The sequence below is a fragment of the Pleomorphomonas diazotrophica genome, from assembly GCF_002844595.1.
GTDB classification, from domain to species: Bacteria; Pseudomonadota; Alphaproteobacteria; order Rhizobiales; family Pleomorphomonadaceae; genus Pleomorphomonas; species Pleomorphomonas diazotrophica.
Genome location: NZ_PJNW01000014.1, coordinates 1 through 115,343, shown reverse-complemented (window position 1 = coordinate 115,343; position 115,343 = coordinate 1). Strand labels below are relative to the sequence as shown.

Genomic DNA, 115,343 nt, shown 5'->3' with positions numbered 1-115,343 from the left:
CAGCGCCATGATGTCACCGGATCGGTTCGTGGACGGTGACGAGCTTGGTGCCGTCGGGAAAGGTCGCTTCCACCTGGACGTCGTGGATCATCTCGGCGATGCCCTCCATCACCTGCTCGCGGCGCAGCACGGTGGCGCCGCCGGCCATCAGCTCGGCCACCGTTCGACCGTCGCGGGCGCCCTCGACCACGTAATCGGTGATGAGGGCCACCGCCTCGGGATGGTTCAGCTTGACGCCCCGTTCGAGGCGGTTGCGCGCCACCATGGCGGCGAGGCTGACAAGCAGCTTGTCCTTTTCGCGCGGCGTCAGGTTCATCACTCTTCCTCGTCTCAGATCGACCAGGCGCGCGGGAGCGGCCGGCCGGTGAGGGTTTCGATCAGGGGTTCGACAATCACTCGCAGGCGGCGGCCGTCAAGGGCAAGACAGCGTATGGACAGGAGCCCATCGAAGGTGGAAGCGCCCGCTTCGATACCGTCCGCCGCGAGAGTGGCGATCAGCTCACGGGCAGGATCGAGCTGCGATGCCGCGTCTGACGCCACCACCAGAATGCTGGCAAAGGCGCGGGCGCCGCGACCGGTGGCGCCGCCCGACAGTATCGCCCGGCTGTCGCCTGAAAGGCGCAGGGCGTCGGCATAGACGAGACGGCCGTCGCGCCGGACGCGCCAATGATCGGCAAGATCGACGGCAGTGACCTCCTCGCCCATGGCGGTGCGGCCAAGCACGATGCTTTCGACGGCGACGAGACGGGCATCGCCCAAAAGATCGACATCGAGCCGGCGCCTGAGGCCGGCGCCATCGAAAACGATAGTCTCCTGCGGCAGCCAATGGGCCTTCGCGCCAGCCTCGACGATCAGTCGATTGTCGATGCGGCCGACGCCTTCGGAACGACGGTAGATACGCTCGGCCGCCTGGGTGGTGACGGTCGCTGTCGACCCTGCCTTGAAATGCGCCTCGAAAGTGAGATGGTCGCCTCCGGTGACACCGCCGGCGCTGTTCAGGAAGACGGCGGCCGGCCCCGATCCGTCGTGCACCTTCGGCAGGCGCACATTGGCAGAGCCATCCTGGAAGAGATCGGCCAGCCGCGTTTCCTCGCGCCCGCCGATCCGCCGCAGCGCGAAGGCGACACGCGCCGCCCCCTCGGCTCTTTCGAGCCGGGGCATTCCTGTCTGAAGCGACACGGCGGTCGACACGTCGGGCAAACTCTCCCCACGCCGCGCCACCCGGCGCGGCAACTGCCCGGCAATGTGGCAAAAGGCCCGCCAGCGGGCGAGCCTAAAACTTGGGCAGGCGAGCCGCTAAATCAGCCAGTCCGGCAAACGGTCGAGACCGATTAGGTCGTCATAGGAGGGGCGAGGACGCACCACCGCCCATTGATCACCGTCCACCAGCACCTCCGGCACCAGGAGACGGGAGTTGTAGGTGCCCGACTGAACCGCACCATAGGCGCCGGCCGAGAACACGGCGAACAGCTCGCCGGGCCGCGCCACCGGCAGGTTGCGGCCACGCGCCAGATAGTCGCCGCTCTCGCAGACCGGGCCGACCACGTCGACCTTTTCCTGCTCGGCGCCGGCCGGCCGTTCCTCGACCGGCTTGATCTCGTGGTAGGCGTCGTAAAGGGTCGGCCTGACGAGATCGTTCATCGCCGCGTCGACGATGACGAAGGTCTTCGCCTTGCCGCGCTTCACATATTGCACCTCGGTGACGAGGATGCCGGCATTGCCGACGATGAAGCGGCCCGGCTCGATCAGCACCTCGCAGTCAAGCGACCTGGTGTGGCGGCGCACCACCTCGACATAAGCCGCGGGATGCGGCGGCGGCGTATTGTCGGCCTTGTAGGGGATGCCGAGACCGCCGCCGAGGTCGACGTGGCGGATGGCATGACCGGCAGCGCGCAGGGCCGCCACTAGGTCGCCGAGCCGGGCAAAGGCGGCATCGAAGGGGTCGAGATCGGTGATCTGCGAGCCGATGTGCATGTCGATGCCGGCAACATCGAGGCCCGGCAGCGCTGCGGCGCGGGCATAGACCTCAACCGCCTCCTTCCAGGGAATGCCGAACTTGTCCTCGGCCTTGCCGGTGGAGATCTTGGCGTGGGTGCGGGCGTCGACGTCGGGGTTGATGCGCAGCGACACCGGTGCCGTCTTGCCGAGACGGGTCGCCACGGCGGAAAGGCGCTCAAGCTCAGGCTCGCTCTCGACGTTGAAGCACTTGATGCCCTCGGCGAGCGCGTATTCGATCTCGCGCACCGTCTTGGCGACGCCGGAGAACACGATCTTGTCGGCGGGAATGCCGGCGGCCCGCGCCCGACGCAACTCCCCCTCCGAGACCACGTCGGCGCCGGCGCCAAGGCGGGCCAGGGTGCCGATCACCGCCTGATTGGAGTTGGCCTTCAGCGCGTAGCAGACCAGCGAGCGCTCGTCGCCGAGCGCGTCGCGGAACACCCGGAAATGGCGTGCGATGGTGGCCGAGGAATAGATGTAGACGGGCGTCCCAACCGCCGCGGCGATGGCGGACACGGCAACATCCTCGGCGTGGAGCACGCCGCCGCGATAGGTGAAGTGATGCAACCGGACCCCCTCAGATGAGACCGTCGAGGATGAAAGGCTTGTCGGGCGTCGTCTGTTTGGCCGTGGGTGGGATGGCGCCCGGATCGTTGGTCGAGGGGACCGCCGCCTCCGCCCTCGAGTTCGGCGCCTCGAGCGCCCCCTTGCGGCCGCAGCCGGTCACCGCGATGCCGACCATCAGCATTATCACCCCGAGACGCAGCACCATCTTGTCCTCGATCCGTTTGCTTCCAGGCGGTTGCCCATCCTCAGCCGAGAAGCGCCGTCCAGCGCTTCACCTCCGCCCGCACATTGTCGGGCGCCGTGCCGCCGTGCGACGTGCGGCTGCGGACGGAATTCTCGACGGTGAGCACATCGTAGACCGCTTCGGTGATGCCGTCATGCACCGTTTTCATGTCGGCAAGCGGGATATCGGAGAGCTCGATGCCGCGTTCGGCGGCGATCGCCACCAGACGCCCCGTGACATGATGGGCATCACGGAACGGCAGGCCCAGCACGCGCACCAGCCAGTCGGCGAGATCGGTGGCGGTGGAGAAACCCGAACCGGCCGCAGCGGCCATGCGGGCAACGTTGGGCACAAGGTCGTCGACCATGCCGGTCATGGCGGCGAGCACCAGGGAGAGGTTCTCGAAACAGTCGAAGGCCTGCTCCTTGTCCTCCTGCATGTCCTTCTGATAGGCGAGCGGCAGGCCCTTCATGATGATCAGGAGCGCGTTCATGTCGCCGATGATGCGGCCCGACTTGGCGCGCACCAGTTCGGCGGCGTCCGGGTTGCGCTTCTGCGGCATGATCGACGAGCCGGTCGAGAAGGCGTCCGACAGGCGCACGAAGCCGAACTGCGCCGACGACCAGATGACGATCTCCTCGGCGAGGCGCGACAGGTGAACGGCAATGATCGACGCCGCCGCCATCGCTTCCAGCGCGAAGTCTCGGTCGGAGACGCTGTCGAGCGAGTTGGCCGTCGGGCGGTCGAAACCGAGGCTCGCCGCCGTCATGTGGCGGTCGATCGGGAACGAAGTGCCGGCCAGCGCCGCCGCGCCGAGCGGGCACTCGTTGAGGCGCCGGCGTGCGTCCTGCACGCGGCCGCGGTCGCGCGCGAGCATCTCGACATAGGCCATAAGATGGTGGCCGAAGGTGACCGGCTGCGCCGACTGGAGGTGGGTGAAGCCGGGCATCACGGTATCGGCGTGCTCGCCCGCCCGCTTCACCAGCGCCTTCATCAGGTCGGCGAGCTGGCCATCCACGTGGTCGAGGCTGTCGCGCACCCAGAGGCGAAAATCCGTCGCCACCTGGTCGTTGCGCGAGCGGGCGGTATGGAGGCGCCCTGCTGCGGCGCCGATCAGCTCCTTGAGGCGCGATTCCACGTTCATGTGGATGTCCTCGAGGGCTCGCGAGAAGGTGAAACGGCCGTTGTCGATTTCCGCCTTGATCGCATCGAGGCCTTCGGCGATCTTGCCCGCGTCTTCCGCGGATATGATGCCGCGGGCGGCGAGCATTTCGGCATGCGCCTTGGAGCCGGCGATATCCTGGGCGTAGAGCTTCCGGTCGAAGTCGATGGAGGCGTTGATCTCCTCCATGATCGCGGACGGGCCAGCCGAAAACCGGCCGCCCCACATGCGGTTGCTCATTGGGTCCACTCCAGGAACGAGGATCGGTCGATGCCGCTCAAGCCTTCCCGCCCCGTCTTCGCCGCGACAGCGATCGTTGCGGTGGCCGCCGGCCTTGCTGCGGTATACGTGACGGAGAGGGGCGCTGTCGAGAGCGGCGGCCGTTGCGCGGCGGCGGCGTCAAAGGCGAAGGCTCTGAAGCCGCTTGCCGTCGGCGATCTTGCCGCCTTGCTGCCGGCCGACACGCCGGCCGATTTCTCCGATCTCGTCCTGCGTACCGCCGATGGCGGCGAGCGCCGCCTTGCCGAGTTCGCCGGCCAGACGCTGGTCCTCAACATGTGGGCGACTTGGTGCGTGCCCTGTCGCACGGAGATGCCGCACCTTCAGGCGCTTCAGGAAAAACGCGGCGGCCCCGATTTTTCGGTGGTGGGGCTCAACGTCGATGTCGGCAGCCCGGACAAGCCGACGCGCTTCCTGGCCGATATCGGCGCCACCTCGCTCATCGACCTGCGCGACCCTGAGATGCGCGCCTTCAACGAGCTGAAATCGAAGGGATTGGTTCTGGGCCTGCCCACCACCTTCGTGGTCGACCGCAACGGCTGCGCCCTCGCCTCTTTGGCGGGACCTGCTCAATGGGATTCGCCCGCAGCACTGGCTCTGATCGAGGCAGCGGCGAAATCTGACTAAAGAGGCGCCTCAGGCGTGGCTGCGGCCGGCAAAGCCGAAGCGCGGCAGAAGACGCTCAAGCCACTCGCCGATGCGCTCGAGATGATCGATCTCGCGATCCTCGACGCGACCGACGATGGCCTTCCGGCGTTCAGTGGTGCTCATCGCCCGGAAGCGAGCCACCGCCTGCTGATGCGATGCCTCGACGATACGGACGACCACGGCATGGTCGCCGTCCACCCAGGAAAACAGGAACGACTCCGGCTTAGCGAGTGTTGTCAGCACGTTCTCAATCCCGTCTTGGTCGGGAGTTCGTAGCGCGCCCCAGGGCACCCGACCACTCCGGTTCCGAGGATCGAACCATTATGGTTAACGGAGCATTAACGCCGTTTCTCTGCAAGCTCGCCGTTATTCGTTCACTCCGAAAAGGATAATGAAAAAAGATAGATAGCCCAATGATATAGTTAATTTTGACAGGAATCCCGCTTTACAAAATCTGTGGATAAATTGTTAATAGCCCATGCGCCGCTTGAAAAATCGAAACAAGCAACCTTTCAGACAACTTCGTCATCAGGAAAATTACGTATTCCAAGAAATCCGCTTAGGTGCGTTGCGACGGCGGCGTGAAGCCCGCAAGCGCCAGGGGATTGTCGGTCATCGCGCGACGGTCGGGCGTGTCGGGAGCGAGGACGCCGGCGAAGGCATCGAACAGGCGCTTGACCTCGTCTTCGGCAAGATCCCGCGTGATGAACACCAGCCGGGTCCGTCGGTCGGCATCGGGCCACGCCGGAAGGCGGACGGGCGGATGGAACAGCTCTTGGACGGCATGGACGACCAGCGGCCGATCGGGGTCCTCGGCGAGCCGGACCACCCCCTTGAGCCGCAACAGCTTCGGGCCGTGGGCGGCACGCAGAAGCTCCAGGAACATTTCGAGCGCGCCGGCTGGCAGCGCATTGTCGGAAACCAACGAGAAAGCGCTGACACCATCGTGCCGGCTGTCCTCGTCGTGGTGGTGATGATGATGTTCGCCGTGGTGATGATGGCTCGGGTGGTCGCAAGCTCCGCCGGCGCAATCGTGATCATGACGATGCTCGCCGGCGGCATCAAAAGCCTCGGCGTTGAGCCAGCGCCGGACATCAGCCGTCTTGGTGGCAGGATCGTAGAGACCTGAGCCGAGAAGATTGTCCGGCGAAGCGGCGGCAGCGTCAACGAGCGGCGCCCCCGGGTTGAGCGCAGTCAGTCGCCATTTGAGGGCCGGCAGTCGCTCCGCCCCTTCGGGAAGGTCGGCCTTGGCGATGACAAGCCGGTCGGCCACCGCGACCTGCTTCACCGCCTCCTCGTGCTCATTGAGCGTCCTGGCACCGTTGACGGCGTCGACCACCGTGATCACGCCATCCACCGCATAGCGCAGCGACAGGTAAGGGTGGGCGGTGAGCGTGGCGAGCACCGGCACCGGGTCGGCAAGGCCCGTGGTCTCGATGACGATCCGGCTCAGCGTGTCGATGCGGCCGTTGTCGAGGCCGCGGAGGAAGTTCTCGAGAGTGGTCACCAGTTCGCCACGCACCGTGCAGCAAAGACACCCCGACGACAGCTCGACGATGCCGTCATCCGCCGCCTCGACGAGAAGGTGATCGATGCCGATTTCGCCGAACTCATTGATGATGAAGCCGGTGCCGGCCAGCGCCGGATCGCGCACCAGCCGGTTGAGCAGCGAGGTCTTGCCCGCCCCGAGAAAGCCGGTGACGATGGTAACGGGAATGACCGGCTTGGACTGGCGGTTGGCTTCCGGCAAGACGTCTGTTCCTCTTCTGGCAGGCTTCAACGAACGGGTCTGGGCAGCGGCAGGGGCACGTCGGCCGCTGCCTCGACCGCTGGCTCCACAGGGTCGGGCATGTCGCTGGCGCCGCCGAGGCTGATGGGGATGGGATCCATCACCTTGAAGCGCGGCACGAGGAAGCTCGCCGGCTGGTCGTCCCCGTCGCCGAGATCCTCGCCGACCGGCGCCTTGGCACCTTTTTTCCGCTTGGGACAGGCGAGTTCGCGCATGTCGGCGGCGACGGCAGCCACCGGACCGCGCGGCGCCAGCCGGTCGATCGTGACGGATGCCGCGGAAGACGGCGTCCGGAATGACGCCTCGAGCAGGCTGGCCGCCAGTTCGTCGCGCTCCCGCGCCGTCTTGCCGCCAAGCACGATGGTCAGGATCTGCCGGCCGTTGCGCGTCGCCGTCGCCACCACGTTGAAGCCCGACGAGCAGATGAAGCCGGTCTTCATGCCGTCGGCGCCAGGGTAGCGTTCAAGAAGGTTGTTGTGGTTCTTGATGACCTTGCCACCGAGCGACAGCGCCGTCGTCCGGTAGAGTTCCCGATAGCCGGAAAAATCCTTGAGCAGGGTGCGGGCGAGCAGCGCGTAGTCGCGGGCGGTCGTCCACTGGTTGGGGTCCGGCAGGCCATTGGCATTGGAAAAGCGTGTGTTGGCCATGCCGAGCGACCGCGCCGCACCGTTCATGCGGGCGACGAAACCGGGCAGACTGCCACCGACCCGCTCGGCCAGCGCGTAGGAAACGTCGTTGGCCGACTTCACCATGATGATGCGCAGCGCCGTGTCGACGGTCAGTACCGTGCCCGGCTTGAAGCCCATCTTGGAGGGCTGCTCGCGCGCGGCGGCCGGTGTCATCACCACGCCCGAATCACCGCGAATCTCGCCGGCCTTGATGGCCGACAGCGTCACATAGACGGTCATCAGCTTAGTGATGGACGCGGGATACCACGGATCGAAGCTCTGATTCTCGGCCAATACCGCGCCGGTGGCGAGATCGACGGCGAGATAGGGAGCGGCGACCGCGCCGCCGGCAAGGTTCATAAGCAGCGGCAACGCAGCGGCTAGTCGGAAAAGGCGGCGGGCGCGGCCGCACGGGCCGGAAATCGTCGGCAAGGCTTTCTTCCCGGAAACAGTCGTCCACGGACGGGTGATTTTAGCGAAGGTCGTGGTCTCCGCAAAGGCGCGAGACGACCGGCCCTTCCCGGATGTACCGTGAAGGCGGCCAGAATGCGGCGACACCCTTATCTTCGACCCATTTCCCTTCTAGAGTGTTGAGAAGGACACAGGCGCGTGAGACCGAGGGAAAGGCCCCGATGACCGAAGGACCGCTCAGGCCCGACAGCCGGGATGGCGACTTGCCGTCCGCCACCGCCCGCGCGGTGGCGCTGTCCGGCCTGTCGCTCGCCTGGGAGCGTCTGTGGCCGCGCCTTGCGCTGGTGCTGTCCGTGCTCGGCATGTTTCTGGCGCTGGCTTGGCTGGGCGTCTTCGAGCGGTTGCCGGCCGCCCTTCGCCTCGCCGCCGCCGGACTGTTCGCCGCCGCCCTCCTCGCCAGCGTCGTCCATCTTCTCAGAACGCCCTGGCCCGACCGGCGGCAGGCGGCCGACCGGCTGGAGCGCGGCGTTCCGCATCGGCCGCTCAGCGCCTTCCTCGACCACCCCTCGGCCACCGGCGACGCGCTCGCCGATGCCCTGTGGCAGGCTCACCGCCGACGCCTCGTGGTTGCTTTGAAGGGCTTGAAAGCAAGCCTTCCGTCGCCGCGTCTCGATCGTGCCGATCCCTATGCCTTGAGAGCGGCCGTGTTCCTGCTGCTGATCGTCGGCTTCTTTGCGACGCCCGACCATCTGGGACCGGTGACGGCGGTCTTCCGGCCGCCGGTTTCCATACCACCCGACATCCGCGTCGACATCTGGGCGAACCCACCAACCTACACCGGGCTGACGCCGCGTGCCCTGGTAACGACGTCGAACGGCACCGTCGTTTCGCCTGACGCCCTCCCTGACGCTCCCTCAGTCACGCTGCCCGCCGGAACGACACTCGCCATACGGCTCGCCGGTATCGGCTCGCCAAGTGCTGCCTTCGCCGCCGAGGGCAAGCCACCCATGTCGCTCGACGGACGCTCCCCGGCGCCAGGGCAGATGGCCTACGAGCATCGCCTTGCCGCCTCCGGCCGCCTGACGCTGGGGGGCGACGGCCTGCAGGCCATGGAACTGCCGATCGCCGTCCGGGCCGACACTCCACCGGCCGTCCGCCTTGCCGAGCAACCGGCGGCCACCGCGCGCGGCGCGCTCCGCCTCGCCTACGCCATCAACGACGACTATCGCGTCGCCGCAGCCCGCGCCATGCTGGCGCCCGACGCGGCTGAGGGTGCTCGCCCGCTCGTCGCCCTGCCCGACGTCACGTTGGCCCTGCCGCGTCGGGGTGTTGACCGCGCCGTCACCACCTCCGACCTCACCACCCATCCGCTGGCTGGCGGCCGGGTTCGTCTCGTCCTTGAGGCCCGCGACGATGCCGGTCAGGTGGCCGAGACGCCGCCGCTCCTCATCGACCTGCCGGCTCGCCCCTTCCGCAATCCTTTGGCTGCCGCCGTCGTCGAGCAGCGAAGACTGCTGGCGTCCGACGCTCGACAGGCCAAAGCGGTGGCAGCAACCTTTGAAACGCTGGGCGATCTCGGCGCCGCCTTCATCGACCGTCCGGGCGAGATCCTTGGCCTGCGCGTCGCCCGCAACCGTATCCTGCTGGCGCGTGACGACGCCGCGTTGAAGCCGGTGCTCGACTATCTCTGGCAGATGGCGCTCGCCATCGAGGCCGGCGACGCGGCGCCGGCGGCCGAGCGGCTCGCCGCCGCCCGCGAGGCATTGAGAAAAGCGCTGGAAAGTGGTGCCTCGCCCGAGGAAATCGCCCGCCTTACCGAGGAGCTCAAGGCCGCACTCGACGACTATCTCAAGGCGATGGCCGAAGCGGCGGCTTCCGATCCCTCCCGCCTCAGCGATCTCGGCCAGAAAGGCGGCGAGCGCGTTACCAGCGACGACCTCAAGAAACTCATCGACCGCATGCGCCAACTGGGCGAGCTCGGTGAACGCGACGCTGCCGCCGAGCTCCTGTCGCAGCTCGACGACATACTTTCGGGCCTGCAGTTTGCCCAACCAGAGGCGGGTAGCGCCAGCGACCCTGATCTCGACGAGCTGGCCGACATCATTCGCCGACAGCAGGAGTTGCAGAACCGCACCCACAAGCTGACGCCCGACGGCTACACCGGCGAGGAGTTCGGCGATGACAGCGGCGATCAACAGGCCCTCCAGGATCTCGAAAGAGAGCAGTCGGCCTTGTCAAAGCGCCTGGAAGAGCTGATGTCCCGCCTGTCCAAAGGAGCGCAGGGGAGCGGAGAAGAGGGAAAAGGCGGCCTTGAGGGCGCCGGCCGCGCCATGCGCGACGCCGGCCGCAACCTCGGCACCGGCGACACCGAGTCCGCCGTCGGCAACCAGGGCGCCGCCCTCGATGCCCTTCGGAGCGGCGCCCGCGACATGATGCGCGGCCAGGGGCAAGGCACCGCCGGCGCCCGTGAGGGCGGCACCGATCCGCTCGGCCGGCCCACCGGCCGGCGCGGCCCCGACCTCGGCGACGATACAAAGGTGCCCGGCGAGATCGAAGTTCAGCGGGCGCGGCGACTGCTCGAGGAACTGCGCCGCCGCTATGCCGACCCCAACCGCCCCCCGCTCGAGCTCGACTATCTCCGCCGGCTCATCGCACCGTTCTGACGGTTCCAAGCCCACGCGTGCCGCCGTTGACGCCGAGGCGGACGGTCGCTACGGTCACGCCTCGCGCGCAAAACCCGCCCGTTGCAGGCCGTTTTGGCCGTTCGTCCATTGGTCCGGAGAGATGGTTCCGATGAAGATTCTCGTGCCCGTGAAGCGGGTCGTCGACTACAACGTCAACATCCGCGTCAAGGCCGACGGTTCCGGCGTCGATCTCGCCAACGTCAAGATGTCGATGAATCCCTTCGACGAGATTTCCGTCGAGGAAGCGCTGCGCCTGCGAGAAGCCGGCATTGCCAGCGAGGTGGTGGCCGTCTCCATCGGCCCCAAGGAAGCCCAGGAAACGGTCCGCACCGCACTCGCCATGGGCGCCGACCGCGGCATCGTTCTGGAAGCGGAAGGCACCGTCGAGCCGCTAGCCGTCGCCAAGCTTCTGAAGGCGATCGTCGCCGAGGAAGCGCCCGGCCTGGTCATCCTCGGCAAGCAAGCGATCGACGACGATTGCAACCAGACCGGCCAGATGCTGTCGGCCCTGCTCGGCTGGCCGCAGGGCACCTTCGCCTCCAAGCTGGTCCTGGGCGATAACGGTATCGAGGTAACGCGCGAGGTCGATGGTGGCCTCCAGACCGTGCGCCTGTCGCTGCCGGCCGTCGTCACCGCAGACCTGCGCCTCAATGAGCCGCGCTACGCCTCGCTGCCCAACATCATGAAAGCCAAGAAGAAGCCGATCGATCTCCGGCCGGCTGCGCAATATGGCGTCGATCTCACGCCGCGCCTCATGGTGCTGAAAACCGCCGAGCCGCCGGTCCGGCCGGCCGGCCGCCGCCTCGCCTCGGTCGCCGAACTGGTCGACTGCCTGAAGACCGAAGCCGGCGTGCTCTGAGAAAGGCCAGCCAACATGACCACCCTTCTCCTCGCCGCCCACGACGGCAGCTCGATCAAGGACGCCACGCTGAAGGCGCTGACCCCGGCGCTGGCCCTCGGCGACGACATCCATGTGCTGGTGGCCGGTGACGGCGTCGCCGCAGCAGCAGCCGAGGCAGCCAAGCTCAAGGGCGTCAGCCGCGTGCTGACCGCCGAGGCCCCGGCGCTGGGACATGGCCTCGCCGAGCCGCTCGCCGCCCTGATCGTGGCGCTCGCCCCGGCTTACTCGGCCGTACTGGCGCCGGCGACCTCCACCTTCAAGAACGCCGTGCCGCGCGCGGCGGCGCTGCTCGACGTGATGCAGATCTCCGACATCACCGCCGTGCTGGCGCCCGACACCTTCGAGCGGCCGACCTACGCCGGCAATGCTCTGATCACGGTGCGCTCCACCGACCCGATCAAGCTGATCACCGTCCGCACCGCCTCCTTCCGCGCGACGCTCGTGGAAGATCGCCCCCCGGCGCCGATCGAAGCGGTTGCCGTGCCCACCGATCCGGGTCTTTCGACCTTTGTCGGCGACGTCTTCTCCACCGCCGATCGCCCCGAGCTCACCTCGGCCCGCGTCGTCGTGTCGGGTGGCCGGGCGCTTGGCTCGGAAGAGCAGTTCAAGGCGCTGCTGCTGCCGCTGGCCGACCGGCTCGGCGCCGCCGTCGGCGCCAGCCGTGCCGCGGTCGATGCCGGCTACGCCCCTAACGACTGGCAGGTCGGCCAGACCGGCAAGGCAGTCTCGCCCGACCTTTACGTCGCGGTCGGCATATCCGGCGCCATTCAGCACCTTGCCGGCATGAAGGACGCCAAGGTGATCGTCGCCATCAACAAGGATGGTGAGGCGCCGATCTTCCAGGTCGCCGACTACGGCCTCGTCGGTGACCTGTTCGAGCTCGTACCGGAGCTGACGAAAGCCCTCGGTTGAGCTAGAATGTTCTGATATTTGTCACGAGGCGCGCCGTATCCGGCCGCGTCCGAGAGGCTCGGGGTCTTCTATGGTTGAAATCAGGTCGGTCGGCGTCATGGGCGCGGGTCAGATGGGCTCCGGCATCGCGCATGTCTGTGCTCTCGCGGGTCTCGACGTCGGGCTCTATGACGTTGCGCGCGATCGGTTGGAAGCCTGCCTCAACGTCGTTTCCGCCAACCTCAGCCGTCAGGTCGCGTCCAAGAAGATCACCGAGGAGCAACGCCGCGAGGCGCTGTCCCGCATCAAGCTCCTGACCGACCTCGAGGGCTTCTCCGACACCGATCTCGTCATCGAGGCGGTGACGGAGAACGAAACCATCAAGCGCAAGGCGCTCTCCCAGCTCTGTCCCGAGCTGAAGCCCGAGGCGATGATCGGCACCAACACCTCGTCGGTGTCCATCACCCGCCTCGCCGCCTCCACCGATCGGCCGGAACGCTTCATCGGCATCCACTTCATGAATCCGGTGCCGGTGATGCAGCTCGTCGAGCTGGTGCGCGGCATCGCCACCGAGGACGAGACCTTCGAGGCCGCGCGCAATTTCGTGTCGAAGCTCGGCAAGACGGTCGCCGTCTCCGAGGACTTCCCTGCCTTCATGGTCAATCGCATCCTGCTGCCGATGATCAACGAGGCGATCTACACTCTCTACGAAGGCGTCGGCACGGTGGATTCCATCGACACCGCCATGCGCCTCGGCGCCAATCATCCGATGGGGCCGCTGCAGCTCGCAGACTTCATCGGCCTCGACACCTGCCTCTCCATCATGCAGGTGCTGCACGACGGCCTTGCCGACAGCAAGTACCGCCCCTGCCCGCTTCTGGTGAAGTACGTCGAAGCCGGCTGGCTCGGCCGCAAGACGCAGCGCGGCTTCTACGACTATCGCGGCGCCACGCCGGTGCCGACGCGCTGAGACGGCTGTGCCGACAGACAAAGAAAACCCCGCGCCTTCCCAAGACGCGGGGTTTTCTTTTGGCGACAGGTTCTCTCCCACTACGCTCTGCGAATGACGGCCTCGCTCGGCCGGTAGCTCGAACGGAGGTCGCGAACCACCAAGCTGTCGACCGGGTCGACATCACCCGACCGCGACGTCCAGACAATCTCGACCGGCGCTTCCGGCGTCACCAGGACGGCGTTGTCGGAAAACACGCCGTAAGGGTCCGTCTCGAGCGACACGTAGAAGGCCGGCGCTGTGGTGGCGGTGATGGTGAAGCGCCACTCGCCCGCGCCGAGCTTTGCCGCCTCGACCACGAGACCGGGGTCACGCAGGCGCAACGCCTTGTAGGGCGACACGGCGTGATGGTCGGAATGCTCGCCGGACGGATCGCTCCAGGTAAAGCAGAGCACTTCATCCGGGCTGCCATTGGCCGGGATCGCCAGCAGAGAAACCGCCCGATCGATCGGCACCGTCTTGATGAACTCACCGACCGGCCGGCGGGACCCGTCGACGGCGAGCCAGAAGGCCTTGCCGGCCATCACCACCTCGGATCGGGTGTCGTTCACCCCGAAGAGTTCCACCGTGGAGGTATCGGCGGACGGGATCGCCACCACGTTGGTCGGGGCGAAGAAGCGCCGGGCCATCGAATGCAAGAGCTTCCAGCGGCCGCCGTATTCGATCGACGACCACGAGGCCACAGGATAGGTGTCGTTGAGCTGCCAGTAGAGCGCGCCCATGCATTCCGGCTTGATCGATCGCCAGAAGTCGATGGCGATCTTCATGGCGAGGCCCTGCTGCACCTGGCTGAGATAGACGACATTCTCGAAATTCTTCGGGAAGCGGAAGTAGCGCGAGATCGTTTCGACGATGCGCGCATTGCCGCCGGCGTTCTTCTGGTGCAGCTCCATGGCCGGCGAAGCGATGTCGAGATCTTCCTCCTCGATATAGCGGCGCAACGTCGACAGCGATACGAAGGACTGGAAGCCGAACTCCGAGGCAAAGCGCGGCCGCACCCCGCGATAGGCCGCGAACGACTTGCCGGCATGCCAGACGTCCCACATGTGCTGGTCGCCGGAGCCCTCGGCCTTCCAGGCGTCGCCGAAGTCCATCGGCCCCTTCGAAGGCGACGACGGCCAGAACAGCCGGTCGGGATCGGCGCGGTGGGCGGCCAGTTCGATCGTCCGGCTCAGCCGGTCGTAGGCGACGAGATAGCGGTCGCGATTGGCACGAGCCACCTCGAACCAGGTGAGCGCGCCGATCACTTCGTTGTCACCGCAATAGAGGGTGATCGAGGCGTGGTGCGACAGCCGGCGAACCTGATGCTCGATTTCCCGGTCGACCTCGGCGAGGAAGGCATTGTCGGCGGGATAGAGGGCGCAACCGAACATCATATCCTGCCAGATCAGGATGCCGAGTTCGTCGCAGAGGTCGTAGAACCAGTCCGGTTCATACTGGCCGCCGCCCCAGACGCGCAGCATGTTCATGCCGACGGCGACAGCGTCCTCAAGCTGCGGCCGTACCGCGTCCGGCGTGATGCGCGACGGCAAGGCGTCGCCCGGAATCCAGTTGGCGCCGCGGCAAAACAGGTCGAGCCCGTTGACGCGCACCGTCAGCGGCACGCCGATCTCGTCGCGCTTGGTCACCACCTCGATGCGGCGGAGGCCGATCCTCTGGCGATGGGCCGTACCGCCGAGCGTCACGGTGAGATCGTAGAGCGGCTGCTCGCCCGAGCCAGCCGGCCACCAGATGCGCGGATTTTCCACGCGCAGCGTCGCCTCTGCTACCGTGTTTCCAGCCGAACAGGTCACCTGAAGGCTGACCTTCTCGTCGCCAAGCTGGATGGTGAGCAGTTCATTGCAGGCGGCCTTCGCCTGGATTCGGACCTCGACGTCGACATCGACGGCACCGGTTGCCGCGTCGTGGCGCTGGCGATGCTGGACATAGGTGATGCTGGGCAGGTCGGCGCGCTCCAGGCGAATGTCGCCATAGAGGCCGAACGGCATCATGGCGATGTTCCAGTCCCAGCCGGCATGACACTGCACCTTCCTCAGAAGATTGATGTGCGGCGTCGCCTGCATCTGCGCGCTGTAGGGCTGCTCATATGGCTGTCTGGCAGCCGCCTCGATCGCTGCTTTGACGTTGGATCGGAAGACGATCTCGATCTCGTTGTCGCCGGGCCGCAACGCACTGCCAACTTCGGCGCGATGCGGGCGGAACATGTTGGCGGCGGCAAGCACCGGCTGGCCGTTGATCCACACCTCGGCGACGGTGTCGAGGCCGTCGGCGTAGATCGCCCAGGGGTGGCCAAGCTCGTCGGCATCCATGGAAAAGCTACGGCGGGCAATCCAGTCGCGCTCGGCCGGCCAGCGCACGACCAGCTCATTCTCGCCGACGTAAGGATCCGGCAGGACGCCGGCGGCGATCAGCGCCGAAAGGGCATCACCCGGCAATGGAAACGGCACGGAAATCGATTCATCCGTCGCGTGAAGCGTCCAGTTTCCTGCAAGGTCTTTCGCGGCGGCGCGATTGACGAGGTCAGCCATAGGTTATCTCGAAATGCTGGAAGCCGCTGCTCCTCCGGGACGAACGTCCCTTCCCCTGCGGAGCGACACACGCCGGGGAATCGCAGTACCATAGCCCGACCAATCCAGACGGGCAAACGAAAGGATCACCAGCGGGGATGTACGATCTTGTGGCCTCAGGATCCCTGCGGCGTCACCGCCGCCGCGTCGGCACGTGCATCTCGGCGACCGCCAACTCCTGCAACTGGGTGATGTCGGTCTCGCCTTCGAGGCGGCGCAGCATCAACCGCGTCAGGCGCCGCCCGGCCTCCTGCAGCGGGAAATAGAAGCTCACCGGCGTCGGTTCGACATACTCGATCAGCCGGGTGGTGGTCGACGCGCAGAAACCGAAATCGGCGGGATCCAGCCCGATGTCGCGAAGGCCGGTCATCATGCCGAGCGAGGTGATGTCGTTGACGCAGATGAAGGCGTCGGGCGGGCTTTCCTGCACCATCAGGTCCTTGACCGAGGCGCGCGTCCGCCGAGCGGTGAGGTCGAGATCGAGGACGAGACGCGGATCGATCTCCACACCCGCCTCGGCCAGTGCCTTGCGGTAGCCACGCTGGCGATACTGCGAGAACATGAACTCGGTCGGCGGGTTGATGAGGCAGATGCGGCGGTAGCCGCTTGCCAGAAGATGCCGCACGGCGCGGTAGGTGGCGTCCTCGTCGTCGATGTCGAACCAGGCATGCGGCGTGAACAGCTCGGTGCGCCCGAAGGTGACGAAGGGGAAGTCGCGCTCCAGCAGGAAGCGGACCCGCGGATCCATCGGCAAGGTGTGATCGAAGATCAGCCCGTCGGCACGGCGCCCGTCGATGATGGTCTTCAGCGCGTCGATCGGGTCCGCGCCGGGAGCAAGCGGCACGGCGGTCACGGCGTAGCCGGCTGCCTGGGCCACTTCGTGCACGCCCTGAAGCAGGCCCACGGAGCCTGTGTCGGCGATATCGTCCGGCGGCACGGCCGACATCAGCACGCAGATGGAATAGGACAGACCGGTCCTGAGCGTCAGGCCGCCGAAGTCTCGGACGTAACCAAGCTCAGCCGCCGCCTTCTGAACCCGCTCGATGGTCTCCTTGCGGACCTCCGGCCCGTTGCGCAGCGCTCGACTGACGGTAGTAATCGACAGATCAAGGTGGCGGGCCAGACTTTTCAGATTGAGCCGAGCACGATCATCGCCCACGTTGGGTCAACTCCGGAGACTGCCAATTACCAGAGATCAATATCGATTCTGGCGGGCCTGTCGACAGTTTTCTTGATACTGAACGCCACACGGCCGCCGGTAAGCTGCAGCGAGCATCACCGCTTAGGTGATATTGCTTAGGTCACTACTACCCACGACCCAGGTGCGCCGCGCTTTCGGCCGACGGCAGCGGCCGGTTCGCCGGGTTCGCATACACGTAAACCGCGTAAAGCGACGACGTCGCGGTGATATAGAGCCGGTTGCGTTTGGGACCGCCGAAGCAAAGGTTGGACACCGTTTCGGGAATGTTGATGCGGCCGAGCAGCGTACCATCGGCGGCATAGACGCGAACGCCGTCGCCGCTGGATGTCCAGAGGTTGCCGGCCAGATCAAGGCGGAAGCCATCGAAAAAGCCAGCCTCGGAGATCGCGAACACCCGGCCCTCGCCCACCGCCTGCCCATTCTCGGCGACTCGAAAGGCATGGATGGCTGGCCTGTCGGACAGCGACGTGTTCGAGACGTATAGGACGCTCTCGTCCGGCGAGAAGGCGAGACCGTTGGGGCGGTCGATGCCGGTCACCACCGCCGTCGTCTCGCCGGTTTCGGGATCGTGGCGGTAGACGTTGCAGGCGCCGATCTCGCTTTTCGCCGCATGTCCCTCGTAGTCGCTGTCGATGCCGTAGCTCGGATCGGAGAACCAGATGCTTCCGTCCGACTTCACCACCACGTCGTTGGGGGAGTTGAGGCGCTTGCCGTCGAAGCGATCGACGACGGTTTCCCAGCGACCATCATGACCAAGACGGGAAACGCGGCGACCGCCATGCTCGCAGGCGATCACGCGGCCGAAGGCGTCGAGCGTATGACCGTTGTGGTAGCCGCAGGGATGCTCGAACACAGAGACGGCACCGCTCGTCTCGTCATAGCGCAGCACGCGGTCCTCGGGGATGTCGGACCAGAGCAAGGCCTTGGCGGCGGGCACGTAGACAGGCCCCTCCGTCCAGCGGCCGCCGGTCCACAGCCGCTCGATGGCGGCGCTGCCGATCACCAGCGACCCGAAGCGGCCGTCAAACGTGTCGTAGTCGCTCATGCTCTCCTCCTCGCCATCCTGCGGCGTCCGCCCTTCCCCGGCGTGCGGCAGGGCACTATCGTCATACGAATGGAGGGCGTCAAGGACACCTCTCAGCGCCCCAACAACCGGAGTTCGCCATGCCTGCCGTTCCGCCGCCGCGTCCGAAAGTCCTCATGGTGTCGTCGATGCCCGACTGGGATTTGGCGCCAATGCGCGAGGTTTACGACCTCGTCGATCTGCCGGCCGGCGGACCGCCCGCTCTCGCGGAAGTCGGCGACATCAAGGCCCTGGTCACCTCCGGCGGACGGGGCGCCGAAGCGGCGCTGATCGAGGCGCTGCCGGCATTGGAGCTGATCGCCGTCTATGGCGTCGGCTACGACAAGGTCGACCTTGCGGCGGCGGCGCGTCACAACGTCGCCGTCACCAACACGCCCGACGTGCTGACCGCCGACGTTGCCGACATGGCCCTGACGCTGACGCTGGCACTCGCCCGTCGCATCGTCGACGGCGACGCCTTCGTGAGATCGGGAGCCTGGACCGAGGGATCGATGTCGCTCACCGGCAGCGTCTCGGGCCGGAAGATCGGCATCGTCGGGCTCGGCCGCATCGGCGAGGCGATCGCACGCCGTTTCGCAGGCTTCGACACCGAAATCGGCTACTGGAACAGATCGCCGAAGACCTCGTCGCCCTGGCGGGCCTTTCCGACGCCGGTGGCCTTGGCCGCCTGGTCGGACATTCTGGTGGTGGCGGTGGCCGGCGGCGGCGAAACGGCAGGCCTCGTCGATGCCGCCACCATTGCCGCGCTCGGTCGCGACGGCCTTCTCGTCAACATATCCCGCGGCACCACCATCGACGAGGCGGCGTTGATCGCCGCGCTTGAAAGCAGAGCGATCGCCGGCGCCGGCCTCGACGTGTTCCTGAACGAGCCGACCATCGACCCGCGCTTCTTGCGCCTCGCCAACGTCGTGCTCTCGCCACACCAGGGCAGCGCGACCATGGCGACGCGGCAGGCGATGGGCGCATTGGTGCGGGCCAACCTCGCCGCGCATTTCGCCGGCGACGCGCTGCCGACGCCTGTTCTTGGCCGTAGTTACGAACCCAGCCTGTCGTGACTTAACATCATTTGGATATTGTTATTTTTTACAGGAAAAGAACCGGAGCCGGCTACTCCACTGTTTGGAAAACTTTAAGGGCGCCCGCTTATCATTGTTAGACACACAAGGCCGCGTGCGGGTCCGGGGACGCTTCCATGCGTCCCGGCCGGCGCGAGCAATACGGAATTGTCCGTAGACTCTGGGGGAAGAAGCGATGGCGCGTCTGTTCAACAATCTGTCCATCGGTTCAAAGGTGTTCGTGGCCTTCGCGCTGGTCATTGCACTGCTGATCGCTTGCGCCGGCCTGTCGCTCTTCTCGCTGAGTTCCTTCGAGCATTCCTTCGGCCAGCATCGCGACCGCGTCGATGAAGTCGAGCTGACCCGCGACATCGACTATGCTTTCCTCAACCTCACCGCCAAGGTCGACGCCTACCTGACGGCCGGCAGCGAAACCGCCCTGTCGGACACCAAGGCTGCTGCCGAGACGACTAGGGCCTCCATTGCCAACGCCATCAGCAAGATCGACGAGGGTGTCCGCAAGGATAACATGACGGCCATCGCCTCGCTGTTCGACACCTACAGCGCCGTGCTGACCAAGCTCGTCGACCTCAAGACCCGCCAGCAGAAGATCATTCGCGAAAGCGTCGACCCGCTTGGCGAGAAGCTGAAGAACGACATGCTGTTCTTCTCCTCCAAGGTCGACAAGCTCGGCAAGCCGGCTGTCATCCCCATCGCCACCAAGGCGACGGAACAGTACAACGCCGGGCGTCTTGCGGTTTACAAGCTGCTGAACAACGGCACGGCCGACGATCTCAAGGCCGCCGACGCCGGCTTCAATGGCCTCGTTCAGCGACTCAATCTGGTGATCAAGGCGGTCGGCGAAGGACAGGAAGCTTCCCAGCTCGGCAAGGTGCTGAGGTCGGCAACCGCCTATCAGGAGGCCTATCGCCAAGCCAACCAGATCTCCACCGATCTCCGCACGCTGACCGCCAAGGACCTGCTCAATGCGTCCACGGCCATCGCCGACAAGGTGGCGGCTGTACGCTCCGCCGCCTCGGTCGAATCGACGTCCATCGGCGTTGCGACCACCGGCCTCATTGAGACCATCCGCCGCATGCTCCTGATCGTGGCCGGCATCTCGCTGGTGGGCGCCGTGGTTCTGGCCGTGGTCATCGGCCGTTCGATCTCGCGGCCAGTGGTCGCCATCTCGCGCGCCATGGAGAAGGTGTCGGACGGCGACCTCAGGACCGAGGTTCCCGGCCGCGGCCGCAAGGACGAGGTCGGCGCCATGGCCGAGGCGCTCGAGGTGTTCAAGACGAGCCTTGCCCAGGCCGCTGAAGCGCGCGCCGCCCGCGAGGCCGACGCTGCCGCGCAGGCCGAGCTCAGGCGCGCCGAGGTGCATCAGCTCGCCGACATGTTCGAGCAGACCGTCGGCGGCATCGCCTCCTCGCTGGCAGCCGCAGCCGGACAGCTCAACGGCTCGGCCCAGACGTTGTCCCAATCCTCCACCGACGTGACGCAGAAGGCGTCGACCGTGGCTGCCGCTTCCGAAGCGGCCTCTGCCGGTGTCGGCACCGTCGCCGCCGCTGCCGAGGAACTGGCATCGTCGATCGCCGAAATCGGCCGTCAGGTGAACGAATCGACCGAAGTGGCCTCGAAGGCCGTGCAGGATGCCTCGGAAACGGCCGCCAAGGTGCGCGAACTGTCGGAAGCGGCGCGCAAGATCGGCGCCGTCGTCGACCTCATCAACACCATCGCCGGCCAGACCAACCTCCTGGCGCTCAACGCCACCATCGAAGCCGCCCGCGCCGGCGAGGCCGGCAAGGGCTTCGCGGTGGTCGCCGCCGAGGTGAAGCAGCTCGCCGACCAGACCGCCAAGGCGACCAGCGAGATTGGCGCCCAGGTGGCGGCGATCCAGGCGTCGACGGCCGATTCCAGCGATGCCATCATGCGCATCACCGAGACCATCGGCCATATCTCGAAGGTATCCAACACGGTGGCCGGCTCGGTGCGCGACCAGGGCATGGCAACCCAGGAAATCGCCGATTCGGTGCAGAAGGCCGCCGAGGGCACCAGCACGGTGGCGAGCAACATCGTCAAGGTGGGCGAAGCGGCCGGCGATTCCTCGGCCGCCGCCCAGGAAGTGCTGCACGCCTCCGACGCGCTGTCGGCCCAGGCCGAGCGCCTGCAGGGTGAGCTCCAGCGCTTCCTTGCCACCATCCGGGCCGCTTGATCGTTAGTCGAGCCCATTTCTGAGCGCGGCGGCGGTGGCGATCGGCGAGATCGCCGCCGCCGTCAGCGTCAGGGCGACGATGAGCAGAAAAGGCGTACGGAAGGCCGCCGGATCGAAGGCGACGGCCGTCGCCGCCGCGACGCCGAAGATCAGCACCGGCACTGCAAAGGGCAGCACGAGGATCGGCAGCAGGAGGCCGCCGCGCCTGAGCGACACCGTCAGTCCGGCGCCGATCGCCCCGAGCAGGGTCAGCGCCGGCGTGCCGGCGAGAAGCGTCGCGACGGTGGCCAGCGTCACGTCGGCGGGCATGGCGAGCAGCAGCGACAGGAAGGGCGCCGCGACGACCAGCGGCAGGCCGGTCGCCGTCCAGTGGGCCATCACCTTGACGATCACCAAGAGCTCCAGCGACCGACCGGAGGCAATCATCAGGTCGAGAGCGCCATCGTCGCGATCGGCCTCGAACAGCCGATCGAGGCCGAGCAGCGTGGCAAGCAGCGCACCGATCCACAGGATGGCCGGACCGAGACGGGACAGAAGGTTGAGATCCGGACCGATGGCAAAGGGGAAGGTCGTCACCACGATCAGGTAGAACAGGACGCCCATCAAGGCGCCGCCGCCGATGCGCACGGACAGGCGCAACTCGCGGACATAGAGGGCGGCGAGCGGCGACATCAGGCAATCTCCCCGGCGACGAGACGAAGCGGGCGGGCGCCGGCAAGGCCGATGGCGAGATGGGTGGCGGCGACGATCGCGCCGCCGCGCTCGACATGGCCGGTCATCAGCCCGACGAGGCTCGCCTCCGAGGCGGCGTCGAGCGCGGCGGTCGGTTCGTCGAGCAGCCAGAGCGGTCGCCGCACCGCGATGAGGCGGGCGATGGCAAGGCGCCGCCGCTGTCCGGCCGACAGATAGGCGGCCGGCAGGGTTGCTATATCGAGCAGGCCCACGGCGTCCAACGCCGTGTCCACCGGTGCGCCACCGTCGGCGCCCAGGTAGTCTCGCCAGAAGGCAAGGTTCTCGCCGACCGTCAGGGCCGGCTTCACCGCGTCGCGATGGCCGAGATAGTGGACGTGAGGGCCGATCTCCTCGGGCTCGGTGACGCCGTCGGCGACGAGGCGGATCGAACCGCTCGCCGGCCGACCAAGCCCGGCAAGCGTCCGGAGCAAGGTCGATTTGCCGACGCCGTTCGGCCCAGTAACCAGAACCGCCTCGCCTCCGGCCACCTCGAACTCAATGCCCTCGATCACCCGCCGGCCGCCACGGTCGACGCCGAGCGCCTCTACGACGAGACGAAAAGGCTGAAAGGGGCGGTTCACGGATATCTCCGGCATGAGCAATATCTTTTCCCAATAGAGCATCGCGGCCAAAGGCGTAAGCCGCTTTCGGCTCGCCATCGACCGAACGGACGCAGACGATGGAATGAAGCCCCATGTGGTAGAATTTCGTACGCAAGGTCTGGTGAGCCGGCGCCTTATTCTCTATAAGGCGCAAGGAAGTCTCCGGTCGTCATGACCATTACGTAAACGTCAACAGCTCGCTGGTGGCGAGGTCCCTGCCCGAGCGGATGCGGCGCCGCCGCCGTCCACCCCGGCAAGGCGCCCCCGGCATTGAAAAGGGGCCCGCGCATGCCGTCGCTCGACAGCTTCAAGTCCAGGAGAGAACTTCAGGTCGGCTCGAAGACCTACGTCTACTACGACCTGAAGGCAGCGGAGGAGAACGGCCTTGCCGGCGTCTCGCGCCTGCCGGTGTCGCTGAAGGTGATCCTCGAAAACCTGCTGCGCTTCGAGGATGGCCGGTCGGTGACCCAGGTCGACATCCGCGCCATGGCCGCCTGGCTCGAGAACAAGGGCAAGATCGACAAGGAGATCGCCTACCGCCCCGCCCGCGTGCTGATGCAGGACTTCACTGGCGTTCCGGCTGTCGTCGACCTCGCGGCGATGCGCGACGCCATGGTCACGCTCGGCGGCGACCCCCGCAAGATCAACCCGCTCGTTCCCGTCGACCTCGTCATCGACCACTCCGTGGTGGTCGACTATTTCGGCAGCACCTCGTCGCTGGCCCAGAACGTCGCCCGCGAGTACGAGCAGAACGTCGAGCGCTACAATTTCCTGAAGTGGGGCCAGAACGCCTTCCACAATTTCCGCGTCGTGCCGCCGGGCACCGGCATCTGCCATCAGGTCAACCTTGAATACCTGGCGCAGACGGTGTGGACCAACGAGGAAGACGGCGTCACCTACGCCTATCCCGATACCTGCGTCGGCACCGACAGCCACACCACCATGGTCAACGGTCTTGCCGTGCTCGGCTGGGGCGTCGGCGGCATCGAGGCCGAGGCCGCCATGCTCGGCCAGCCGGTCTCCATGCTGATCCCCGAGGTGATCGGCTTCAAGCTGACCGGCAAGGTGACCGAGGGCGTCACCGCCACCGACGTGGTGCTGACGGTCACCCAGATGCTGCGCAAGAAGGGAGTCGTCGGCAAGTTCGTGGAATACTTCGGCCCCGGCCTCGACAGCCTGACGCTGGCCGACCGCGCCACCATCGCCAACATGGGTCCGGAATACGGCGCCACCTGTGGCTTCTTCCCCGTCGACGCCGAGACCATCCGCTACCTCAAGTTCTCCGGCCGCGCCGACGACCGCGTCGCCCTGGTCGACGCCTACGCCCGCGCTCAGGGCGTCTACCGCACCGCCGACACGCCCGACCCCGAGTTCACCGACATCCTGGAGCTCGACCTCTCCACCGTCGTTCCCTCCCTGGCCGGCCCCAAGCGGCCGGAGGGCCGGGTGTCGCTCAGCGCCGCCAAGGCCGGTTTCACCGCCGCCATGGAGACCGAGTACAAGAAGCTCACGGACATCGGCAGTCGCTATCCGGTCGAGGGCGGCAACTTCGACCTTGGCCACGGTGACGTGGTAATCGCTGCCATCACCTCCTGCACCAACACCTCCAACCCGAGCGTGCTGGTGGGCGCCGGCCTTCTCGCCCGCAAGGCGCGCCAGAAGGGCCTCAGCGTCAAGCCCTGGGTGAAGACGTCGCTGGCGCCGGGCTCGCAGGTCGTCGCCGAATATCTCAGCCAGTCCGGCCTGCAGACGGACCTCGACGCCCTCGGCTTCAACCTCGTCGGCTTCGGCTGTACCACCTGTATCGGCAACTCCGGCCCGCTGCCGGAGCCGATTTCCAAGGCGATCAACGACAACGGCATCGTCGCCGCCGCCGTGCTTTCCGGCAACCGCAACTTCGAGGGCCGCGTCAGTCCCGACGTGCAGGCCAACTATCTCGCCTCGCCGCCGCTGGTCGTCGCCTATGCGCTGGCCGGCAGCGTTCAGAGGGATCTGGCGACCGAGCCGCTCGGCTTCGGCGTCGACGGCGAGCCCGTCTACCTCCGCGACATCTGGCCGTCGAGCAAGGAGGTGAACGAGACCATTTCGGAGTTCATCACCGCCGAGATGTTCAAGGAAAAGTATGCCGACGTGTTCAAGGGCGATGCCCGCTGGCGCGCCGTCGAGGCGGGGATCGGCCAGACTTACGGCTGGAATGCCGGCTCGACCTATGTGCAGAACCCGCCTTATTTCGCCGGCATGACCATGACGCCGCCGCCGGTCACCGACATTGTCGGCGCCCGGGTCCTCGGCCTGTTCGGCGACAAGATCACTACCGACCACATCTCGCCGGCCGGTTCGATCAAAGTGGCGAGCCCCGCCGGCCAGTATCTCACCGGCCATCAGGTGCGTCCGGCCGACTTCAACCAGTACGGCACGCGGCGTGGCAACCATGAAGTGATGATGCGCGGCACTTTCGCCAACATCCGCATCAAGAACAACATGGTGAAGGACGACGCCGGTAACGTGGTCGAGGGCGGCTGGACCGTCCATCATCCCTCGGGTGACCGCATGTACATCTATGACGCGGCGATGCGCTACAAGGAAGAGGGCGTGCCGCTGGTCGTCTTCGCCGGCGTCGAGTATGGCAATGGCTCGTCGCGCGACTGGGCGGCCAAGGGCACCAACCTCCTGGGCGTCAAGGCGGTGATCGCCGAGAGCTTCGAGCGCATCCACCGCTCCAACCTGGTCGGCATGGGCATCGTTCCCCTGACCTTCGAGGAAGGGACGAACTGGCAGAGCCTCGGGCTGACAGGCAACGAGACGGTGACCATCGAAGGCATCGCCAACGTCAAGCCGCGTCAGACTCTGACCGCGAAGATCACCCGGGCCGACGGCGCCGAGATCGACGTGCCGCTCCTTTGCCGCATCGATACGCTGGACGAGCTCGACTACTACAAGAACGGCGGCATCCTGCACTACGTGCTGCGCCAGCTCGCCGCCTGACGGTGGCCTTTCGGCCGGCTTCGCCAAGCCGGCCGACTTTCACCGCTATAGCAAAAAGGCCCATCCGCACGAGGATGGGCCTTTCTTTTTCGGTTCCTTTGAGGCGCTTACGCCCGCTTCACGCCTTGCAGGAAGCGATCGACGGTGGAGCGCAGGCCGCCGGCTTCGCCGGACAGTGCCTTGGCCGAGGTCAGCACCGCCTCGGCCGCCTTGCGCGTCTCCACCGAGGCATGGGCGACGCCGCCCGTGTTGACCGATACCTTCTGGCTCGCCGCCGACGCCTGCTGGATGTTGCTGGCGATGGCCTCCGTGGCGCGCGACTGCTGTTCCACCGCCGCGGCGATGGCGCCGGCGATCTCGTTGATCTCGCCGATGCGCGTGGCGATGCCGCCGATCGCCCCGACCGCCTGTGTCGTCGCGGCCTGGACGGCGCCGATCTGGGCGCCGATCTCGTCGGTGGCGCGCGTCGTCTGGTTGGCCAGCGCCTTCACCTCCTGGGCGACGACTGCAAAGCCGCGCCCCGCTTCGCCGGCCCGCGCCGCCTCGATGGTGGCATTGAGCGCCAAGAGGTTGGTCTGGCTGGCGATGCCGTTGATGAGGCTGATCACCTCGCCGATCTTGGCCGAGCTTTCCGCCAGGCCCTTGACGATCTCGTTGGTGTGACGCGCCTCCTCATTGGCAGCGCTGGAAATGCTGCTCGACTGATGAACCTGCCGGCCGATCTCGGCGATCGACGCCGACAGCTCTCCCGCCGATTCGGCGACGATGCCGACAGCCGCCGACACCTGTTCGGATGCGGCGGTCAGCTCGGTGAGCTGGCGGTTGGTCTGGTCGGCCGAGCCCGACATCGCCTGCGACGAGGATTCGAGCTGGTCGGCAACCTGCCCCACCGTGCCGAGCGCCGTCGATACGTTGCGGTCGAACTCGGCGGTGAGCTGCTGCAGGGCGGAGGCCTTGGCGCTACGCGCCTCGTCCTCGCGCCGCGCCTCACGTTCGCGCAAGGCATCCGAGAGGTCGGCGAGGTTGGTGAGCACCACAGGCCGGCCGTCGACCTTGGATAGGATCAGCGTGACGAGAACGGGAAACTCGGTGCCGTCGGCGCGCCGGTGCATCCACTCGAAGCGCTTGTAGCCGGTGGTCATGGCCTCGCGGATCATTGCTTCGGACTTGGCGCCCGACGGCTGGCCGTCCGGCTGCTTGGGCGGCGAAAGCGCGGCCGGCGTGCTGGCGGTCAGGGCGCTCTTCGACGACGAGCCGAACATCTTCACCGCAGCGGCGTTGCACTCGATGAACTTGCCATCGGCAATGACCATGATCGCATCTGGTGTGCTGTCGAAGAAATTGATCTTGAGCTTCTCGGAAGAAGTTCTGCGTCCGAACAGGGACATGCTCGCCTCGCCTTGAAATCCGTTTTCCCGCCCGCGGGAGTCACCACGAGGTCTACAACCGGACAGTAAAGGATTGCTTGTTTTGCGGCCTTCGCCCTGCCTGTTCCTCCTAAGTGGTATTGCGGATCAGCGGTTGATTAACTTGGAGAAATAAACCGGGCAGCGACTTGCCAGCCAAGCCCGAAGCGGGCGAGCCGCTCCGGAAATCCGCCTCGATTCGTCTTGACCGGCTCGACCCTTTCAGCCATAAAGCCCGGCATTCGAGAGAGGAATGGTCCATGTCGCTCGCGAATGGTTCCCGTCAGGCGGTCTTGGCGCTGGGTTGCAACCCGGCCGGGCTTGTCATGACGAAAACGGCGACGACGAAAACGACCACGACGTGATCGACGCTTCCTCGCCCCGTACCGTCCTCCTCGGGGTCAGGGGAGGCGGAAGGTGGCCTCCTCGAACGTCTCCCTGACAGACTGAAGAGCGACCGGCCGCCAAAGAAGGCGGGGGGCGGCTTTTACGGCTGAGAGCCACACTTTCAGAAGGTCAGTCCAACATGGGTTACAAGGTCGCTGTGGTCGGTGCCACCGGAAACGTGGGCCGCGAAATGCTTTCGATCCTCGCCGAGCGCGGCTTTCCCGCCGACGAGGTGATTGCCGTCGCCTCGCGCCGGAGCCAGGGCACCGAGGTGTCGTTCGGCGACAAGACGCTGAAGGTGCAGGCGCTCGAGCACGTCGACTTCTCCGACGTCGACATCTGCGTCATGTCGGCCGGTGGCTCGATCTCCAAGGAATGGTCGCCGAAGATCGGCGCCCAGAAGTGCGTCGTCATCGATAACTCCTCGGCCTGGCGCTACGACGAGGACGTGCCGCTGGTCGTGCCGGAGGTGAACGCCGACGCGGCCGCCGGCTTCACCAAGAAATACATCATCGCCAACCCGAACTGTTCCACCGCCCAGCTCGTCGTGGCGCTGAAGCCGCTGCACGACAAGGCGAACATCAAGCGGGTCGTCGTCTCCACCTACCAGTCGGTGTCCGGCGCCGGCAAGGACGCGATGGACGAGCTGTTCACCCAGACCCGCGCCATCTTCGTCTCCGACCCGGTCGAGCCGAAGAAGTTCCCGAAGCGCATCGCCTTCAACCTCATCCCGCATATCGACGTCTTCATGGAGGACGGCTTTACCAAGGAAGAGTGGAAGATGACGGCGGAGACCAAGAAGATCCTCGACCCGAAGATCAAGCTGACCGCCACCTGCGTGCGCGTGCCAGTGTTCGTCGCCCATTCGGAGGTGGTCAACATCGAGTTCGAGAACGCCATCACCGCCGACGAGGCCCGCTCGATCCTGCGCGAGGCCCCTGGCTGTCTGGTCGTCGACAAGCATGAGCCCGGCGGCTACATCACCCCCTATGAGGCGGCCGGCGAAGACGCCACCTATATCTCCCGCATCCGCGAGGACATCACGGTCGAGAACGGCCTCACCATGTGGGTGGTTTCCGACAACCTCCGCAAGGGCGCCGCGCTCAACGCCGTGCAGATCGCCGAGGTACTGATCAACCGCGGCCTCCTGAAGCCCAAGAAGGCCGCCTGAGCCACTTGGTTGCATGTGCCAGCCGCCGCGGGATCCCTCGCGGCGGCTTTTCTTTGGGCTCAGCTCCGCGACAGCTCCCCTGGCACCGAATGCTCGCCGTCGCCGAGCGACCGTTGCATCACCACCTGATCGAGCCAACGGTCGAACTTGTAGCCGAGCGCCGGCGCGACGCCGACCAATGTGAAGCCGAGGGCGGCGTGCAGCTTGCGCGAACCGATGTTGTCGCTATCGCCGATGATCGCAATCATCTGCCGGAAGCCGCGCCGGGCGCAGTCGTCGATCAATGCCTGGAGAAGGCGCTTGCCGATGCCCTGCCCCTGGCGGGCGGGATCGACGTAGATCGAATTCTCCACCGTGTAGCGGTAGGCAAGGCGCGGCCGGTAGGCGCTGGCGTAGGAATAGCCGGCAAGGGCGCCGCCCATTTCCGCGATGAGATAGGGATAACCGCCGCCGATGATGGCCTCGAAGCGCCTCAGCATCTCCGCCTCGGTCGGCGGTTCGAGCTCCCAGGAGGCCGTGCCGGTGCGAACGGACTCCTGGTAGATGGATGCAATGGCGGGAAGGTCGGCAGGGCGGGCGGGACGAATGGTCAGCATGATCAAACCCGAAAGCATGAAAACATATGCGGGTTCTAGATCGCACGCCAGAGCCCTCGCCTCAAACGAAAACGGCGCCGGGAAACCCGACGCCGTCTTTTTGATCAGGACGTTATCGACCCGCGTCAGCGACGCTCGCCCATCAGGCGCAGCAGCATGATGAACAGGTTGATGAAGTCCATGTAGAGGTTAAGGGCGCCCATGATCGCCTTGCGGCCGGCGGTCGTGCGGTCGTCGCCCTCGTAATACATCTCCTTGATGGTCTGCGTGTCGTAGGCGGTCAGGCCGGCGAAGATGCCGACGCCGAGCACCGAGATGGCGAACTCCATCGCCGACGACTGCATGAAGATGTTGACCAGCGAGGCGATGATCAGACCGAACAGCCCCATGATCAGGAACGACCCCATGGCGCTGAGATTGCGCTTGGTCGTGTAACCATAGAGGCTGAGGGCGGCGAAGGCGGCGGCGGAGATGAAGAACACCTGCGTGATCGACTGCTGGGTGTAGACCAGGAAGATCGACGACAGCGACAGGCCCATCAGCGCCGCGAAGGCCCAGAACAGGCCCTGCGCCACCGGCATCGACAGTTTCTGGATGCCGAAGGAGAACACGAGCACAAGGCCGATGGGGGCCAGCATCACCAGCCACTGCAACGGGCTCGTGTAGAGCGCAACGCCGAAGGAGCTGAGCGTGATGGGATCCCAGCTCGCCACCGCCGCATTGGCGGTGAAGGCTGCAACGCCGCCGGTCACGGCGAGGCCGATCGCCATGTAGTTGTAGACCGACAGCATGTAGCTGCGGAGACCCTGATCGATCTCCGCGGAGTAGGCCCGGGAACCGTAACCCGAGGGGATATTGCGTTCAGGGAATGCCATAGGGCGTCGATCCTTCTTTCGGAAAATGCCAAGTCGCGGGAAAGGCGAGCCTCCCCTCGCTCGAAGAGACAATATGGGCATATGCCGGATAAAGCTCAAGGGCGTGACCGGGGCAGCCCCCGAACATGACGAAGATTTAAAGATTCCTGAGGACTGGCGCCGCCTTGGCCGACAGGGCCCGGAAGGTGCCGAGCAGGCCGAGGCCGATGGTGAGGAGAAGCGCCAGAGACACCGCGCCGAGCGCCACCCAAGGACTGAGGTCCACCGGCACGTCCATGATGCCGCGCAGAATGCCCCAGGCGGCCACCGCGCCGGCGGCAAGCGCGAAGATAGCCGTGAGAAACCCGAGCGCCGCGTATTCCAGCGCAAAAGCCAGAAGAACGCGGGCGCGCGTCGCCCCGAAAGTCTTGAGCAGGACGGCGTCATAGACGCGCTGGCGATGACCGGAAGCCAGCGCCCCGGCCAGAACCAGCACCGAAGCGGCAAGCGCGATGGACGCGGCGGCGCGGATCGCCAATGTCAGCGACCCCACCAGATCGTTGACGGTGGCCAGCACGTCCTTGACCCGGACCATGGTGGCCGTCGGGAAGTCGGCGACCACCGCCCTGATCAGCCGCCCTTCGCTTTGCCGGTCGGCTCCGGGATCGCCGCTGGTCGGCAGTGCCGCCGTGGAGAGCACCGAATACGGGGCGCCGGCGAAGGTGTTGGGAGAGAAGACCATCACGAAGTTGATGGAAAGCGACTGCCACTCCACTTTGCGCGTGCTGGCCACCTTGGCGGTGATCTCGCGGCCGAGCACGCTGACGGTGACCGTGTCGCCGATCTTGAGGCCGAACTCGTGCGCCAACTCGTCCTCGAAAGAGACCAGCGGTTCACCGGAATAGTCCTTGGGCCACCAGGCGCCGGAAGCGAGCGTCGAGTTGGCCGGCGGCTCGGCCGATATGGTGATGCCGCGATCACCGGACAGCGCCCAGCGGGCGCTCTCGGGCGCGTCGATCCTGTCGACCGGCTTTCCCTTCAGCGCGGTGATGCGGCCGCGCAGCATCGGCACGGTCTCCAGCGTGGTGCCTGGCACGGTCGCCTCCACCAGCCGGGCGAAGGCGTCGAGCTCGTTGGAGCGGATGTCGAGCGCGAAGAAGGTGGGGGCCTTTTCCGGCAGCGTCGAGGTGAGCTGTCGCCTGAGCCCGGTGTCGATCAGCGCCAGCGTCACCATCAGCGTCAGTCCAAGGCCGAGGGACAGCACGACCGACAGCGTCAGGCCGCCGCGACGGTGGATGTTGCGCAGGGCCAGGCGGAACTCGGCCGAACCGACCGCCGGAAGCCGGCCGGCAAGGCGGCGGATCAGGCCCGCCACTCCGGTCAGCACCAGGAAGATCGCCGCCATCGACAGCACGAAGATCACCGCCACGAAGCGGTCTGCGGCCGAGACGATGGCCAGCGCAGCAAGAAGCACCACCGCGAGCACTGTCGCCGCGACATAGGTCCGGCGCCGCAGACGCCGTTCGGGAGCCACCTTTTCGCGAAACAGCGCACTGACCGGCACGTCGTGCGCCCGGCCGAGCGACCAGATGGCGAAGGCGAAGGCGGTGAGAAAGCCATAGCCGGCGGCGAGCAACAGTTCGCCCGGATAGATCCCGATCTCGATCGGCAGCTCCAGCGCCGCGGCGATCAGTCCGCCGGCAAACAGCGGCGGCACGAGCCCCAGGGCGAGACCGAGCACCACGCCGATCCCGGCGATGACCGCGATCTCGATCAGGTAGACCGCGACCACGAAGCCACCCGGGGCGCCAACCGCCTTCAGCGTGGCGATGGTATCGCGCTTCCTGTCGATGAAGGCCTTCACCGCGTTGGTGACGCCGACGCCGCCGACGATCAGCGCGGTGAGGCCGACCAGCGTCAGGAACTGCGAGAAACGGTCGACATTGCGTTCAAGGCCCGGCGCCGCGTCGAGTCGGGAGGAAACGGTCCGGCCGCTATCCGACTGGGCCGCCTTGATCTCGGCAGCCGCCGCGGCCACGACGTCGTCGGACGTGCCATCGGGCAGGGCAAGGCGAATAGTGTTGGCGACGAGGCTGCCGGGCTGCACGATATCGGTCGCCGCCAGCGCCGCTCGGCTCATCATGACGCGCGGCCCGTAGGCGACGCCGGTGCCGACCTGGTCGGACTCCTTTTCGATCAGCCCCCGTACCTCGGCCGTCGCCCGGCCGATGGCGATGCGGTCGCCGACCTTGACGTCGAGCCGGTCGGCGAGGATCGGCTCGATGACGACACCGATCGAGCCATCCGCGCCCGGCGCCAGGGCGTCGGCGAGCCGGCCGCCACCTTCGAGGCGCAGTTCGCCAGCCAGCGGATAGGCATCGTCCACCGCCTTGATGCGGGCGAGCGCCTGCGTCTCGCCGTCGATGCGCCGCGCCATGGAGTTGACCAGTGTCACCGTCGACAGGCGGCCGCGCGCGCCGAGGCTTGCCACCAGTTCCTCGGGCGGGACCTCGCCGCCGAAGCGGACGGCGATGTCGCCACCGAGAATCTCCCGGCCCTGCAAGGAAATGCCTTCGGTGATCGCCCGGCTGGTCGAACCGACGGCGGCAATGGCGGCAACGCCGAGTGCGATGGCGGCGATGAAGATGCGAAAGCCCGCAAGACCGCCGCGCGCTTCACGGGCGGCGAGGCGAAGGGCGACCCGCCAGCCCGGCGAGCGGCCGCTCACGGCACTACCCCGGCCGAGACGTCCTCGACGATTTCGCCGGAGCGCATGCCGATACGGCGATCGCAGGCGTCGGCGAGCGCCCGGTCGTGAGTGACCAGAACGAGCGTCGCCCCGCGTCGCGCCCGCGCCTCGAACATCAGACGGATGATGTCGCGGCCGGTGTCGGCGTCGAGGTTGCCCGTCGGCTCGTCGGCGATGAGGATCGACGGTTCGGGTGCGAGGGCCCGGGCGATGGCAACGCGCTGCTGCTCGCCACCCGACAGCTCCGCTGGGTGGTGGTCGAGCCTGTGCCCGAGGCCGACCGCTTCGAGCTCGGCCCGCGCCCGCGCGAACGCATCGCGCCGGCCGCTGAGCTCGAGTGGCACCGCCACGTTCTCCAGCGCCGTCATGGTCGGCATCAGATGAAACGACTGGAAGACGATGCCGACTGAACGCCCGCGAAAGCGGGCGAGCGCATCTTCGTCCATGCGATCGAGCCGTTCGCCACCCACCATGACGGCGCCGTCGTCCACCCGCTCGAGGCCGGCGAGCACCATCAACAGCGTCGATTTCCCCGAGCCGGACGGCCCGACGATGCCGACGCTGGTGCCGGGCTCGATGGAAAAGGAGAGGTGTTTCAGGATGTGGACGCGGGCAGCGCCGCTGCCAAGGCTGAGATCGACCTCAGAAAGAGCTATGGCGGGATCTGGCAAGGGCGAGCTTTCGTTCTGGCGGTTCAGGCATACGTGACGTCGGCAGGGCTTGCCGAAGAAAGCCCGAGCCTGTCATATGGTTGGCTCGGAAACCATTGCAAGCCGGGTCAAAAGGCCGTGAGACATCGGATATTCCTGTTCGTTCTCGCCTGCTTCGCCGGCCTGGTCGGCGCGGAGGCCAAGCCCATGCGTATCGTCGCGCTCGGCGACAGCCTCACCGCCGGCTATGGCGTTCTCGGTCAGGAGGCCTTTCCCGATCGGCTGGAGGCGGCGCTCGTCAAGCGCGGCCATGACGTCGACATCGTCAACGCCGGCGTCTCCGGCGACACGGTGGCCGACGGCCTTGCCCGTCTCGACTGGGCGCTGGCCGACGGCGCCGACGGCGTCATCGTCGAGCTCGGCGCCAACGACATGCTGCGCGGCCACGACCCCGCGCTCGTCCGCGACAGTCTCGACGAACTGCTGTCCCGGCTGAAGGACACCCATGTGCCGGTGCTTCTTGCCGGCATGCGGGCAGCGCCCAACCTCGGCGCCGACTATGCCGCCCGCTACGATCCGATCTTTCCCGAACTCGCGGAAAAACACGGCGCTCTTCTCTATCCCTTCTTCCTCGACGGTGTCGCCGGCGATGCCAGCCTCAATCAGGCCGACCGCATGCATCCCAACGCCGCCGGAGTCGACGTGATCGTCGAGCGCATCCTTCCTTCGGTCGAGGCGCTGATCGAACGGATCAAGAGCGGGAGCTAGCCAGGGACGCGGCGTGGAGGCATCCTGAGGCAGACGGCCGGCTGGGAGAACCATCGTGAGCAGCCTCGACCATTTCCGCCTGATGGCACCTTACAATGCCTGGATGAACGCCAGGGTCTACGATGCTGCCGAGCGGCTGACGGCCGACGATCTTGCCCGTGACCGCGGCGCCTTCTTCGGCTCCATTCTCGGCACGCTCAACCATCTCGCGGCTGCCGATCTCATCTGGCTCGGCCGACTGGCCGCCCATCCGCCATTGTCTGGCCGCATCGAACTCGCCGGCCTGCCGCAGCCGACCGGCATACGCTTCATCGTCTCCGATGAGCTTGCTGGCCTGCGGCCGATCCGCGAGCGCATCGACCGGGTGATCGTCGGCTTCGTCGACGGCCTGACCGAGGCCGACCTCGTGGGAACGCTCGCCTATCGGCGCGTCGACGGGACGGCGCATCGCAAGCTGCTGTCGTCGGTGCTGTCGCACGTCTTCAATCACCAGACCCATCATCGCGGCCAGGTCACCACGCTGCTCTCCCAGGCCGGCATCGACGTCGGCGTCACCGACCTCCTGGCGCTCATCCCCGACATCGACTGATCTATACAAAGAAAGCTTCTCATGCAGAAACGACGCCTCGGCCGCTCGGATCTCTTCGTCACACCCATCTGCCTGGGCACCATGACCTATGGCGAGCAGACAGGCCGGGACGAGGCCTTCGCCATCCTCGACCGTGCCGTCGCCTTCGGCATCGATTTCCTCGACGCCGCCGAAATGTACCCGGTGCCGCCCAAGCGCGAGACGCAAGGCGCGACCGAGACGATCATCGGCGACTGGCTCGCCGGGCGCGGCCGGCGCAACGACATTGTCCTCGCCACCAAGGTCTGCGGCCGCAGCGCCAGCGACTGGTTTCGCGACGACGGCTCGCCGACCCGGCTCACCCGGAGCCAGATCTTCGAGGCGGTGGAAAAATCGCTTCGCCGGCTCAGGGTCGACCATATCGACCTCTACCAGATCCACTGGCCTGACCGCGTCGTCTCCGAGTGGGGCACCGTTCCCTCGCGCTTCAAGCCTTTCACGCCCGCTATGGACGAAACGGCCATCGAGGAAACGGCCGCCGCCTTTGCCGAGCTGATCGCTGCCGGCAAGATTCGCCACTTCGGCCTGTCCAATGAAAGCCCCTATGGCCTGATGCGCTTCATCGTGGCGGCAGAGCGGGGTATCGGACCGCGCCCAGTGTCAGTGCAGAACGCCTACAGCCTCGTCAACCGCACCTGGGAGGGCGGGCTTGCCGAGATCGCCTTGCGGGAGGAGATCGGGCTTCTCCCCTATTCGCCGCTGGCGCAGGGCTATCTCACCGGCAAGTATCGCAACGGCGCACTGCCGGAAAACAGCCGCAAGGCTCTCTTCAACCGCCTGCAACGCTATGAGAAGCCCCATGCCGACGCGGCGATCGGCGCCTATGTCGATATTGCTCACCGCTTCGGCGCCGACCCGGTGACCTTCGCCATCGCCTTTGCCATGAACCAGCCGACGGTCGCTTCGGTGATCATCGGGCCGAGCGCCGAGCAGCAGTTGAAGAGCAACCTCGCCGCCGCCGAGTTCGCCTGGACCAAGGACATGCAGGCTGCCGTCGACGACCTGCATCAGCGCTTCGGCAATCCCTGCCCTTGAGCTATTCGGCCACGGAGAGCCACGACTTGTCGATGACGCGCAGCACTCGGGCCAGCTCGGCGCCGCGCTTCAGGATCATGCCGGTCTGGGCGATCACCGAATAGGCGCCCTGCCGGCGAGCCAGTTTGGGATTCTTCTCCACCCGATAGAGCGGCACCTCCGACGACCGGCGGAAGATCGAGAAGACGGCTCGGTCGGGAAGATGATCGATGGCGTAATCGCGCCATTCGCCGACCGCCACCATGCGGCCGTAGACCTTCAGGATTTCCGAGAGTTCGTGCCGGTCGAAGGCGACATAGGGAACCTCCCGCGTCACCTGTCGGGATTCGGCTGGCGCCGGCGCGGTCCCACGCGCCAGCGCGACCAGATTTGCGGGTTCACCCGGCTCCTCGTTGATCTCGCCGCTCAAGCGCACCTCCGGCCGTGGTCGTCACGTCACCGTCATGATTGCGCCTGCCGCCTCCGAATGCAACGAGGAAACGGTCCGTCATTCGGCCAGTTCGGCAACGAGACCGGCCGCCACCGTCAGCTTGGCCACCGTCGGCGGTCCCGCCAGAAGATCACCGACGAGCTGTCTCAGGCGCCCGATGCGTGCCTCGCGCGCCGTCGTCCAGAGATCGGCTCCCCCCTCGGCGATCGCCTTGGCAACGATCCGGCGGCGGGCGGCGGCGAAGGTGCGGCGGGCGATTTCGGCCGCCTGCCCCTCGTAGAGGTCGGCAGGGCGGACCACGTCCGCCAGACGGGCGACGAGATCGGCGGCGAGCGCTTCGTCGATCGCCGTCATCACCGGCAGCACCTCGTCGACGGCGCGGCCAACCTCCTCACCGATGACGATCAGATCGAGGCTGCCAAGCTCGGCCGGCAGGCTGGCGAGACGGGCCGCCAGCGGTTCGGGCACGCCGGCGGCGACAAGCTCGGGATCGGCCACGCCGGCCGGCGCGCTGTCGCGGAAGCGTCGCACACCCGCGGCCAATCGTTCGATGGCCGAGGCAAGGCTGCCCTCCGGTTCGCCGTTCTGCGCAACCCATAGCGCGGCGTCGATGAGGAAATCGGCGACGCGGCGGCGGAGTTCCACCCAGACGGCGCCGCTGATCTTCCCTTCGAGCGCATCGATCTCGGCCGTCACGGCGTCGGTACCGAAGGCGGCGGCGGCCACGACGAGGGCACGCACCGCCGCCTCGGCGGTGACGCCCGCTTCGTCGCCAAGCCGGCTGACGAAGGTCGGCCCGGCCGCGTCCACCGCCGCACCGGCAACGCGCGTGGCGAGGATGTCGCGGGCGAGGCGATGGCCGGCAATGTCTTCGGCAAAGCGTGCCCGCATGGCTGCGGGAAAGGCGTGAGTGAGCCAATCGCCGAGTGCCGGATCGTCGATCAGCCGGCCTTCCAGCAGTTCATCGGACAGCATCAGCTTGGCATGCGCCATCAGGATGGCGGTTTCCGGTCGCGACAACGTTTCGCCGGCAGCGGCGAGACGCCCGGCCGCCGCCTCGTCGGGCAGACCCTCGCGGCGCGGATCAAGAAGCCCCCGCTCGGTGAGCATGGTCGAGAGGCGCATCAGGCGCGGCAGCTCGCCGAAGCCGCGTGCCCGTGTCACCGACAGCGCCACCACCTGCCGACGGCAAAGCCGCAACACGCCGGCGGCAACATCATCGGTCATGCCGGCGAGCAACTCGTCGCGCTCGGCCAGTGTCAGCCGGCCGGCTGCCACTGCCCGCCCGAGCGCGATCTTGATGTTGACCTCGGCATCGGACGTGGCGACTCCGCCGACGTTGTCGATGGCGTCGGAGTTGACCCGCCCGCCGTGCCGCGCGAAATCGACGCGCGCCCGTGGCGTCATGCCGAGATTGGCCCCCTCGCCAACGACGCGTGCCCTGAGATCACCGGCCGGAATGCGAACGCCGTCATTGGCGCGATCGCCGGCGTCGACATTGCTCTCGTCGTTGCCGCGCACGAAGGTGCCGATGCCGCCGAAGAACAGGAGATCGACCGGCGCCTTCAAAAGCGCGGAGACCAGTTCATCGGGGCTGAGGGCGGCGGCATCGATACCCAGCGCCGCCCGCGCCTCGGCCGACAGCGCGATGGACTTCTGTGTCCGCGGGAAGATGCCGCCGCCCGATGACAGTTTCGCCGCGTCGTAATCGGCCCAACTCGACCGTGGCAGCGCGAACAGCCGCCGCCGCTCGGTGAGCGCCGTTTTGGCGTCGGGAGTGGGATCGATGAAGATGTGCCGGTGATCGAAGGCTGCGACCAGCTTCAGGGAGGGCGACAGCAGCATGAAGTTGCCGAACACGTCGCCCGACATGTCGCCGACGCCGACGGCGGTGAGCGGATCGGCTTCGACATCGAGGTCGAGTTCGCGGAAGTGCCGCTTCACCGCCTCGAAGGCGCCGCGCGCCGTGATGCCCATCTTCTTGTGGTCGTAGCCGGCCGAGCCGCCGGACGCAAAGGCATCGGCAAGCCAGAAGCCGCGGGACAGCGCGATGCGATTGGCAACGTCGGAGAAACTGGCCGTACCCTTGTCGGCCGCCACCACCAGATATGGGTCGTCGCCGTCATAGCGGACGGTGCCGCCCGGCGGCACGATGGCATCATCGACAATGTTGTCGGTGAGATCGATCAGCGTGCCGACATAGCGCTCGTAGGCGGCGACGCCGGCCGCTGCCCGGTCTCCACCGGTGATGCGGCGGGCGACGAATCCGCCCTTGGCGCCCACCGGCACGATCACAGCGTTCTTCACCTGCTGTGCCTTGACGAGGCCGAGGATCTCGGTGCGGAAATCCTCCGGCCGGTCGGACCAGCGCAGGCCGCCGCGCGCCACCTTGCCGAAACGCAGGTGAACGCCCTCGACGTCCGGCGCATGCAGCCAGATCTCGGCGAAGGGGCGCGGTGCCGGCAGACCATCGATCCGCGCTGCATCGAACTTGAAGCCCATGACCGGATGCGGACCGCCATCCGCGCCGATCTGGAAAAAGGTGGTGCGCGTCGCCGCCTCGATCAGATTGGCGAGCCGCCTCAGAATACGGTCGTCATCGAGGATGGGCACGTCCCGGAAAGCCGTCTCGAGCTCGCCGCGCAAGGCCGCGAGCCGGGCAGCGCGGTCGCCGGCAAACGCCGGATCGAAGCGGGCCGTGAACAGGGAAACGAGAAGGGTGGCAACGCCGGCGTTGCGCACCAAGGCCTCCGCCACATAGGCATGGCCGTGGGCGAGGCCGATCTGGCCGAGATAGCGGGAAAGAGCCCGGAGCATGGCGATCTCGCGCCAGCCGAGGCCGGCGACCAGCGTCAGCGCATTGAGCCGGTCACTGTCGGCCCTGCCGAGCCAGACCGCCATGAACAGCGCCTTCAGCCGGTTGCCGTCACGGGACAGATCCACCTCGACCCCATCAGCCCGGCGAAGCGCCATGTCGTGCAATACGATGATCTCGCCGGGACGGTCGATCTCGAAGGTCTTCTCCTCGAGAACGGTGAATCCCATGGCTTCCAGCACCGGTACGCGCGCCGACAGCGGCACCGGCCCGCCACGGCTCATCAGACGCATGGAGACGCGCGGCGACGGCAGGCTGCCGCCGATGAGTTCGACGGCCGTCCAGCGGTCGCCGACGAACAGTTCGAGCAGCGCCACGTCCGCCACCGCCGTCTCGGCGTCATAGCTCGCCCGGTAGGCCTCGGGGAAGGCGCGGCCATAGAGTTCGATCAGCTTGCGACCGCGCGCCGGACCGTATTTCGCCCGGCAGGCGTCCGCGAAACCGTCGCCCCAGTTGCGGGTGATGCGGGCGACCGCCGCTTCCAGTTCGGCCTGGGCGACGGCCGGTGTCGGCCCTTCGTCGCGGCCGATGATGTAGTGGACGCGGGCAAGCGGCCCCTCCGGAAAAGCCGGATAGACCGACGAGACACGCCCGGCGAAGGCATCGGCGAGATAGTTGCCGATGGCGAGCCTGGTGTCGGTGTTGTAGCGGTCGCGCGGAACGTAGACGAGAAGAGAAACGAAGCGGTCGAACTTGTCCCGGCGGGCCAGAACGCGGATGCGCGGCCGCTCGCCGAGCTCCAGGATGGAGAGGGAGAACTCCAGGAGCGTGTCGAGATCCACCTGAAACAGTTCGTCGCGCGGGTAGCTTTCCAGGATGTTGCGCAACGCCCGACCCGAGTGGCTTTCCGGGTCGAAGCCGGCCCGAGCCATGACCGTTCCCACCTTGCGGCGAAGATAGGGAATGGAGTGGGTGGAGCGGGTATAGGCCGACGAGGTGAACAGGCCGAGCAGCCTGAGTTCGCTGATGAGGCGACCGTCGGCCTCGTAGCGCTTGATGCCGATATAGTCGAGATAGGCGTGACGATGGACGCGCGCCTTGACGTTGGCCTTGGCAATGATCAGCGGTTCGGCCTGCCTGAGAAACTCGGTTATCTCCGGCGTCACCTGGACCAGCTCGCGTCCACGGCGCAACACGCGCACCGCGGGGTCGCGCAACAGGCCATAGCCGGCGCCGGCACTCAGAAGCGCAGGGAGGTCGTCGTCCTTGCCTTCACCGACAACATACTCGCGGAGACCGAGGAAGGTGAAGTTGTCGGCGTTGAGCCAGTTCAGGAACTCGACCGCCTCGGCCACCGCCTCCGGCGGCAGCGGCGGCGGGCTGTGCCGGTAGACGTTGATCACCGACTTGACCAGAGCCTGCATGCGCGGCCAGTCGTCGACGGCGGCCCGCACTTCGGTCAGCAGGCCATCAAGCCGCGTTTCGAGCTGTGAGGCGGCGATGGCGTCGGGCAGGCGGGCGATGTGAATGTGGATGAAGCTCTCGCGGTTGGCGTCCGGATCGTCGCCGATCGACAGGAGGCGGCCGCTCATGCCGCGGACGACCGAGAGGATCGGATGCACCATCAGGCGCACTTCAATGCCGGCGTCGGTCAGCTCCTGCATCACCGAGTCGACCAGGAACGGCATGTTGTCGTTGAGAATATCGACGACCGTCACTTCCTTGCGGTGACTGGCCTCGTCATCCCAGACCGGGTTGTAGATGCGGATCGAGTGAATGCCCGGCACCCGGAGCGACAGGCTCGACATCGCCCCTTCGGCGAAGGCGACCAACTCGCTGGCCGTATAGACGACGACGTCCTCGGCCGCGCCTTTGCCGTAGAGAGACTTCAGCAGACCGGCAATTTCCGGCCGGCTGCTTTGGGCGGCCAGATCGGCCGCCTCGTCGAGGCGCGCCTCCTTCAGCACTTCCATCACGCGCTTCATCGACAACTCCCGCCGCCCCGGGCGGGCCGGCGCCTGCTACCGCGCCGCTCGGGCCGATCAGAGAAAGACGCAACTGGAAAGGCGGCGGCAAAGCCGCCGCCCGACTGCTCGGTGTCTCCAGTCAAACCCGTCCGCGCGGCGATTCCAATTCGCGCTGTTGCGGACGCGACAACTTCCACCGAAGCCGGCCTCATTCCTCCTCGTCGTCGAACTGGTCGATGTCGACGAGGAACATGATGTTGGCACCCTCCTCGTCGAACTCGTCGTCGGCATCGGCCTCCATGTCGTCTTCGATATCCTCGATCTCGCTGAAGGCGTCGATCTCGTCTTCGGTGGCGGGGCGGATGACGAAGGGCGAAGCGCCGTCCCAGACCGGGGAGCCGGCGCTCGTGAAGCCGCGGATGTCGTCGAGGAAGTCCTCGCTCTCGAAGATCTCGCGCGCTTCCGCCTCGTCGGCGTCGGTGGTGGCGATCGCGATGCCGGCGATTTCGAGCGTGTACATGGCTGTCTCCTATTGTCCGGACGGAACGACCGGAGATGATCCGGCGTCGTGGTTAGCGGAGCGTCGGCCTGTCGCTGAGCGACGGCGCCGCAGCCTACGGCTTCCATCATGGCTCGGGGGATGTCAATGGTTCGTCCGACGAACCGACCTCGGCGCGGCGACGCCGACGCTCGACGAGCGCGGCATTCAGCGTCGCGCCATACAAGAGAATGAGGGCCATCAGGTAGAGGAAGACGATCGCCGTCATGACGCCGGCAAGGCCGGCATATGTCGATGCGTAGTTGGCAAAATCGGCAAGATAGAGCGAGAAGCCGTAGGCCCCGGCGATCCAGGCCCCCAGCGTCAGCCCGACGCCCGGCAGGATATCGGTGATGCCCCGGCGGCCGGCCGGCAGCCAGAGATGCGCTGCCAGAAGGCCGCCGCCGGCGACCAGCAGCGTCAGCCCAAAGCGCAGCAGCGTCAGCGGCCAGGCGAAATCCTCGATTGCCGGCACCAGATGAATGAGCGCCTTCCACGCCACCGGCGCCAGCACCACCAGAAAAGCGATGGTGAGGAAGGTGATCGTGCCCAACACCACGAAGCCGATGCTCTCCAACCTCAGCCAGACGAAATTGCGGTTCTCGACCATGCCATAGGCACGATTGAGGCCGACCCGCATCGCCTCGACTCCCGATGAGGCGAACCACAAGGCCAGCGCCACGCCGATCGTCAGCACATCGCCGCGCGGCACCAGCAGCACATTCTTCACCTCGCCAGCGATGGGTCCGGCAATGCTGGCCGGCACACTCTCAAAGATCAGCGCCACCACGGTCGCCGACAGGGCGCTGAGATCGAAGAAGGCAGCGATGGCGGTCAGGAAGATCAGAAACGGAAAGAGCGCCATCAAGGAGGATAGCGCCACGTGCGAGGCGATCGCCCAGCCGTCGGTGGCGTTGAAGGTCAGGGCGGCCCGCCAGAACGGGCCGATGAGGCGTCCGAGAACCCGCACGGCGTTTCTCCCTAAGTCCCTTCCCGTTTTCCCTGATGAAGGTGGGCGAAACGGAACGAAATGCAAGAGCGCGCGGCGGCTCGCCGTCTTGCTCCCGTCGTCCTTTGGGTGCATTCCATGCGGCGCATCATCCGGAGTTCACAATGACCGTCACCCGTCAGGACATCGATTTCCTCGTCGCCACCGCCCGGGCAGCGGCGGAGACCGAGATCATGCCGCATTTTTCCAATCTGGCCGCCGCCGACATCAAGATCAAGGCGCACGCCTCCGACTTCGTCACCGTCGCCGACGTCGCGTCCGAAGCGCTGATCGAGAAGCGGGTCCGTGCGGCCTGGGGCGGTGATTTCCTGTTCATCGGCGAGGAAGTCATGGAGCGGGAGCCGACACTGATCGACCATCTGATGGAGGCGCCGCGCGCCATCGTCGTCGATCCGATCGACGGGACCTTCAACTACGCCAACGGCGTTCCCGCCTTCGCGGTGATCATCTCCGTCATCGAGCATGGCGAGGTGAAGGGCGGCGTCATTTACGACCCCGTTCGCGGCGATGCCGCCTGCGCGATCGCCGGCGGCGGCGCTTTCCTCACCGGCAACGGCCGACCGGACCGTCCGCTCCGGGTGGCGCCGGCCGCGCCGCTCCCCGACATGCAAGGCTGCGCCGGCTGGTATTACGCCTCCCCTGAGGAACGCAATCGGTTGCTCGGCGGCTTCGGCCGCACCTGGGGCATCATGAACTACCGCTGTGGCGGACAGGAGATGCGGCTGCTCTTCGATGGCCGCATTCACTTTTGCTATTACCACAAGCTGTCGCCCTGGGATCATGCTGCCGGTTGGCTGATCCACCGAGAGGCCGGCGGTCATTCGGCGCTGCTCGACGGCTCGCCCTACCGCCCAGATCTCAGGGCCGGCGGCCTCCTGATGACGCCGGATGAAAAGAGCTGGAACGAGCTCGCGGCAGCGCTCCGGGGTTGACTCAGCTGACCATATGAAACGGCCGGCTTTCGCCGGCCGCGTCGTCCGTTCTCAAATGTCGGCCATGCCGGCCGTCAGGCGCCGAGCACGATCAGCAGATCCTTGGCGTCGATCTGGGCGCCGGCGGCAACGAGGACCTCTGTGACGGTGCCATCGCGCTCGGCGTGGATGGACGTCTCCATCTTCATCGCCTCGATGGAGAGCAGCACGTCGCCGGCCTTCACCGCCTGGCCCGGCTTCACCGCCAATGTCGAGACGACGCCCGGCATCGGTGCCGCCACATGGCCCGGATCGCCGGCATCGGCCTTGCGGCGCTGCGCCTGCACCGAAGCGGCGCTTGAGCGATCGGGGACGCGCACCATGCGCGGCTGGCCGTTGAGCTCGAAGAACACCCGCACCATGCCTTCGTTGTCAGGCTCGCCAATCGCCTGACAGATCAGCACCAGCGACTTGCCGCGTTCGAGCTCGATGTTCAGCTCGTCTCCGGCCTGCATGCCGTAGAAGTAGACTGGCGTCGGCAGAACCGAGGTCGGCCCATAGGTCTCCTGCGACTTGGCAAAGTCGAGGAACACCTTGGGATACATGAGGTAGCTGGCGAGATCCTGATCGGTCGGCGTCCAGGACAGCTTCTCGGCCAGTTCGGCGCGCGTCGCCTCCAGATCAACCGGCGGGATCAGCGAGCCCGGCGGTACGGTGATCGGTTCGGCTCCCTTCAGGATCTTGGCCTGAAGCTCCTTCGGCCAGCCGCCGGGCGGCTGCCCAAGGTCGCCGTGGAACATCTCGACCACCGAGTCGGGGAAGGCGACGTCCTTTTCCGGGTCGAGCACCTCGGCCGGCGTCAGCGACGAAGAGACCATCAAAAGCGCCATGTCGCCCACCACCTTGGACGACGGCGTCACCTTGACGATGTCGCCGAACATGCGGTTGACGTCGGCATACATCTTCGCCACGTCGTGCCAGCGCGTTTCGAGGCCGAGGGCACGCGCCTGCTCCTTGAGGTTGGTGAACTGGCCGCCCGGCATCTCGTGGAGATAGACCTCCGACGCCGGCCCCTTCAGGTCGTTCTCGAAGGCAGCGTATTTGTGACGCACCGCCTCCCAATAGAAGGAGATGCGGCGGATGGCCTGCTGGTCGAGGCCGGTCGGCCGCGGGCCGCCTTCGAGCGCCGCCACGATCGAGCCGAGGCAGGGCTGCGATGTGTTGCCGGAGAAGGCGTCCATGGCGGCATCGATGATGTCGACACCCTCATCCACCGCCGCCAGCACCGACGCGGCGGCGATGCCCGACGTGTCATGGGTGTGGAAGTGGATCGGCAGATCGGTGGCCTCGCGCATCGCCCGGAACAGCACGCGGGCCGCCGCCGGCTTGAGCAGGCCGGCCATGTCCTTGATGGCGATGATGTGGGCGCCGGCATGCTCAAGCTCGCGCGTCATGCCGACATAATACTTGAGGTCATACTTGGCACGGTCCGGGTCGAGGATGTCGCCGGTGTAGCAGATGGCCGCCTCGAGCACCTTGCCCTGGTCGAGCACGGCGTCCATGGAGACGCGCATGTTGTCGATCCAGTTGAGGCAGTCGAACACGCGGAACACGTCGACGCCACTGGCGGCCGCCTGCTGCACGAAATGGCGGACGACGTTGTCGGGGTAGTTCTTGTAGCCGACGCCGTTCGAGCCGCGCAGCAGCATCTGCATCAGGATGTTGGGCGCCTTGTCGCGGATCTTGGCGAGGCGCTCCCACGGGTCCTCGGTCAGGAAGCGCATGGCAACGTCGAAGGTGGCCCCGCCCCAGCACTCCAGACTGAAAAGGCCCGGCAGGCCACGGGCATAGGCCTCGGCGATGTTGGCCATGTCATGGGTGCGCATGCGGGTCGCCAGCAGCGACTGGTGGCCGTCGCGCATGGTAGTGTCGCTGACCAGAACGTTGGTCTGCTCGCGGATCCACTTGGCGAGCGCCTCCGGCCCGCGCGAGGCGAGAAGGTCACGCGTGCCCGGAGTGATGCCGCCGGAGAAGGTCGGCACCACCGGCTTCGGCCCTTCGCCCGGCCTCGGACGGTTGCGGGTTTCCGGATGACCGTTGACGGTGACGTCGGCGATGTAGGTCAGGAGCTTGGTCGCCCGGTCCTTGCGCTTGACCAGCTGGAACAGTTCCGGCGTTTCGTCGATGAAACGGGTGGTGTAGCGGTTCTGCTGAAACTTCGGGTGCGAGATGATGCTCTCGAGGAAGGTCAGGTTGGTGGCGACGCCACGGATGCGGAACTCGCGCAGCGCCCGCATCATGCGATTGATGGCCTCGATCGGTGTCGGCGCCCAGGCGGTGACCTTTTCCAGCAGCGGATCGTAGAAGCGGGTGATCACCGCGCCCGCATAGGCCGTGCCGCCGTCAAGGCGGATGCCGAAGCCGGTGGCGCCGCGATAGGCGGTGATGCGGCCGTAGTCCGGGATGAAGTTCTGCTCGGGATCCTCGGTGGTGACGCGGCACTGCAGCGCATGGCCGTGCAGCCGGATCTCCTCCTGCACCGGCACGCCGGATTCGGGCGAACCGATCTTGGCGCCCTCGAGAATGCGGATCTGGGCGCGCACCACGTCGATGCCGGTCACCTCCTCGGTGACGGTATGTTCCACCTGGATGCGCGGGTTGACCTCGATGAAGTAGAAGGCGCCGCTATCGGCATCCATCAGGAACTCGACCGTGCCGGCGCTGTAATAGTTGGCGGCCTTGGCGATGGTGACGCCATAGCCGGTGATCTCCTCGCGCTGGGCGTCGGTGAGATAGGGCGCCGGCGCCCGCTCCACCACCTTCTGATGGCGCCGCTGCACCGAGCAGTCGCGCTCGAAGAGGTGGACGATGTTGCCATGGGTGTCGCCGAGGATCTGCACCTCGACGTGACGAGCCCGCTCAACCAGCTTCTCGAGATAGACCTCGTCCTTGCCGAAGGCGGCCATCGCCTCGCGCTTGGCGGTCACCACCTCGCGCAGCAGCGTCGCCTCATCGCGAATGACGCGCATGCCGCGGCCGCCGCCGCCCCAGGACGCCTTCAGCATCACCGGATAGCCGATGCGCTTGGCTTCGGCCTTCACTACCTCCATGTCGTCGGGCAGCGGGTCGGTGGCGGGCATCACCGGCACGCCCGCCTCGATGGCGAGGTTGCGCGCCGCCACCTTGTTGCCGAGCTGGCGCATGGTTTCCGGTGACGGGCCGATGAAGGTGATGCCGGCGTCGCGGCAGGCCTCGGCGAACTCGGGGCTCTCCGACAGCAGGCCATAGCCGGGGTGGATGGCGTCGGCCTTCGATTCCTTGGCGACCCGCAGAATCTCGGGAATGCTGAGATAGGCTTCGATCGGCCCGAGACCGGCGCCAATCTGGTAGGCCTCGTCGGCTTTGAAGCGGTGCAGCGCCAGCCGGTCTTCCTCGGCGAAGACGGCCACCGTCTTCAGCCCGAGCTCGTTGGCAGCGCGAAACACGCGAATGGCGATTTCAGATCGGTTGGCGACAAGCACCTTGGTGATCGGCACGGCAAGCTCCATACGGGAAACTACTTTGGTGGTTCCCTAGCAGGCTTGACGGCTAATGTCATATCCCAGCGAGGCTTTTCGCCCTCGTCCTTTGGGAGAAGGAGCAAGGTCGCGGCCGGGCGTCAAGAGATCGAACCGATTTAGATTTGTGAGATGTGACCGAGACTTACGGACACACCTACCCGCCGCCTCAGTCGCAGACGGAATAGGCCATGCACAACATGCATGGCGGCCTCATCCGGTGTGCATGGCGGTGGCGAAGCTCGCCGACACGAGGTCAGGCAGACCGCGCCGCAGCCTTTGCCGCCGCCTGGCGGTTGAGAGGCTTCTGGGCCAGCGCATCGAGAATGCGAGGCGTGGCGATCAGCGTCGCCCGCTCCTTGGCATCAAGGAAGCCGACGCCCTCTTCGATGGTCTCGGCTTCGCCGACCTTGGCCAGGGCCAGGGCCGACACCGGGTCGACGCGCCCCGGCGGGCGCGGCGCCATGCGGTCGACCAACGCCAGATGCTGCATCAGAAGCTCTGGATCGGAGACGATCTCGACCAGACTTGGTGCGTCGGCCACAGCCTCCACATAGGCCGGCCGGGCTTCGTCCATGCGCCCCTGGATGCCCGGACGAAGACGCTCCTCCGGAATCCTCAGAAGACCTAGCCACTTCACGAAGCGGCCGACGGCGTTGGAGCCGGTGAGACCGGAGATCGGCACGGCGAAGACCATGCCGAGGATGGCCGGCGAAAGCCAGGCGAACAGCACCCAGCTGTCGGCGATCGCCGCCCAGGCCAGGGCGAGGCCGGCCAGCACGTGCCAGCGGTGGCGGACGATCAGGTCGCCGATCGGCAGGCCGCCGTCGTCGCGCCGCTGCGGCTTCCAGCCGGCGTCACGGTGCAGCACGATCTCGGTGACGGCGCCGGTCTGGATCAGCATCATGATCGGCGCGACCAGAGCCGACACCACCACCTCGAAAAGGAAAGACAGAACGAGGCCGAGGAAGCCGCCGGCCGCCTTGCGGTCGCGCGAATTGAAGAAGAAGGCAAGAAGGCCGAGCACCTTGGGCAGGAACAGCACGCCCATGGTCAGCGCAAACAGGGCCAAGGCGCGCTCGGCGTCGATGCGCGGCCAGGACGGGAACAGTTGGAACTCGTCCTTGAAATACTCCGGGCGAATGTAGTGGGCCTGCAGCGTCAGTGCGAGACCGGAGAGGATCAGGAGCAGCCACAAGGGCGAGGCTAGGTAGCTCATGATGCCGGTGAGGATGTGCGAGCGCGATACCCAGTGCAGGCCCCGTCCCCCGATCACCTTCAGATGCTGAAGGTTGCCCTGACACCAGCGGCGGTCGCGGACGGCAAGGTCGACCAGCGACGGCGGGCTTTCCTCGTAGGACCCGGAAAGATCGTCCGCGATGATGACGTTCCAGCCGGCACGCCGGATCAGCGCCGCCTCGACGAAGTCGTGGCTCATGATGTGGCCGCCGAACGGCGGCTTGCCGGAGAGCTCGGGCAGGCCGGCCGAAGTCAGGAAGGCTTCGGTGCGGATGATCGCGTTGTGGCCCCAGAAGTTGCCTTCCTTCTGCACCCACCAGGAAAGGCCGGTGCCGACCACCGGTCCGTAGACGCGGCCGGCGAACTGCTGCAGCCGGGCCATCACCGTCGTGCCGTTGACCAGCGTCGGAATGGTCTGGATGAGGCCGGCGTCGGGGTCGGCTTCCATCCGGCGCGCCAACTCCACGATGGTTCGCCCTTCCATCAGGCTGTCGGCATCGAGCACCAGGAGATGGTCATAGGCGCTGGCCCAGCGCTTGCAGAAATCGGCGACGTTGCCGGCCTTCTTTGCGGTGTTGTTGCGACGGCGCCGATAATAGATGCGGGTGAAGCCGCCGATGCGGTCGCGGGCGGTGAGCAGCGCCGCCTCTTCCTGAAGCACCACCTCGGGATCGGTGGTGTCGGCCAGCACGAACCAGTCGAAGGCGTGGCTCTGGCCGAGCGACTCCACGTCACGGGCCATCGCCTCGATGGCGGCGAAGATGCGCGAAGGATCCTCGTTGTAGGTCGGCATCAGCATCGCCGTGCGCTTGCGCAACGGCTCGTCCGACCAGGGTGCCGGCCGGCCAAAACGTCGGCTGACCAGCTTGAGGAAGCCGAACACGGAAGCCACCGAGGACAGGGCGATCCAGGCGAAGGTCACGGTGAACAGGACGAGCACGACACGCTCGACCGACGTGAGATCGCCGAGCGCCATCACCGCATACATCTCGTTGAAGGCATAGCCGAGCAAGGCGGCCGTGCCGCCGATCACCGCGAAGCGCTTGACGAAGGACGACCGGCTGTCGGGATTGACCAGCCGGCGTCGGTCCTTGCGCCGGAACCGCTTGAGATCCTGGGCAGGCATGTCGGCGGGATGCTCGGGCGGCATGCCCGGCGCGTATCGCCCGCTGACGGCGACATCGCGAACTATGCTGTCCATCGGAAGGCCCAGGTCTCGGCCGTCTGACCCGCTTCAAAGGCAAGCGCCGCCGTCAACTCGATCAGGGTCTCGTTCTGCGGATCGAGCTCGAAACTGAGGCGCATGCCGCCCGTCTCGGGATTGGCGGCGACGACGACATTCTTCACCGTGCCCTTGGACGCCTGCACCGACGCCTTGGCAACGCCGAGCTTGGCCGGGTCCACGCCGCCGAAGAAACCGTAGTCGATGACGAACAGGCGCACCGGGGTCGGCCCGCCGATGCCCGCCCTGCCCGACCGGGTGGCGGTAACGTAGGCGGCACCGGCTTCGAGGCCCGGATCGCCGCCCCAGAACAATCGATAGGCGAAGAAGAACTCCGTGCCGGCCGGAATCTTGTCCTGCGGCGCCCAGTAGGCGACGATGTTGTCGTGGATCTCCGAGTTGGTCGGGATTTCAACCAACGTCACCGCACCGGCGCCCCAGTCGCCGACCGGCTCGATCCACAGCGACGGCCGCTTCTGGTAGGCGGCCTCGAGATCCTGGTAGGACGCGAAGCTGCGGTCGCGCTGGATGAGGCCGAACCCACGCGGACTGCGGTCCTGGAAGGCCGAGATCTGCAGTTCCTTCGGGTTGGCAAGCGGGCGCCACCAGCGGTCGCCACGACCGGTGACCATCAGCAGGCCATCGGAATCGTGGACTTCCGGCCGGAAGTCGTCGATGTCGGTACGGCCATTGGCCGAGAAGAAAAACATCGAGGTGCCCGGCGCGAGACCGACCTTCTCGAGGTCGGCGCGCGGGAAGAGTTGCGCTTCGACGTCGATGGTGGTCGGCAGGCCCGGCCGGATGGTGAAGCGATAGGCGCCCGACACCGAGGGGCTGTCGAGCAGCGCATTGACGACGCAGGTATCCGAACCGGCGGCCGGGGTCTCCACCCAGAAGGCACGGAACAGCGGGAACTCCTCGCCCTCGGGGTCGGCGGTCTTCAGAGCGAGGCCGCGTGCCGACAGGCCGTAGACCTGATCCTTGCCGAGCGAACGGAAATAGCTGGCGCCCTGGAAAACCAGCACCTCGTCGAACACGTCGGGCTTGTTGACCGGCGAATGCAGCCGGAAGCCGGAGAACCCGATGTCCTCGGCCGGTATAGGCTGCGGCACCAACGGCCCATAGTTGAAGAGATTCGGATCGTAGGGAACGTGGGTCGCCTGGCCATTTTCGACCAGCGCCATCTCCACCGGTTCCTTGAAATAGGAGCCGCGATGGAAGAGCTGCATCTGGTAGGGCAGCCCCTTGTCGGCCCAGATGGCCGTCTCGGGACGGAAGCGGATGTCGCGATACTGATCGTAGGTCAGGCTCTCGAGAATGGGCGGCAGGCTGGTATCCGGCGCCTCGTAGGGCTTCTTGGAGAGGGCGCGGGCGATCTCGGCCACTGTCGAGCGGGTGAACGGCCCGGTGATGGCGAACTGATGCTGCTGTGTCGCCGCCCGTGCCGCGGCCGGCACGCCAGTCGCAACCATGACGGCACCGACCGCCGTCAGCGCCCGGGTCAGAAAATCACGGCGATCAATCATGGGATTCCCGTCAGAAAGGTCCACAGCGGCTCCACTCGTCATTCACTTGGGCGCGGGAACGACAGACGAAACACAAAGTTCCCGTTGCACCGCCGCGATGCGGTGCCGGCTCGTCCGAAGTCCCGAAAATGCCCTCTTACCCCGTTGGATTCCAACATGTCATGTGGATACCAGACCGACACGATGGTGCATAGAAGCTTACGCCGACGGGCATGGAAATTATACAGCTGCGCCCGCATGTCCGCCATGAGCGGAAGCGGTCTCGATGAGTTCCACCTCCGCCTCCGCGCACAAGCGCCGCACGCTTTCCCGCGGGCAGCGATCGGTGACGAACACGTCCGCCTGGGCGACCGAACCGATCCTGACCGGCGCCGTGCGCTCGAACTTGGTTTCGTCGGCAACGAGGATGACCCGGCGGGCATTGGCAATGATCGCCTGCGCCACCTTCACCTCGCGAAAATCGTAATCGAACAGCGCCCCGTCCTCGTCGATCGCCGAGGTCCCGACGATGGCAAAATCAACCTTGAACTGGCGGATGAAGTCCACCGCCGCCTCGCCGATAATGCCGCCGTCGGCGTGGCGCACCTGACCACCGGCAATCACCACGTCGATGCCTGAATAGGCGCGCATCAGGTTGGCGACGTTGATGTTGTTGGTGATGACCATCAGCCCCGAGTGCTGGAGAAGCGCCTGCGCCACAGCCTCTGTGGTGGTGCCGATGTTGATGAACAGCGAGGCGTCGTTGGGGATAAGGGCGGCAGCGGCCTCGCCGATCGCCCGCTTCTCGGCGGCGGCGATCTGGCGCCGCGCCTCGTAGCCGACGTTCTTCACCGTTGAGGCCAGCACCGCTCCTCCATGCACCCGGGCGAGAAGCCGACGGTCGCAGAGCTCGTTGAGATCCTTGCGGATGGTCTGCGGCGACACTTCGAAGCGGGTCGCAAGGTCGTCGACCAGGACGCGGCCGACCTCGCGGGCAAGGTCCAGGATGGCGTGTTGGCGATCGATCAGCATGGCTCTCTCGGAACAATGGTTCGCGGGCGCAGTCTAGCGACGAATGGGGAAATCTCACGGCGATAAAATGGCGGAGGATACGGATCGGCCAGCAAGTTTCTGATAGCGCTTGATGAGCCGCTCCCTTTTGAGGCGCGACAGCCGGTCGATCCAGAAGATGCCGTCAAGCTGGTCGATCTCATGCTGAAGCACCGCAGCATGGAAACCTTCTGCCTCCTCGGCGCCCTCGAGGCCGTCGAGGTTGAAGTAGGCGACGCGCACCATTCTCGGTCGCTCGACCTCGGCGCTGACGCCGGGCATCGACACCGAGCCTTCCTCGTTGACCATGGTCTCAGCCGAAACCCACTCGACCTTCGGATTGACGTAGACACGGATGGACGCGTCGGTCGAGGACCGCGCTGCCACCACCCGCCGGAGCACGCCGAGATGCGGCGCAGCCAACCCGATGGCTGGCGCCCCTTCCACGGCGGCGACCAGAGCGGCGGCAAGCGCGGCGAGCCCGTCATCGAAATCCATCACCGGCTCGGCAACCATGCGAAGCCGCGGATCGGGGTATGCCAGAAGGCTCGGGGGCTTCATGGACGGAAATCTCCGAACAGCGTCAACAAGGTGTTACCATCGCCGAGCGGGGGAAATTCATACGTAGTAATATTTAATCGGGGTGAATTATTCACATTTCCTAACGCTCGTTCACTGCGAAAAGCTCGGAGAGCCGCCATTTCCTCCAAGTTACTGTAAACCCGCCTCCATCATGGTGAATGGCCCGTAAACGAGGTTGTTCGGCGGGTTAACGAAAGCCTTCCGGAAAGGAAAAAATTGCCGCTGATCTCGGAACGAGGCTTTCAATCCGCCCTGTTAGAAAGCAGGCAATCGCGTTCCGGAGTTCCTGCATTATGAAACGCCTTCTCGTCGCCGCGGCAGTCGCTTCCCTCCTTGTCGCCGCTTCCTCAACCGGTGCCTCCGCCTTCGGCATGAACGTTCCGAAATCAGTCGTGATGGCCGCCGTATCGGCGCCGACCGTCAGCTCCACCGAACGCACCTTCGTCTTCCCGCCGCTCACCTTCCTCTCGGCGGCCGGCGACTATGCCGCCCGGGTCCGCTCCGAGGTGATCGACGTCTTTGCTCCCGGCATCTTCAGCGGCATCGGCGCCGCCTACCACCGCGCCCTCGGCATGCCCGCCCCCACGTCTGCCGTGCCGGAACTCGTCGCCATCTGACACCGTGGTTCGGCCGCCAGAACGCGGGCAGCCGAAAGCAGCATCGGGCTTTCCAACACTCCGTCTCGCAAATGACCCCGACGGTCCGTTCCGTCGGGGTCTTTTGTCTCTTGCGCCCCCGGTTCACGACTGCGCGCCTCTGCGCAACGGACCTGGGGCTTCAACGCAGGTCGTTCGATCGAACGGTTCCATCCGGCTGTGAAATGCTCTAGGGTCCGCCTCATTCCATCGTCCGCATTCGAGGCGAACCATGCATTATGTCGTCAGTTGCATCGACAAGGTCGGGCATCTGCCCGTTCGGCAGGCCAACCGCACCGCCCATCTCGACTATGTCAAGGCCAATGCCGACACCATCCTGGTCGGCGGTCCCTATCTCGATGAAGCCGGCAACATGATTGGTTCGCTGCTCATCACCGAAGCGGTCGACCTCAAGACGCTGCAGACCGTGCTCGCCGAGGACCCCTACGCTCGCGCCGGCCTGTTCGAGAGCGTCGACATCAAGCCGTGGAAATGGGTGATCGGCGCGCCAGGCTGATCTCGCCGACACGCCGCAACAGGGAGCGCCCATGGCCCACTGGCTGTTCAAGTCCGAACCCTTCAAGTTCTCCTTCACCGACCTCAAGGCAAAAGGCGCCACCGGCGCCGAATGGGATGGTGTGCGCAACTATCAGGCCCGCAACAACATGCGGGCGATGCAGCTGGGCGACCAGGGCTTTTTCTACCACTCCAATGAGGGCCTCGCCGTCGTCGGCATCTGCGAGGTGATTGCCCTTTCCCATCCCGACAGCACCACCGATGACCCGCGCTGGGACTGCGTCGACGTCCGGGCGGTCCGGGACATCAAGCGTCCGGTCACGCTCGCCGAAATCAAGGCCGAGCCGTCGCTCTCCAAGATGAGTCTCGTCACCTCGATGCGTCTTTCGGTTCAGCCGGTGACCGATGAGGAATGGGAAACCGTTCTCGCCATGGCCGAACGGTGAGCGCGCTTTCCCGCGAGAGCGCTTTCGTCCTGCGGGAAACACGCCTGCAAGTGCCGCCGCTCGTGCCCGAGATAAGCTTGCGGCTCGCCGACGAGGCGATGGATCTTTGGCAGGCGACCGAGGCGGATCTCGGCAAGGCCGGCCTGCCGCCGCCCTTCTGGGCATTCGCCTGGGCCGGCGGCCAGGCCCTCGCCCGCCACGTGCTCGACCATCCGGACATCGTCCGCGATACCCGCGTTCTCGATTTCGCCGCCGGTTCCGGCATCGTTGCTCTCGCGGCCAAGCGCGCCGGCGCCCGCCATGTCGTCGCCGCCGACATCGATCCCTATGCCCGCGCCGCCATCCGGATCAACGCTGCGGATAACGGACTGGAAATCGAAGCGTCGGACACCGACTATCTCGACCTCGGGGCAACCGGCTTCGACGTGGTGCTGGCCGGCGACGTCTTCTACGAACGGCCGATGGCCGCTCGTGTCGAACCCTTCCTGCGCGCGGCGCAAACGCGCGGCGCCGCCGTTCTGTTCGGCGACCCCGGCCGCGCCTATCTTCCGTCCGCCGGCATCGCCCCGCTCGCCAGTTACGACGTGCCGGTGCCGCGCGCGATCGAGGATCGCGACGTCAGGACGACCCGCATCTGGCACTTCATCTGACAGAGGCCGACATCAAGGCGTTCCCAATTAGCCGGGCGGCTAATGGACTTACGTGTTTTGACGGACAATACTGATGCCGATTGGCGTGCGGCCGGGAGGGCCCGACGCGAGGAGGATTTCAGATGTCTGGTGAAGTGTTTGAGGTGCCGGCGGCGCTTGCCGCGTCGGCCTTCATCGACAACGACAAGTATTTGGAGCTTTACAAGCGGTCGATCGAAGATCCCGACGGCTTCTGGGCGTCGATGGCCGGCCGGCTCGATTGGATCAAGCCCTTCACGCGGGTGAAGAACGCCTCCTATGATCCGCACCACGTATCGATCCGCTGGTATGAAGACGGCATCCTCAATGCCGCCTACAACTGCGTCGATCGTCACGCCGACCGCACCCCGGACAAGGTGGCGATCCTCTGGGAGGGCGACGACCCCGCCGAGCAAAGGGCAATCACCTACCGCGAGCTGCAGGAGGAAGTTTGCCGTTTCGCCAACGTGCTGAAGGAAGCCGGCGTTCGGCGTGGCGACCGCGTCACCATCTACCTGCCGATGATCCCGGAAGCCGCCTTCGCCATGCTGGCCGCCGCCCGCATCGGCGCCGTCCATTCGGTGGTATTCGCCGGCTTCTCGCCCGATAGTCTCGCCGGCCGCATCCGCGACGCCGGCAGTTCGCTGGTCATCACCGCCGACGAGGGTATACGCGGCGGCCGCAAGGTGTCGCTCAAGGCCAACGTCGACGCGGCGCTGGAGAAATGTCCCGGCGTGTCCAAGGTCCTGGTGGTGCGCCGCACAGGCAAGGCGGTCGCCATGCAGGACGGACGTGACGTCTACTATGACGACGCGGCCAGGGGCGTTGCCAGCGATTGCCCGGTGTCGCCGATGGGGGCCGAGGATCCGCTGTTCATTCTCTACACATCCGGCTCCACCGGCAGTCCCAAGGGCGTGCTGCACACCACCGGCGGCTATCTCGTCTACGCCTCGCTCACCCATCAATGGGTCTTCGACTGCCACGAGGACGACATCTACTGGTGCACGGCCGACGTCGGCTGGGTGACCGGGCACTCCTACGTGCTCTACGGCCCGCTTGCCAACGGCGCCACGACGCTGATGTTCGAGGGCGTGCCGAGCCATCCCAATCCGTCACGCTTCTGGGAGGTGATCGATCGCCACAAGGTGACGATCTTCTACACCGCCCCCACCGCCATCCGCTCACTGATGGCCCATGGCGAGGAGGCAGTAAAAAGCACGTCCAGGGCGTCACTGCGCATCCTCGGCACGGTCGGCGAGCCAATCAATCCCGAAGCCTGGCTCTGGTATCACCGCGTGGTCGGCGATGGCCGTTGCCCTATCGTCGACACCTGGTGGCAGACGGAGACCGGCGGCATCCTGATCACGCCGCTGCCCGGCGCCACCCGCCTCAAGCCGGGATCGGCGACGCGGCCCTTCTTCGGTGTCGAGCCGGCCATCGTCGATGCACTCGGCAACGTGCTTGAGGGAGCAACCGAGGGCAACCTTGTTCTGCTGTCCAGCTGGCCCGGCCAGATGCGCACCGTCTACGGCGATCACGACCGCTTCGTGCAGACCTATTTCTCCACCTACAAGGGCATGTATTTCACCGGCGACGGCGCCCGCCGCGACGAGGACGGCTACTACTGGATCACCGGCCGCGTCGATGACGTCATCAACGTCGCCGGTCACCGCATGGGCACGGCGGAAGTGGAGAGCGCGCTGGTCGCCCACCCCAAGGTGGCCGAGGCCGCTGTCGTCGGCTATCCACACGACATCAAGGGACAGGGTATCTACGCCTATGTCACGCTGATGGAGGGCGAGACGCCGACCGACACGCTGGCCACCGAACTGACGCAGTGGGTGAGGAAGGAGATCGGTCCCATCGCCTCGCCCGACAAGATCCAGTTCGCGGTGGGCCTGCCGAAGACACGCTCCGGCAAGATCATGCGCCGCATCCTGCGCAAGATCGCCGAGGACGACTTCGGCTCGCTCGGCGACACCTCGACGCTGGCCGATCCCTCGGTGGTGACCGACCTGATCGACCACCGCCAGAACCGGCACGCCTGACAAGAAGAAGGGGCGGCTCGTGCCGCCCCAACGTCTTTCCATGGAGATCCGCGAGACAGGTCAGCCGCCGCCGATCAGAATGCCGGCGGCGAGCACCAGCGCGCCGCCGATGACCACCTGGATCACCGCCCGGAAGAACGGCGTTTCCATGTAGCGGTTCTGGATGCCGGCGATCGCCCACAGCTCGATGAAGACGATCACCAGCGCAATCGCCGTCGCCAGATGGAAATTCGGCACGAGATAGGGCAGCGCATGGCCGAGGCCACCGATCGCCGTCATGATGCCCGAGGCGAGGCCGCGCTTGATCGGCGAGCCGCGGCCGGAGATGACGCCATCATCGTGCGCGGCTTCGGTAAAGCCCATGGAAATGCCGGCACCGACCGAGGCGGCGAGCGCCACCTGGAAGGTCGTCCAGGAGTTCTGCGTCGCAAAGGCGGTGGCGAAGATCGGCGCCAGCGTCGACACCGAGCCGTCCATCAGTCCGGCGAGGCCCGGCTGCACATAGGTGAGGATGAACTGGCGGCGGGCGACCATCGCCTCTTCCTGCTCGTCCGACGGCCCGACGTTTTCCTCGCGAGCAACCTCGGCGCCTTCCATATGGTGGCGCTCCTGCTCGGCGAGATCGCCGAGCAACCGGCGGGCACCGGCATCCGATACCCGCTTGGCAGCCTCCGTGTAGAAGGCGTAAGCCTGCGCCTCCATGCGCGCCGCTTCCTCGCGGATGCGCTCGATGCCGAGATTCTCGACGAGCCACACCGGCTGGCGGGCATAATAGCCAGCCACATGCTCGCGGCGGATCAGCGGGATCACCGGTCCGAACAGACGTTCATGCTCGGCGATCAGGAAGCGCCGGTGGCCATCCTCATCCTTGACCATCTCGTCGAACATTGCCGCCGTCGCCGGATAGTCCTTGCGCAGCTTCTCGGCATAGCTCGCATAGATGCGGGCGTCGTCTTCCTCGCTGGAGATGGCCAGCGCCAGGATTTCCTGTTCGCTGAGGTCGGAAAAGCGGCGGCGGTTGCCAAGTGAGTTGAACATCATTTCCTCATGAACGAACGAAGACGACGCGGGCACTGGTCCCCTCGCCCGGCGCGGACCGGATCGACAGCGTCGCGTCGTGCAGATTGGCGATCCGCTCGACGATGGTCAGCCCGAGACCGAGCGACCCCGACGCCTTCACGCGACCGAACTCTCCCCGCGACTCGCCGGGAACAAAACCTGAGCCATTGTCGGAGACAACGAGACTGCCATCCTCGCCGACCGCCACGACGATGTCGACGCCGCGGCCAGCATGCTTGAGGCTGTTCTCTATCAGATTTCTCACGACGTTCTGTATCAGCGAAGGTACCAATCTCACCGCCACCGGACCGTCGCCCTCATAGGCGCCCTCATAGGCGATGGTGGCGCCCCTGTCGATCACGAGAGGCGCCATGTCGGCCACCACATCCGCGGCAAGAGCGGCGAGGTCGGTCTCGATGAAGGCGGCGTCATCCACGACATCGAGACGGGCAAAGGCCGTCAACTGTTCAAGGATGTGCAACAGGCGCTCGATGTCGGCCTCGGCCCGGCGGGCGCGGGGGTCGGCAATCCGATCGAGTTCGAGGCGCAAGACCGCAAGCGGTGTCCGGATCTCATGGGCGACGGCGGCCGAGAACACCTTCTGCGCCGACATGATCTCAGCCGTGCGGGCAAACAGCCTGTTGATCGCCTCGACGAGACCCGCGATTTCCTGGGGCATGGCGGAGTCGATCGACAAGGGCCTGGGGGACCGCGGATCCAGGGCATCGGCGGCTCGCGCCACCGCAGAAACGGGACGGAGTGCCGCGCCGATCGACAGGATGGTGGCACCGATGGTCAGCGCCAGCATCAACCCCATCGGCACCAGCATGTGATCGATCATCTCGTAGGCGAGGATAGAGCCGAGGAAGTTGCCGGGATCATGCAGGACTGCGACGTCGATGAGCACCCGCTCGCCTTCGATGACGAAGGCGCGGCCGCCGGCGACGCTGAGCGGCTTGCCGGGCTCGATCGCCCGTTGCCAGAAATCGGGCGCGTTGCCCGGCGGAGGCAGGAAATGCTCCTCGCACTCCTCGCCGCAGTTGGAATAGACGGTGCGGCCATCATCGGAGCGGATCCGGACGAAGGTGGCTGGCGGCAGATGGCTGACGGCGGCGCCGTCGTCGTCCCCGTGACCTCCGTCGTCCGCCTCGTCGATGTCGCCCACATAGCGATCGAGCACCGGCGCGTCCGGGTCGAGCGTCAAGGCGCCAGCCACGCGGTGGACGGAGGCAGCGATCGCCTCCGTCTCGCGCTCGACGAGGATCTGACCGAGTTCCTCGTCGTCGAACCAGTAGCGGGCAAAGACCACCGCCACCTGCAGCACCATGGCCAGCAAGGCGAAGGTGAGGATGCGGCGGGCAACCAGCCCCGCCAGTCGCTTGCGGTGATGTCCGCTCATGTCGGCCCCTCGGTGGCGCCGTCCGAGGCGCACTCCCGCATCAGGTAGCCGAGGCCGCGCACCGTGGCGATCTCGACGCCGCTCCCGATCCCCTCAAGCCGCCTGCGCAAGCGGGAGACCGCGAGATCGAGGGCATTGGCCGTGAGTTCGCTGTCATAGTCGGACAACGTCGTCTCCAGCCGGCGGCGCGGCACCAGTCGACCGATGTCGCGCATCAGCGCTTCGCAAAGCGCTCGTTCGCGCGGCGGCAGCGCAATGGTTTCCTCACCGGCCGTCAGAAGAGCCGTGGCCGGATCATAGGCGAGACGGCCGGCAACCAGCACCGGCTGCAACGTCATTGGCGATCGTCGCAGCATGGCTCGGCAGCGGGCCAGAAACTCACGGTGATGGAATGGCTTGACCAGATAGTCGTCGGCGCCGGCGTCGAGGCCGGCTATGCGCTCCTCGACCGTGCCGCGCGCGGTGAGGATCAGCACCGGCGTCGCATCGGCGGCCCGGCGGATGGCGCGCAGGAGATCGAGCCCGTCGCCATCCGGCAAGCCGAGATCGAGCAGGATCAGGTCGAAGTCGGTCGCGGCGATGGCCGCTTCCGCCTCGGCCAATGTGCCGACTGCATCGAGGCGCCAGCCGGCCTCGCGCACGGCCTCGCCGAGCAGGGCGGCGAGGCGGGCACTGTCCTCGACGAGAAGAAGACGCATCAGGCGCGCTTTCTGCCCGTGACCATCGACCAGACCAGATTCTCGCGGTGGCGCAGGCTTTCAACGATGGCGGCGGCCGCATGGACCAGCGCCAACACCATGATGGCGTTGGCAAAGCCCTCGTGCAACTCCTCCAGCCACTCTTCTCCCCAGAAGGCGTCGAGGGTCGTCATCCAGCCGGTCACGCCGACAGCCAGCAGCAGAACCATCAGCGCCAGCATCATCACCGCCGCCGCCGGATTATGCCCGAGATGGCGCGGCTCCTCGCCGCGGAACAGTGCCCTGAGATAGGGAACGAGGCGGGCCGGCGTCGGAAAGAAATCGGAGAAGCGGGCATGGCGGGTGCCGACGAAGCCCCAGACGAGCCGGACCAGCACGGCGCCGATGACCACATAGCCCACGTAGCGATGATAGAGGCGACCGGGTTTCAGGACGAAGAGGTTGAGAACGACGGCGATGACCACCGTCCAGTGAAACAGGCGGACGACCGGATCCCAGACCCGGACCGTCCGCGGCGGGTTGCCGCCGGCGGACGTCTCGGACATGGGATCACTCACCCGCTTCGTCGCCGGCCTTCTCGCCGGTCGACGGATTGAACAGGACCTCGGCCTTGTTGCCCTCCTTGTCGAAGGCATAGACCTCGTAGCAGGTCCCCTCGACTTTCACCTTCTTGATATCCTTGTAGCCGGCAGCCTCGGCCTTGGCCTTGACGGCGTCGATGCTGAGCCAGGTGTCCTTGGCGGCGTCGGTGCACTTGGCATTCTCGTCGTCGGCAAGGGCGGCAACCGGTGTGAGCACGAGAGCGAAGGCGGCGGCGATCAGGGAAGTCTTCATGTTGGTTCCTCGACAAAACGGGCCAGCGCGTTCATCGCGCCGGCCCGCTCACCTTGGGTCGAGAAACCTGTCGGCTACCTGTCGGGAAGGTGGATTAGCCTCAGTGCCGGAAATGCCGCATGCCGGTGAACACCATGGCGATGCCGGCCTTGTCGGCGGCGGCGATCACCTCGGCGTCATGGATGGAGCCACCCGGCTGGATGGCGGCGGTGGCGCCGGCGGCGATCGCCGATTCAAGGCCATCGGCAAAGGGGAAGAAGGCGTCGGAGGCGACGACCGACCCCTTGGCCAGCGACTCCTTGAAGCCGGCCGTCTCAGCCGCCTCGGCGGCGCGGATGGCGGCAATGCGCGAGGAGTCGACACGGTTCATCTGTCCCGCGCCGATGCCGGCGGTGGCGCCGTCCTTCACGTAGACGATGGCGTTGGACTTCACGTGCTTGCAGACCTTGAAGGCGAACAGGAGGTCGGCGAGCTCGGCATCGGTCGGCGCGCGCTTGGTCACCACCTTGAGGTCGGCGGCGGTGACGACGCCATTGTCGCGCGACTGAACCAGCAGGCCGCCGGCCACCGTCTTGGCGGTGATGCCGGGCGCCTTGGGGTCGGGCAGGCCGCCGGTGACCAGAAGACGCAGGTTCTTCTTGGCGCCGACGATGGCGATCGCCTCGTCGGTGGCCGACGGCGCGATGATCACCTCGGTGAAGATCTCGACGATCTTCTTCGCCGTGTCGGCGTCGAGCGTGCCGTTCAGCGCCACGATGCCGCCATAGGCCGATACCGGGTCGCAGCGGTGCGCCTTGACATAGGCTTCGAGCAGCGTCGCGCCGGTGGCGACGCCACAGGGGTTGGCGTGCTTGATGATGGCGACGGCCGGCACCGACCGGTCGAACTCGGCCACCAGCTCGAAGGCGGCGTCGGTGTCGTTGATGTTATTGTAGCTGAGCACCTTGCCCTGCAACTGCGTCGCCGTGGAGACGCCGGGCCGGATTTCGGTGGAGCGATAGAAGCGGGCCCACTGGTGCGGGTTCTCGCCATAGCGCATGTCCTCGGCGAGCTTGCCGCCCACTGCAACGAAATCGCCGGTCTTGCCGCCGAGCACGCTGGCAAACCAGCCGGAAATCGCCGCGTCATAGGCGCCGGTGCGGGCGTAGGCCTTGGCGGCGAGGCGGCGACGGGTCTCGAAGGTGACGCCGCCCTGATCCATCTCGGCGATCACCGCCTCGTAGTCGGCCGGCTCGACCAGCACCGTGACATAGGCATGGTTCTTCGAGGCGGCGCGGATCATGGCGGGACCGCCGATGTCGATGTTCTCGATGGTCTCCTCATAGCCGGCGCCGCGGGCGATCGTTTCCTCGAAGGGGTAGAGGTTGACCACCAGGATATCGATCGGCTGAATGCCGTGGTCGGCCATCGCCTTGGCATGGCCGGCGTCATCGCGAACGGCGAGAAGACCGCCGTGCACCTTGGGGTGCAGCGTCTTGACCCGGCCATCCATGATCTCCGGGAAGCCGGTGAAATCGGCCACTTCCGTCACGGGAATGCCGGCCTCGCTCAGGAGCTTCTTCGAGCCGCCGGTGGTCAGCAGTTCGACGCCGCGGTCCGCAAGGGCGCGAGCGAACTCGATGAGGCCCGTCTTGTCGGAAACGGAAAGCAGCGCGCGCTTGGGGGCGACGCGATCGGGATGGCCAGCCATGGGGATTTCTCCGGAAGTGGGGATGGCGGCGCGATAGCACGAAAGACCGGCGCGCGGAACCCGCGCCCAATCGATTTGGATCGATAATTGCCGCTTTCTCCGCCGAAACCGCCGATCAGCTGCCGGCGAACAGATCCGGCCCCAGCCGGACATCGCGCCCGCGCGACCGGCCGCGCTGCCCTTCGGCGGTGCGGGTCAGCGCCCAGGCCACCTCAGGCGTCACCCGCGCCCGTCCCGGCAGCACGATCTGCAGGCTCTTGCGGCGGCCGAGCGTGTCGGACAGGAAGACGCTATCCTCCAGTTCCGGCGCGATCAGGCCGCAGGTGAAGGTCCACGCCTCGCCATCGGGAGCGACGAGCAGCACATCGCCGCCGGCCGTACGGTTCGCCCGGATCAGTGGATGCAGGTGGAAGCGGATGGCGAAGCGGTCGTGACGCGGCTTGCGGCCGGCAAACGTCAGTCGGTCGGATCCGACGATCTCGCCGCCATCGATGCGCAGGACGAGCCGCCGCTCGTGAATGGCGCCGAACCGGCCGGAATAGCCGTCATGGCTCGCCACCAGGGCGATGACGTCGTCGCGATCCTCGCGGGCCACCGGCACCACGCGCGGGCCGTCGATCATCACCGGACCGAGCCGTCGGACGATGCGCGGCGTATCGAGGAAGGCGCCGGAGGACATGTCTTCCAGCGACAGCGTCGAATGGGCGGGCGTCGAGCGGGCAGCCGAATGCCAGCGCGGATCGTCGGCGGCGCCACAGTTGACGATGAAGCGGTTGGGACCGCTCGACATCTCGAAGGAAAGGCAGCCGGCATGCGCCTTCTGGCTGACCCCGACCGGCGGAATGGGGCCGGCATCCATCAGGATCACCGTTCCACCGGCCTCGAGCCGCTGATAGCCGGAATGGCTGGCGTTCTCCACCGGCCGGCCGTGGGTGTCGTCGTAGGCGTTGAGCGTCGCAAGCTGGCCGGCGTGGCTGGCGCTCATGCCGTTGAAATGCGGCAGGCTGCCGTCGGAATGGCGGAAGAAGCGCAGCATCGGCATCATGCGATCGATGGCGACCAGCAGCGCCTGCGGCGGGTTGACGCCGCGGTTGGAATAGGCCTGCCGTAGCGGCAACAAGTCCGTCAGGAGGTCGGCGATCACCGAGGGATCGCGGCTGATATGACCGCCATCCGGCAGGATCTGCCGGCGGAGTTCCTGTTCGAGCCTGAGGCCGGCCTGGCGGGCGAGCCGTCCCTGGTTGTCGGCCGACAGCGCAAAGACGCCGACGGCAACGGCGGCGAGGAGCCGCGGATAGCCGTCCACCGCGTCGCTCTGGCGGCCGCGCAGCCGGCGCACCTGCCGCACCAGGGAGCGCAGGAAGCGGCGATAGAAGGCGCGGTCGGCATCCTTCAGGATCAGCGGCGACTGGGTGATCCAGGCGATCACCCGCCGCGCCATGTTCTCGGTCTCGAAGGCTTCCGGCGGCGCATGTGCCTCCTGGGCGATCCAATCGGCGACCAGCGCCCGGGCATTCTGGCGGGCGAGCGCATTCTCGGCCGCCCGAAGGTGGCGAAGCCAGGAGAAACCATGCAGCACCCGCGTCCATTCGGGCGACGGCGACGGCATGTCGAAGGGCGAACGGCCGCTTGTTTCCACCACCTTGCCGGCGAAGGCATAGAGGCCGGCATAGATGTCGGCGGCGATCGTCGGATCGGTGGTACGGATGTCCTGAGGGGCGATGACCAGCCGTTCGGGCGTCGAGCCGGGCCAGCGCCAGCGCGAGAAGGGGCCTCGTTCCAAGGCCATTATGGCGCGGCGGAGGGCCAGTTCGCCAGCGAACAGCACCAGCCGGGCCGTGCCGGCGACTTGTGCGCGCATCGTCAGGCCCCCTTTCGGTGCTGGAGCAAGAATCATTGCCCTCCGGCAAACCGGAGGCGCTCATCACGGCATGAGACGCCCACCTTGGTTACCAAGTGGTATGCGAGACCGATCAATTTTATCGGTTGTCGGCCCGGCAGCCCCTGTCACTGCCGACGGAGGCGGGCGGCAAAGAAGCCGTCGAGGCCGGAAAGCCGGGCATCGTCCTGCTTGAGGTGCGACGGCAGGGTACGGATGAAGCCCTCCGGCGTGACGATCTCGGAAAGGCCGAACACCTCGTCCGCCGTCACCGGCACCACGTCGAGCGGCGCCTCGATCAGCCTCAATCGGCGAATCTGATCCTGCCCCTCCTCCGGCTCCAGCGAGCAGGTGGAATAGACGAGAAGACCGCCCGGCCTCAGCATGCGGATCGCCTGATCGATCAGGCGGCGCTGCACGGCCGCGAGCGTCGGCACGTCGGCCGGCTTCTTGCCGACCGCGCCGTCCGGGTGGCGCCGTAGCGTGCCGGTCGCGGTGCAGGGCGCGTCGAGCAGCACCATGTCGAAGGTGCCGCCCAGCCACTCGGTGGCGTCCGCCTTGACGAGATTGGCCTTGAGACCGAGACGATAGAGGTTGCGTTCAAGCCGCTGCAGACGGTGGAAGGACACGTCGATGGCCGTGACATCGGCGCCGAGCGCGGCGAGCTGGGCGGTCTTGCCGCCCGGAGCGGCGCAGAGATCGACGACCTTCTTGCCCTTGACGTCGCCGAGCAGATGAACCGGCAGCGTGGCGGCGGCATCCTGAACCCACCAGCCACCCTCTTCATAACCATCGATCTTCTCGACCGCGCCGGTGACGGGCAGGCGCACCGAACCGTTGGGAAGCTTGATCCCGCCCAGTCGGGCAGCCCACGCTTCCGGATCGGACTTCACGGTGAGGTCGAGCGTCGGTTCGAGGGCGTTCATCGCGGCGATATCGCGCGCCACGTCGACCCCGTAATGGGCACTCCAGCGCTCCATCAGCCAGGCCGGGGTATTGAGGGCGATGGCGTCCTGCTCGGCGAGAATGGTCGCCTTGTTCTCGGACACGCGACGGAGGACGGCGTTGACGACACCCTTGAACGGCGCCGCCGCCTTGTCGGCACCGGCGAGCTCGACACCCAGCGCCACGGCGGCGTGGTCGGCGACATCCATGAACATGATCTGGGCGGCCGAGACGGCGATTACCGCCTTCAAGGTGCCGGCGTCGTCGGGCAGCGGCCGGGTCAGAAAGCGGCTGACCGCGTCGTCGATCTGGCCGTGGCGGCGCAAGGCATAGCCGACGATGGCGCGGGCAAGGCCACGATCGCGCGGGTCGAGACGCTGGTAACGCTCGGCGGCGGCACCTTTGTCCAGAAGCGCATCGAGGAGGCGGCCTTTCTGAACCCCGTCGACCAGCGCCACGGCAACGGCACGCGCTTCCATGCCCTGCGGCCGGGGTGGACGGCGACCGGCCTGCGGCGGGCGTCCGCCTTTGAAGGCGCCCTTCGGGCCGTCATGGGGACGCGCCGGCCTGAATGTGTTGCCGGCTTTTCCGCCGCCCTTGCGGCCACTGTTGTCTGCGGTCATCCCCACGGTCCACGGTTTGAAGGCCGTCCGGCAGAACCGCCCCCACCCCATGGGCCGCCCCTCGAGCCGCGCGGCGAGGTCCAGGGACCATCTGCCTGAGGCTCGGGACTGCGCCGCCCGAGGCCGCCATCATCCGCCATCGCCATCAGGGCGCGGATGCGGTTGCCGGTATCCGGGTGGGTCGAAAACAGGTTGTCCATCCTGGCGCCGGACAGCGGATTGATGATGAACAGATGCGCCGTAGCAGGATTTTGCTCCGCTGTCATGTTCGGCACGCGATGGGCGGCACCGGCGATCTTGTCGAGGGCTGAGGCAAGCGCCAGAGGGTTGTTGGAAATCTCGGCGCCACGCCTGTCGGCGGCATACTCGCGCGTTCGCGAAATGGCCATCTGAACCAGCATGGCGGCGAGCGGCGCGACGATCGCCGCCAGGAGTAGGCCGATGCCGCCGAGCGGACTGCGGTTTTCGCTGTCGCGGTTCATCGAGCCGAAGAACAGGCCGAAGTTGGCCAACATCGATATGGCGCCGGCGATCGTCGCGGTGACCGTCATGATCAGCGTATCGCGGTTTTGAACATGCGCCAGCTCGTGCGCCATGACGCCGGCGATCTCCTCGCGGTCGAGCATCTGCAGGAGGCCGGTGGTGGCGGCCACGGCGGCATGCTGGGGATCGCGGCCGGTGGCGAAGGCGTTGGGCTGCGGGTTGTCGATGACGTAGACGGCCGGCATCGGCAGGCCGGCATTGGCGGCGAGCCGTTCGACGATACCATAGTATTCAGGCGCACTGGCCCGGTCGACACGACGGGCGCGGTGCATCGCCAGCACCATCTTGTCGGCATTCCAATAGGAAAAGAGGTTCATGCCGGCGGCGATCACCAGCGCGATCAACATGCCGCCCTGGCCGCCGATCAGATAACCGGCGCCCATGAAGATCGCCGTCATCGCGGCGAGGAGGAGGGAGGTCTTGAAGAAATTCATCTGTCCTTCCGGTCTCCGGCTGCTATTCTGAACCGGATTTCAGACAAGGAAGATGGTAAGCCGCCCGCCCGCCATCAAGGATACTCCCATGACCGATACGCCCGAAAAGCCTAGCTCGGCGTCCGAAAAAATGTTGTCGCCTGCCGCACAACGCGCCCTCGCCGAAGCGGAGGGGCGTCGCCGCGCCATGAACGAGAGCCGGCCGAAGGAAATCGGCGGTCGCGGCGGCCTTGAGCCGGCCCGCTATGGCGACTGGGAAGTCAAGGGCATCGCTGCCGACTTCTAGTCCCTTCCATCACGAAGCTCTGATCGTCTTTCACAGTTTGGCCCCATTCCCGCCTTGGCGACGCCAAGTGAGGCCAGCAGGATACCTCTCGTCCCCCGGCAATGACGCTGCGGACGGGTTCCGGCTCAATCCAGCCCCCCAGCCCCCCGGAATTCGTTTCTGCCGGCGTTGCGCCTTTCGAGGCGCGGCCGGGGGCGCCTTTTTCGACCGGCAACCGCCCCCGAACAATCCAATCGCCGATTGCGTGGCTCGTTCCAAGCTGTTAGGCCGGAGCCGCCGCAGTCGTCGATCAGGTGTTCCATGTCCGCTCCCGCCGCCATTCGTGCTCCCGGCCTTGCATTCCTGGCTGGTCTTTTCGCCATTACCGCCGCCTGGGGCTTCGAGATCATCGGCGGTTACCTGCCGTGCAAGCTCTGTTTGCAGGAGCGCATGTTCTACTACGCCGGTCTGCCGGTGCTGCTGGTCGGCCTTCTGCTGTCGGCCCGCATGCCGCGCCTTTCCCGTCTTCTCTATTTCGTCGGCGGCGGCATTTTCCTCGCCGGCACGATCCTCGCCGGCTATCACACCGGTGCTGAATGGAAGCTGTGGGAAGGGCCGTCGGATTGCGGCGGTGCCCCGACCGTGGTCAGCAATGCCGCCGATCTGATGGCGGCGGTCAAGAACACCCGCCTCGTCTCCTGCTCGGATGCGCCGATCAGCCTGTTCGGCCTGTCCTTTGCCGGTTGGGACACGCTGTCGATGCTGTTCGTCGGGATCATGAGCTGGCGCGGCATCTTCGCCCGCCGCGACGCCCTGATTTGAGGGCGTGCTCGCGCCGGTGAAATTGATCGTTCCCCGCGTCGTCGATCTTCGTTAGGCTGGAAGCGAGCCGGCCCCGCCGGCCATTGCCCGTCGAGGAACTCATGAAGGCTGTTCGCATCATCGTCTGGCTGCTGGTCGCGGTGCTGTTCGGCGCCACCGCCTGGTTGGTCTTCGGCGGCCGTCTTCCCTTCATGGAAAACGCCAGCGTCGCGGCAAGCGACATCGGCGGGCCCTTCACCCTCGTCGACATGAACGGCCGCGCCGTCACCGACAAGACCTTTGCCGGTCGGCCTCACGTCATTTTCTTCGGCTATACTCATTGCCCCGACGTCTGCCCGACCACGCTCGGCGAATACGCGGCGCTGAAGGAGAAGCTCGGCCCCGACGCCTCCAAGGTCGACCTGTTGTTCGTCACCGTCGATCCCGAGCGCGACACCCCGGCGGTACTGAAGGATTACCTGTCGTCCTTCGGCGATATCGTGGTCGGTCTTTCCGGCAGCCGGGAACAGGTGGACGCCGCCATCAAGACCTTCCGCATCTATGCGCGCAAGGTGCCCGGCACGGATGGCGACTATGCCATGGACCACACGGCCTCGAGCTTCATGTTCGACGCCGATGGCCGTTTTCGCGGGACCATCGCCTACATGGAAGATCAGGAGGTCGCTCTCAACAAGCTGAAGACCCTGATCGCCGGGAGTTGAGCCGATGACTGATCGACACGGCACCGAAAAGGACACAACCAAGCGCATCCGGCTGTCCGATCATCTGGCCTCGCTTGCCCTGCCCATCGCGGTCATTGCCTTCGGCGTTGCGCTGTCGGCCGGGTCGGACGGTGTCCGCGCCTTCGTCGATCTCTGCCGCAGCGCCCTGCCCTGACCATGGCCGAGGCATCGCTTCTCGATCTCAAGGGGCTGAACTGCCCGCTACCGGTGCTGAGGACCGGCAAGGCCTTGCGCGCATTGGCGGCCGGCGATCTGCTCATCGTCGAGGCGACCGATCCGATGGCGGCGATCGACATTCCCCATTTCTGCCGCGAACAGGGCCATCGGCTCGTCGAGGAGAAAAAAGAGGGGGCTGTCCTGCGTTTCATCATCGCCAGAGGCGCCTGATTTCATTGGTGGCTTCGTCCCGAGATGGCACGTCCTCGCGTCGATGACCTCTCCTCGTGGACCGCGCCATGGCACACCACCCTTGACAGCACCGCATGTTCCAGCCAACCATAGTTATGTTATAACATAACATAGAGGGTTCCATGAACCGCTTGCTTGTCGCGTCCCTGCTGGTCTTGCTGGCCGGCCCCGCCTTTGCCGCCGATCGACTGCCGGTGATCGCATCCTTTTCCATTCTCGGGGACATGGTTGGCCGCGTCGGCGGCGACCGCGTCGCCGTCACCACCCTGGTCGGTCCCGATGGCGACGCCCATGTCTACGAGCCGACGCCCGACGACGTCAAAGCCGTCGCCGCCGCCAAGCTCCTTGTCGTCAACGGCCTCGGCTTCGAGGGATGGATGGACCGCCTCGCCGAAGCCTCCGGCTACGCTGGGCCGGTGACGGTGGCCTCACAGGGCATTGCGGCGCGTGAAATGGCCGAGGAGGACGAGGGCGAGCATGCCGAGGCGGATCACGCCGATCATGACCATCATGGCACCGACCCCCACGCCTGGCAGGATGTCGCCAACGCCGTCACCTATGTGAAGAACATTGCCGCCGGCCTCGACGCCGCCGATCCCGAGGGCAAGGCGATCTATGACGCCAATGCCGCCGCCTATGTCGCCGAGTTGGAAGCTCTCGACGCCGAGGTCCGCGCCGCCATGGCGGCGCTGCCGACCGAGCGGCGCAAGATCATTACGAGCCATGACGCCTTCGGCTACTTCGGCGCCGCCTATGGCCTGACCCTTCTCGCTCCCGAGGGCGTCAGCACTGAATCCGAAGCCTCGGCTGCCGACGTTGCGCGCATCATCCGGCAGATCCGCGACGACGCCATTCCCGCCATTTTCGTCGAGAACATCAAGGACCGCCGGCTGGTCGACCAGATCGCCGCCGAGACCCAGGCCGTGGTCGGCGGCGAGCTCTACACGGATGCCCTGTCGGCCAAGGATGGACCCGCGCCGACCTATGTCGAGATGATCAGGCACAACATCCGCACGCTCACCGAGGCGCTTGCATCCAAGCGGTGACGCAACCGAGCTTCCAGACAAGTAATTTCGTGCTGGCGGCAGGGAATCTCGGCTCAAAACGCCGATTCCCTCCAAATGTCGCTGGAATAGCCACCTGAGGACGAATTATACCGGCAGGACGACGAAGGAAGGGATCGCGCGGGGAATTCTGTGCCGCCCCTTCTTTCTTGACTGAATCAACCTGCCGGGGTCCGTCCATGCCGTCCACCCTCACCCTCTCCGCCGGTCCGCTCTCGCTTGCCCTCGGCCTGCCCGAGCGCGGCATGCCGGAGATCCTCGCCTTCGGCCGCGGCGCGGCAGCACCGGATTTCTGGCCGGACGCGCCGCGCTCGAGCCGCATCAACGGCATGGATGTCGACGCCCCCTATGCGGTGCTTCTGCCGGTAGCCGGGCTCGGCGCCTTCGGCTGGCCGGCCATCTCGGGCCACCGTGACGGCCGCGACTTCCTGCTCGACTTTGCCGGCTGGACCGTCCGCCGTGACGGCGCAACCACCGTGCTCGCCGCCAGCGACGGCGTGGCCGGCATCGACATCGAGATTGCCATCCGGGCAAGCGAGACCGGTGTCTTCGGCCTCTCCACCCGCCTCACCTCGGTGAAGGATGGCATCTACACGCTTGATCGCTGCATGGCCGGCAGCTTCCTGCTGCCGGCAGGCGAAGCCACGGTCACCCGCTTCACCGGCATGTGGGGACGGGAGTTCCAGATCCAGCGTCATCGCCTCGAACCCGGCATCACGCTTCAGGAGAACCGGCGCGGCCGCACCAGCCATGACCGGCAGCCCTATCTCGGCGTTGCGGTCGGCGATGCGAGCTTCGCCTTCCACCTCGGCTGGAGCGGCAACCATCTCGTCGCCGTCGACACGCTCGACGACGGCCGCCGTCTCGTCCATCTCGGCGGGCTGTTCGAGCCAGGCGAGATCCGCCTGTCGAAAGACGAGAGCTACCAGAGCCCCGTCGCCTATGCCGCCGAGAACGCGGCGGCGCTGCAGGCCTTCGTCCGCGCGGAAATCCTCTCCTGGCCGGGTGGCGCCATGAGCCCGCGGCCGGTGACGCTCAACACCTGGGAAGGCAACTATTTCGACCACCGCCTCGAGTCCCTGAAGGCGCAGGCCGACGCCGCCGCTGCCCTGGGCATCGAGCGCTTCGTTCTCGACGACGGCTGGTTCGGCCGCCGCGACGACGACACCACCTCGCTTGGCGACTGGATCGTCGATCGCCGCAAGTATCCGGATGGGCTGAAGCCGCTTGTCGACCACGTCACCTCGCTCGGCATGCAGTTCGGCATCTGGTTCGAGCCTGAGATGGTCAACGAGGAGTCCGACCTCTACCGCACCCATCCCGACTGGGCCCTCAAGGTGAACGGGCGCCCCCTGCTGCGCTCGCGCAACCAGCAGGCGCTCGACCTGACAAGGCCCGAGGTCACCGACTATCTGTTCGAGAAGATCGCGGCGGTGCTGGGGTCGCTCGCCGTTTCCTACATCAAGTGGGACATGAACCGCGACCTCACCCACGTCGGCGGCGCCGAGGGCCGCGCGGTCACCACGGCCCAGACCCGAGCCGTCCATGCGCTGATGGCCCGCGTGCGCGCCGCCTTCCCGCATGTCGAGATCGAGAGCTGCTCGTCCGGCGGCGGGCGCACCGACTATGGCGCGCTCGGCAACACCCAGCGGGTCTGGACGTCGGACTGCACCGACGCCCTCGATCGGCTGGAAATCCAGCGCGGCGCCAGCCTGTTCCTGCCGCCGGAGATCATGGGCGCCCACGTCTCGGCCAATCCCAGCCATCAGTCCGGCCGGACGCTGTCGCTGACCTTCCGCGTCCTGGTGGCGCTGGCCTATCACCTCGGTGTCGAGCTCAACCCGCTCGACATGAGCGCCGAGGAACGCACCGAACTTGCCGGGCTTATCGCACTCCACAAGCGCCTGAGGCCGCTCCTCCACGCACCGGGCGCCAATTTCAATCTCGACCCGCGTGACGGCCGCTACGTCTGGGGCGCCATGACGACCGACCATGCCGCCGTCTTCGTGGCGCAGGGACCAACCATGATCGCCGAGCAGCCGGAACCGCTGACGCTCCGCCTGCCCGGAGCGCCCGAGCGGAAATGGCGGATCGCCGCCGTCCACGGCGATTGCCCCTCCGGCTTCATCCGGATGAGCGACGGCCAGACGAAACTATTGTCCGGCGAGATGTCCTTCAGTGCGGCAGCGCTGGCGAGCGCCGGCCTGCCCTTGCCGATGCAACGGCCGGAAACTGCCATTCTTCTTGAACTCCGGCCAGTCGACGGCAAGCCCTGACGGCACATTGCGATCCGCTTCGCTGGAACGATTCCAGCCGTTAGCCATTTTCGCTAAAATCTAGTCGATCTGTGATCTCCTGAAGTTGTCCCGGCGGCGGGCGGTGCTAAGACTAAGAGAAAGTAAAGGCAGGACGACCGAAGCACCGCCGCCCCGGGAGGAAATGAATGCTCAGGCAACTGAAGTCCGCCGCGCGCAGCCGCTGGGTGGAGCGCGCGCCCCATCGTCTCTGGCTGCTCGGCCGCGCCGACGCGCTCTTCTCCTTCTTCGAGGCCGACTGCCGCAATCCGCTGGGTGGCTATTTCGAGCTCGACGAGGCCGGAAAGCCGATGGCGCCGGGCGCCGACGGCGGCCTGCCGCCGTCGCGCAACCTGCACATCACCACCCGTCTCGTGCATGCCTTCGGCATCGCCTCGCTGATGGGCCGGCCCGGCGCCGCCAACATCGTCGACCACGGCATGGACTTCCTGTGGAGCGGCCATCGTGACGCGACGAACGGCGGCTATCACTGGGGCGTCGGCTACGGCACGCTGACCGACCCCACCAAGCAGGCCTATGGTCACGCCCACGTGCTGCTCGCCGGTGCCACTGCCAAGGCGGCCGGTCATCCCGATGCCGACAGGCTGATCGCCGATGTCACCGACATCCTGGTGTCCCGCTTCTGGGAACAGGACCCGGGCGCGGTGGCCGAGGAGTTTACCGCCGACTGGCAGCCGATCGGCGATTATCGCGGCCAGAACTCCAACATGCACCTCACGGAATCGCTGATGGCGGCCTTCGAGGTCACCGACGACACCGAGTACCTTCGCCGAGCCGAGAGCATCGCCGAACTGATCGTCGATCGCTTCGCCTCGCGCAACGGCTGGCGTCTGCCCGAGCATTTCGACGGCAAATGGAACCTGACGCTCGACTATGTCGGCAACCCGATGTTCAAGCCCTACGGCTCGACGCCGGGTCACTGGCTGGAATGGGCGCGCCTCCTGCTCCAGCTTTGGGAGCTCGGCGGGCGCAAGCTCGGCTGGCTGCCGGACGCGGCGCAGAACCTCTTCCGCCTCGCCGTCACCGAAGGGTGGGACAGCAAGCGCGGCGGCTTCTATTACACCGTCGGCTGGGACGGCAAACCGTCGGTGCCCGACCGCTTCTGGTGGCCTTGCTGCGAAGGCATCGGCGCCGCCCATTTCCTTGCCTCGATCACCGGCGACCCCTTCTATGAGGACTGGTATCGCCGCATCTGGGACTTCACCACGGATCACCTGATCGACCGGATGACCGGCGCCTTCATTCCGCAACTCGACGCCGAGGACCGGCCGGCCACCAATCCCTTCTACGGCCGTCCCGACATCTATCATTCGGTGCAAGCCTGCCTGATCCCGCTGCTGCCGACCTCCGGCAGCCTGGTACACGGGCTGATGACCGAGGGCATTCGGCTTTAGGCTGAGCCAGCATTTCAGGACGCGCCGTCGGCCTTGGCCGGCGGCGCTTTCGTTTCAGCCCTTCGCCTTGCCGATCGACGACGCAGCGACGGCAAGCACGATGATCGAGCCGATAAGCACCTCGCGCACATAGCTGTCGATGCTCATCTGGGTGAGGCCGTTGCCGAGCACGCCGAGGATCAGCACACCGACAAGCGTTGCCAGCACATGTGGCTCGCCCTCTTCGCTCATGGTCATGCCCAGGAAGACGGCGGCAATCGCGTCGAGCATCAGACCCGAGCCCTGCGTCGGATTGGCCGAGGCTACCCGGCTCGCATACATCAGGCCGGCCGCCGCCGCACCGAAGCCGCTGAGACCGAAGGCGAGGAAGCGCAACCGCCTGACGCGGATGCCGGCAAGACGCGCCGCTTCCTTGTTGCCGCCGATGGCATAGAGGCGACGACCGAAGGTGGTCTGCTCCAGCACGAACCAGACGATCAGCAGCACCAGCGCCGCGACGATGGTCAGGCTCGGAAGGCTCACGGACTCACCAAGCCGAAGGCCGGACCGAGCAAAACCGGAGAAGGCCGTGGGTATGTCGCGGCCGAAGATGGTCTTGCCGCCGGAGACCAGGAAGGCGAGGCCGCTGTAGACCGTCAGCGTGCCGAGCGTCGCCACGAAGGGCAGGATGCCGACATAGGCGACGAGCGCGCCGTTGAGGAGACCGCCCAAAAGGCCGATGACAAGCGCCAGCGCCACGCCAACCCACACCCCATGACCGTCGCGGAAGGCCAGCGCCGCCACGATGCCGGCGAGCGACGCCATGGAACCGACGGACAGATCGAAGTCGCCCATCACCATGACGACGGTCATCGTGAAGGCGACGACCGCCAGCATCGACACCTGCTGGCTGATGTTCAACCAGTTCTTGGCGGTCATGAAGGTGTCGGGAATCTCGATCCAGAAGAACAGAACGACCAGAACGAAGCCGATCAGCGTGCCGTAAGTCTTGAGCGCGGAAGCCACGGAAAAATTCCTTCAGGCGGTTGGCGCGGTCGGCGCGCCGAAGCAAAGGGCGGCAAGGCCGGCCTGATCGAGGCCGTCGGTGGAAACGGTGGTCGCCACCTTGCCGTCCCGGAAGACGATGACGCGGTCCGCCATGTAGACGAGCTCCGGCAGGTCGGAAGAGGCCAGCACCACCGCCTTGCCCTCGGCCGTCAGCTCGCGCAGCAAGGCGTGGATGTCGTAGCGGGCGCCGACGTCGACGCCGCGTGTCGGCTCGTCGAGCAGAAGCACCTCGGGTTCCCCGGCAATGGCGCGGGCGAACACTACCTTCTGCTGGTTGCCGCCGGAAAGTTCGCGCACCTTCTGGCGCGGCCCATTGGCCTTCAGCTTCACCTTCCGCCCGAGATCCACCGCCTGCTCCGCTTCGGCCTTGCGGTCGAGAACGAGGCCAAAGCGAAGGAGATCGTCGAGATGCGGCAGCGACACGTTGCCGGCGATGGAGGCGGACGCCACCAGCCCTTCCTGGCGCCGTTCGCGCGGCAGGAAGGCAAGCCCCTTGGCCCAGGCCGACACCGGCTCGTCTATCTTGACCGACCGGCCCGCAAGGCTGATGGCGCCGTCATGGCCGCCGTCGGCGCCGACGATCGCCCGGATGACCTCGCTCTGCCCGGCACCCTCAAGACCGGCGAGACCGAGGATCTCGCCTTTCCGGACCTCGAAGGAGACATCCTGTAGATAAGCTGTGGATAAATGCTCGACTCCGAGTGCCACCTCGTCCTGGACTGGATTGAGGCGCGGCGGATAGCCCTCGGCGAACCGGCGGCCGATCATCAGCTCGATGACTTCGAGTTTCTGCAGGCCGGCGATGTCGCGCGTCGCCACGGTCGAGCCATCGCGCAGCACGGTGAGACGGTCGGCGAGGTCCATGACCTCGTCGAGCCGGTGAGACACGTAGATGATGCCGGCGCCCGCCGTCCGCAGCTGGCGGATCACCGCGAACAGGCGCTGCGACTCCTCGGCCGACAGTGCCGCCGTCGGTTCGTCCATCACGTAGAGGCGGGCTGGCATGCCGCCCTCGACGCTGGCATCCTGGAAGGCGGCGGCGATCTTCACCAGCATCTGGTCGCCCACCGAGAGACGCGCCATCTTGCGCGCCGGCTGGATGTGAGCGACGCCGAGGTCGGCCAGCACGGCGGCGGCGCGCCGGTTGAGGCCATCCCAATCGATCATCACGCCCCAGCGGCGCGGATAATCGCGTCCGAGAAAAATGTTCTCGGCCACCGACAGGTGCGGCACCACGGAGAGTTCCTGGTGGATGAAGCGCAGGCCGAGGCGGAGGGCATCGGCCGGCGACGCGATGGTAACCGGCGCGCCCTCGATCTCGATCACTCCGGCGTCAGGCTTTTGGACGCCGGCCAGAATCTTGATGAGCGTCGACTTGCCGGCGCCGTTCTCGCCCATCAGGGCATGCACCTCGCCGGCCCTGACTTCGAGCGACGCCCCGCCGAGCGCCCGCGCGCCGGCAAAGCTCTTGTCGAGGTCGCGGATCGAAAGCAGTGTCATGTGTCGGAAGCCTGGGTTGGGAGGGCGGCGAGGCCGCCCATCCTGGCTGTGGAACGCCGTCAGTCCTTGACGTTGTCGGCGGTAATCAGTTTGGTCGGCACATAGATGACCGACGATTTCGGCGGCTTGCCGGAGAGCGTCTGGGCGACGGCGTCGGCCGCGGCCTTGCCGATGCCGTGGAAGTCCTGCGCCATAGACGCCTCGAAGTTGCCGCCGGCGGCAATCGCTTCGCGAGCCTGCGGGTTGGCGTCGATGCCGGTGATGACGATGCCCTCGTCCTGCCGCCCGGCCGCCTCGACCGCTTGCAACGCACCGAGCGCCGGCTGGTCCCAGGCCGCCCAGACGGCGGAGATCGACCCCTTGTCCGGATTGGCGGCGAGGATCGCCTCCATCTTGGCGCGGCTGTCGGCAATGCCGCCGTCCGAGACATCAGGCGTCACGCGGTCGAGCACCTTGATGTCCGGATTGTTGCCGAACACGGCGTCGGCGATCACCCCGCGCACCTGAACCGGCGGAAAGGCGTCGAACACGAACATGACCACGTTGCCCTTGCCGCCGATCCGGTTGGCGACATAGGCGGCAGTGTCGGCCGCCATGGCATAGCCGTTGGAGGTCACGTTGGTGACGAGATAGGGGCTGGCGCCGGCGTCCATGCCGACCACCGGAATGCCGGCATCCTTGACGGCTGCGAGCCCGGCCTCGACCTGCGCTGGATCGACGTTGATCACCACCGCGTCGACCTTCTGCGTCGCGGCGTCTTCGAGGCGGGAGATGACGGCGGCGACATCGCCCTTGGTGTCGATGACGTTGACGTCCCATGCCTTGTCCTTGGCCGCCGCCTGGAAGGCCTCGACGTAGAACTGGGTGCCCGGCTGGGCGAGATAAGGCGTGATCACCGCGATCTTGCCGGCCGCCGCGGCGGTGCCGGCGGCGAACACGGCGGAAAGAAACAGCGCTGCGGTCGAAAGCCGCTTGCGGAGCGTAGCAGTCATGTGCGTTCCCCATTTTGTTCTGGGCCGGTCGATCGGGGGCATTTGTCCCTTCTTCCCACCGGCTCGAAAACAGTTAGCAGCCGGCGGAATGCCGTTCAACACGAAGCCGGTTGTTTCAGGGCGAAGCTTTTGGGCAAGAAGCGAGAATCCGCGATGGACAGGCGAGAGGCGGCGTGATGATCTCTGCGGCATTCTGTTCTGCCCCGCGGATCCCTCCATGAAGACGCCCCTCCTCGTCGGCATCGACGTCGGCACCACCTCGGTCAAGGCCACTCTGTTCGACGAGAGCGGTGCAGCGCTCAGGACCTTCGCCGATCCCTACCCGATGAAGCGGCCGGCACCCGGGTATGCCGAACAGGAGCCGGCTGATTGGACCAACCGCGTCGCAGCAGCCCTCGCCCAGCTTTCCGATGGTTTGGCGGACGGCGCCGCTGCCGGCGTCGGATTGACCAGTCAGGTCAACACCCATGTTTTCGTCGGCGAGGACGGCGCACCGCTCATGCCGGCGATCACCTGGCAGGATGGTCGTGCCGGCGTCGAAGCCGCCGAGCTCGACGCGCAGGTTTCCTTGGAGGAACGCATCGGCTGGTGGGGCGCTCCGCTTCCCATCGACGCCAGTCATCCGCTTGCCCGCGCCCTCTGGCTGAAGCGCCACCACCCCGACCTCTGGGGGCGGACGCGCTGGCTGATGGCGCCGAAGGACTACTGCATTCTCAACCTCACCGGCGAGGCCACCGCCGACCCGATGACCGCCTTCGGCCTCATCGACCAGTCGCTCGCCTACGTGTCTCGCCTCCTCGACCTCGTGCCCGGAATCGCCGAGCGCCTGCCACCGCTCCGAAGCTTCACGCAGTCGGCCGGTCGCATCCGGTCAGGCTTGCCACTCGCCGACACGCCGATGGTCACTGGCGCCATGGACGCATGGGCCGGGCTGATCGGCACCGGCGCTCTCCGGGACGACGACTGCATGTATCTCTCCGGCACGTCGGAGATCGTCGGCCTGGTGTCGAGCACGCGCCACCCTGCTGCCGGCGTCGTCGCCTTTCCGACCTGCGAGGGTATCACCCTGCACGCCGGCCCGACGCAGGCCGGCGGCGCCTCGCTCGCCTGGCTGTCGAACCTCACGGGACGCGCGCCGTCCGAACTGTCCGCGCTCGTCGCCCAAAGCGATCCCCACCAGCCCACGCCCTTGTTCCTGCCCCATCTACAAGGCGAACGGGCGCCGATCTGGGATATCGGCGCGCGCGGCGCCTTCATCGGTCTCGACGGCTCGATGGGACCCGCCGATCTGACGCGCGCCGTCTTCGAGGGCGTGGCATCGTCGGTGCGCTGGCTCTTGGAAGCGCTGGAAGCTTCGGCCGGACGGCCGGCAACCAGCTTTTCGATGGCCGGCGGCGGCGCCGCTTCCGACCCCTGGTGCCAGATCCGCGCCGACATGCTGGGCCGGCCGATCCGGCGGCTCAAGACGCTGGACGCCGGCGTTCTGGGCGCGGCGATCCTCGCCGGCGTCGGCGCCAGCTGCTTCTCGTCGATCGCCGAGGCGGCGGACAGCCTCGTCGTCACCGACCGCCTGTTCGAACCCGACCCGTCGCGTCGCCAGCGGATGGACTTCCTCTACGGCGAGTACCGCGCTCTCTACGCGGCGCTGAAGCCGCTCAACGCGGCACGCGCCACCTTTTCCGCCTGGTAGATGATGAAATCCCCCGGCAGGACGAACTGCCGGGGACATTTTCAGGTCCGCCAGCCCCAGCCATCGGCCAGCTTCAGCGTCTCCTGCCAGCCGACCACCGCGCCGGACGTGGTGACCGACCGCAGCGAGCAGGCTGCCGTGGCATGCGCCAGCGCCAGCGACTTTTCGAGCGGCCAGCCCTCGTGAAGGCCATAGATCATGCCGGCGGCGAAGGCGTCGCCGGCTCCGTTGGCGCCGACAACAAGGTCGGCCGGGATGGCGCAGGAGGTTTTCCTGGCGACGGTACCGTCACGGGTCACGGCGATGGCGAGTTTCGGCCAGTGAACCACCACCAGCTCCATGGCGCCACCCTCCAACACCTTCCGCGCCGCCGCCTCGCAAAGGCCGGCGTCGGTCACGCCGTGGCTGACGGTGGGAAGACCGGCAAGCGCGCCGATCTCCGTATCGTTCACCACCACGTAGTCGAGATGGCCGAGGCAGGGCATCACCGTATCCGACAGAACCCGCGCCTCAAGACTGGCCAGCTCGATATTGGTCTTGAGGCCAAGCGAACGCGCCTTCTTCAGCACCGTCACCCAACCGTTGTCGCCATCGGTCCAGACACTGTCGAGCTGCTTGTGAAAGCCCGGCAGACCCAGATGGAGGATGCGCCCGGTCGTCGCCTTGAGATCGAAGTGATCGGGCGTGAGCGCCGCTGCCACCGCCTTGGAGAAGATGTGGGTGCGGCGGTGTGTCGTCGCCGAAGCGTAGGCGTCGGTGAACTGCGTCGGCAGCGAGCCGTCGACGTGCATTTGGCGATGATCGATTCCCGCTTCTTCGGCAATGCCGCGAAGGAAGCGTCCGCCCTCGTCGTCACCGACGATGGCGATGGTCTCCACCGGCATCGTCGGATCGAGATGACGGATATCGACCGCGAGATTGCAGCCGGAACCGCCGCCGGCCAGCTCCTGGGAGAGGATTTCGGCGATGCCGTCCTCCTCCGGCCAGAAGCTGATCACGCGGTTGTTGTCGACGCACCAGGTTCCCCCGGTGACGATGCCGCGTCTTGCAGGCATGATCAGGCAAGCCCGGCCTTGAGCGGCTTTTCGGTCACTTCAAGGTCGGCGTTGAGCTCGCGGCTCGGCTTGATGCCGGCCTTGGCGAGATCGCCGTGGTAGGACTTCACCGCCTCGGTCGGCGAGAGATCGCCACTCGCCACCGCGCGCATGTGCTTGACCATGCTGAGCGGATCTTCGGCGAGGTTGATCTTGCGGCCGAACAACGCGACGCGGGCCCCGTATTTCTCGGACTGGAAGATCAGCTCGTAACAGTCGCGCGTGGTGCCGGCGCCGCCGCCGAGCACGCCGACGATGACTGTCGGATCGTAGGAGGCCAGCTCTTCCATCGCCTTCGGGCCGTTATAGGCGATCTTCAGGAACTCCGGCCGGTCTGCCTTGGTCACGCCGGCGAGGCAGCGGGCGATGCAGTCGTTGATGTAGTGCGGCACGAGATCGGCATCGATGCCGGTGTCGACGTTGGGATTGAACACTTCCAGGAAGTATTTGAAGCCGTTGAGCGATGCCTCGTAGCGGAACTCGGCGAAGGCCTCGAGCGAGGCGTAGTCATGGTCGAGATCGTTGTTGAAGGTGATCGAGTAAAGGCCGAGGTCGGTACCGACCAGCGGCGCACCGGGCGCCGGATCGACGGTGCCGGTGGTCACGCGCGAAATCGACGCGCTGCGGAACGGCCGCGACGGCTTCTTCGGATAGACGCCGCCGCGCACGAACCAGATGTCGGTGGTATCGTTGGCACGAATGGCCGGCTTGACCTTGGACCTCTTGTAGACGCCCTGCTCGTTGAGCAGCTCGAAGCTGGAAGCCGACGTCAGCATGATGTCGACGATGTCCTGCTCGACGATCGCCTGGACGTTTTTCAGAAATTCCGGACGCGTCTGGTAGCGGCCGAGCGTTCCGTCCTTGGCCCGGAGCGGACCCGCGCCGGGAATCGACGGTCCCATGTCGGGATCCTTGGCATCGGCGATGATGAAATCGGCGCGCGTATAGGCACCCGCCCGAATGCGAGCAAGCTTTTCGTCAAGACGGAACATCAGTCACTCCAATCCGCCGGTGCCGGGCCCTCCCGGCCGCACGGCTCCACGTTTCCTCCGGCCATCCCACCCAATGGCGAGGAGGCGGCCCATTTTATTGTTGTCGGACCGCAGCTTGATCCGTGAGATCGCCGCAAGTCCGCCTTGCATGTTGTGACGATTCAAAGCGGGTGACAAGTCCGATCTGGCTGGAAGAGCCGAGCTTTCCAGGAGATGCGACCAAAGACGGACGGCGTGATAGGGACGGCTCGCCGCCACCGCTTCCGTGCGGTGGGCGATCTCGATATAGCTTGAACCAGCCCTTCCCGCTGGGGGCTTCAAAGCGAGAGAAAACAATGAGCGATCCCATTGTCATCATTGGCGCCGGCCAGGCAGCCGCAGCCTTCGCCGGCAAGCTCCGTGCGCTCGGTTCGGACAGGCCGGTGACGATCATTGGTGACGAGCCGGTGCTGCCTTACCAGCGGCCGCCGCTGTCCAAGAAGTATCTCGTCGGCGAGGCGACCTTTGACCGACTGCTGCTGAAGCCGCCGGCCTGGTACGAGACCAATGCCGTGACGGTGCTGACCGGCCGCCGAGCCGCCGCAATCGATCGCACGAGGCGGGTCGTCGCGCTCGACGGCGGCGAAGAGCTGGCCTATGCGACCCTCGTTCTCGCCACCGGCGCCACGCCGCGCCGTCTGCCGGCGGTGATCGGCGGCGACCTTCAGGGCGTCTTCACCTTGCGCGACAAAGCCGACGCTGACGCGCTGATGGCCGATTTCCAGCCCGGTCGGCGCCTCGTGGTCATCGGTGGCGGCTACATCGGCCTGGAGACGGCGGCAGTGGCGAAAACGCGCGGTCTTGAGGTTACAGTCGTGGAGCTTGCCGACCGCATTCTGAAGCGCGTCGCCGCCGCCGCGACCGCCGACCTCATTCGCGACCTCCACAAGGCTCACGGTGTCGATATTCTTGAAAGCACCGCCGTCGTTCGTCTGGTTGGAGCAGATGGCCGTCTCACAGGTGTCGAGCTGATGGATGGGCGCACGATCGCCGCCGACCTCGCCGTCGTGGGCATCGGTGTTGCGCCCAACACCGGGCTTGCCGAAGCGTCGGGCCTTGCCGTCGATGATGGTATTGTGGTCGATCAATTTGCCCGCAGTTCCGATCCCGACATCCTCGCCATCGGCGACTGCGCGCGCTTCCGCTATGAAGACCGCCTGATCCGTCTCGAATCGGTGCAGAACGCCTTTGACCAGGGCGAAGCGGCTGCGGCAGCGCTCCTTGGCGAAGGAGGCGCATACGATCCGCAGCCATGGTTCTGGTCCGACCAGTATGACGCCAAGCTGCAGATCGCCGGCCTTCACCACGGCTATGACGACACGCTGACCATGGACGGGCCGCGCCCCGGCAGTCACGCCGTCTGGTATTTCTCCAAGGGCTCGGCGATCGCCGTCGACGCCCTTAACTTCCCCGCCGCCTTCGTGACGGCCAAGAAACTCCTGGAAGCCGGCAAGCACGTCTCCCGTTTCGATGTCGAGACGAAGCCGCTCAAGGAACTGATGGCATAAGAGGAGATGGGGCTCGGGCCGCCCTCGACGCAAGAACATTTACGAGGACGGACCCGGTGTCCATTCGGACCGGCCGGCTACGCGCGACCTGACGCCGACGCAGAGGAGTTTCGTCGATCATGGTTGCGATTCGGTTTCCGGCCGTAATTTTGCCGGCTTCAACATATGGATCCAGAGCCGCATCCTGACGCCTATATGTTGATCGCCCCGGCAGTACGGCCCCGTTCCCGTTGCAATTTGCAACGGGAGGACGACGTCAGATGACATTCTCTCGCTTGAGCGGCCGCGCCATCAGCCGATCGACCGCGTCGTCGATGGAAAGCTGGCCGGCCAGCACGTCGGCCACGGCTGCCATGATCGGCACCTCGACCGAAAACTCGGTCGCCTTCTGAACGGCGATGCCGACGGTGGCGGCACCCTCTGCAAGCTTGCCGAAGCTCGCCGGCGACTCTCCCTGACCGATACCAAGACCGAAGGAGAAGTTGCGCGACTGGGTCGAGGAGCAAGTCAGCACCAGATCGCCAAAGCCGGAGAGGCCCATCAGCGTTTCCGCCTCGGCGCCGAAAGCGGCAGCGAGGCGACGCATCTCGACGAAGCCGCGCGTGATGACGGCCGCCTGGGCCGATGCGCCCAGCGCCCGCCCTGCGACGATGCCGGCGGCGATCGCCAGGACATTCTTGAGGGCGCCGCCCAGTTCCACGCCAGCGACATCGGTGGCGGCGTAAGGCCGAAAGCTGGGTCCGGCAAGCCGTCGCGCTATGGCATCAGCAAGCGCAATCTCCCTGGCAGCCACGGTGACCGCCGTTGGCAGACCGCGCGCCACGTCATCGGCAAAACCCGGGCCCGACAGTACGGCCACCGGTCGACCGGGCAAGGCCGCAGCGATCGCGACGGAGGGTGGCACACCGGTCGCCTGTTCGATGCCCTTGGCGCAGGACACGATCACCGTTTCCAGCCCGACAATGCCGGCGAGAGCCGCTGCCGCCGACCGGCAGGACTGGGCAGGCACGGCAAGAAGCAGGAGATCGACGCCGGCCAGCGCAGCCGGGTCAGCATAAGCCGTCACCGCCGACGGGAAGACGGCGTCCTCAAGATGCGGACTGCATCGCGTGGCGTTCAGCGTCTCCGCCTCTTCCGCATTGCGGCCGCAGAGGATCACCTCGGCACCGGCCCGCGCCGCCGTCAACGCCAGCGCCGAGCCCCAGGCGCCGGCACCATAGACACCGATGGTGTTGCTCATACCTTCGCCCCCAGCCGGCCGTGACCGACGAGCGGCGCGGCAACGTCATCGAGCGGCCAGCGCGGTCGGGCCGCCACATCGAAGCCATCGGCATGCCCGGTCACCAACCGCTCGGCGCCGGCCCAGGCGATCATCGCGCCATTGTCGGTGCAGAGGTTGCCCGGCGGCACGACGAGGCGGCCGTTGAGGCCGGACATCAGCGCGTCGAGCCGGCTGCGGATCGCCTTGTTGGCGGCGACGCCACCGGCCACCACCAGAACCGGCGGGTGGCCATCAGCAAGCGTTTCGGCAAACCGCCGTACGGCGAGACCCACCCGATCGGCCACCACGTCGGACACCGCCGCCTGGAAGGAGGCGCAAATGTCGGCCACATCCTGCCGCGAAAGCGGCGCCAGCGCCTCGGCCTCATGGCGAACGGCCGTCTTGAGACCGGAAAAGGAAAAATTCGGCTCATCACGGCCAATCAGCGGCCGAGGCAGCGCCACGCGGCGAGAATCACCTTCGGCGGCCATTTTCTCGACGGCCGGTCCGCCGGGATAGCCGAGCTGCAGCAGTTTGGCCGTCTTGTCGAAGGCCTCGCCCAGCGCATCATCGATGGTGGTGCCGACGCGCGTATACTGGCCGACGCCGTCGACCCTCAGGATCTGACTGTGCCCGCCCGAGACCAGAAGCAGGAGATAGGGAAAATCGACGCCGTGGGTGAGGCGCGCCGTGAGCGCGTGCCCTTCGAGATGGTTGACGGCGACGAGCGGCTTCTTCGCGGCATAGGCCAGCGCCTTGGCGGTGGTGAGGCCGACCAGCACGCCACCGATCAGGCCAGGCCCGGCCGTCGCAGCGATGGCGTCGACGTCGGCAAGCGAGAGCTTTGCCTCAGCAAGTGCCGCCTCGACGAGGCCGTCCATCACCTCAACATGAGCACGAGCGGCGATTTCCGGCACCACGCCGCCGAAGGCCGCGTGTTCCTCGATCTGAGAGAAGACGACATTGGAGAGAATTTCGCCCGAACCGTCGGTACGCCGCCGCACCACGGCGGCGGCAGTCTCGTCGCAGGAGCTTTCGAGGCCGAGAACGACGATATCCCCAAGGTCGTCCATCCTGGTCAATCCCTCTTCGCCGATGCCGACGGGTCTCGAAAGACGAGACCCAAGAACACGTTGCCTCGCGCCGCCCCATGGTCCAAGTGTTGCCATGGCGAGGCGAGACGTTAGGGACGATTCGCCGCCGTCTTCGACCGTCGGCCGGCCGACGCCTTCGTTTCACGGCTCTATCACACGGGGAGCGAACCGGTGCAACCAAAACCCATCCGCCTCGGCACGCGCAGCAGCCCGCTCGCCCTTGCCCAGGCCCACGAGGTGCGCGACCGGCTGATCGCCGCCTGGGGCGTAAGTGCGCCGGAGATCGAGATCGTGCCGATGAGCACGGCCGGCGACCGCATCCAGGACCGGCCGCTCGCCGAGGTGGGCGGCAAGGGCCTGTTCACCGAGGAGATCGAGGCCGGACTGCTGAGCGGCGCGCTCGATATCGCCGTCCACTCCTCCAAGGACATGCCGACGGTCCTGCCTGATGGCCTCGTGCTCGGCCATTTCCTTGAGCGCGAGGATCCGCGCGACGCCTTCGTGTCCCTCAAATATCGCTCGCTTGCCGAACTTCCTGAGGCTGCCGTGGTCGGCACGGCCTCGCTGCGCCGCGCCGCGATCGTCCGCCGCCTCCGGCCCGACGTGGTGGTCGTGCCCTATCGCGGCAATGTCCAGACCCGGCTGCGCAAGCTCGGCGAAGGCGTCGCCGATGCGACGCTGCTTGCCGTCGCCGGCCTGAAGCGGCTCGGCATGTTCGACGTCGCCACCGAGATTCTCGATATCGAGGCCTTTCCGCCGGCCGTCGGCCAAGGCGCAATCGGCATTGAAAGCCGGGCCGACGATCCCAGAATCGCCGAACTCCTGGCACCGATCCATCACCGGCCCACGGCGATCGCGCTCACCTGCGAGCGAGCCTATCTCGCCCGGCTCGACGGATCCTGCCGCACGCCGATCGCCGGCCATGCTGTGGCGACCGACGGCGGTGTCGATCTCCACGGACTGATCCTCACGCCGGACGGCAGCGTCGCCCATGAGGGTCGGGAAAGCGGATCCGATCCGGAGAGCGTCGGCGACCGCCTCGGCACCCGCCTCGCCGCGCTGGCCGGGCCAGGCTTTTTCAGCGGGAGCTGACTATGGTCCTCCTCGTCCTCCGTCCGGAACCGCAGGCGAGCGACATGGTGGCGGCGCTCATCGCCCGAGGCGTTCCGGCCCTCGCCGAGCCGATGCTGACCATCGAGCCGGCCGACGATCCGGCCGGCCGCGTCCGGGCCGCCGATCCCGACGCCGAGGCGCTCATTCTCACGTCGCGCCAGACGGTGGCCATCCTGAAGGGTGCAGATGGCCTCGATACCGTGACGCGGTTGCCGGTGATCGCCGTCGGCGGCGGCACCGCCCACGATGCCCGCGCGGCCGGCTTCACCGACGTCCGTTCGGCCGACGGTAACGCCGACGACCTCGTCGATCTCGTGGCTCGGACCGGTTTCAACCGCCTCGTGCATGCCGGAGGTCGCGACAAGGCCGGCGACATCGCCGGTCGGCTGGCCGGGCTCGGCGTCGCGGTCGCCGAGGCTGAACTCTACCGCGCCGAGCCACGCCAAACCCTGGCGCCGGATGTGGCCGCCGCCTTCGCCGACGGGCGCGTTACCGGATTGATCGTCGCCTCGCGCCGCTCCGCGCAAGCTTTCGTTGATCTCATGGAGACAATGGACTGGACACCTCGTCTTGCGCGCCTCGGCGCGGCGGCCTTGTCCGAGGCGGCGGCGGCGCCGCTCGTCGGCCGTGTTGCCGAACTGATCGTCGCGTCGGAACCGACTGGTCCGGCCCTCGTTGAAGCCAGCGTTGCGCTTGCCGCTCGGCTGCGCGAAACTGCCGGCGGCGAGCATGTAGCGGAGGGACTTGAGACCATGACATCCGAAGACCACCGCAAGGACGCCGCCAGCCGGCGCAATCGCCCGAAAGCTCCCGTCATCGACCTTGAGGCAACCGAAGTGGCAAAGGCGGCCCAACCGCCGAAGCCGCCACAGGAACCGCCCCGCGAACCGCCCGTTCCGGAGCCACCTGCGCCCAAGCCTCCAGGCCCGGAAAAGCCTGTTACCGAGCCGCCGGGACCGGACGTGCCGCCGATCCAGCCGCCGGAAGAACAGCCGCCGTTCGGGGATCCGCCGGAGCCGGACGTACCTCCCAACACCCCGCCGGATGAGCAGCCGCCCATCGGCGACCCGCCGCTGGACAAGCCCATGCTGGGATCGGAAAAGCCAGAAAGCGCCAAAGCAGAAGCCGCTGCGGCGCCGCATACCAACCGCCCCAGCCAGATCAAAGCCTTCCTGCCCCTTCTCGGGGCAGGCATCGCCGGCGGCTGTATCGCAGCCGCGCTCATGCTGGCCCTGTTGCCGCGCTCCAACGAGCCTCCAGAGGCCGGCATTGTCGACCCAGCGACATTGGAAACCCGCCTCGGCGACGTCGCCGACCGCCTGGCTGCCGGACAAACCGCAACGGAGACGCTCGCCGGCCGGATTGCCGCGCTCGAGGGAAAAGAGGCGCCTGTCGTCGACCTTGGCCCACTCGAGGCTCGCGTCGATGACCTCGCCGCCCGTCTGGACACGGCCGAGAAGGCCGCCGCTGCCAAACCGGCCGTCGACCCCGCCACGGTCACCGCGCTTGAGAATCGGCTTTCCGAATTGGCTTCGGCACTGGATGCCCTGAAAGCCGAGACCACCACCACGGCGGCTCGCCTTTCGCCCATCGAAGAGCGCCTGGCCAACGCGCCCAAGGGCGGTGAGGTCGCCGCGTTGTCGCTGGCGCTCACCTCGCTGTCGGGCAAGATCGACGCCGGCCTGCCGTTTGCAACCGACCTCGCCGTGGTCGCTGCCGCCGCGCCCGACCTTCCCGGTCTCGACGACCTCAAGGCGTTGGCCGACAAGGGCGTGCCGACGCGCGACCGCCTGCTCGCCACGCTGCCCGTCGACGCCATGCTGGCGCGGCGGCCGGTAGACCCCGGCAAGGGCTGGATGGACGGCGTCTTCGACAGCGCCAAGTCGCTGGTCAATTATCGAGAGACCGGCCCGGCGGTCACCGATCCGGCCTCCGGCGCCGTCGAGGCGATCCGTGCGGCCCTCGAACGCGGCGATGCCGCCGCCGCCAAGGCCGCGGCCGATACCCTGCCCGCCTGGGCCCGCCCGCCGGCCGAGGACTGGCTCGCCGACCTCGATGCCCGCGTCCGTGTCGATGCCGGTGTCAAGGCCATCACCGCCCGTATCGTCGATCGCCTGTCGGTGCCCGCCGCCAACTGACACTGCCGCTTCGGAAAGGCTCCGAGATGATCCGCATTCTCCTGTCGGTCGCCGCGCTGTTCCTCGCCGTCCTCGTCTTTGATTGGCTGGGCGGGGTACCGGTCGCCGTCTCGGTCAGCTGGCCGGGGGGCGCCGCCGCGCCACCGCTCCGCGTCGTCGTGGTGGCTCTGCTGGTCCTTGCGATTGCCCTCCTCGTCATCTGGAAGATCACCTCGGGTCTCTGGCGCGCCCCGCGCGGCCTTCGCACCTATTTCGCCGGCCGCCGTCGCGATCGTGGCTATCGCGCGCTATCGCGCGGCATGATCGCCGTCGGCTCGGGCGACTACCGCCTTGCCCAACGCGAGGCTTCCGAAGCCAATCGCTTTCTGGAGAGCGAACCGCTGGTCCTGCTGCTCGCCGCCCAGGCCGCCCAACTGGAAGGGCGTAGCGATGCCGCCCGGCAAGCCTTCACCCGCATGCTCAAGGCGCCGGAGACGCGCCTTCTCGGCCTCCGTGGTCTTTACATTGAAGCGACGCGGGCCGGCGAGGCCGCCGCCGCCCGCCAGTTCGCCGCCGAGGCACAGAAGGAAAATCCCGCCCTGCCCTGGGCTGGCGCTGCCATGATGGACTATCTCTCCGCCGATCGGAACTGGGGCGAGGCGCTGTCGGTGCTCGACCAGAATATGGCGGGCCGTCTGGTCGCCAAGGGCGACGCCAATCGTCTGAGAGCGGTGCTGCTCACCGCCCGCGCGCTTGAGATCGAGGATGGCGAACCGGAGAAGGCACGCGCCTTCGCCCTCGAAGCGCACAAGATAGCACCCGACTTCGTGCCGGCCGCCACCGTCGCCGCCCGCACGCTGGCTCGCCAGCTCGACACGCGCCGCGCGGCGAAGGTGCTGGAAGCGACCTGGAAGCTCAATCCGCATCCTGATCTTGCCGTGGCCTACCTGCATCTTCGGCCGGGCGATTCGGCGCGCGACCGCCTGAAGCGCGCTCACATGCTGGAAAACCTGAAGCCGGTGCATCCCGAAGGGGCCGTCACCGTCGCCCGCGCCGCGCTCGATGCGCGCGAGTTCACGCTGGCTCGCGAAGCGCTTGCCAAGGCCCTGCGCCAAGCGCCGACCGAACGCGTCTGCCTGATGATGGCCGAGCTCGAAGAGAGCGAGAGCGGCGATATCGGCCGCGTTCGCGAATGGCTCGCCCGCGCCGTGCGGGCGCCGCGCGACGCGGCCTGGACCGCCGATGGTCTGGTGCTCGACGCTTGGCAGCCGCTTTCGCCGCTGTCCGGCCGGCTCGACGCGGTGGAGTGGCGCGTGCCGGCCGAACGCGAGACAGGAGAGGCGATCGAGGGTGAGGACCTCGCTGTCATCGCGGCGACGCCGAACCCGCCCGTCCTGCAGGAGGTCTCGCCAATCGTTGAAGCGGAAGAGCCGCCTGCCGCTCCACCTCCGGTCATCGAGCAGGATAAGCCGCAGCAGGCAGTGGCCGCCGAACCCGAAGACAAGCCGATCGCGACGACGGAAAAGGCCGAGACGCCCCCCGCACCAATCCTCACGGTCGCTCCGGCAAAGCCGGCCACAGCCGAGCCACCGTCGCCGACGGCGGGTGGTGTCGCTGTCGATCCATTGGCCGTGTTGCCGCCGCCGCCCGACGATCCGGGTCCCGCCAACGGCAAGGGGCTGACGCGCAGCCTGACCCCGCAATCGCCCTTCTCGTGAGGGGATCGGCGCCGGCTTCATTTTCTTCGGAAGCGGTGCTTGAAATTAGCCGGGGATGCCGGTATCAACGCCCCGTCCCGCGGGGGTAGCCCCGCGCCGGCGCCGCACTAGCTCAGTTGGTAGAGCACGTCATTCGTAATGATGGGGTCGGCGGTTCGAATCCGTCGTGCGGCACCACCTTTGCCCCGCCACAACAGTTGTTTGCCACCAACGCGCACCGGTGCGTCTGGTGGCGTTTGCCGTTTTGCCCCAGCCAGCGCCGCCGCCCGTCCCGGCGGCGCCAGTCGGATCACTCGATGATCTTGTAGTGTTCGCCAGCGCAGGCGCAGACCGGGCAGGCGTCTGGCGCGTCGCCGATGACCGTGTGGCCGCAGTTCGGGCAGATGCGGATGACGACGTCGCCAAGGTCGCCACCGGCCTTCACCGCTTCCAGCGCGTCGCCGAACAGGCCGTAGTGGATCTTCTCGACTTCCATCGCCTCGGTCATCGAGCGGATGGCGCGCTTGTGTCCCTCGGCCTTCGCCGTGGCCACCATCGCCGGGTACATCGACGTGAACTCGTGGCTCTCGCCATCCATGGCATCGGCGAGGTTGTCGGCGGTTCCCTTGATGGCGCCAAGCGCCCTCAAATGGGCGTGGGCATGGATGGTCTCCGCGGCGGCAACCGCGCGGAACAGCTTGGCAACGCCCGGCTTGCCTTCGCGGACGGCGGCGTCGGCATAGGCGAGATACTTGCGGTTGGCCTGGCTTTCGCCGGCAAAGGCTTCCTTGAGGTTGTCCGTTGTCGTGGGCATGGTGCTTGCCTTTTATAATTGAGTGACGGAGGGGAACGTCGCGGATCCCCTGACCCTCAGGAGACTAACTTGCCGGTCCGGTCCCGAGTATCGGGACAACCCCGTGAAATGCCCTACGGACTTGAGATTTTTTCTAAGAAGAGACTGACGGCATGTAACGAAAAGGCCGGGATTGCCCGGCCTCCTCGATTGGTTCATGCCTCGGACGGCGTACCTGTCGCCGGTGCCGGCTGGTTGCGCCGGCGGCGGGTCCGCCAGTCGCCGAGGAACAGCAGGATCGGCGCGGCGATGAACACCGACGACGAGGCGGCAATGACGATGCCGAAGATCATCGGCACGGCGAAGCTTTCCACCGCACTGCCGCCCCAGATCGCCATCGGCAACAGGGATAGAAAAGCCGTCACCGAGGTGTAGAGACTGCGCGCCAGCGTCTCGTTGATCGACTTGTCGATCAGCTCCCGGAGCGGCATCGCCTTGTAGAGCCGCATGTTCTCGCGCATGCGGTCATAGACCACCACCTTGTCGTTGACCGAATAGCCGACCAGCGTCAGCAAGGCGGCGATGGCCGTCAGGTTGAAGTCGAGCCCGGTCAGCGCGAAGAAGCCGACGGTCTTGGTCACGTCGAGCACCAGCGTGGCGATGGCGCCGACCGCGAAGGGCCACTCGAAGCGCACCCAGATGTAGACCAGCATGGCAAGGCTGGCGAAGATCACGGCGAGCACGCCAGCCGTCGCAAGTTCGCCCGACACCTTGGGGCCGACCACCTCGGTGCCGATTACCTTGGCCGAGGCGTCGATCGCGGTCACCTCCTGCCTGAGGCGCTCGACGGCTACCGATTGCGCCTCTTCGCCGCCCGCCTGCCGCTCGACACGAACCAGAAGATGGTTGTCGTCGCCGAAGGTCTGGAGCGCAACCTCGCCGAGCCCGAGGCCGTCGAGGCCGGAACGGAAGGCTGCGAGATCGGCCGGTGCCGCCGTTTCCACCTGCATCTGGATGCCGCCGCGGAAATCGACGCCGTAGTTGAGGCCGGGATAGAAGAACAGGCCGATCGAGGCGAGCGACAGGAAGGCCGAGAAACCTATACCGAAGAACCGGGCCCGCATGAAGGGGATGGCCGTCCCGTCGGGGATCAGTTGGATGGGCAGCAGCGGCCGGATATCCATCTTCTTGAGCTTCCTGCGCCGGACGATCGCCAGCATCAGCACGCGCACCACCGAGACGGCAGTGAACATCGAGATGATAAGGCCAATGCCCATGGTGACGGCGAAGCCGCGCACCGGTCCGGAGCCGAACCAGAACAGCAGCACCGAGGCAATCAGCGCCGTGACGTTGCCGTCGACGATGGTCGAGTAGGCCCGCTTGAAGCCGGCATCGAGCGCGGCGATGGCACTCAACCCCTTGCGCGATTCCTCGCGGATGCGCTCGTTGATCAGCACGTTGGCGTCGACGGCAAGCCCGATGCCCAGCACGATGCCGGCGATGCCCGGCAGCGTCAGCGTCGCCCCGAGCAGCGTCAGGCCGGCGAAGGTCAGGATGACGTTGAGGGCGAGCGCCAGATTGGCGAGCAGTCCCCAGGCGCCGTAGAGCACCAGCATGAAGCCGAACACCAGCGCAAAGCCGATGAGCCCGGTGACGACGCCCATTTCGATGGCGTCCGCGCCGAGGTCGGCGCCGACGGTGCGCTCCTCGATCACCGTCAGCTTGGCCGGCAGCGCGCCGGCCCTCAGCATGGCCGCGAGATCGGTGGCGCTTTGAACCGAGAAGCTGCCGGAAATCTGGCCGGAACCGGCGGTGATCGGCTCGCGGATCACCGGCGCGCTCAGCACCTTGTCGTCGAGCACGATGGCGAAGGGGCGGCCGACGTTGGCGCGGGTGATGTCGGCGAAGCGCGCCGCACCAGCCGAATCGAAGCGGAAGGAAACGATCGGTTCGTTGGTGGTCTGATCGAAACCGACGCGCGCGTCGGTGAGGCGATCGCCAGAAAGCTCGACACGGTCCTCGACGGGATAGCTCCGCCCCTCGTCGTCGCGCAGCATGGTGACGCCCGGCGGCACGAACTCGGCCGTCGCGGTGTCGGACAACAGATGGAAGCTCATCTTGGCGGTCGAGCCGAGCAGTTCGCGGATACGCGCCGGATCCTGCACGCCGGGAAGCTGCACCAGAATGCGGTCGCTGCCGACGCGCTGGATGGTCGGCTCGGCGACACCCACCTGATCGATGCGCTGGCGGATGATCTCAAGGCTCTGTTCGACGGCCGCCGCCGCACGGTCGGTCAGGCCGGCCTCGGTGAGGGCGAGCGTCACCGAACCGTTGCTCTGGCGGATGTCGAGGTCGCTCGCCGTCACACCAAGGCCCGGATTGCCGATCGAGGCGGCGAGCTTGCCGAGTTCACCGGCCGCGCGGGCGGTCTCGGCGGGATCGTCGAGGTTGACCGTCACGGCATTGCCGGCGCGGCGGATCGACTCCGTGCCGATCTTGGCATCGCGCAGCGCGCGACGGGCGTCCTGTGTCAACGTCTGCAGCCGTTCCTTCACAAGGTCGGCCGCATCCACCTCCAGCACCAGATGCGATCCGCCCCTGAGGTCGAGACCAAGTGACACTCGGTCGCGCGGCAGCCAGGAGGGAAAATTGTCGAGGACGGATTGCGGCACCACGTTGGGAAGCGTGACGATGATGCCGAGGGCGATGATGGCCGAATAGAGCGCCACCAACCAGCGGGAAGTTTTCATATGCGTGTCCATGCCGGGCGACATCGCCGCGTCTCCGTGAAGACGAGCGGTCGCGAAACCTGATTTGGGTTCGGAGAATCAGGAGGCGATGGGCGGCGCGCGAGGCCGATGGCCTGAGAAATGGCTGTTAGCGGCAATGGCTTCGGCAAGAGTGCGCAGGCGGCGACTGCCGACGGGAAGCGCCACGACGACCGCAGCAAGGACCAGAGCTGCCGGCAGCTGGGGTGGCGGAGCGGAGGTCCGGTCGCCATGCTCGGCGGCGACCACCGGTCTCAGTCCGTCGCGAAGGAGAGCCGAGTGGCGGACGACGGCGTGATCGCCTGCCCCGAGCGTCGTCGACAGCGACGAGCCGACGTCGGTGCCGAGCCCGAAATGCAGGACGGCAATGAAGAGAAGGGCGAACAGGAAGGCGACAGCCGTCTTCGGCGCCGTCATGCAGCGCTTGAAAAACGACTGAGGCGCGATTCCCGAGGTCACGCGGCGGGCTTTCCTTCTTCCGTGTCGGACGGCTTCGTCGCATCCGATGGCGACGCTTTGTCGGCCGCTCCATGCGGCTGAGTGGTCTCACCGTCGAGCATCTTCAACATGCCGAGGGCGATTTCGCGTTCGCCCATAATCACCCTGTCAGCCCCATGACGCAACAGATGCTCCACCTCTTCGTTGGAATGGGCGCGGGCGACGATGAGAAGGCTCGCGTTGATCCGTCGCGCCTGCTCGACCACCTGACCCGCCTCGAAGCCTTCGGGAATGGCGACCAGCAGGGCCTTTGCCCGTTCGAGACCGGCGAGAGCGAGAACCCGACCGTCGGCGGCATTGCCGGCAATGGTCTCGATGGCCTTGTCGCGCAACAGGCGCAAGCGATCCTCGCCGTCCTCGATCACCAGCAAAGGCTTGCTCTGGCCGGTCAGGTCGTCGGCGATGACGCTGCCGACCCGGCCGTAACCGACCACCACGAGATGCCCGGTGAGGGTTGTCGGTTCCGCCGCCTCGTCGTCGAGGTCGCCGCTACCTTCCGCCTGCGTCGGCTCGCTCTTGGTCGCTGCCGCAGGAACAGCCGCCTCGGTCACGGGCTCGGACTCGGACTTGGGCTGCAACCAACCTTCCAAGGTGGGGCGCAGACGGTCGGCGAGGCCGAACATGAGCGGGTTGAGGATGATAGAAATCAGCGCGCCGGCCAGGATGAGATCGCGTCCTTCCTCCGGCAGGAAACCGAGGCCGACGCCCATCTCCGCCAGGATGAAGGAGAACTCGCCGATCTGAGCCAAGCTCGCCGAGATGGTCAGCGCCGTCTTCACCGGCCGTCGGAAGATCAGAACAATGGCAAACGCAGCCACCGTCTTGCCGATGAGAATGATGGCCAGCGTGGCGAGGAGAACAAGCGGCTCGTTGATGAGAATGTTCGGGTCGAACAGCATGCCGACCGACACGAAGAACAACACCGAGAAGGCATCGCGCAGCGGCAGGCTTTCCTGGGCGGCCCGATGGCTGAGCTCGCTTTCGGACAGCACCATGCCCGCGAAGAAAGCGCCAAGAGCGAGCGAAGCACCGAACAGCTCCGCCGCCCCGAAGGCGACGCCGAGCGCGATGGCGAGAACGCCGAGCCTGAACAACTCGCGCGAGCCGGTATGAGCGATGCGGTGCAGGATGGCCGGAATCACCCGTCGGCCGACCACCAGCATCAGGGCGACGAAGATCGCCACCTTCGTCAGCGTCGCCGCCACGATGCCACCGACCCCGAGATCGATGCCCACCAGTCGGCTGGCTATGGCGGCAAGCGGGTCGGAATAGGCGCTGGCGCCGCCGTCGGCCACGCTGGCGGCGGCCGGAATGAGCACCAGCACCAGCACCATGGCGAGATCTTCAACGATCAGCCAACCGACGGCGATCTTGCCGCGCTCGCTGTCGACGAGGCGTCGCTCCTGCAACGCCTTGAGAAGCACCACCGTCGAGGCGACGGACAGGGCAAGGCCGAATATCAAGCTGCCGCCTGTCGACCAGCCCATGCTGTGGCCAAGCCCCCAGCCAAACAGCGTCGCTATGGCGATCTGGCCGACGGCGCCCGGCACGGCGATGAATCGGACCGACAGCAGGTCTTTCAGCGCGAAATGCAGGCCGACGCCGAACATCAGCAGGATGACGCCGAGTTCGGCGAGCTGCGGCGCCAGTTCCTGATCGGCAACGAAGCCAGGCGTATGCGGCCCCACCAGCATGCCGGCGACGAGATAGCCGACAAGCGGCGGCAGACGGAAGCGATTGGCGATGGCGCCGAAAATGAAAGCCAGGACAAGACCGCCGACGATCGTCGAAATGAGGGACGTGTCGTGCGGCATGAAGGGTGCCTCCGTCAGGGCTGGATGTTCTGGGAGTGACTCACCTCGTGGGCAGGTCGGGTCGATAGACCTCTGAGCAATATGGAGGATTTGGCAGCTCGATCAAGGGCAAGCCCCTCCGAAAGGCGCCATGCGTCGCAATGGTCCATCGGTGTCCGGCCTTGCGCAGGCCGGACACCGATCTCCGCTTCGCGTCAGCGCGCCGCCCTCGACACGGCCTGCAGCTGGTAGATCAGCACGGCGCCGAGGATCAGCAGGGCGCGGGCCACATACTGCCAATACTCGTCGATGTTGAGCAGGGTCATGCCGTTGAGAATGATTTCGAGGAACAGCACGCCGACAAAGGTACCCCAGATGCGCCCCCGGCCACCCATCAGGCTGACGCCGCCGATGACGCAGGCCGAGATCACCGTGAACTCCCAGGAGACGCCGACGGTCGGATTGCCCGCCTGGATCTGGCTCGACACCATGATGCCGGCCATGACGGCGAACACCGAGGTCATGGCCATCACCGCCATTCGGACCCTGGCGACATTGATGCCCGACAGGCGCGCCGATTCGGCGTTGCCGCCGATGGCGTAAACCGACTTGCCGAACACGGTGTATTTCGAGATGAACCAGGTCACTACGAAGACGATCAGAAACACCACCGCCTGGAAGGGAATGCCGGCGATGAAGCCGGCGCCGAAGAAGAAGAACCATTCCGGATAGGGCGTGATCGGGAACGAGCCGGTGAGAAGATAGGCGCCGCCGCGGAAGGCCGCCATCCAGGCGAGCGTGGTGATGAAGGTGGGCACCGCGAGCCGGTGGCGGATCCAGCCGGTGAACGTGCCGGCGCAGATGGCGGCCGCCAGACAGACGACCACTCCCAAGGCGATGGCCAGCTCGACGGAAAAACCCGCATTCCCTAGGGATTCGGTGATCAGCGCCAACAGGCAGCCAAAGAAGGCCACGGCCGATCCAACGGAAAGATCGATCTCGCCGAGGATGATGACGAAAGTCATGCCGAAGGCAATGACGCCGGTCGTGGCAGCGCTGCGCAGGATATTCATGAAGTTGTCCCACGACGCAAACCCCGGCGCAGTGAACGCCAGCAGCAGGACGATCGCCAACAGGATGAACTCGAGCACGAAATCGGAAAGGCGGAAGCTGGGGCGGCGCGTTGCCAGGGTGGACATGACGGAAACCCTTGTAAACCAACGATGATTGCAAGCGGAACGGAAGCTTAGGCGTTCTCGCCCATGCATATGGCGTAGAGATCTTCGATGCCGACCGTCTCGGGCGATGGGACCTCGCCAATGATGCGGCCGGCTTCCATGATCAGGATGCGATGGCAGACCTCGAGCAGTTCTTCGAGCTCGGACGAGACGAAGACGACGCTGAGACCCTTGCGCGACAGATCCCACATGATCTGGAAGATCTGCTGCTTGGCGACGATGTCGATGCCCCGTGTCGGCTCGTCGAAGAACACCACTTTCGGGTCGGTGTTGAGCCAGTTGCCGACGACGACCTTCTGTTGATTGCCACCCGAGAGCGACTGCACCTCATTGGAGGGATCGGACACCTTGATGTGCAGCTGCCGGATCCATTTCTCGGCGACGGGCGCCTGCAGATAGCGGCTGATCAGGCCTCGATGGGAGATCTCGTTCAGGCTGGCGAGGCAGAGGTTGTCCTCGATCGACATGATCTGGATGAGGCCCTCCTCCTTGCGATTTTCCATCGTCATGGCGAGGCCGAGCGTCTTCATCAGCGGTATGGTCGGCTTGTCGACCTTAACGCCGTTGATGGTCACCGAACCGCTGTCGATCCGATCGGCGCCGAAAATGCCGCGCAGGAGTTCGCTGCGGCCCGCGCCGAGCATCCCGGCGATGCCGACGATCTCACCGGCCCTGACCTCGAAGTTGATATCCTCGAACTTGTCGCGCCGGGTCAGCCCCGAGACCTTGAGGCTGACCTGATCACCGACCTTGAGGTCGTCGGGGCGCGATTGCAGGATCGTCTCGCCGAACATCATGTCGACGATCACCTTGGGCGTGGCGACGCCGATCGGCACCGAGCCGACGTGCCGGCTGTCGCGCAGCACGGTGACATAGTCGGCCACGCCGCGGATTTCATTGAGCTTGTGGGTGATGAAGATGACGATGACGCCCTGAGCCCTGAGCGTCCGCACGACCTCCATCAGGCTGTTGATCTCATGGCGGGCCAACGCCGAGGTCGGCTCATCGAGCAGCAGGACGCGCGGATTGAGCGACATGGCCTTGGCGATTTCGATGACCTGCCGCTGCCCGACCGACAGCTCCGATACCTTGCGCGTCACCGGAATGGCGATCGTGAGGCTCTTCAGGATTTTCTCGGCGGCGGCGTTGGTCTGCTTCCAGTCGATCTTGATATTGCCGGGGCCGCCGGTGGCAAAGCGGCCGAGCATGATGTTCTCGGCCACCGTGAAATCCAGGATCAGGCTGAGCTCCTGATAGACCACGGCGATGCCGGCCGCATTGGCCTCGGCCGGTCCCTTGAAGGTCACCGGCAGGCCATCGAGCAGAATTTCTCCGGATGTCGGCGTCACGGCGCCCGACAGGCATTTGACAAAGGTGCTCTTGCCCGAGCCGTTCTTGCCGAGAAGGGCGTAGACGTTGCCGCCCTCGAAGGTCGCCGAGAAGGCGTCGAGGGCGAGAACGCCGGGGTAGGCCTTCGTCAGGTTTCTGATTTCGAGCGTTGCCGCTTCCATTGTCCGATCCTTGCAATCCGAACCGACTGTTTCGGCCAGCTTCGATCCCGGCGAACGAGATCGGCAAGAGCAACCCTCCTCGGCGCTCCAAGGTGCATGCGCGGCACACCAGTGCCCGTCATCGCTTCTCGTGCAAGAAGTCGCGCGGGGGCGCTGGCAGCTCCCCCGCGCGGCGCACTGGAGTTACTTGACGGTCTTGGCATACTCGGCGATGGCCGCCGGGTCGGTGCGCGAGAGCGTCAGGCCGGGAACGATGATCTTCTTCTCGACCGGCTCGTTCTTGAGCGCCTTGACGGCATTCTCCATGGCGAGCGCGCCGATCTTCACCGGATCCTGGGCGGTCGACGCCTGCAGGATGTCGTCTTCGGACTGCAGGAAGCCGACCATCTGCTTGTCGAGGTCGATGCCGAACACCGGGATCTTCTTGCCGGCATTCTTCACCGCCAGCACGGCGCCGATCGAGCCGCCGTTGTTGCAGGCGAAGAACAGGTCGAGGTCGGGATTGGCGGTGATGATGTCGGCCGCCTTCTTGATGGCCTCCTCGGCCACCGGCGACGACGCTTCAGCGACCAGCTTCACGCCCGGGATGTCCTTGATCTCGTTCCAGAAGCCGTCCTGGCGCGCATTGCTTTCCGGCGGCAGTTGGGCCTTGTAGTTGATGATGCCGACCTTGATCTCCTTCTTGTCGGCATAATGCGCCTTGATGTACTCGGCGGCGGCCTTGCCGGAGCCGGCACCCAGCAGGCTGTTGTCGGACTGCACGGTGGACACCGGGAAGTCGGCAGCCAGGGTGTTGTTGAAGGACACGATCTTGATGCCCTTGTCGGCCGCCGCCTTCACCGCCGGGATCGAGGCCGCCGCCGGGTCCAGATAGGTGATGACGATCGCGTCGACGCCGCGGGCGGTATAGGTGTTGACGACCTGGACTTCCTTGGAAATCTGGTTCGACGTGTTGGCCGTCAGAAGATTGACGCCTTCCTTGTCGGCCACCTGCTTCATGCCGATCAGCGTCGACTTCATGAACTGGTCTTCCTGGAAGACGATGCCGGCAATGGTGAACTGGTCGGCGGCATGGGCGAACGAGACGCCCATGCACAAGGCGGCGATAAAGCCGGTTACGAATTTCTTCATGTCGATCCTCCCGAACGATGAAAGCGAGGCGAAGCAGCCGTCGCACAACGCAAAGACCCTTCACCCAACCGATTGCGACGCACCTCCCATGCTTCGCTCAACATCGGCTACGCTCGAATAAAGATGTTGTCAAGAATATTATAGATTTCATCATATTGATGGAATGATATCTAAGCACAAATAAAATCATCCACCCTGGATTAAACCAGAATGGCAAGAATACAATTGGATTACACTATTAATGATCGGAAATAGACGCGACAGATGCCCTATTTATCAATGTAGCAGGTAGGACGATGGACTCGGACCTTCGATTTCCGCCCACCTTCGATAACAGCAACGATACCGCCCGACGCCCGAGTTCGTAGGTCGGGCGCTGGATGACCGACAAGGGCGGCCGGAACACCGCCAACCAGGGAGCGTCGTCGAACCCGATCAGCGACAGATCCCGGCCGATGGCGAGGCCAATCTCCTCGGCGGCCGCCAAAGCACCGAGCAACATCTCCTCATTGCCGGCCAGGATGGCCGTCGGTCGAGGGGATTGCGACAGGAGGTGCCGGGCCGCCGCCAGAGCGGTGGGCGCCACCGATCCGGCATAGCGAACCCAGGATGGATTCACGGCAAGACCGGCATCGGCAAAGCCGGCCAAGGCTCCCCGGGCACGCTCGCGCACCGCCGAAACCGTATCGTGAGGCTCGCTGTCCTGATGGCCGTGGTGCGCCGCGGTTCCCAAGAGCAACCCGATGCGCCGATGCCCATGTTCGACGAACAGATTAACGGCTGCGCGCGATGCCTCGAAGTCGGCCGTGACAACCGAATCGAGGGGAAGGTCGTCGATAAACCGGTCGAACAGAACGACCGGCGCACCATGCCCGCGTCCGCCGGCCAGATGACCGACGTCAAGACGCGACGCCGGAACGATCAGCAAGCCGTCGACCCGCTTTTCCCGCAGGACGCGCACGGCTTCCCTCTCACGGCGGACATCGCCATCGGTGTTCAGAACGAGGCTCTGATAACCGGCGCTGCCCGACGCATCGATGATGCCGCGGATCGAGTTCAGCGTGAAGGAGTTGGAGATGTCGGCGACGACCACGCCGATGGTCAGGGTCTTGCCGGACCGCATCGACCGCGCCAGATCGTTGACGCGATAATCCAGCGCCTTTGCAGCCTCAGCCACCTTTTCCCGAGTTTCCTGGGTGACAACGCCATAACCGCCCAAGGCTCGGGCGGCCGTCGCGCGCGACACATCGGCAAGGCGAGCGACATCAATGAGCCGCGCCGCCTTTCTTGTCCTGCCGTCCCTGGCTCCCCCCGAATCGCCCATCGTCTCTTCCCCCAACCGACGGCCCTCCCAGACAGCCGGTATGACGTGCGCGCAATGGGATCGATCTCACACCCAATGAGATCGATCTCTTTTGCCAATACCAGCTTTCCTGGAGGTCGTCAATTTGTCGTCGGCGTGGATCGAGTATGGGCGCCGAAGCCATTGGCCGAGATCATTCGCGGCCGGTTCGGTGGGGAATGCGGCCGCGGGAAGCCGAGTCTCTAGCGCACGCCGGAAGCCGGCGGCCCGTCGCTCTCGCCCGGCACCAACGACAACGGCACCCGGCGTTGCAGGACGCCAGAGGAAAATGCCGGCGCGGTCAGCGGCATCTGGGCCAGCAGTGCCCGCGCGGCAGCGGTCCCGAGATCGGGCAGCGACATATGAAAGCAGGTCACTTGCGGCGCGAGAAAGCGAACCGATTCTTCCCCACGGAAGCCTATGATCGACAGATCCCGGCCGGGCGTGAGGCCGCGTTCGGCAAGGCGCCTGTAGATGCCGATGGCGGTCACTTCATAGAACAGAATGATGGCTGTCGCGGGATCGGGCCGATCGAGGAGGCCATCGACGAGACTGCCGCCATCGTCCTCTCTGCGGCGAGTTGGAAACACCAGTTCCTCGTCGAATGCCAAACCGTGCCGGGCGAGGCTGTCCTGGTAGGCCTGGGCAAAGATCGTTCCGTAATTGGCGTCGTTGGACGGTACCGTCACGGCAATCCGCCTGTGGCCTTGGCCCACGAGACGGTCGACGGCGGTGGCCATGACGCCCTCAAAATCGAGGTCGATCCAGGAATACCCGCCGCCGCTGTCGCTTCGGCCCAGCGTGACGAACGGAATGCCCGACGACTGCATCAGCTCGATGCGCCGGTCGATCCGGCGCGTTTCAGCGAGAATCATGCCGTCGACGGCGCCGCGCGACACGAAACGCTGGAGAAAGGTAAAGTTGTCCTGGCTCTTGGCGCAGGGCAGAACCAGAAGGTCGAGGCCATGGGCGGCGAGAACGGCTTGCATGCCCTCGACCACTCCCATGAAGAAATAGTCGGTGCTGGTGGTGCTCTCGTGGTCCAGTTCGATCATGAAGCCGACGGAATGCGTAACGCCCTGAGCGAGCGAACGGGCAGCCTGATTGGCCGCATAGCCAAGGCGTTGCGCTGCCTCCAGAACCTTCTCGCGCGTCGCTTTGTTGACATTGGGGTTGCCGTTGAGTGCACGGGAGACCGTGGCCGTTGAGACCCCGAGCTCCCGGGCCAGGCGGGCGATGCCTCTCATAAAATCCTCCGACCCTCCGCGTCCCCCATTGACATATGTCCGGCGACGAACTTAGCATTGTAAGCGCTTACAGGAACATGGTGGCTATCTCAAGTCCGTCTGTGAGGATGAAAAAGACGGCGGATGCGAGAACCGCACTTTGATTGTAAGCGCTTACAATTGAGGAAATGAGCCGAAACCGAGGAGTGAGTCGGTGGCCAGCATCCGGGTTGGACGGCGGCCGCGCGAGGCGACAGGCGAAGGTTTGCGGTTCGGGTCGTCGCAAGACGGCAACGCGGTCCATTCGGGCCGGCAATAAGGGAGGATTTGATGACAGCCACGCGTAACACCAAACGGACCGCCAGGGGCGTAATGCACATGCTGGCCTTGGCCGGCGCCTCCTGCCTGGCCTTCGCCCTGACCGGCGGTGCCAGTCTGGCGGCGGACAAGGTAACGCTGACCTATATGGCGAGTCAGGACTGGGTGAAGGAGGCCGAGCAGGCGCTTGCCAAGAAGTTCGAGGAAAAGACCGGAATCGCCATCGATTTCCAGATCCTGCCGTCGGGCCAATATTTCAACGTCCTTCAGACCAAGCTGAACTCCGGCGAAGGGCCAGACCTGTTCGGCGGACAAAGCGGCGTCACCGACCTCAAGCTTCAGTATAATGTCGAGAAGAACGCCGTCGACCTCTCCGGCGAGCCCTGGGCCGCCAGGGAGGATAAGCTGGTTGCGGCGCAGTCGTCGGTGGGAGGCAAGCTCTATGGCCTTACCTACTGGGACGTGCTCGGCAATACCTGGGTGATCAGCTACAACAAGAAGCTGTTCGCTCAATACGGCCTTGCCGCTCCGAAGAGTTACGCCGACTTCAAGGCCCTGTGCCAGAAGCTCGCCGACAATGGCATCCAACCGCTTTACGAGCCGGTTGCCGATGGCTGGCATCACGTGCTCTGGTTCCCGGAACTCGGACCGCGCTTTGAAGAGGTGACCCCGGGCCTTGCCGATGCCCTCAACGCCAACACGGCGACCTTTGCGGGCAACCCCACCATGCTCACGGCCGTTACCCAGCTCAAGGAAGTCTATGACCTCGGCTTCATGGGCAAGAACGCCCTCGCCGACGTCTATACCGGCGCCTCCAAGGCGATGGCCAGCGGCAAGGTGGCGATGGTGCTCGCCAACACCGGCTTTGCCTCCCTGGTGGAGCACGACTATCCCGACATGAAGGCATCCGACATCGGCGTGTTCCTGATGCCGCTCGCCGACAATCAGATGGTCAACATCAATCCGGCCGGACCGACCCACTTCATCTACTCGGGATCGGCCCACATTGATGCCGCCAAGCAATATCTCGACTTCCTCGCCCAGCCCGAGAACGTCGACTACTTCATCGACAATACCCCGACCGCGATGACGCTGCCCTTCGAGGGTGCGAAGAGCAAGTTCAGCGCCGACGTTCAGGCGCTGTTCGACGCGCACAAGGACGCGCGCGGCACCGTCTACCAGACCGCCGTCAACTACGTGAACCCGCAGTGGATGGATATCGGCGCCGACCTGACGGCGATGTTCACCGGAGCGATGACGCCGGACAAGGTGCTCGCCAACATCGACAAGCGTCGGGGCGATCTCGCCAAGGCTGCCAAGGATCCTGCCTGGAAGAAGTAGCCTCCCGTTCCAGCGCAACCTCAGCTCTTCCAGTGGACCTGATCCGCCGGAAGAGCTCCGGACTTGGCGGCATCCACCCCCGGTCTTCTCCGGGAGCAAAGGCTCTCAGACCGGGGGTGTGACCGCGAGCGACGAGAAATCGCAATGAAATCCCATAGCCCTTACCCGCTCTACTTCGTTCTCGCGGCGCTCGCCCTGTATGTGACGTTCTTCATCATCCCAAGCCTCAGCGGCATCGCCTATTCATTCACCGACTGGAGCAGCTACTCCGACGAGGTCGAGTTCATCGGCCTCGACAATTACCGGACCATCCTGTCGCCGGACGAGAACTATCTGTCATTCATAGGCAACACGCTGCTGTTCACCTTCTGGACGATCATCATCAAGACGGTGTTCGGTCTGGCGCTCGCGCTGCTGCTCAACGAGGGCGTCCGCCGCTTCGTCAATGGCTACCGGGTGCTCATCTACCTTCCGGTCATCCTGCCGACGCTGGTCGTCGCCCTGATCTTTCGTTCGATTCTTGATCCGGCCGCCGGGCTCCTCAACAGCTTCCTGCGCGGCATCGGCCTTGATGCCCTCGCGCTGCCCTGGCTCATCGATCCGACCATCGCGCTCTATTCAGTGATCGGCGTCGATAGCTGGAAGGGCATCGGCTACATCATGGTTATCCTGCTTGCCGGCCTGCAGACCATCCCCAAGGATCTCTATGAGGCCGCCGCCATCGATGGCGCCGGCGCCTGGGCCAAGTTCCGCCACATCACCCTTCCGATGCTGATGCCGGCGCTGATGATCGTCACCGTGCTCAACGTCCTCTACGGGCTGCGCGTGTTCGACATCGTCTATGCGCTGACCAACGGCGGGCCGGGCTACGCCACCGAGGTCCTGTCGACCGAGATCTTCAAGGCCTTTTCCAAGGGTCAGTTCGGGCTCGGCACCGCCATTTCCAGCATTCTGTTCCTGATCCTGGTCGTTACCGGCTACCTGGTCATCCGGGTAATGGAACGCCAGACGGATCGCGAGTGAGGAGCGAGACCATGCCCAAGAGCCTGCGCGCCCCCGCCGCCCATCTCGCCGCCTTCCTGGCCAGCCTGATCATGCTGCTGCCGGTCTATCTCATCACCATCAACGCGCTGAAATCCTCGCCCGAGGCGAGCTCGATGAGCGTCGATCTACCGAGCGAACTGCACTTCGAGAACTTCCTGATCGCCATCGAAAAGGGAAAGTTGATCGGCAGCTTCCTCAACAGCCTCCTTTACGCCACATCGGCCACCGTCCTCGCCACGCTGGTCTCGGCCATGGCGGCGTTCGTGATGTCGCGCCACAGGACGCGACTCAACCGCTTCTTCTACCTGTTCCTGATCATGGGTATCGCCCTGCCCATCAACTTCTTCACGCTGACCACGATGATGCAGGTGACCCACCTCATCAACACCAAGATTGGCGTCATCATCCTCTACGCGGCGCTTCAGGTGCCCTTCTCGGTGTTCCTGATCTACGGCTTCGTCGACACCATCCCGCGCGAGCTCGACGAGGCGGCGATCCTCGACGGCTGCCGGCCGCCGCAACTGTTCTTCCTGGTGATCCTGCCGCTGTTGAAACCGGTGCTCGTCACCGCCGGTATCCTGAATTTCCTCAATATCTGGAACGACTTCATGATACCGCTCTATTATCTGAACAGCAGCGCCAACTGGCCGATGACCCTCGCGGTCTACAATTTCTTCGGTCAGTACCAGAGCAGCTGGAACCTCGTGTCCGCCGACATCCTGCTCACCATCATCCCGGTGATCATCATCTACCTCCTCGGCCAGCGCTTCATCATCGCCGGCATGACGAGCGGCTCGGTCAAGGGATGAGCCGCCAGCCGACGACGCTCGACCGACAATCAGTAACGCGGACCTCAGCGCAGAAATTCAGGCATCATGACCAAGAACGCCCTTTCCCACACAGGCATGACGCCTGACTTCGTCAAGACTTACCCTGGCGGATCGCTTTGCATTTCAGCTGTAAGCGACCGGGCCTTCCGGGTCCGCTTCAGCCCGACCGGCCCGGAAAACATGCCGGAAAGCCAAATCCTGACTGGCGATCTGCCGCCCGTCATTCCTTTGGTCCGCAGCCGGGACGGCGTCACCAGACTGGAGCTGCCGCATGTCGTCTGCGAGCTGACGAATGCCAGCGGGCGCCTGCGGTTCCTCGACGGCGACGGCACGCTCCTGCTCGCCGAGGCGGAGCGCAGCCTGATACCGGGCTTGCTTGATGACGAACCCATCCACATCGCCGAGCAGGCCTTCGCCTCTCCACCCAACGAACGCCTCTATGGCACCGGTTGCTTTCAAGACGGCGCACTGGACCTTCGGGGCCTGCCGCGCCGGCTCACCCAGGTCAACACCCAGATCAGTCTGCCCTTCATGCTGTCGAGCCGAGGCTATGGCCTGATCTGGCATCATCTCGGCCGTAGCGAACTCAATCCTCCGCCGCACCGCGTCGCGCTTGCGAAACGCGCCGTCGGCAAGGCGCGGACCGCGACGGTGACCACCTCCTCGGGTGGCGCCGACGTCGAGCGGCGCACGGCCATCTTCGAGGGCGAGATCGAGATCACCACGGGCGGCCGGCAGGCGATGCTACTCGACATCGGCAGGAAGATGGGCAGCCGCTATCGTGTCGAGATTGACGGTCGGACGCTGGCCGATCACGACAACTTCTGGCTCCCGCCGACCACCAGCTTCTTTGCCGACCTTACTCCCGGCCGCCATACCGTGCACGTGGAAGCCAATGACACCGACGAGCCTGTCCTGCACTACGGCCCGGTCACCGACCGTACGGTCTGGCGTTCTCCGGTCACCGATGCCATCGACTATGTAGTGATCGCCGGCCCCAGCGCGTCCGAGGTGATGGGCGGCTATCGTCAGTTGCTGGGACCAACGCCGATGCTGCCGATCTGGGCCTTCGGCTACGTTCATTGCCGCGAACGCTTCCACTCGTCGGTCGAGATCATCGACACGCTCGACGAGTTCCGCCGCCGCGATCTGCCGCTCGATGTCATCGTCCAGGACTGGCAATACTGGGGCTCGCACGGCTGGAACGCCATGCGCTTCGACGAGGCGCAGTACCCCGACCCCAAGCGGCTCATCGACGAGGTGCACCGGCGCGACGCACGGTTCATGCTGTCGGTCTGGGCACGCATCGATCCGTCATCCGAGCTCGGCAAGGAGTTTGCCCGCCGCGGCTATTTCATCGAGGGGACCGACTGGGTCGATTTTTTCAACCCGGACGCCGCCGCCTTCTACGCCCAACAGCAGGAGGAACGGCTGAGACGCTTCGGCATTGACGCCTGGTGGCAGGACGCCACCGAGCCGGAGAACGACGACCTCGCCGGCCGCATGACAGCCGCCGGGCGCGGTGAACACGTCCAGCTTGCCTACCCCCTGGAGGTCACACGCGCCGTCTCAGATTCCTGGCGTGCCGCCCTGCCCGATACCCGCGCCCTGATCCTGACGCGCAGCGCCTTCCTCGGCCAGCATCAATATCCCGCTTTCACCTGGTCGGGCGACGTCGGCAACGACTGGGCGACGCTTGCCAACCAGATCGCCGCCGGTCTCAACATGGCCGCAGCCGGTTATGCCTACTGGACCGTGGACGCCGGCGGATTCTTCCGCCCCGGTCCCGGTCAGTATGACGATCCGGCCTATCGCGAGCGGTTCCTCAGGTGGTTCCAATATGCCACCTTCCTTCCGATGCAACGCGTCCACGGCTTTGAGACCGACACCGAATTCTGGCGTTACGGCGAAAAGGTGGAGGCCGTCTCAAGGGCCTATCTCGAACTCCGCTACCGCCTCCTGCCCTACATCTACTCGACCGCCGCCGAAACGGCTGAAACCGGCGTGCCGATGATGCGACCGCTGGTGTTCGACTTCGCCGCCGATCCGCGCGCATTGGATGAAGTCCATAGCTACATGTTCGGCCGGACCTTGCATGTCGCTCCGGTTCTGGCGGAGGGAGCGGAAAGCTGGCCGGTCTATCTCCCCGGAGCCGAGGGAGGCTGGTTCGACGTCTGGAGCGGCGATCACCGTGTCGGAGGCCGAACCCACGACGTTCCAAGCCCACTTGATCGCATACCGCTTCACGCAAGGGCTGGCAGCATTCTTCCTGTCGGGCCGGTCATCCAGTCGACCGCCGGCATGACCAGGGAGACACTGACGCTCTATGTTTTCCCGGGCCATGACGGCGCGCTTGAGCTTTACGAGGATGACGGTCTCAGCCTTGGCCATGAGCGCGGCGAATGGGCCCGCATTCCGGTTCGTTGGAATGACAGGGAGGGAACACTTCAAATCGGCGCTTGCCAAGGATCTTATCCGGGCATGCCGCGGGTCCGCCACCTGACGATCTGCCGCGTTCGCCCGGGTGTGTCGCCAATGACATCGACCACCGGTGTTGTGGTGGAGTATCGCGGAGCCCCCATTACCGTCAGTCTTGAGTGATCTGCAACGTGCCGGGAAGAGACAGAAAGCTCATCTGCTCGGCACGTCGAAACGCCCTGCAAGGCGTTGACGGCTTGGCGATGACTTGGAACACCATCCCTCAAAGGGGAATTGGTGGAGCTGAGGGGAATCGAACCCCTGACCTCTGCAGTGCGATTGCAGCGCTCTCCCATCTGAGCTACAGCCCCATCCGGCGCGGCTTTTCAGCCGCGAACCCGGCGTCGGGTGAGCCGCTTTTAGGGGGAGGCACCGAGACTGTCAAGCCTTTCCCCGCCCCTTGCCCCGTTGAGCCGATGCGGAGAAGCGGCCTTCGACGAGATGCCCTCTTCGTCCTTTACCACGTCAGGCAATCGGCGAGTGTCGGGGCCATAAAGCGGCCTTGCGGCGTCATCGCGTCATGGCTACATCTCGGAAAACTCGTGACGCGAAAGACCAATTCATGCAGGCCGTCCTCTACGTTCTCCTCCAGGTGCTCAGTCTCTATATGTACATTTTGATCGCCTCGGCGATCATGTCCTGGCTCGTCGCTTTCAACGTCGTCAACCTGCGCAATCAGGTTGTGGCGGCCATCGCCGGCTTTCTCTACACCATGACTGAGCCTCTGCTTCGACCTATCAGGCGCTTCATGCCCAACACCGGCGGGCTGGACCTCTCCTTCCTGGTGCTGTGGTTCGGCATCATCCTGCTGCAGCAGATCATCATCCGCTACATTTATCCTTACGTTTTCTGATCCGATGACCGGAGCCCCGATCCGACGCGACGGCGCCGATCTCCTCGTCGAGGTGCGCCTGACGCCGCGCGGCGGCTCCGACCGCATCGACGGCCTGAAGGCGTTGTCGGATGGCCGCGAGGTGGTGGCGGCAAGGGTGAAGGCGGTGCCTGAGGACGGCAAAGCCAACGCCGCCGTGGCGGCGCTGATGGCTGCCGCCGCCGGTCTGCCGAAATCGGCGGGAGCGGTGGTGTCGGGCTCGACGGCGCGCCTCAAGACCATCCGGCTCACCGAAGCCGGCGCCGAGGCCGAGACGCGCCTCAGGGCAGCCTGCGGCCTTCCGGCCTGATCAGCAGTCTCGTCGTCTTGTGGCTTCACTCGTCGGGATCGAGCGCCCGCGCCTCGTCGGGCAGCATGATCGGTACGCCGTCGCGCACCGGGTAGGCGAGCCGGGCCGGTCGCGAAACCAACTCGCGGCGCTCGGGATACCATTCCAGCGTCGCCTTGGTGAGCGGGCAGACGAGGATCTCCAGGAGCTTTGGATCGACCTCACCGGTCCGCCGGCCGTCGTTCTCCTGCATGATCGGGTCCTCAGTTGAAAGTGGTCGGAGCGCCGTCGCCGGTGCGCGCCAGGGTGATCTCGGTGATGGCGATCAGCGTTTCGGCCCGCGTCTTGAGGTCGGGCGCCTCGAGCAGCGCCTGCTTCTCGGCCGCGCCATAGGGGCTCATCATCGACAGCGTGTTGATCAGCGCCTCGGTCGACGCCTTTTCGACGGCGTCCCAGTCCGCTTCCATCTCATTGGCCTCTAGATAGGCCTCGAAGACGGCGAGGAAAGCGGCGCGGTCGACCTCGTCCTCGCCGGCCCGCGGCTCGAAATCGACCGGGAAATCGCAGGAGACCCGACCGACGCGATAAGGCAGGCCGGTCGGCGCCTCGCCCAACAGGCGGAAGCGGCAGACGCCGGTCAGCGTCACCTGATAGCGCCCGTCGCCCGTTTCGGCGATCGCCGTGATGCGGCCGACCGTTCCCACCTCGCAGAGGGGGGCCGCCCCTTCCTCGATGCCGTCATCGGCATCAAAGCGTGGCTGGACGATACCGATCAGCCGGTCGCTGGCCAGCGCTGCGTCGACCATGGCGAGATAACGCGGCTCGAAGATGATGAGCGGCAGCAAGCCGCGCGGCAGCAGAAGCACCCCCTTCAGCGGGAAGAGGGGCAGTTCGCCGGGAAGATCGGCGGGACCGACATAGCTTGCGTTGCCGACTTGCATCGAGTGCCTTTCCTGATCAGGAGAACAGAACCGAGGACAGCTTGCGCCGCCCATAGAGCGTCATCGGATCGGTCATGCCCCAGGCTTCAAAGAACTTGACCAGTTGCTTGCGCGCCGCCTCGTCGTTCCAGGCGCGTTCGCGCCGGACGATCTCCACCAGTTGGTCGACGGCGGCCTGCCGGTCGCCCCGGGCGGCCAGCGCTTCGGCCAGCTCGAACCGAGCCTGATGGTCGGCGGGGTTGGCCGCCACAGCGGCGGCCAGCGCGTCGGTGTCGCCGACGCTGGCCGCCCGTTCGGCCAGCTCCAGCTCGGCACGGGCGCCGGCGATGGCTGCGTCGCCGGCTTTCAGCTCCGGCACACGAGCCAGCACGGTGCGCGCATCCTCGAGCTGCCCGGCGGCCGTCAGAGCCCTGACGAGGCCGCCAATGGCGACCAGCGACTCGGGCTCCATGTCGAGCACGGCGAGGAAAGCGTCAGCAGCAGCCTGCGGATCGCCGGCCGCAAGCGCCTCCTGGCCGGCGGCGATCAGCTTCTCCTGGTCGGTCGGCCCCATGGGGCCGGCGACACGCTCGATGAACTGCCGCACCTGGCTTTCGGGCTGGGCACCCATGAAGCCGTCGACGGCGCGCCCCTTGACGAAGGCGATCACCGCCGGGATCGACTGGATGCCCAGTTGGCCCGCCACCTCGGGGTGGTTGTCGATGTTCATCTTGACGAGCCGCACCTTGCCCTTGGTGTCGCGAACCACCTTTTCGAGGATCGGGGTCAGCTGCTTGCAGGGGCCGCACCATTCGGCCCAGAAGTCGACCAGAACCACCTTGTCCTTCGACGCATCGAGCACGTCGCGGGCGAAATCGCGCGTGGTGGTCTCGATCACATCATCCGTCGCGGCCGGAGCCGGAGCGGCGCCGGGCGGGGCGAAGCCATTGCCAAAGGTGAAGGTCGGGCTGCTCATTGTCTCACTCGACTGCTGGGGCGCCGATCTCGCAACAGGAGGCGGCGACGAGGGAATTCGTCCGCCCTATATAGGGCGACGGAGCCAAGTTTAACAGCCGCCTCTCTCACGCGAGAAGTGGCAGGTCGACGACGAGCGGCTCGTGACCGGTGGCTCTGAGAAAGGTGACCAGCCCGTCGGCCGACACCGCCGTGGTGGCGGTGTTCTCAAGCGGATGCACGTGGACAGGATCGAGTTCCATGAGCGCCCTCTCCAGCACCACGGTCACCACGCCCTCGGTGTCGTTGATGACGCCGAACGGCGTGACCGAACCGGGCAGGATGCCGAGATGTTCCATGAGCTGCTCGGCGGAGCAAAAGGACACCCGTCCACTGGCGCCGATGGCCGCCTGCACATGTTTGAGATCGAGCGCGGCGTCCTTCCTGAGGGTGATCAGAAAAAGCCGGCTCTTCTTGTCCTTGACGAACAGGTTCTTGGCAAAGCCGCCGGTCATGCCGCCCCAGATGGCCATGGCCGCCTCGACGGTTGGCAGCGGTGGATGCTCGATCGTCCGATGGACGATACCGAGACGATCAAGAAAGGCGAACAGATCGGCGCGCGTCGCGGCCATGGCAAACCTCGTGAGCGGACGGGCAAGCACCCGGGAACCGGCCGATATTTCAAGGAATGAATGGATCGCGCAAGGCAAAACCACAGGAAAATCCGGGCCTTGGCTCCCTCGGCATGCCCTTTTCCCGGCAAAAAAACGCGCCCGGCGAAAAAAGTCGAAAAAGCCTGTTGCATTCGCCGCCGACTTGGGCGATATACCGCCTCGCTCCGGCGACGGAGCGCGCTGAAAAGCGGAGCGCGGGTGTAGCTCAGGGGTAGAGCATAACCTTGCCAAGGTTAGGGTCGTGGGTTCGAATCCCATCGCCCGCTCCATTTTCAGGTTGAATGCCAAAGACTTGCAAAGCGGCCGCCTTCGGGCGGCCTTTTTGTTTTAAGCCATCGCGCAAGTCTTGCCTCTCCACCCGCAATAATGCGTTCGGTTCGGGGCGATCAGTTCAGCCACCAGATCGATGCATTGAGAAGCGTCGCAAAAGCCACCCATCCGAGATAGGGGATGAGAGCCCCGCCGGCGATGCGGTCGACGGCAAGGAAGGCATGCACCGTTGCCGCGATAGCCGTGATGAGCAAGACAATCACGACAAGACCGGCCGTCGGCGAATGGAAGCCGAAGAAGGCAACGGACCAAGCCGCATTGAGAGCGATCTGCACCAGGAAGAAGATGATGGCGCGGCGACGCGAAGCGCCCTCAGGGCTGCGCAGGATGCGAAAGAACGCCCAGGACATCAGGATATAGAGCAGCGTCCAGACCGGGCCGAAAACGCCGTTGGGAGGATTGAAAGGGGGCTTGGCAAGGCTCTCGTACCACGGCGTCAGATTGGGGAAGGTGGCAAGATTGCCAATGATCGCCGCCGCAGCCACCGGAGCGACGGCGGCAAGCGCCGCAGGCACCGTCCCGAGGGGACGTGACGAGAACGTATCAGAGGTCATGAAGTTCCTCCCTTGCGGAAACCGTAGCGCAGCGCCTAGTTCAAGGCATCGGCGCGCACCCAGACACTGACGCTGCCGCCGTTCACCGGAAAGTTTGCCCGTCCTGCCTTGTCGGTGGTGATCTCGTCATCCCGATGCCCGAGAACGTCGCGGAAGACAACGCCCGCCATCTCCTGGCCGAGCTCGACTGGCTTTGCGGCCTCGCCGCCATTGGTCATTACCACCACGCAACCGGGCGCCTCCGACGTCCCGCGGCGTACAAAGGCGATGCAGTTCGGATCGTCGAAAATATCCGTCTGCGGGCCGTGCGCAAAACGCTGCCGCGCCTTGATCAACTGCGGCAAACAGCCGATGGCTGGCATTTCGATATGGTGATCCTGGCCATCGCCGCCCTTGTCGGTATAGTCCGCCCCATAGAGATCGGGATGAAACACGCAAGGCACGCCCTGCTCCCGAAGCAGGATCAGCGCGTAGGCGAGCGGCTTGAACCATGGCTCGACCGGGGCCTCCAGCGATTGCAGCGGCTGCGTGTCGTGGTTGGCGACCAGCGTTACCGCGTGGTCCGGCATGGCGCCAACCAGCGTGCCGTCGAACAGCTTGCGCATGTCGTAGCCGTCACCGCCTTTCGAGGCGTCATGGAAATTATAGTGCAGCGCCACGTCGAACAGCATGAGCTGGTGATCGACAAGGTCCAGATAGGTGCGAAGCGCGTCGAGGTCCGGAAGCCAGTATTCAGCGACGACGAACAGATCCTTGCCGGCCTTCTCGCGCATGTGGCCGATCCAGTCGCGGAAGAACCAGGCGGGGATGTGCTTGACCGCATCGAGGCGGAAACCGGCGCAGGGGAACTCACCCATCAGCCAGCGCCCCCAATACTTCAGCTCCTCATAGACGGCCTTGTTGCGGAACTCGATATCCGAGCCCATCAGATAGTCGAAGTTCCCAAACTCCTCGCCGACCTCGACGCTCCAGCCATCGTCATAGTCATTGACCAGTTTGAAGACACCCGTCTCGTCCGGATCCTCGATGTGGTCGACCCCGCTGAAACATTTGGCATCCCAGATGAATTTCGAATAGCGGCCTTGCCGACCCGGGAAGGTGAAGCGCGTATGCACCGTGGCCTCGAAGGTCTCGGGGTCGATCTCCTCCCGGTTATCCGGGTTGACGCGGTGCACTCGCACTCGCTCCGTCTCGTCTGCGCCCATCCTGTGATTGAAGACCACGTCGTAGATGACGCCGATGCCCTTTTCCTCAAGAGCATGCGCAGCGCGCTCAAGTGCGGCCCTGTCGCCATACTTGGTGGAAACGCTGCCCTTCTGGTCGAACTCACCGAGGTCGAACAGATCGTAGACATCATAGCCCACCGAGTGACCGCCTGCGCTGCCCTTGTAAGGTGGCGGCAGCCAGACGTCGGTAATCCCCATCTCGGCGAGCGAGGCCGCCTTCTCTTCGATATCTGGCCAGAGACGTCCGTCGCCGGGGTAGTACCAATGAAAGGCCTGCAGCAACGTTCTCTGGATCATCTCGGCCCTCGAAGGATAGACTACTTGCCGCGCACCCTGCGGTCAGGGTCAACAAAAGACGCCGCCGCTCCTTCAAGGACCGGCAGCGTCATTGGAATGTCTGGGCATTGTGGCTCAGAGCTTGTCGATCGTGTCCTTCAGGGCTTCCTTGCCCTTGCCGACGGCCTTCTGGGTGTCGCCCTTGGCTTCCTGAATGTCGCCCTCGAGCTTCAGGTCCGGATCGTCGAGCGCCTCGCCGGCGGCCCGCTTGGCCTTGCCAACGGCCTCGTTGGTATAGCCCTTGATCTTGTCGGTGGTGGAACTCATGACGATCTCCCTTCACGTCTCATTGAAAGTTTCGGTTCGGGGAACCGTGAATGAAACGTAGTAAGGATCGCTTGGTTCCTGAAAAGAGGCTAAGAGCGCGCTTCACCTTCCGGTGAGAATCCAGTCTCGGTGCGACAATTCATCTGAAAACCATGTGTCGGACCAAAGACTTATATTTCGACCTCGTGGCACGTTCCACCCATTCCACGGCGTCTAGGCCATGGCGCCTCTGATGGTTTGCCTTTTGGCCCTGACGGTGGTTGCTCGTCGGTTTGACGGTCGGACGGGCTCAAACGCAAAAAGCCCTCTCGGTTTTCACC

The 115,343-nt window shown here is 65.9% G+C and carries 97 protein-coding genes and 3 tRNA genes (1 of these 100 running past the window's edge); 39 read left to right on the top strand and 61 right to left on the bottom strand.

The features are described from left to right. The 6 genes from CXZ10_RS16490 to argH all read right to left on the bottom strand — a co-directional run. Positions 1–9: the 5' end (the start) of a DUF1272 domain-containing protein gene (locus CXZ10_RS16490; RefSeq protein ID WP_101290454.1), read on the bottom strand. The gene continues 243 nt to the left of window position 1, outside the view; the window shows 9 of its 252 coding nt (coding positions 1–9); its start codon is at positions 7–9; the stop codon falls past the left edge of the window. Positions 10–13: 4 nt separating this feature from the next. Further along, a complete protein-coding gene (locus tag CXZ10_RS16485) occupies positions 14–316 on the bottom strand; it encodes an urease subunit gamma (protein WP_101290453.1) in 303 nt (100 codons plus the stop codon). Positions 317–330: 14 nt separating this feature from the next. Next, on the bottom strand, positions 331–1,191 hold the full coding sequence (locus CXZ10_RS16480) for an urease accessory protein UreD (RefSeq protein WP_210199949.1): 861 nt from the start codon (positions 1,189–1,191) through the stop codon (positions 331–333). 105 nt (positions 1,192–1,296) lie between these two features. Beyond that, positions 1,297–2,565: a diaminopimelate decarboxylase gene (lysA, locus tag CXZ10_RS16475; RefSeq protein ID WP_101290452.1), complete on the bottom strand. Its 1,269-nt coding sequence runs from the start codon at positions 2,563–2,565 to the stop codon at positions 1,297–1,299. 10 nt (positions 2,566–2,575) lie between these two features. After that, the gene (locus tag CXZ10_RS16470) at positions 2,576–2,770 is read right to left on the bottom strand and encodes a lipoprotein (protein WP_101290451.1); all 195 of its coding nucleotides are present in this window, start codon (positions 2,768–2,770) and stop codon (positions 2,576–2,578) included. 40 nt (positions 2,771–2,810) lie between these two features. Further along, entirely contained in the window at positions 2,811–4,190 is a 1,380-nt protein-coding gene (argH, locus tag CXZ10_RS16465) for an argininosuccinate lyase (RefSeq protein WP_101290450.1), read from the bottom strand. A gap of 30 nt (positions 4,191–4,220) precedes the next feature. Between argH and tlpA the strand changes: the two genes are divergently transcribed. After that, the gene (tlpA, locus tag CXZ10_RS16460; protein WP_101290449.1) at positions 4,221–4,856 is read left to right on the top strand and encodes a thiol:disulfide interchange protein TlpA; all 636 of its coding nucleotides are present in this window, start codon (positions 4,221–4,223) and stop codon (positions 4,854–4,856) included. 9 nt (positions 4,857–4,865) lie between these two features. Here tlpA and CXZ10_RS16455 read toward each other — a convergent pair whose 3' ends face one another. From CXZ10_RS16455 to CXZ10_RS16445, 3 genes are all read right to left on the bottom strand, one after another. Beyond that, entirely contained in the window at positions 4,866–5,120 is a 255-nt protein-coding gene (locus tag CXZ10_RS16455; RefSeq protein WP_143741549.1) for a hypothetical protein, read from the bottom strand. Between the two features lie 316 nt (positions 5,121–5,436). Then, on the bottom strand, positions 5,437–6,627 hold the full coding sequence (locus tag CXZ10_RS16450; RefSeq protein ID WP_101290447.1) for a CobW family GTP-binding protein: 1,191 nt from the start codon (positions 6,625–6,627) through the stop codon (positions 5,437–5,439). Between the two features lie 26 nt (positions 6,628–6,653). Continuing rightward, complete coding sequence (locus CXZ10_RS16445) at positions 6,654–7,766, bottom strand: D-alanyl-D-alanine carboxypeptidase family protein (RefSeq protein WP_244617130.1); 1,113 nt, start codon at positions 7,764–7,766, stop codon at positions 6,654–6,656. Between the two features lie 200 nt (positions 7,767–7,966). Here CXZ10_RS16445 and CXZ10_RS16440 point away from each other — a divergent pair, with 200 nt between their 5' ends. The 4 genes from CXZ10_RS16440 (at position 7,967) to CXZ10_RS16425 (ending at position 13,191) form a co-directional block, all read left to right on the top strand. Continuing rightward, positions 7,967–10,408, top strand: coding sequence for a TIGR02302 family protein (locus CXZ10_RS16440; RefSeq protein WP_180336039.1), 2,442 nt, complete (start codon positions 7,967–7,969; stop codon positions 10,406–10,408). A gap of 130 nt (positions 10,409–10,538) precedes the next feature. Continuing rightward, positions 10,539–11,288, top strand: a complete 750-nt coding sequence (locus CXZ10_RS16435; RefSeq protein WP_101290575.1) for an electron transfer flavoprotein subunit beta/FixA family protein — start codon at positions 10,539–10,541, stop codon at positions 11,286–11,288. 15 nt (positions 11,289–11,303) lie between these two features. Continuing rightward, positions 11,304–12,242, top strand: a complete 939-nt coding sequence (locus tag CXZ10_RS16430) for an electron transfer flavoprotein subunit alpha/FixB family protein (RefSeq protein ID WP_101290444.1) — start codon at positions 11,304–11,306, stop codon at positions 12,240–12,242. 70 nt (positions 12,243–12,312) lie between these two features. Beyond that, positions 12,313–13,191: a 3-hydroxybutyryl-CoA dehydrogenase gene (locus CXZ10_RS16425; RefSeq protein ID WP_101290443.1), complete on the top strand. Its 879-nt coding sequence runs from the start codon at positions 12,313–12,315 to the stop codon at positions 13,189–13,191. Positions 13,192–13,271: 80 nt separating this feature from the next. On the opposite strand, the gene CXZ10_RS16420 is transcribed toward CXZ10_RS16425, so the two are convergent. The 3 genes from CXZ10_RS16420 to CXZ10_RS16410 all read right to left on the bottom strand — a co-directional run bounded on the left by CXZ10_RS16420 (position 13,272) and on the right by CXZ10_RS16410 (position 18,043). Next, on the bottom strand, positions 13,272–15,758 hold the full coding sequence (locus CXZ10_RS16420; RefSeq protein ID WP_101290442.1) for a glycoside hydrolase family 2 protein: 2,487 nt from the start codon (positions 15,756–15,758) through the stop codon (positions 13,272–13,274). A gap of 172 nt (positions 15,759–15,930) precedes the next feature. Continuing rightward, positions 15,931–16,956, bottom strand: a complete 1,026-nt coding sequence (locus CXZ10_RS16415; protein WP_101290441.1) for a LacI family DNA-binding transcriptional regulator — start codon at positions 16,954–16,956, stop codon at positions 15,931–15,933. A 148-nt stretch (positions 16,957–17,104) separates the two neighbouring features. Beyond that, the gene (locus CXZ10_RS16410; protein WP_101290440.1) at positions 17,105–18,043 is read right to left on the bottom strand and encodes an SMP-30/gluconolactonase/LRE family protein; all 939 of its coding nucleotides are present in this window, start codon (positions 18,041–18,043) and stop codon (positions 17,105–17,107) included. A gap of 119 nt (positions 18,044–18,162) precedes the next feature. Between CXZ10_RS16410 and CXZ10_RS16405 the strand changes: the two genes are divergently transcribed. After that, entirely contained in the window at positions 18,163–19,137 is a 975-nt protein-coding gene (locus CXZ10_RS16405) for a 2-hydroxyacid dehydrogenase (protein WP_101290439.1), read from the top strand. 196 nt (positions 19,138–19,333) lie between these two features. Continuing rightward, positions 19,334–21,352, top strand: coding sequence for a HAMP domain-containing methyl-accepting chemotaxis protein (locus tag CXZ10_RS16400; RefSeq protein ID WP_101290438.1), 2,019 nt, complete (start codon positions 19,334–19,336; stop codon positions 21,350–21,352). A gap of 3 nt (positions 21,353–21,355) precedes the next feature. Here CXZ10_RS16400 and ccmB read toward each other — a convergent pair whose 3' ends face one another. After that, entirely contained in the window at positions 21,356–22,024 is a 669-nt protein-coding gene (ccmB, locus tag CXZ10_RS16395) for a heme exporter protein CcmB (RefSeq protein WP_101290437.1), read from the bottom strand. Continuing rightward, positions 22,024–22,665, bottom strand: a complete 642-nt coding sequence (gene ccmA, locus CXZ10_RS16390; RefSeq protein ID WP_244617131.1) for a heme ABC exporter ATP-binding protein CcmA — start codon at positions 22,663–22,665, stop codon at positions 22,024–22,026. The genes ccmB and ccmA overlap by 1 nt, the downstream gene beginning before the upstream one ends. A gap of 309 nt (positions 22,666–22,974) precedes the next feature. Between ccmA and acnA the strand changes: the two genes are divergently transcribed. Next, complete coding sequence (gene acnA / locus CXZ10_RS16385; protein WP_101290436.1) at positions 22,975–25,671, top strand: aconitate hydratase AcnA; 2,697 nt, start codon at positions 22,975–22,977, stop codon at positions 25,669–25,671. A gap of 107 nt (positions 25,672–25,778) precedes the next feature. Here acnA and CXZ10_RS16380 read toward each other — a convergent pair whose 3' ends face one another. Continuing rightward, positions 25,779–27,059 (bottom strand): methyl-accepting chemotaxis protein, encoded by a 1,281-nt coding sequence (locus CXZ10_RS16380; RefSeq protein WP_101290435.1) that lies wholly within the window; start codon positions 27,057–27,059, stop codon positions 25,779–25,781. A 544-nt stretch (positions 27,060–27,603) separates the two neighbouring features. On the opposite strand from CXZ10_RS16380, the gene CXZ10_RS16375 reads away from it, so the two are divergent. After that, a complete protein-coding gene (locus tag CXZ10_RS16375) occupies positions 27,604–28,635 on the top strand; it encodes an aspartate-semialdehyde dehydrogenase (protein ID WP_101290434.1) in 1,032 nt (343 codons plus the stop codon). 59 nt (positions 28,636–28,694) lie between these two features. On the opposite strand, the gene CXZ10_RS16370 is transcribed toward CXZ10_RS16375, so the two are convergent. From CXZ10_RS16370 to CXZ10_RS16355, 4 genes are all read right to left on the bottom strand, one after another. Further along, positions 28,695–29,231 carry a GNAT family N-acetyltransferase gene (locus CXZ10_RS16370; RefSeq protein ID WP_244617132.1) on the bottom strand — a complete coding sequence of 179 codons (537 nt, stop codon included), beginning with the start codon at positions 29,229–29,231 and terminating at the stop codon, positions 28,695–28,697. A 125-nt stretch (positions 29,232–29,356) separates the two neighbouring features. Then, on the bottom strand, positions 29,357–30,106 hold the full coding sequence (locus CXZ10_RS16365) for a Bax inhibitor-1/YccA family protein (RefSeq protein WP_101290432.1): 750 nt from the start codon (positions 30,104–30,106) through the stop codon (positions 29,357–29,359). 136 nt (positions 30,107–30,242) lie between these two features. Then, positions 30,243–32,813: an ABC transporter permease gene (locus CXZ10_RS16360; RefSeq protein WP_101290431.1), complete on the bottom strand. Its 2,571-nt coding sequence runs from the start codon at positions 32,811–32,813 to the stop codon at positions 30,243–30,245. Further along, positions 32,810–33,505 carry an ABC transporter ATP-binding protein gene (locus CXZ10_RS16355; RefSeq protein WP_101290430.1) on the bottom strand — a complete coding sequence of 232 codons (696 nt, stop codon included), beginning with the start codon at positions 33,503–33,505 and terminating at the stop codon, positions 32,810–32,812. Before CXZ10_RS16355 ends, CXZ10_RS16360 begins: the two co-directional genes overlap by 4 nt. 117 nt (positions 33,506–33,622) lie before the next feature. Here CXZ10_RS16355 and CXZ10_RS16350 point away from each other — a divergent pair, with 117 nt between their 5' ends. Genes CXZ10_RS16350 through CXZ10_RS16340 form a run of 3 tightly spaced genes read left to right on the top strand, consistent with a single transcriptional unit; the run spans position 33,623 to position 35,915 of the window. Beyond that, positions 33,623–34,252, top strand: coding sequence for an arylesterase (locus CXZ10_RS16350; protein WP_425298921.1), 630 nt, complete (start codon positions 33,623–33,625; stop codon positions 34,250–34,252). Positions 34,253–34,307: 55 nt separating this feature from the next. Continuing rightward, on the top strand, positions 34,308–34,841 hold the full coding sequence (locus tag CXZ10_RS16345; protein ID WP_101290429.1) for a DinB family protein: 534 nt from the start codon (positions 34,308–34,310) through the stop codon (positions 34,839–34,841). 21 nt (positions 34,842–34,862) lie between these two features. Continuing rightward, positions 34,863–35,915, top strand: coding sequence for an aldo/keto reductase (locus CXZ10_RS16340; RefSeq protein WP_101290428.1), 1,053 nt, complete (start codon positions 34,863–34,865; stop codon positions 35,913–35,915). Position 35,916: 1 nt separating this feature from the next. Here the strand turns inward: CXZ10_RS16340 and CXZ10_RS16335 are convergent, their stop codons facing one another. The 4 genes from CXZ10_RS16335 to CXZ10_RS16320 all read right to left on the bottom strand — a co-directional run bounded on the left by CXZ10_RS16335 (position 35,917) and on the right by CXZ10_RS16320 (position 42,635). Continuing rightward, entirely contained in the window at positions 35,917–36,273 is a 357-nt protein-coding gene (locus CXZ10_RS16335; RefSeq protein ID WP_425298922.1) for a DUF2794 domain-containing protein, read from the bottom strand. Between the two features lie 129 nt (positions 36,274–36,402). Beyond that, positions 36,403–41,145, bottom strand: a complete 4,743-nt coding sequence (locus tag CXZ10_RS16330; RefSeq protein WP_101290427.1) for an NAD-glutamate dehydrogenase — start codon at positions 41,143–41,145, stop codon at positions 36,403–36,405. A gap of 190 nt (positions 41,146–41,335) precedes the next feature. Beyond that, positions 41,336–41,647 (bottom strand): hypothetical protein, encoded by a 312-nt coding sequence (locus tag CXZ10_RS16325; protein ID WP_101290426.1) that lies wholly within the window; start codon positions 41,645–41,647, stop codon positions 41,336–41,338. A gap of 106 nt (positions 41,648–41,753) precedes the next feature. Then, entirely contained in the window at positions 41,754–42,635 is an 882-nt protein-coding gene (locus CXZ10_RS16320; RefSeq protein ID WP_244617133.1) for a YihY/virulence factor BrkB family protein, read from the bottom strand. A gap of 143 nt (positions 42,636–42,778) precedes the next feature. Here CXZ10_RS16320 and CXZ10_RS16315 point away from each other — a divergent pair, with 143 nt between their 5' ends. Further along, positions 42,779–43,606, top strand: coding sequence for an inositol monophosphatase family protein (locus tag CXZ10_RS16315; RefSeq protein ID WP_180336038.1), 828 nt, complete (start codon positions 42,779–42,781; stop codon positions 43,604–43,606). A gap of 74 nt (positions 43,607–43,680) precedes the next feature. On the opposite strand, the gene pyc is transcribed toward CXZ10_RS16315, so the two are convergent. The 5 genes from pyc to CXZ10_RS16290 all read right to left on the bottom strand — a co-directional run bounded on the left by pyc (position 43,681) and on the right by CXZ10_RS16290 (position 52,719). Next, positions 43,681–47,121 (bottom strand): pyruvate carboxylase, encoded by a 3,441-nt coding sequence (gene pyc / locus CXZ10_RS16310; protein WP_101290570.1) that lies wholly within the window; start codon positions 47,119–47,121, stop codon positions 43,681–43,683. Positions 47,122–47,398: 277 nt separating this feature from the next. After that, positions 47,399–49,582: a glucans biosynthesis glucosyltransferase MdoH gene (gene mdoH / locus CXZ10_RS16305; protein ID WP_101290424.1), complete on the bottom strand. Its 2,184-nt coding sequence runs from the start codon at positions 49,580–49,582 to the stop codon at positions 47,399–47,401. Further along, positions 49,570–51,129: an OpgD/OpgG family glucan biosynthesis protein gene (locus CXZ10_RS16300; RefSeq protein WP_210199948.1), complete on the bottom strand. Its 1,560-nt coding sequence runs from the start codon at positions 51,127–51,129 to the stop codon at positions 49,570–49,572. The genes mdoH and CXZ10_RS16300 overlap by 13 nt, the downstream gene beginning before the upstream one ends. Before the next feature lie 219 nt (positions 51,130–51,348). Further along, entirely contained in the window at positions 51,349–52,140 is a 792-nt protein-coding gene (locus tag CXZ10_RS16295) for a DeoR/GlpR family DNA-binding transcription regulator (protein ID WP_101290422.1), read from the bottom strand. A 54-nt stretch (positions 52,141–52,194) separates the two neighbouring features. Beyond that, on the bottom strand, positions 52,195–52,719 hold the full coding sequence (locus tag CXZ10_RS16290) for a peptide deformylase (protein WP_101290421.1): 525 nt from the start codon (positions 52,717–52,719) through the stop codon (positions 52,195–52,197). A 314-nt stretch (positions 52,720–53,033) separates the two neighbouring features. Between CXZ10_RS16290 and CXZ10_RS16285 the strand changes: the two genes are divergently transcribed. The 5 genes from CXZ10_RS16285 (at position 53,034) to acs (ending at position 57,053) form a co-directional block, all read left to right on the top strand. After that, positions 53,034–53,357: a hypothetical protein gene (locus CXZ10_RS16285; protein WP_101290420.1), complete on the top strand. Its 324-nt coding sequence runs from the start codon at positions 53,034–53,036 to the stop codon at positions 53,355–53,357. Between the two features lie 250 nt (positions 53,358–53,607). Then, positions 53,608–53,892, top strand: coding sequence for a YciI family protein (locus CXZ10_RS16280; RefSeq protein ID WP_101290419.1), 285 nt, complete (start codon positions 53,608–53,610; stop codon positions 53,890–53,892). A gap of 31 nt (positions 53,893–53,923) precedes the next feature. After that, complete coding sequence (locus tag CXZ10_RS16275; protein ID WP_101290418.1) at positions 53,924–54,337, top strand: EVE domain-containing protein; 414 nt, start codon at positions 53,924–53,926, stop codon at positions 54,335–54,337. Next, on the top strand, positions 54,334–54,987 hold the full coding sequence (locus CXZ10_RS16270; protein WP_180336037.1) for a class I SAM-dependent methyltransferase: 654 nt from the start codon (positions 54,334–54,336) through the stop codon (positions 54,985–54,987). Before CXZ10_RS16275 ends, CXZ10_RS16270 begins: the two co-directional genes overlap by 4 nt. Before the next feature lie 122 nt (positions 54,988–55,109). Then, entirely contained in the window at positions 55,110–57,053 is a 1,944-nt protein-coding gene (gene acs / locus CXZ10_RS16265; protein WP_101290416.1) for an acetate--CoA ligase, read from the top strand. 60 nt (positions 57,054–57,113) lie between these two features. Here the strand turns inward: acs and mbfA are convergent, their stop codons facing one another. The 9 genes from mbfA to htpX form a co-directional block, all read right to left on the bottom strand. Further along, positions 57,114–58,091, bottom strand: coding sequence for an iron exporter MbfA (gene mbfA, locus CXZ10_RS16260; protein ID WP_101290415.1), 978 nt, complete (start codon positions 58,089–58,091; stop codon positions 57,114–57,116). 7 nt (positions 58,092–58,098) lie between these two features. Then, positions 58,099–59,511 carry a sensor histidine kinase gene (locus tag CXZ10_RS16255; RefSeq protein ID WP_101290414.1) on the bottom strand — a complete coding sequence of 471 codons (1,413 nt, stop codon included), beginning with the start codon at positions 59,509–59,511 and terminating at the stop codon, positions 58,099–58,101. Further along, complete coding sequence (locus CXZ10_RS16250; protein WP_101290413.1) at positions 59,508–60,209, bottom strand: response regulator transcription factor; 702 nt, start codon at positions 60,207–60,209, stop codon at positions 59,508–59,510. Before CXZ10_RS16250 ends, CXZ10_RS16255 begins: the two co-directional genes overlap by 4 nt. Next, positions 60,209–60,754 (bottom strand): cytochrome b/b6 domain-containing protein, encoded by a 546-nt coding sequence (locus CXZ10_RS16245; protein ID WP_101290412.1) that lies wholly within the window; start codon positions 60,752–60,754, stop codon positions 60,209–60,211. The genes CXZ10_RS16250 and CXZ10_RS16245 overlap by 1 nt, the downstream gene beginning before the upstream one ends. Before the next feature lie 4 nt (positions 60,755–60,758). Then, the gene (locus CXZ10_RS16240) at positions 60,759–61,043 is read right to left on the bottom strand and encodes a PepSY domain-containing protein (protein ID WP_101290411.1); all 285 of its coding nucleotides are present in this window, start codon (positions 61,041–61,043) and stop codon (positions 60,759–60,761) included. A gap of 100 nt (positions 61,044–61,143) precedes the next feature. Beyond that, on the bottom strand, positions 61,144–62,733 hold the full coding sequence (purH, locus tag CXZ10_RS16235) for a bifunctional phosphoribosylaminoimidazolecarboxamide formyltransferase/IMP cyclohydrolase (RefSeq protein WP_101290410.1): 1,590 nt from the start codon (positions 62,731–62,733) through the stop codon (positions 61,144–61,146). 115 nt (positions 62,734–62,848) lie between these two features. Then, complete coding sequence (locus CXZ10_RS16230; protein ID WP_101290409.1) at positions 62,849–64,594, bottom strand: heparinase II/III family protein; 1,746 nt, start codon at positions 64,592–64,594, stop codon at positions 62,849–62,851. A 146-nt stretch (positions 64,595–64,740) separates the two neighbouring features. Then, entirely contained in the window at positions 64,741–66,036 is a 1,296-nt protein-coding gene (locus CXZ10_RS16225) for an RsmB/NOP family class I SAM-dependent RNA methyltransferase (RefSeq protein WP_101290569.1), read from the bottom strand. 140 nt (positions 66,037–66,176) lie between these two features. Beyond that, on the bottom strand, positions 66,177–67,157 hold the full coding sequence (htpX, locus tag CXZ10_RS16220; protein ID WP_101290408.1) for a zinc metalloprotease HtpX: 981 nt from the start codon (positions 67,155–67,157) through the stop codon (positions 66,177–66,179). An 88-nt stretch (positions 67,158–67,245) separates the two neighbouring features. On the opposite strand from htpX, the gene CXZ10_RS16215 reads away from it, so the two are divergent. The 8 genes from CXZ10_RS16215 to CXZ10_RS16185 all read left to right on the top strand — a co-directional run bounded on the left by CXZ10_RS16215 (position 67,246) and on the right by CXZ10_RS16185 (position 74,147). Beyond that, a complete protein-coding gene (locus tag CXZ10_RS16215) occupies positions 67,246–67,443 on the top strand; it encodes a DUF1674 domain-containing protein (RefSeq protein ID WP_101290407.1) in 198 nt (65 codons plus the stop codon). A 300-nt stretch (positions 67,444–67,743) separates the two neighbouring features. After that, positions 67,744–68,244, top strand: coding sequence for a disulfide bond formation protein B (locus CXZ10_RS16210; protein WP_101290406.1), 501 nt, complete (start codon positions 67,744–67,746; stop codon positions 68,242–68,244). A 101-nt stretch (positions 68,245–68,345) separates the two neighbouring features. After that, positions 68,346–68,945: an SCO family protein gene (locus tag CXZ10_RS16205; protein ID WP_101290405.1), complete on the top strand. Its 600-nt coding sequence runs from the start codon at positions 68,346–68,348 to the stop codon at positions 68,943–68,945. A 4-nt stretch (positions 68,946–68,949) separates the two neighbouring features. Beyond that, positions 68,950–69,120: a hypothetical protein gene (locus tag CXZ10_RS21605; protein ID WP_180336036.1), complete on the top strand. Its 171-nt coding sequence runs from the start codon at positions 68,950–68,952 to the stop codon at positions 69,118–69,120. A 2-nt stretch (positions 69,121–69,122) separates the two neighbouring features. Next, positions 69,123–69,353, top strand: a complete 231-nt coding sequence (locus tag CXZ10_RS16200) for a sulfurtransferase TusA family protein (RefSeq protein WP_101290404.1) — start codon at positions 69,123–69,125, stop codon at positions 69,351–69,353. Between the two features lie 143 nt (positions 69,354–69,496). Beyond that, on the top strand, positions 69,497–70,420 hold the full coding sequence (locus CXZ10_RS16195) for a metal ABC transporter substrate-binding protein (protein WP_101290403.1): 924 nt from the start codon (positions 69,497–69,499) through the stop codon (positions 70,418–70,420). 197 nt (positions 70,421–70,617) lie between these two features. After that, positions 70,618–72,714 carry an alpha-galactosidase gene (locus tag CXZ10_RS16190; RefSeq protein WP_101290402.1) on the top strand — a complete coding sequence of 699 codons (2,097 nt, stop codon included), beginning with the start codon at positions 70,618–70,620 and terminating at the stop codon, positions 72,712–72,714. A gap of 167 nt (positions 72,715–72,881) precedes the next feature. Further along, on the top strand, positions 72,882–74,147 hold the full coding sequence (locus CXZ10_RS16185) for an AGE family epimerase/isomerase (RefSeq protein WP_101290401.1): 1,266 nt from the start codon (positions 72,882–72,884) through the stop codon (positions 74,145–74,147). Positions 74,148–74,201: 54 nt separating this feature from the next. On the opposite strand, the gene CXZ10_RS16180 is transcribed toward CXZ10_RS16185, so the two are convergent. Genes CXZ10_RS16180 through CXZ10_RS16170 form a run of 3 tightly spaced genes read right to left on the bottom strand, consistent with a single transcriptional unit; the run spans position 74,202 to position 77,686 of the window. Then, positions 74,202–75,152, bottom strand: a complete 951-nt coding sequence (locus CXZ10_RS16180; protein WP_101290400.1) for an ABC transporter permease — start codon at positions 75,150–75,152, stop codon at positions 74,202–74,204. A gap of 12 nt (positions 75,153–75,164) precedes the next feature. Beyond that, on the bottom strand, positions 75,165–76,694 hold the full coding sequence (locus CXZ10_RS16175) for a sugar ABC transporter ATP-binding protein (protein ID WP_101290399.1): 1,530 nt from the start codon (positions 76,692–76,694) through the stop codon (positions 75,165–75,167). 59 nt (positions 76,695–76,753) lie between these two features. Continuing rightward, positions 76,754–77,686, bottom strand: a complete 933-nt coding sequence (locus CXZ10_RS16170) for a substrate-binding domain-containing protein (protein WP_101290398.1) — start codon at positions 77,684–77,686, stop codon at positions 76,754–76,756. Between the two features lie 217 nt (positions 77,687–77,903). On the opposite strand from CXZ10_RS16170, the gene CXZ10_RS16165 reads away from it, so the two are divergent. Next, a complete protein-coding gene (locus tag CXZ10_RS16165; RefSeq protein ID WP_180336035.1) occupies positions 77,904–79,376 on the top strand; it encodes a xylulokinase in 1,473 nt (490 codons plus the stop codon). A 41-nt stretch (positions 79,377–79,417) separates the two neighbouring features. Here the strand turns inward: CXZ10_RS16165 and CXZ10_RS16160 are convergent, their stop codons facing one another. Both CXZ10_RS16160 and CXZ10_RS16155 read right to left on the bottom strand, forming a co-directional pair. Then, positions 79,418–80,431: a carbohydrate kinase family protein gene (locus CXZ10_RS16160; RefSeq protein WP_180336034.1), complete on the bottom strand. Its 1,014-nt coding sequence runs from the start codon at positions 80,429–80,431 to the stop codon at positions 79,418–79,420. 2 nt (positions 80,432–80,433) lie between these two features. After that, the gene (locus tag CXZ10_RS16155; protein ID WP_101290395.1) at positions 80,434–81,462 is read right to left on the bottom strand and encodes a hypothetical protein; all 1,029 of its coding nucleotides are present in this window, start codon (positions 81,460–81,462) and stop codon (positions 80,434–80,436) included. Between the two features lie 335 nt (positions 81,463–81,797). On the opposite strand from CXZ10_RS16155, the gene CXZ10_RS16150 reads away from it, so the two are divergent. Then, complete coding sequence (locus CXZ10_RS16150) at positions 81,798–83,009, top strand: NAD(P)/FAD-dependent oxidoreductase (protein ID WP_101290394.1); 1,212 nt, start codon at positions 81,798–81,800, stop codon at positions 83,007–83,009. A 256-nt stretch (positions 83,010–83,265) separates the two neighbouring features. Here CXZ10_RS16150 and CXZ10_RS16145 read toward each other — a convergent pair whose 3' ends face one another. After that, positions 83,266–84,249, bottom strand: coding sequence for an NAD(P)H-dependent glycerol-3-phosphate dehydrogenase (locus CXZ10_RS16145; protein WP_101290393.1), 984 nt, complete (start codon positions 84,247–84,249; stop codon positions 83,266–83,268). After that, positions 84,246–85,325 carry a tRNA (adenosine(37)-N6)-threonylcarbamoyltransferase complex transferase subunit TsaD gene (gene tsaD, locus CXZ10_RS16140; protein WP_180336051.1) on the bottom strand — a complete coding sequence of 360 codons (1,080 nt, stop codon included), beginning with the start codon at positions 85,323–85,325 and terminating at the stop codon, positions 84,246–84,248. Before tsaD ends, CXZ10_RS16145 begins: the two co-directional genes overlap by 4 nt. 210 nt (positions 85,326–85,535) lie before the next feature. Between tsaD and hemC the strand changes: the two genes are divergently transcribed. From hemC to CXZ10_RS16120, 4 genes are all read left to right on the top strand, one after another. Then, complete coding sequence (gene hemC, locus CXZ10_RS16135) at positions 85,536–86,456, top strand: hydroxymethylbilane synthase (RefSeq protein WP_101290391.1); 921 nt, start codon at positions 85,536–85,538, stop codon at positions 86,454–86,456. 2 nt (positions 86,457–86,458) lie between these two features. After that, positions 86,459–88,615: a uroporphyrinogen-III synthase gene (locus tag CXZ10_RS21925; RefSeq protein ID WP_101290390.1), complete on the top strand. Its 2,157-nt coding sequence runs from the start codon at positions 86,459–86,461 to the stop codon at positions 88,613–88,615. A gap of 26 nt (positions 88,616–88,641) precedes the next feature. Beyond that, the gene (locus CXZ10_RS16125; protein WP_101290389.1) at positions 88,642–90,312 is read left to right on the top strand and encodes a heme biosynthesis protein HemY; all 1,671 of its coding nucleotides are present in this window, start codon (positions 88,642–88,644) and stop codon (positions 90,310–90,312) included. Between the two features lie 101 nt (positions 90,313–90,413). After that, a tRNA-Thr gene (locus CXZ10_RS16120) sits at positions 90,414–90,489 on the top strand. Positions 90,490–90,601: 112 nt separating this feature from the next. On the opposite strand, the gene CXZ10_RS16115 is transcribed toward CXZ10_RS16120, so the two are convergent. From CXZ10_RS16115 to CXZ10_RS16075, 9 genes are all read right to left on the bottom strand, one after another. Next, positions 90,602–91,105, bottom strand: coding sequence for a rubrerythrin family protein (locus tag CXZ10_RS16115; protein WP_101290388.1), 504 nt, complete (start codon positions 91,103–91,105; stop codon positions 90,602–90,604). Positions 91,106–91,299: 194 nt separating this feature from the next. Continuing rightward, entirely contained in the window at positions 91,300–93,834 is a 2,535-nt protein-coding gene (gene secD / locus CXZ10_RS16110) for a protein translocase subunit SecD (protein ID WP_101290568.1), read from the bottom strand. Between the two features lie 78 nt (positions 93,835–93,912). Continuing rightward, the gene (locus CXZ10_RS16105; protein WP_143741548.1) at positions 93,913–94,269 is read right to left on the bottom strand and encodes a hypothetical protein; all 357 of its coding nucleotides are present in this window, start codon (positions 94,267–94,269) and stop codon (positions 93,913–93,915) included. A gap of 38 nt (positions 94,270–94,307) precedes the next feature. Beyond that, complete coding sequence (locus CXZ10_RS16100; RefSeq protein ID WP_101290386.1) at positions 94,308–96,164, bottom strand: cation:proton antiporter domain-containing protein; 1,857 nt, start codon at positions 96,162–96,164, stop codon at positions 94,308–94,310. Between the two features lie 194 nt (positions 96,165–96,358). Further along, complete coding sequence (locus CXZ10_RS16095) at positions 96,359–97,342, bottom strand: ABC transporter permease (protein ID WP_180336033.1); 984 nt, start codon at positions 97,340–97,342, stop codon at positions 96,359–96,361. A gap of 47 nt (positions 97,343–97,389) precedes the next feature. Further along, the gene (locus CXZ10_RS16090; RefSeq protein ID WP_101290384.1) at positions 97,390–98,892 is read right to left on the bottom strand and encodes a sugar ABC transporter ATP-binding protein; all 1,503 of its coding nucleotides are present in this window, start codon (positions 98,890–98,892) and stop codon (positions 97,390–97,392) included. A 183-nt stretch (positions 98,893–99,075) separates the two neighbouring features. Further along, entirely contained in the window at positions 99,076–100,023 is a 948-nt protein-coding gene (locus tag CXZ10_RS16085; RefSeq protein ID WP_101290383.1) for a substrate-binding domain-containing protein, read from the bottom strand. Between the two features lie 238 nt (positions 100,024–100,261). After that, complete coding sequence (locus tag CXZ10_RS16080; RefSeq protein WP_101290382.1) at positions 100,262–101,347, bottom strand: LacI family DNA-binding transcriptional regulator; 1,086 nt, start codon at positions 101,345–101,347, stop codon at positions 100,262–100,264. A gap of 221 nt (positions 101,348–101,568) precedes the next feature. Further along, positions 101,569–102,612 (bottom strand): LacI family DNA-binding transcriptional regulator, encoded by a 1,044-nt coding sequence (locus CXZ10_RS16075; RefSeq protein WP_101290381.1) that lies wholly within the window; start codon positions 102,610–102,612, stop codon positions 101,569–101,571. Between the two features lie 309 nt (positions 102,613–102,921). Between CXZ10_RS16075 and CXZ10_RS16070 the strand changes: the two genes are divergently transcribed. From CXZ10_RS16070 to CXZ10_RS16055, 4 genes are all read left to right on the top strand, one after another. Further along, positions 102,922–104,250, top strand: a complete 1,329-nt coding sequence (locus tag CXZ10_RS16070) for an ABC transporter substrate-binding protein (protein WP_101290380.1) — start codon at positions 102,922–102,924, stop codon at positions 104,248–104,250. Between the two features lie 144 nt (positions 104,251–104,394). Beyond that, positions 104,395–105,273 carry a carbohydrate ABC transporter permease gene (locus tag CXZ10_RS16065; protein WP_101290379.1) on the top strand — a complete coding sequence of 293 codons (879 nt, stop codon included), beginning with the start codon at positions 104,395–104,397 and terminating at the stop codon, positions 105,271–105,273. Between the two features lie 11 nt (positions 105,274–105,284). After that, positions 105,285–106,103 (top strand): carbohydrate ABC transporter permease, encoded by an 819-nt coding sequence (locus tag CXZ10_RS16060; RefSeq protein ID WP_101290378.1) that lies wholly within the window; start codon positions 105,285–105,287, stop codon positions 106,101–106,103. A 66-nt stretch (positions 106,104–106,169) separates the two neighbouring features. Beyond that, positions 106,170–108,725, top strand: a complete 2,556-nt coding sequence (locus CXZ10_RS16055) for a glycoside hydrolase family 31 protein (protein ID WP_101290377.1) — start codon at positions 106,170–106,172, stop codon at positions 108,723–108,725. Between the two features lie 112 nt (positions 108,726–108,837). On the opposite strand, the gene CXZ10_RS16050 is transcribed toward CXZ10_RS16055, so the two are convergent. Further along, a tRNA-Ala gene (locus CXZ10_RS16050) sits at positions 108,838–108,913 on the bottom strand. A 251-nt stretch (positions 108,914–109,164) separates the two neighbouring features. Here CXZ10_RS16050 and CXZ10_RS16045 point away from each other — a divergent pair. Both CXZ10_RS16045 and CXZ10_RS16040 read left to right on the top strand, forming a co-directional pair. Next, the gene (locus CXZ10_RS16045) at positions 109,165–109,455 is read left to right on the top strand and encodes a YggT family protein (protein ID WP_101290376.1); all 291 of its coding nucleotides are present in this window, start codon (positions 109,165–109,167) and stop codon (positions 109,453–109,455) included. A gap of 4 nt (positions 109,456–109,459) precedes the next feature. Then, positions 109,460–109,783, top strand: a complete 324-nt coding sequence (locus CXZ10_RS16040; protein ID WP_101290375.1) for a DUF167 family protein — start codon at positions 109,460–109,462, stop codon at positions 109,781–109,783. Positions 109,784–109,808: 25 nt separating this feature from the next. Here CXZ10_RS16040 and CXZ10_RS16035 read toward each other — a convergent pair whose 3' ends face one another. The 4 genes from CXZ10_RS16035 to CXZ10_RS16020 all read right to left on the bottom strand — a co-directional run bounded on the left by CXZ10_RS16035 (position 109,809) and on the right by CXZ10_RS16020 (position 112,268). Then, positions 109,809–110,015, bottom strand: coding sequence for a Trm112 family protein (locus tag CXZ10_RS16035; RefSeq protein WP_101290374.1), 207 nt, complete (start codon positions 110,013–110,015; stop codon positions 109,809–109,811). A 10-nt stretch (positions 110,016–110,025) separates the two neighbouring features. Continuing rightward, on the bottom strand, positions 110,026–110,703 hold the full coding sequence (locus CXZ10_RS16030) for an LON peptidase substrate-binding domain-containing protein (protein WP_101290373.1): 678 nt from the start codon (positions 110,701–110,703) through the stop codon (positions 110,026–110,028). A gap of 16 nt (positions 110,704–110,719) precedes the next feature. Further along, the gene (trxA, locus tag CXZ10_RS16025) at positions 110,720–111,658 is read right to left on the bottom strand and encodes a thioredoxin (protein WP_101290372.1); all 939 of its coding nucleotides are present in this window, start codon (positions 111,656–111,658) and stop codon (positions 110,720–110,722) included. 106 nt (positions 111,659–111,764) lie between these two features. Beyond that, a complete protein-coding gene (locus tag CXZ10_RS16020; RefSeq protein WP_101290371.1) occupies positions 111,765–112,268 on the bottom strand; it encodes a prolyl-tRNA synthetase associated domain-containing protein in 504 nt (167 codons plus the stop codon). A 236-nt stretch (positions 112,269–112,504) separates the two neighbouring features. Between CXZ10_RS16020 and CXZ10_RS16015 the strand changes: the two genes are divergently transcribed. Next, positions 112,505–112,579, top strand: a tRNA-Gly gene (locus CXZ10_RS16015). A gap of 117 nt (positions 112,580–112,696) precedes the next feature. Here CXZ10_RS16015 and CXZ10_RS16010 read toward each other — a convergent pair. The 3 genes from CXZ10_RS16010 to CXZ10_RS16000 form a co-directional block, all read right to left on the bottom strand. Continuing rightward, positions 112,697–113,194, bottom strand: coding sequence for a TspO/MBR family protein (locus tag CXZ10_RS16010; RefSeq protein ID WP_101290370.1), 498 nt, complete (start codon positions 113,192–113,194; stop codon positions 112,697–112,699). 35 nt (positions 113,195–113,229) lie between these two features. After that, complete coding sequence (gene amyA, locus CXZ10_RS16005; RefSeq protein ID WP_101290369.1) at positions 113,230–114,717, bottom strand: alpha-amylase; 1,488 nt, start codon at positions 114,715–114,717, stop codon at positions 113,230–113,232. Between the two features lie 114 nt (positions 114,718–114,831). Then, positions 114,832–115,023 carry a CsbD family protein gene (locus CXZ10_RS16000; protein ID WP_101290368.1) on the bottom strand — a complete coding sequence of 64 codons (192 nt, stop codon included), beginning with the start codon at positions 115,021–115,023 and terminating at the stop codon, positions 114,832–114,834. Positions 115,024–115,343 lie beyond the last annotated feature (320 nt).

Excerpts from the sequence above, each read along its gene's own strand:
- CXZ10_RS16485 (WP_101290453.1), bottom strand. The coding sequence starts at position 316 with ATGAACCTGACGCCGCGCGAAAAGGACAAGCTGCTTGTCAGCCTCGCC.
- CXZ10_RS16470 (WP_101290451.1), bottom strand. The coding sequence starts at position 2,770 with ATGGTGCTGCGTCTCGGGGTGATAATGCTGATGGTCGGCATCGCGGTG.
- argH (WP_101290450.1), bottom strand. The coding sequence starts at position 4,190 with ATGAGCAACCGCATGTGGGGCGGCCGGTTTTCGGCTGGCCCGTCCGCG.
- tlpA (WP_101290449.1), top strand. The coding sequence starts at position 4,221 with ATGCCGCTCAAGCCTTCCCGCCCCGTCTTCGCCGCGACAGCGATCGTT.
- CXZ10_RS16440 (WP_180336039.1), top strand. The coding sequence starts at position 7,967 with ATGACCGAAGGACCGCTCAGGCCCGACAGCCGGGATGGCGACTTGCCG.
- CXZ10_RS16435 (WP_101290575.1), top strand. The coding sequence starts at position 10,539 with ATGAAGATTCTCGTGCCCGTGAAGCGGGTCGTCGACTACAACGTCAAC.
- CXZ10_RS16430 (WP_101290444.1), top strand. The coding sequence starts at position 11,304 with ATGACCACCCTTCTCCTCGCCGCCCACGACGGCAGCTCGATCAAGGAC.
- CXZ10_RS16425 (WP_101290443.1), top strand. The coding sequence starts at position 12,313 with ATGGTTGAAATCAGGTCGGTCGGCGTCATGGGCGCGGGTCAGATGGGC.
- CXZ10_RS16420 (WP_101290442.1), bottom strand. The coding sequence starts at position 15,758 with ATGGCTGACCTCGTCAATCGCGCCGCCGCGAAAGACCTTGCAGGAAAC.
- CXZ10_RS16410 (WP_101290440.1), bottom strand. The coding sequence starts at position 18,043 with ATGAGCGACTACGACACGTTTGACGGCCGCTTCGGGTCGCTGGTGATC.
- CXZ10_RS16405 (WP_101290439.1), top strand. The coding sequence starts at position 18,163 with ATGCCTGCCGTTCCGCCGCCGCGTCCGAAAGTCCTCATGGTGTCGTCG.
- CXZ10_RS16400 (WP_101290438.1), top strand. The coding sequence starts at position 19,334 with ATGGCGCGTCTGTTCAACAATCTGTCCATCGGTTCAAAGGTGTTCGTG.
- ccmB (WP_101290437.1), bottom strand. The coding sequence starts at position 22,024 with ATGTCGCCGCTCGCCGCCCTCTATGTCCGCGAGTTGCGCCTGTCCGTG.
- acnA (WP_101290436.1), top strand. The coding sequence starts at position 22,975 with ATGCCGTCGCTCGACAGCTTCAAGTCCAGGAGAGAACTTCAGGTCGGC.
- CXZ10_RS16380 (WP_101290435.1), bottom strand. The coding sequence starts at position 27,059 with ATGTCCCTGTTCGGACGCAGAACTTCTTCCGAGAAGCTCAAGATCAAT.
- CXZ10_RS16375 (WP_101290434.1), top strand. The coding sequence starts at position 27,604 with ATGGGTTACAAGGTCGCTGTGGTCGGTGCCACCGGAAACGTGGGCCGC.
- CXZ10_RS16370 (WP_244617132.1), bottom strand. The coding sequence starts at position 29,231 with ATGCTGACCATTCGTCCCGCCCGCCCTGCCGACCTTCCCGCCATTGCA.
- CXZ10_RS16365 (WP_101290432.1), bottom strand. The coding sequence starts at position 30,106 with ATGGCATTCCCTGAACGCAATATCCCCTCGGGTTACGGTTCCCGGGCC.
- CXZ10_RS16340 (WP_101290428.1), top strand. The coding sequence starts at position 34,863 with ATGCAGAAACGACGCCTCGGCCGCTCGGATCTCTTCGTCACACCCATC.
- CXZ10_RS16330 (WP_101290427.1), bottom strand. The coding sequence starts at position 41,145 with ATGAAGCGCGTGATGGAAGTGCTGAAGGAGGCGCGCCTCGACGAGGCG.
- CXZ10_RS16325 (WP_101290426.1), bottom strand. The coding sequence starts at position 41,647 with ATGTACACGCTCGAAATCGCCGGCATCGCGATCGCCACCACCGACGCC.
- CXZ10_RS16315 (WP_180336038.1), top strand. The coding sequence starts at position 42,779 with ATGACCGTCACCCGTCAGGACATCGATTTCCTCGTCGCCACCGCCCGG.
- mdoH (WP_101290424.1), bottom strand. The coding sequence starts at position 49,582 with ATGGACAGCATAGTTCGCGATGTCGCCGTCAGCGGGCGATACGCGCCG.
- CXZ10_RS16300 (WP_210199948.1), bottom strand. The coding sequence starts at position 51,129 with ATGATTGATCGCCGTGATTTTCTGACCCGGGCGCTGACGGCGGTCGGT.
- CXZ10_RS16295 (WP_101290422.1), bottom strand. The coding sequence starts at position 52,140 with ATGCTGATCGATCGCCAACACGCCATCCTGGACCTTGCCCGCGAGGTC.
- CXZ10_RS16290 (WP_101290421.1), bottom strand. The coding sequence starts at position 52,719 with ATGAAGCCCCCGAGCCTTCTGGCATACCCCGATCCGCGGCTTCGCATG.
- CXZ10_RS16285 (WP_101290420.1), top strand. The coding sequence starts at position 53,034 with ATGAAACGCCTTCTCGTCGCCGCGGCAGTCGCTTCCCTCCTTGTCGCC.
- CXZ10_RS16280 (WP_101290419.1), top strand. The coding sequence starts at position 53,608 with ATGCATTATGTCGTCAGTTGCATCGACAAGGTCGGGCATCTGCCCGTT.
- CXZ10_RS16275 (WP_101290418.1), top strand. The coding sequence starts at position 53,924 with ATGGCCCACTGGCTGTTCAAGTCCGAACCCTTCAAGTTCTCCTTCACC.
- acs (WP_101290416.1), top strand. The coding sequence starts at position 55,110 with ATGTCTGGTGAAGTGTTTGAGGTGCCGGCGGCGCTTGCCGCGTCGGCC.
- mbfA (WP_101290415.1), bottom strand. The coding sequence starts at position 58,091 with ATGTTCAACTCACTTGGCAACCGCCGCCGCTTTTCCGACCTCAGCGAA.
- CXZ10_RS16255 (WP_101290414.1), bottom strand. The coding sequence starts at position 59,511 with ATGAGCGGACATCACCGCAAGCGACTGGCGGGGCTGGTTGCCCGCCGC.
- CXZ10_RS16250 (WP_101290413.1), bottom strand. The coding sequence starts at position 60,209 with ATGCGTCTTCTTCTCGTCGAGGACAGTGCCCGCCTCGCCGCCCTGCTC.
- CXZ10_RS16245 (WP_101290412.1), bottom strand. The coding sequence starts at position 60,754 with ATGTCCGAGACGTCCGCCGGCGGCAACCCGCCGCGGACGGTCCGGGTC.
- CXZ10_RS16240 (WP_101290411.1), bottom strand. The coding sequence starts at position 61,043 with ATGAAGACTTCCCTGATCGCCGCCGCCTTCGCTCTCGTGCTCACACCG.
- purH (WP_101290410.1), bottom strand. The coding sequence starts at position 62,733 with ATGGCTGGCCATCCCGATCGCGTCGCCCCCAAGCGCGCGCTGCTTTCC.
- CXZ10_RS16230 (WP_101290409.1), bottom strand. The coding sequence starts at position 64,594 with ATGCGCGCACAAGTCGCCGGCACGGCCCGGCTGGTGCTGTTCGCTGGC.
- CXZ10_RS16225 (WP_101290569.1), bottom strand. The coding sequence starts at position 66,036 with ATGGAAGCGCGTGCCGTTGCCGTGGCGCTGGTCGACGGGGTTCAGAAA.
- htpX (WP_101290408.1), bottom strand. The coding sequence starts at position 67,157 with ATGAATTTCTTCAAGACCTCCCTCCTCCTCGCCGCGATGACGGCGATC.
- CXZ10_RS16215 (WP_101290407.1), top strand. The coding sequence starts at position 67,246 with ATGACCGATACGCCCGAAAAGCCTAGCTCGGCGTCCGAAAAAATGTTG.
- CXZ10_RS16210 (WP_101290406.1), top strand. The coding sequence starts at position 67,744 with ATGTCCGCTCCCGCCGCCATTCGTGCTCCCGGCCTTGCATTCCTGGCT.
- CXZ10_RS16205 (WP_101290405.1), top strand. The coding sequence starts at position 68,346 with ATGAAGGCTGTTCGCATCATCGTCTGGCTGCTGGTCGCGGTGCTGTTC.
- CXZ10_RS21605 (WP_180336036.1), top strand. The coding sequence starts at position 68,950 with ATGACTGATCGACACGGCACCGAAAAGGACACAACCAAGCGCATCCGG.
- CXZ10_RS16200 (WP_101290404.1), top strand. The coding sequence starts at position 69,123 with ATGGCCGAGGCATCGCTTCTCGATCTCAAGGGGCTGAACTGCCCGCTA.
- CXZ10_RS16195 (WP_101290403.1), top strand. The coding sequence starts at position 69,497 with ATGAACCGCTTGCTTGTCGCGTCCCTGCTGGTCTTGCTGGCCGGCCCC.
- CXZ10_RS16190 (WP_101290402.1), top strand. The coding sequence starts at position 70,618 with ATGCCGTCCACCCTCACCCTCTCCGCCGGTCCGCTCTCGCTTGCCCTC.
- CXZ10_RS16185 (WP_101290401.1), top strand. The coding sequence starts at position 72,882 with ATGCTCAGGCAACTGAAGTCCGCCGCGCGCAGCCGCTGGGTGGAGCGC.
- CXZ10_RS16175 (WP_101290399.1), bottom strand. The coding sequence starts at position 76,694 with ATGACACTGCTTTCGATCCGCGACCTCGACAAGAGCTTTGCCGGCGCG.
- CXZ10_RS16170 (WP_101290398.1), bottom strand. The coding sequence starts at position 77,686 with ATGACTGCTACGCTCCGCAAGCGGCTTTCGACCGCAGCGCTGTTTCTT.
- CXZ10_RS16165 (WP_180336035.1), top strand. The coding sequence starts at position 77,904 with ATGAAGACGCCCCTCCTCGTCGGCATCGACGTCGGCACCACCTCGGTC.
- CXZ10_RS16160 (WP_180336034.1), bottom strand. The coding sequence starts at position 80,431 with ATGCCTGCAAGACGCGGCATCGTCACCGGGGGAACCTGGTGCGTCGAC.
- CXZ10_RS16155 (WP_101290395.1), bottom strand. The coding sequence starts at position 81,462 with ATGTTCCGTCTTGACGAAAAGCTTGCTCGCATTCGGGCGGGTGCCTAT.
- CXZ10_RS16150 (WP_101290394.1), top strand. The coding sequence starts at position 81,798 with ATGAGCGATCCCATTGTCATCATTGGCGCCGGCCAGGCAGCCGCAGCC.
- CXZ10_RS16145 (WP_101290393.1), bottom strand. The coding sequence starts at position 84,249 with ATGAGCAACACCATCGGTGTCTATGGTGCCGGCGCCTGGGGCTCGGCG.
- CXZ10_RS21925 (WP_101290390.1), top strand. The coding sequence starts at position 86,459 with ATGGTCCTCCTCGTCCTCCGTCCGGAACCGCAGGCGAGCGACATGGTG.
- CXZ10_RS16125 (WP_101290389.1), top strand. The coding sequence starts at position 88,642 with ATGATCCGCATTCTCCTGTCGGTCGCCGCGCTGTTCCTCGCCGTCCTC.
- CXZ10_RS16115 (WP_101290388.1), bottom strand. The coding sequence starts at position 91,105 with ATGCCCACGACAACGGACAACCTCAAGGAAGCCTTTGCCGGCGAAAGC.
- secD (WP_101290568.1), bottom strand. The coding sequence starts at position 93,834 with ATGAAAACTTCCCGCTGGTTGGTGGCGCTCTATTCGGCCATCATCGCC.
- CXZ10_RS16105 (WP_143741548.1), bottom strand. The coding sequence starts at position 94,269 with ATGACGGCGCCGAAGACGGCTGTCGCCTTCCTGTTCGCCCTTCTCTTC.
- CXZ10_RS16100 (WP_101290386.1), bottom strand. The coding sequence starts at position 96,164 with ATGCCGCACGACACGTCCCTCATTTCGACGATCGTCGGCGGTCTTGTC.
- CXZ10_RS16095 (WP_180336033.1), bottom strand. The coding sequence starts at position 97,342 with ATGTCCACCCTGGCAACGCGCCGCCCCAGCTTCCGCCTTTCCGATTTC.
- CXZ10_RS16090 (WP_101290384.1), bottom strand. The coding sequence starts at position 98,892 with ATGGAAGCGGCAACGCTCGAAATCAGAAACCTGACGAAGGCCTACCCC.
- CXZ10_RS16085 (WP_101290383.1), bottom strand. The coding sequence starts at position 100,023 with ATGAAGAAATTCGTAACCGGCTTTATCGCCGCCTTGTGCATGGGCGTC.
- CXZ10_RS16080 (WP_101290382.1), bottom strand. The coding sequence starts at position 101,347 with ATGGGCGATTCGGGGGGAGCCAGGGACGGCAGGACAAGAAAGGCGGCG.
- CXZ10_RS16075 (WP_101290381.1), bottom strand. The coding sequence starts at position 102,612 with ATGAGAGGCATCGCCCGCCTGGCCCGGGAGCTCGGGGTCTCAACGGCC.
- CXZ10_RS16070 (WP_101290380.1), top strand. The coding sequence starts at position 102,922 with ATGACAGCCACGCGTAACACCAAACGGACCGCCAGGGGCGTAATGCAC.
- CXZ10_RS16065 (WP_101290379.1), top strand. The coding sequence starts at position 104,395 with ATGAAATCCCATAGCCCTTACCCGCTCTACTTCGTTCTCGCGGCGCTC.
- CXZ10_RS16060 (WP_101290378.1), top strand. The coding sequence starts at position 105,285 with ATGCCCAAGAGCCTGCGCGCCCCCGCCGCCCATCTCGCCGCCTTCCTG.
- CXZ10_RS16055 (WP_101290377.1), top strand. The coding sequence starts at position 106,170 with ATGACCAAGAACGCCCTTTCCCACACAGGCATGACGCCTGACTTCGTC.
- CXZ10_RS16045 (WP_101290376.1), top strand. The coding sequence starts at position 109,165 with ATGCAGGCCGTCCTCTACGTTCTCCTCCAGGTGCTCAGTCTCTATATG.
- CXZ10_RS16040 (WP_101290375.1), top strand. The coding sequence starts at position 109,460 with ATGACCGGAGCCCCGATCCGACGCGACGGCGCCGATCTCCTCGTCGAG.
- CXZ10_RS16035 (WP_101290374.1), bottom strand. The coding sequence starts at position 110,015 with ATGCAGGAGAACGACGGCCGGCGGACCGGTGAGGTCGATCCAAAGCTC.
- CXZ10_RS16030 (WP_101290373.1), bottom strand. The coding sequence starts at position 110,703 with ATGCAAGTCGGCAACGCAAGCTATGTCGGTCCCGCCGATCTTCCCGGC.
- trxA (WP_101290372.1), bottom strand. The coding sequence starts at position 111,658 with ATGAGCAGCCCGACCTTCACCTTTGGCAATGGCTTCGCCCCGCCCGGC.
- CXZ10_RS16020 (WP_101290371.1), bottom strand. The coding sequence starts at position 112,268 with ATGGCCGCGACGCGCGCCGATCTGTTCGCCTTTCTTGATCGTCTCGGT.
- CXZ10_RS16010 (WP_101290370.1), bottom strand. The coding sequence starts at position 113,194 with ATGACCTCTGATACGTTCTCGTCACGTCCCCTCGGGACGGTGCCTGCG.
- amyA (WP_101290369.1), bottom strand. The coding sequence starts at position 114,717 with ATGATCCAGAGAACGTTGCTGCAGGCCTTTCATTGGTACTACCCCGGC.
- CXZ10_RS16000 (WP_101290368.1), bottom strand. The coding sequence starts at position 115,023 with ATGAGTTCCACCACCGACAAGATCAAGGGCTATACCAACGAGGCCGTT.